Origin of the sequence: Mitsuaria sp. GD03876 (assembly GCF_029840635.1) — a bacterium.
Taxonomy (GTDB): Bacteria; Pseudomonadota; Gammaproteobacteria; order Burkholderiales; family Burkholderiaceae_C; genus Roseateles.
The window spans coordinates 165,955-277,738 of the sequence record NZ_JAOCCU010000002.1 but is presented as its reverse complement, the minus strand read 5'-3'; the positions used below and the strand labels follow the sequence as shown (position 1 = coordinate 277,738).

General features: G+C 70.9%; 100 protein-coding genes, 1 tRNA gene and 1 pseudogene (1 of these 102 cut by a window edge). 52 read left to right on the top strand and 50 right to left on the bottom strand.

Going from position 1 to position 111,784, the window contains the following annotated elements; translation table 11 throughout:
* The 5 genes from N5D62_RS02725 to N5D62_RS02705 all read left to right on the top strand — a co-directional run.
* A partial coding sequence (locus tag N5D62_RS02725) for a response regulator (RefSeq protein ID WP_279755922.1) occupies window positions 1-1,704 on the top strand: 1,704 nt, incomplete at its 5' end.
* Complete coding sequence (cheB, locus tag N5D62_RS02720) at window positions 1,701-2,858, top strand: chemotaxis-specific protein-glutamate methyltransferase CheB (protein WP_279755921.1); 1,158 nt, start codon at window positions 1,701-1,703, stop codon at window positions 2,856-2,858. The genes N5D62_RS02725 and cheB, both read left to right, overlap by 4 nt.
* Complete coding sequence (locus tag N5D62_RS02715; protein WP_279755920.1) at window positions 2,855-5,824, top strand: response regulator; 2,970 nt, start codon at window positions 2,855-2,857, stop codon at window positions 5,822-5,824. Before cheB ends, N5D62_RS02715 begins: the two co-directional genes overlap by 4 nt.
* 133 nt (window positions 5,825-5,957) lie before the next feature.
* The gene (locus N5D62_RS02710) at window positions 5,958-6,686 is read left to right on the top strand and encodes a response regulator transcription factor (RefSeq protein ID WP_279755919.1); all 729 of its coding nucleotides are present in this window, start codon (window positions 5,958-5,960) and stop codon (window positions 6,684-6,686) included.
* A 213-nt stretch (window positions 6,687-6,899) separates the two neighbouring features.
* Window positions 6,900-7,457, top strand: coding sequence for an HNH endonuclease (locus tag N5D62_RS02705; protein ID WP_279755918.1), 558 nt, complete (start codon window positions 6,900-6,902; stop codon window positions 7,455-7,457).
* A gap of 6 nt (window positions 7,458-7,463) precedes the next feature.
* Here the strand turns inward: N5D62_RS02705 and N5D62_RS02700 are convergent, their stop codons facing one another.
* From N5D62_RS02700 to N5D62_RS02690, 3 genes are read right to left on the bottom strand one after another with little or no spacing between them, the layout of a single operon-like run.
* A complete protein-coding gene (locus N5D62_RS02700) occupies window positions 7,464-7,784 on the bottom strand; it encodes an RHS repeat protein (RefSeq protein ID WP_279755917.1) in 321 nt (106 codons plus the stop codon).
* Window positions 7,785-7,804: 20 nt separating this feature from the next.
* Window positions 7,805-8,395 (bottom strand): hypothetical protein, encoded by a 591-nt coding sequence (locus N5D62_RS02695; RefSeq protein ID WP_279755916.1) that lies wholly within the window; start codon window positions 8,393-8,395, stop codon window positions 7,805-7,807.
* Between the two features lie 34 nt (window positions 8,396-8,429).
* Window positions 8,430-12,689 (bottom strand): RHS repeat-associated core domain-containing protein, encoded by a 4,260-nt coding sequence (locus N5D62_RS02690; RefSeq protein WP_279755915.1) that lies wholly within the window; start codon window positions 12,687-12,689, stop codon window positions 8,430-8,432.
* A 315-nt stretch (window positions 12,690-13,004) separates the two neighbouring features.
* On the opposite strand from N5D62_RS02690, the gene N5D62_RS02685 reads away from it, so the two are divergent.
* Window positions 13,005-13,472, top strand: coding sequence for a hypothetical protein (locus tag N5D62_RS02685; RefSeq protein WP_279755914.1), 468 nt, complete (start codon window positions 13,005-13,007; stop codon window positions 13,470-13,472).
* Between the two features lie 79 nt (window positions 13,473-13,551).
* On the opposite strand, the gene N5D62_RS02680 is transcribed toward N5D62_RS02685, so the two are convergent.
* From N5D62_RS02680 to cyoA, 7 genes are all read right to left on the bottom strand, one after another.
* A complete protein-coding gene (locus N5D62_RS02680; protein ID WP_279755913.1) occupies window positions 13,552-14,121 on the bottom strand; it encodes a response regulator transcription factor in 570 nt (189 codons plus the stop codon).
* Complete coding sequence (locus N5D62_RS02675) at window positions 14,114-15,520, bottom strand: ATP-binding protein (protein WP_347881796.1); 1,407 nt, start codon at window positions 15,518-15,520, stop codon at window positions 14,114-14,116. Before N5D62_RS02675 ends, N5D62_RS02680 begins: the two co-directional genes overlap by 8 nt.
* Before the next feature lie 10 nt (window positions 15,521-15,530).
* Window positions 15,531-16,307, bottom strand: a complete 777-nt coding sequence (locus N5D62_RS02670) for an SURF1 family protein (protein ID WP_279755912.1) — start codon at window positions 16,305-16,307, stop codon at window positions 15,531-15,533.
* Window positions 16,307-16,702 (bottom strand): cytochrome o ubiquinol oxidase subunit IV, encoded by a 396-nt coding sequence (gene cyoD / locus N5D62_RS02665; protein ID WP_279755911.1) that lies wholly within the window; start codon window positions 16,700-16,702, stop codon window positions 16,307-16,309. The genes N5D62_RS02670 and cyoD overlap by 1 nt, the downstream gene beginning before the upstream one ends.
* Window positions 16,699-17,307: a cytochrome o ubiquinol oxidase subunit III gene (cyoC, locus tag N5D62_RS02660; RefSeq protein ID WP_279755936.1), complete on the bottom strand. Its 609-nt coding sequence runs from the start codon at window positions 17,305-17,307 to the stop codon at window positions 16,699-16,701. Before cyoC ends, cyoD begins: the two co-directional genes overlap by 4 nt.
* A 38-nt stretch (window positions 17,308-17,345) precedes the next feature.
* On the bottom strand, window positions 17,346-19,340 hold the full coding sequence (gene cyoB, locus N5D62_RS02655) for a cytochrome o ubiquinol oxidase subunit I (protein ID WP_279755910.1): 1,995 nt from the start codon (window positions 19,338-19,340) through the stop codon (window positions 17,346-17,348).
* A 67-nt stretch (window positions 19,341-19,407) separates the two neighbouring features.
* Window positions 19,408-20,481, bottom strand: coding sequence for a ubiquinol oxidase subunit II (gene cyoA, locus N5D62_RS02650; RefSeq protein WP_279755909.1), 1,074 nt, complete (start codon window positions 20,479-20,481; stop codon window positions 19,408-19,410).
* Between the two features lie 203 nt (window positions 20,482-20,684).
* On the opposite strand from cyoA, the gene N5D62_RS02645 reads away from it, so the two are divergent.
* From N5D62_RS02645 to N5D62_RS02620, 6 genes are all read left to right on the top strand, one after another.
* A complete protein-coding gene (locus N5D62_RS02645) occupies window positions 20,685-22,043 on the top strand; it encodes an MFS transporter (RefSeq protein WP_279755908.1) in 1,359 nt (452 codons plus the stop codon).
* 160 nt (window positions 22,044-22,203) lie between these two features.
* Window positions 22,204-22,710 carry a MarR family winged helix-turn-helix transcriptional regulator gene (locus N5D62_RS02640; RefSeq protein ID WP_279755906.1) on the top strand — a complete coding sequence of 169 codons (507 nt, stop codon included), beginning with the start codon at window positions 22,204-22,206 and terminating at the stop codon, window positions 22,708-22,710.
* Window positions 22,711-22,735: 25 nt separating this feature from the next.
* Window positions 22,736-24,997, top strand: a complete 2,262-nt coding sequence (locus N5D62_RS02635) for an FUSC family protein (RefSeq protein WP_279755905.1) — start codon at window positions 22,736-22,738, stop codon at window positions 24,995-24,997.
* Complete coding sequence (locus N5D62_RS02630; RefSeq protein ID WP_279755904.1) at window positions 24,994-25,212, top strand: DUF1656 domain-containing protein; 219 nt, start codon at window positions 24,994-24,996, stop codon at window positions 25,210-25,212. Before N5D62_RS02635 ends, N5D62_RS02630 begins: the two co-directional genes overlap by 4 nt.
* A gap of 126 nt (window positions 25,213-25,338) precedes the next feature.
* Window positions 25,339-26,367 carry an HlyD family secretion protein gene (locus N5D62_RS02625; RefSeq protein WP_279755903.1) on the top strand — a complete coding sequence of 343 codons (1,029 nt, stop codon included), beginning with the start codon at window positions 25,339-25,341 and terminating at the stop codon, window positions 26,365-26,367.
* Window positions 26,364-28,076 (top strand): TolC family protein, encoded by a 1,713-nt coding sequence (locus N5D62_RS02620; protein ID WP_279755902.1) that lies wholly within the window; start codon window positions 26,364-26,366, stop codon window positions 28,074-28,076. Before N5D62_RS02625 ends, N5D62_RS02620 begins: the two co-directional genes overlap by 4 nt.
* Before the next feature lie 56 nt (window positions 28,077-28,132).
* Here N5D62_RS02620 and N5D62_RS02615 read toward each other — a convergent pair whose 3' ends face one another.
* Complete coding sequence (locus N5D62_RS02615; protein ID WP_279755901.1) at window positions 28,133-28,951, bottom strand: hypothetical protein; 819 nt, start codon at window positions 28,949-28,951, stop codon at window positions 28,133-28,135.
* Window positions 28,952-29,033: 82 nt separating this feature from the next.
* Here N5D62_RS02615 and N5D62_RS02610 point away from each other — a divergent pair, with 82 nt between their 5' ends.
* Window positions 29,034-30,644: a PLP-dependent aminotransferase family protein gene (locus N5D62_RS02610; RefSeq protein WP_279755900.1), complete on the top strand. Its 1,611-nt coding sequence runs from the start codon at window positions 29,034-29,036 to the stop codon at window positions 30,642-30,644.
* A 92-nt stretch (window positions 30,645-30,736) separates the two neighbouring features.
* On the opposite strand, the gene N5D62_RS02605 is transcribed toward N5D62_RS02610, so the two are convergent.
* From N5D62_RS02605 to N5D62_RS02590, 4 genes are all read right to left on the bottom strand, one after another.
* Window positions 30,737-33,211 (bottom strand): CehA/McbA family metallohydrolase, encoded by a 2,475-nt coding sequence (locus N5D62_RS02605; protein WP_279755899.1) that lies wholly within the window; start codon window positions 33,209-33,211, stop codon window positions 30,737-30,739.
* A gap of 18 nt (window positions 33,212-33,229) precedes the next feature.
* Window positions 33,230-33,955: a PEP-CTERM sorting domain-containing protein gene (locus N5D62_RS02600; RefSeq protein WP_279755898.1), complete on the bottom strand. Its 726-nt coding sequence runs from the start codon at window positions 33,953-33,955 to the stop codon at window positions 33,230-33,232.
* Between the two features lie 290 nt (window positions 33,956-34,245).
* Window positions 34,246-35,577, bottom strand: a complete 1,332-nt coding sequence (locus N5D62_RS02595; protein WP_279755897.1) for a type II toxin-antitoxin system HipA family toxin — start codon at window positions 35,575-35,577, stop codon at window positions 34,246-34,248.
* Between the two features lie 21 nt (window positions 35,578-35,598).
* Complete coding sequence (locus N5D62_RS02590; protein ID WP_279755896.1) at window positions 35,599-35,988, bottom strand: helix-turn-helix domain-containing protein; 390 nt, start codon at window positions 35,986-35,988, stop codon at window positions 35,599-35,601.
* 147 nt (window positions 35,989-36,135) lie between these two features.
* Here N5D62_RS02590 and N5D62_RS02585 point away from each other — a divergent pair, with 147 nt between their 5' ends.
* Window positions 36,136-37,200, top strand: a complete 1,065-nt coding sequence (locus N5D62_RS02585; protein ID WP_279755895.1) for an NAD(P)H-dependent oxidoreductase — start codon at window positions 36,136-36,138, stop codon at window positions 37,198-37,200.
* Between the two features lie 59 nt (window positions 37,201-37,259).
* On the top strand, window positions 37,260-37,514 hold the full coding sequence (locus tag N5D62_RS02580; protein WP_279755894.1) for a hypothetical protein: 255 nt from the start codon (window positions 37,260-37,262) through the stop codon (window positions 37,512-37,514).
* A gap of 185 nt (window positions 37,515-37,699) precedes the next feature.
* Here the strand turns inward: N5D62_RS02580 and ubiE are convergent, their stop codons facing one another.
* The 3 genes from ubiE to N5D62_RS02565 all read right to left on the bottom strand — a co-directional run bounded on the left by ubiE (window position 37,700) and on the right by N5D62_RS02565 (window position 40,882).
* Window positions 37,700-38,431, bottom strand: a complete 732-nt coding sequence (gene ubiE / locus N5D62_RS02575; protein WP_279755893.1) for a bifunctional demethylmenaquinone methyltransferase/2-methoxy-6-polyprenyl-1,4-benzoquinol methylase UbiE — start codon at window positions 38,429-38,431, stop codon at window positions 37,700-37,702.
* A 46-nt stretch (window positions 38,432-38,477) separates the two neighbouring features.
* Window positions 38,478-38,912, bottom strand: coding sequence for a DUF971 domain-containing protein (locus N5D62_RS02570; RefSeq protein ID WP_279755892.1), 435 nt, complete (start codon window positions 38,910-38,912; stop codon window positions 38,478-38,480).
* Between the two features lie 161 nt (window positions 38,913-39,073).
* Window positions 39,074-40,882: a S8 family peptidase gene (locus N5D62_RS02565; protein ID WP_279755891.1), complete on the bottom strand. Its 1,809-nt coding sequence runs from the start codon at window positions 40,880-40,882 to the stop codon at window positions 39,074-39,076.
* Window positions 40,883-41,299: 417 nt separating this feature from the next.
* Between N5D62_RS02565 and N5D62_RS02560 the strand changes: the two genes are divergently transcribed.
* From N5D62_RS02560 to N5D62_RS02545, 4 genes are all read left to right on the top strand, one after another.
* A complete protein-coding gene (locus N5D62_RS02560; protein ID WP_279755890.1) occupies window positions 41,300-43,345 on the top strand; it encodes a M13 family metallopeptidase in 2,046 nt (681 codons plus the stop codon).
* Window positions 43,346-43,736: 391 nt separating this feature from the next.
* Complete coding sequence (locus tag N5D62_RS02555) at window positions 43,737-44,252, top strand: hypothetical protein (protein WP_279755889.1); 516 nt, start codon at window positions 43,737-43,739, stop codon at window positions 44,250-44,252.
* Window positions 44,253-44,324: 72 nt separating this feature from the next.
* Entirely contained in the window at window positions 44,325-45,326 is a 1,002-nt protein-coding gene (locus tag N5D62_RS02550) for a tripartite tricarboxylate transporter substrate binding protein (RefSeq protein WP_279755888.1), read from the top strand.
* Between the two features lie 298 nt (window positions 45,327-45,624).
* Window positions 45,625-47,559 carry a Cache 3/Cache 2 fusion domain-containing protein gene (locus tag N5D62_RS02545; RefSeq protein WP_279755887.1) on the top strand — a complete coding sequence of 645 codons (1,935 nt, stop codon included), beginning with the start codon at window positions 45,625-45,627 and terminating at the stop codon, window positions 47,557-47,559.
* 52 nt (window positions 47,560-47,611) lie between these two features.
* Here N5D62_RS02545 and N5D62_RS02540 read toward each other — a convergent pair whose 3' ends face one another.
* Window positions 47,612-48,187: a hypothetical protein gene (locus tag N5D62_RS02540; RefSeq protein WP_279755885.1), complete on the bottom strand. Its 576-nt coding sequence runs from the start codon at window positions 48,185-48,187 to the stop codon at window positions 47,612-47,614.
* A gap of 211 nt (window positions 48,188-48,398) precedes the next feature.
* Window positions 48,399-52,301 (bottom strand): FAD/FMN-binding oxidoreductase, encoded by a 3,903-nt coding sequence (locus tag N5D62_RS02535; protein WP_279755935.1) that lies wholly within the window; start codon window positions 52,299-52,301, stop codon window positions 48,399-48,401.
* A gap of 379 nt (window positions 52,302-52,680) precedes the next feature.
* Here N5D62_RS02535 and ugpB point away from each other — a divergent pair, with 379 nt between their 5' ends.
* The 5 genes from ugpB (at window position 52,681) to ugpQ (ending at window position 57,741) form a co-directional block, all read left to right on the top strand.
* Window positions 52,681-54,003 (top strand): sn-glycerol-3-phosphate ABC transporter substrate-binding protein UgpB, encoded by a 1,323-nt coding sequence (gene ugpB, locus N5D62_RS02530; protein WP_279755883.1) that lies wholly within the window; start codon window positions 52,681-52,683, stop codon window positions 54,001-54,003.
* 84 nt (window positions 54,004-54,087) lie between these two features.
* On the top strand, window positions 54,088-54,975 hold the full coding sequence (ugpA, locus tag N5D62_RS02525) for a sn-glycerol-3-phosphate ABC transporter permease UgpA (RefSeq protein WP_279755881.1): 888 nt from the start codon (window positions 54,088-54,090) through the stop codon (window positions 54,973-54,975).
* Complete coding sequence (ugpE, locus tag N5D62_RS02520; protein ID WP_279755879.1) at window positions 54,975-55,823, top strand: sn-glycerol-3-phosphate ABC transporter permease UgpE; 849 nt, start codon at window positions 54,975-54,977, stop codon at window positions 55,821-55,823. Before ugpA ends, ugpE begins: the two co-directional genes overlap by 1 nt.
* A gap of 18 nt (window positions 55,824-55,841) precedes the next feature.
* Complete coding sequence (locus tag N5D62_RS02515) at window positions 55,842-56,927, top strand: sn-glycerol-3-phosphate import ATP-binding protein UgpC (RefSeq protein WP_279755878.1); 1,086 nt, start codon at window positions 55,842-55,844, stop codon at window positions 56,925-56,927.
* Window positions 56,928-56,964: 37 nt separating this feature from the next.
* Window positions 56,965-57,741, top strand: coding sequence for a glycerophosphodiester phosphodiesterase (gene ugpQ, locus N5D62_RS02510; RefSeq protein WP_279755877.1), 777 nt, complete (start codon window positions 56,965-56,967; stop codon window positions 57,739-57,741).
* Between the two features lie 40 nt (window positions 57,742-57,781).
* Here ugpQ and N5D62_RS02505 read toward each other — a convergent pair whose 3' ends face one another.
* The 3 genes from N5D62_RS02505 to N5D62_RS02495 all read right to left on the bottom strand — a co-directional run bounded on the left by N5D62_RS02505 (window position 57,782) and on the right by N5D62_RS02495 (window position 61,813).
* Window positions 57,782-58,396 (bottom strand): GNAT family protein, encoded by a 615-nt coding sequence (locus N5D62_RS02505; RefSeq protein ID WP_279755876.1) that lies wholly within the window; start codon window positions 58,394-58,396, stop codon window positions 57,782-57,784.
* Window positions 58,397-58,411: 15 nt separating this feature from the next.
* Window positions 58,412-59,779, bottom strand: a complete 1,368-nt coding sequence (locus N5D62_RS02500; protein ID WP_279755875.1) for an MFS transporter — start codon at window positions 59,777-59,779, stop codon at window positions 58,412-58,414.
* Window positions 59,780-60,181: 402 nt separating this feature from the next.
* Window positions 60,182-61,813 carry a gamma-glutamyltransferase family protein gene (locus N5D62_RS02495; RefSeq protein ID WP_279755873.1) on the bottom strand — a complete coding sequence of 544 codons (1,632 nt, stop codon included), beginning with the start codon at window positions 61,811-61,813 and terminating at the stop codon, window positions 60,182-60,184.
* 204 nt (window positions 61,814-62,017) lie between these two features.
* Between N5D62_RS02495 and N5D62_RS02490 the strand changes: the two genes are divergently transcribed.
* The gene (locus N5D62_RS02490; protein ID WP_279755871.1) at window positions 62,018-62,275 is read left to right on the top strand and encodes a hypothetical protein; all 258 of its coding nucleotides are present in this window, start codon (window positions 62,018-62,020) and stop codon (window positions 62,273-62,275) included.
* Window positions 62,276-62,444: 169 nt separating this feature from the next.
* Here N5D62_RS02490 and N5D62_RS02485 read toward each other — a convergent pair whose 3' ends face one another.
* Window positions 62,445-62,678 carry a (2Fe-2S)-binding protein gene (locus N5D62_RS02485; RefSeq protein ID WP_279755870.1) on the bottom strand — a complete coding sequence of 78 codons (234 nt, stop codon included), beginning with the start codon at window positions 62,676-62,678 and terminating at the stop codon, window positions 62,445-62,447.
* Between the two features lie 255 nt (window positions 62,679-62,933).
* Window positions 62,934-63,410, bottom strand: a complete 477-nt coding sequence (gene bfr, locus N5D62_RS02480; protein WP_067068504.1) for a bacterioferritin — start codon at window positions 63,408-63,410, stop codon at window positions 62,934-62,936.
* A 205-nt stretch (window positions 63,411-63,615) separates the two neighbouring features.
* Between bfr and N5D62_RS02475 the strand changes: the two genes are divergently transcribed.
* The 8 genes from N5D62_RS02475 to N5D62_RS02440 all read left to right on the top strand — a co-directional run bounded on the left by N5D62_RS02475 (window position 63,616) and on the right by N5D62_RS02440 (window position 72,294).
* Window positions 63,616-63,840, top strand: a complete 225-nt coding sequence (locus N5D62_RS02475; RefSeq protein WP_279755866.1) for a hemin uptake protein HemP — start codon at window positions 63,616-63,618, stop codon at window positions 63,838-63,840.
* Window positions 63,841-63,994: 154 nt separating this feature from the next.
* Window positions 63,995-66,208, top strand: a complete 2,214-nt coding sequence (locus N5D62_RS02470; protein WP_279755864.1) for a TonB-dependent hemoglobin/transferrin/lactoferrin family receptor — start codon at window positions 63,995-63,997, stop codon at window positions 66,206-66,208.
* A gap of 16 nt (window positions 66,209-66,224) precedes the next feature.
* Entirely contained in the window at window positions 66,225-67,319 is a 1,095-nt protein-coding gene (locus N5D62_RS02465; protein WP_279755863.1) for a ChuX/HutX family heme-like substrate-binding protein, read from the top strand.
* Entirely contained in the window at window positions 67,313-68,188 is an 876-nt protein-coding gene (locus N5D62_RS02460; protein WP_279755862.1) for an ABC transporter substrate-binding protein, read from the top strand. Before N5D62_RS02465 ends, N5D62_RS02460 begins: the two co-directional genes overlap by 7 nt.
* Before the next feature lie 22 nt (window positions 68,189-68,210).
* The gene (locus N5D62_RS02455; RefSeq protein ID WP_279755861.1) at window positions 68,211-69,284 is read left to right on the top strand and encodes an iron ABC transporter permease; all 1,074 of its coding nucleotides are present in this window, start codon (window positions 68,211-68,213) and stop codon (window positions 69,282-69,284) included.
* Window positions 69,284-70,072: an ATP-binding cassette domain-containing protein gene (locus N5D62_RS02450; protein WP_279755860.1), complete on the top strand. Its 789-nt coding sequence runs from the start codon at window positions 69,284-69,286 to the stop codon at window positions 70,070-70,072. The genes N5D62_RS02455 and N5D62_RS02450 overlap by 1 nt, the downstream gene beginning before the upstream one ends.
* Window positions 70,069-70,824, top strand: a complete 756-nt coding sequence (locus tag N5D62_RS02445; protein WP_279755859.1) for an energy transducer TonB — start codon at window positions 70,069-70,071, stop codon at window positions 70,822-70,824. Before N5D62_RS02450 ends, N5D62_RS02445 begins: the two co-directional genes overlap by 4 nt.
* Before the next feature lie 12 nt (window positions 70,825-70,836).
* Window positions 70,837-72,294 carry a DUF2325 domain-containing protein gene (locus N5D62_RS02440; protein WP_279755858.1) on the top strand — a complete coding sequence of 486 codons (1,458 nt, stop codon included), beginning with the start codon at window positions 70,837-70,839 and terminating at the stop codon, window positions 72,292-72,294.
* Window positions 72,295-72,313: 19 nt separating this feature from the next.
* On the opposite strand, the pseudogene N5D62_RS02435 reads toward N5D62_RS02440, so the two are convergent.
* A pseudogene (locus N5D62_RS02435) lies at window positions 72,314-72,421 on the bottom strand (agmatine deiminase family protein); the annotation flags it as partial.
* A 19-nt stretch (window positions 72,422-72,440) separates the two neighbouring features.
* On the opposite strand from N5D62_RS02435, the gene N5D62_RS02430 reads away from it, so the two are divergent.
* Together N5D62_RS02430 and N5D62_RS02425 are read left to right on the top strand one after the other, a co-directional pair.
* Window positions 72,441-72,698, top strand: a complete 258-nt coding sequence (locus N5D62_RS02430; RefSeq protein ID WP_279755857.1) for a hypothetical protein — start codon at window positions 72,441-72,443, stop codon at window positions 72,696-72,698.
* Window positions 72,699-73,207: 509 nt separating this feature from the next.
* Window positions 73,208-73,624, top strand: coding sequence for a tetratricopeptide repeat protein (locus N5D62_RS02425; protein ID WP_279755856.1), 417 nt, complete (start codon window positions 73,208-73,210; stop codon window positions 73,622-73,624).
* 76 nt (window positions 73,625-73,700) lie between these two features.
* Here N5D62_RS02425 and N5D62_RS02420 read toward each other — a convergent pair whose 3' ends face one another.
* Genes N5D62_RS02420 through N5D62_RS02405 form a run of 4 tightly spaced genes read right to left on the bottom strand, consistent with a single transcriptional unit; the run spans window position 73,701 to window position 75,743 of the window.
* A complete protein-coding gene (locus N5D62_RS02420; protein WP_279755855.1) occupies window positions 73,701-74,006 on the bottom strand; it encodes a hypothetical protein in 306 nt (101 codons plus the stop codon).
* A gap of 3 nt (window positions 74,007-74,009) precedes the next feature.
* Window positions 74,010-74,336 (bottom strand): hypothetical protein, encoded by a 327-nt coding sequence (locus N5D62_RS02415; protein WP_279755854.1) that lies wholly within the window; start codon window positions 74,334-74,336, stop codon window positions 74,010-74,012.
* Between the two features lie 50 nt (window positions 74,337-74,386).
* Window positions 74,387-74,755 (bottom strand): glyoxalase superfamily protein, encoded by a 369-nt coding sequence (locus N5D62_RS02410; protein WP_279755853.1) that lies wholly within the window; start codon window positions 74,753-74,755, stop codon window positions 74,387-74,389.
* Between the two features lie 16 nt (window positions 74,756-74,771).
* Window positions 74,772-75,743 (bottom strand): zinc-dependent alcohol dehydrogenase family protein, encoded by a 972-nt coding sequence (locus tag N5D62_RS02405; RefSeq protein WP_279755852.1) that lies wholly within the window; start codon window positions 75,741-75,743, stop codon window positions 74,772-74,774.
* Window positions 75,744-75,918: 175 nt separating this feature from the next.
* Between N5D62_RS02405 and N5D62_RS02400 the strand changes: the two genes are divergently transcribed.
* From N5D62_RS02400 to N5D62_RS02375, 6 genes are all read left to right on the top strand, one after another.
* Window positions 75,919-76,218, top strand: a complete 300-nt coding sequence (locus N5D62_RS02400) for a helix-turn-helix transcriptional regulator (protein WP_279755934.1) — start codon at window positions 75,919-75,921, stop codon at window positions 76,216-76,218.
* A 151-nt stretch (window positions 76,219-76,369) separates the two neighbouring features.
* Window positions 76,370-77,887 (top strand): MFS transporter, encoded by a 1,518-nt coding sequence (locus tag N5D62_RS02395; RefSeq protein WP_279755851.1) that lies wholly within the window; start codon window positions 76,370-76,372, stop codon window positions 77,885-77,887.
* Window positions 77,888-77,982: 95 nt separating this feature from the next.
* A complete protein-coding gene (locus tag N5D62_RS02390; RefSeq protein ID WP_279755850.1) occupies window positions 77,983-78,636 on the top strand; it encodes an AraC family transcriptional regulator in 654 nt (217 codons plus the stop codon).
* A gap of 44 nt (window positions 78,637-78,680) precedes the next feature.
* Window positions 78,681-79,850: a hypothetical protein gene (locus tag N5D62_RS02385; RefSeq protein ID WP_279755847.1), complete on the top strand. Its 1,170-nt coding sequence runs from the start codon at window positions 78,681-78,683 to the stop codon at window positions 79,848-79,850.
* A 116-nt stretch (window positions 79,851-79,966) separates the two neighbouring features.
* Complete coding sequence (locus tag N5D62_RS02380; RefSeq protein WP_279755845.1) at window positions 79,967-80,731, top strand: hypothetical protein; 765 nt, start codon at window positions 79,967-79,969, stop codon at window positions 80,729-80,731.
* Between the two features lie 128 nt (window positions 80,732-80,859).
* Window positions 80,860-81,783, top strand: coding sequence for a hypothetical protein (locus N5D62_RS02375; RefSeq protein ID WP_279755843.1), 924 nt, complete (start codon window positions 80,860-80,862; stop codon window positions 81,781-81,783).
* Window positions 81,784-81,877: 94 nt separating this feature from the next.
* On the opposite strand, the gene N5D62_RS02370 is transcribed toward N5D62_RS02375, so the two are convergent.
* Together N5D62_RS02370 and N5D62_RS02365 are read right to left on the bottom strand one after the other, a co-directional pair.
* The gene (locus tag N5D62_RS02370; protein ID WP_279755841.1) at window positions 81,878-83,122 is read right to left on the bottom strand and encodes a serine hydrolase; all 1,245 of its coding nucleotides are present in this window, start codon (window positions 83,120-83,122) and stop codon (window positions 81,878-81,880) included.
* 47 nt (window positions 83,123-83,169) lie between these two features.
* Window positions 83,170-84,099, bottom strand: coding sequence for a LysR family transcriptional regulator (locus N5D62_RS02365; RefSeq protein WP_279755839.1), 930 nt, complete (start codon window positions 84,097-84,099; stop codon window positions 83,170-83,172).
* A gap of 118 nt (window positions 84,100-84,217) precedes the next feature.
* On the opposite strand from N5D62_RS02365, the gene N5D62_RS02360 reads away from it, so the two are divergent.
* From N5D62_RS02360 to N5D62_RS02345, 4 genes are all read left to right on the top strand, one after another.
* Window positions 84,218-84,964, top strand: coding sequence for an SDR family oxidoreductase (locus tag N5D62_RS02360; RefSeq protein ID WP_279755837.1), 747 nt, complete (start codon window positions 84,218-84,220; stop codon window positions 84,962-84,964).
* Between the two features lie 213 nt (window positions 84,965-85,177).
* Entirely contained in the window at window positions 85,178-87,142 is a 1,965-nt protein-coding gene (locus N5D62_RS02355; protein WP_279755836.1) for a TonB-dependent receptor, read from the top strand.
* Window positions 87,143-87,153: 11 nt separating this feature from the next.
* Window positions 87,154-87,762 (top strand): YfiR family protein, encoded by a 609-nt coding sequence (locus N5D62_RS02350; protein WP_279755835.1) that lies wholly within the window; start codon window positions 87,154-87,156, stop codon window positions 87,760-87,762.
* The gene (locus N5D62_RS02345) at window positions 87,759-89,630 is read left to right on the top strand and encodes a bifunctional diguanylate cyclase/phosphodiesterase (protein WP_279755834.1); all 1,872 of its coding nucleotides are present in this window, start codon (window positions 87,759-87,761) and stop codon (window positions 89,628-89,630) included. Before N5D62_RS02350 ends, N5D62_RS02345 begins: the two co-directional genes overlap by 4 nt.
* A gap of 151 nt (window positions 89,631-89,781) precedes the next feature.
* Here the strand turns inward: N5D62_RS02345 and N5D62_RS02340 are convergent, their stop codons facing one another.
* Together N5D62_RS02340 and N5D62_RS02335 are read right to left on the bottom strand one after the other, a co-directional pair.
* On the bottom strand, window positions 89,782-90,375 hold the full coding sequence (locus N5D62_RS02340; protein ID WP_279755833.1) for a PEP-CTERM sorting domain-containing protein: 594 nt from the start codon (window positions 90,373-90,375) through the stop codon (window positions 89,782-89,784).
* A 206-nt stretch (window positions 90,376-90,581) separates the two neighbouring features.
* Complete coding sequence (locus N5D62_RS02335; protein ID WP_279755832.1) at window positions 90,582-90,887, bottom strand: YMGG-like glycine zipper-containing protein; 306 nt, start codon at window positions 90,885-90,887, stop codon at window positions 90,582-90,584.
* A gap of 228 nt (window positions 90,888-91,115) precedes the next feature.
* On the opposite strand from N5D62_RS02335, the gene N5D62_RS02330 reads away from it, so the two are divergent.
* From N5D62_RS02330 to N5D62_RS02320, 3 genes are all read left to right on the top strand, one after another.
* Complete coding sequence (locus tag N5D62_RS02330; RefSeq protein ID WP_279755831.1) at window positions 91,116-92,267, top strand: saccharopine dehydrogenase NADP-binding domain-containing protein; 1,152 nt, start codon at window positions 91,116-91,118, stop codon at window positions 92,265-92,267.
* A 162-nt stretch (window positions 92,268-92,429) separates the two neighbouring features.
* Window positions 92,430-92,502, top strand: a tRNA-Cys gene (locus N5D62_RS02325).
* Between the two features lie 19 nt (window positions 92,503-92,521).
* A complete protein-coding gene (locus N5D62_RS02320) occupies window positions 92,522-94,993 on the top strand; it encodes a hypothetical protein (RefSeq protein WP_279755830.1) in 2,472 nt (823 codons plus the stop codon).
* Here the strand turns inward: N5D62_RS02320 and N5D62_RS02315 are convergent, their stop codons facing one another.
* From N5D62_RS02315 to N5D62_RS02305, 3 genes are read right to left on the bottom strand one after another with little or no spacing between them, the layout of a single operon-like run.
* Window positions 94,994-96,022, bottom strand: a complete 1,029-nt coding sequence (locus tag N5D62_RS02315) for an alpha/beta hydrolase (protein WP_279755828.1) — start codon at window positions 96,020-96,022, stop codon at window positions 94,994-94,996.
* Window positions 96,023-96,060: 38 nt separating this feature from the next.
* Window positions 96,061-96,930, bottom strand: coding sequence for a sigma-70 family RNA polymerase sigma factor (locus N5D62_RS02310; RefSeq protein ID WP_279755826.1), 870 nt, complete (start codon window positions 96,928-96,930; stop codon window positions 96,061-96,063).
* Window positions 96,930-97,400: a carboxymuconolactone decarboxylase family protein gene (locus tag N5D62_RS02305; RefSeq protein ID WP_279755824.1), complete on the bottom strand. Its 471-nt coding sequence runs from the start codon at window positions 97,398-97,400 to the stop codon at window positions 96,930-96,932. The genes N5D62_RS02310 and N5D62_RS02305 overlap by 1 nt, the downstream gene beginning before the upstream one ends.
* Before the next feature lie 108 nt (window positions 97,401-97,508).
* Here N5D62_RS02305 and N5D62_RS02300 point away from each other — a divergent pair, with 108 nt between their 5' ends.
* Window positions 97,509-98,252 (top strand): hypothetical protein, encoded by a 744-nt coding sequence (locus N5D62_RS02300; protein ID WP_279755822.1) that lies wholly within the window; start codon window positions 97,509-97,511, stop codon window positions 98,250-98,252.
* 57 nt (window positions 98,253-98,309) lie between these two features.
* Here the strand turns inward: N5D62_RS02300 and N5D62_RS02295 are convergent, their stop codons facing one another.
* The 7 genes from N5D62_RS02295 to N5D62_RS02265 form a co-directional block, all read right to left on the bottom strand.
* Window positions 98,310-98,990, bottom strand: coding sequence for a hemolysin III family protein (locus N5D62_RS02295; RefSeq protein ID WP_279755819.1), 681 nt, complete (start codon window positions 98,988-98,990; stop codon window positions 98,310-98,312).
* A 32-nt stretch (window positions 98,991-99,022) separates the two neighbouring features.
* Window positions 99,023-99,505 carry a GNAT family N-acetyltransferase gene (locus tag N5D62_RS02290; protein WP_279755817.1) on the bottom strand — a complete coding sequence of 161 codons (483 nt, stop codon included), beginning with the start codon at window positions 99,503-99,505 and terminating at the stop codon, window positions 99,023-99,025.
* Window positions 99,506-99,537: 32 nt separating this feature from the next.
* Complete coding sequence (locus N5D62_RS02285) at window positions 99,538-99,882, bottom strand: hypothetical protein (protein WP_279755815.1); 345 nt, start codon at window positions 99,880-99,882, stop codon at window positions 99,538-99,540.
* A gap of 25 nt (window positions 99,883-99,907) precedes the next feature.
* The gene (locus N5D62_RS02280; RefSeq protein WP_279755813.1) at window positions 99,908-100,294 is read right to left on the bottom strand and encodes a VOC family protein; all 387 of its coding nucleotides are present in this window, start codon (window positions 100,292-100,294) and stop codon (window positions 99,908-99,910) included.
* A gap of 168 nt (window positions 100,295-100,462) precedes the next feature.
* A complete protein-coding gene (locus tag N5D62_RS02275) occupies window positions 100,463-101,053 on the bottom strand; it encodes a hypothetical protein (RefSeq protein ID WP_279755812.1) in 591 nt (196 codons plus the stop codon).
* 71 nt (window positions 101,054-101,124) lie between these two features.
* Entirely contained in the window at window positions 101,125-101,886 is a 762-nt protein-coding gene (locus N5D62_RS02270) for a sulfite exporter TauE/SafE family protein (protein WP_279755810.1), read from the bottom strand.
* 43 nt (window positions 101,887-101,929) lie between these two features.
* The gene (locus N5D62_RS02265) at window positions 101,930-102,400 is read right to left on the bottom strand and encodes a hypothetical protein (protein WP_279755808.1); all 471 of its coding nucleotides are present in this window, start codon (window positions 102,398-102,400) and stop codon (window positions 101,930-101,932) included.
* 203 nt (window positions 102,401-102,603) lie between these two features.
* Between N5D62_RS02265 and N5D62_RS02260 the strand changes: the two genes are divergently transcribed.
* Window positions 102,604-103,338, top strand: a complete 735-nt coding sequence (locus N5D62_RS02260) for a winged helix-turn-helix domain-containing protein (RefSeq protein WP_279755806.1) — start codon at window positions 102,604-102,606, stop codon at window positions 103,336-103,338.
* A 53-nt stretch (window positions 103,339-103,391) separates the two neighbouring features.
* On the opposite strand, the gene N5D62_RS02255 is transcribed toward N5D62_RS02260, so the two are convergent.
* Together N5D62_RS02255 and N5D62_RS02250 are read right to left on the bottom strand one after the other, a co-directional pair.
* A complete protein-coding gene (locus tag N5D62_RS02255; protein ID WP_279755805.1) occupies window positions 103,392-104,744 on the bottom strand; it encodes an epoxide hydrolase in 1,353 nt (450 codons plus the stop codon).
* A gap of 109 nt (window positions 104,745-104,853) precedes the next feature.
* Entirely contained in the window at window positions 104,854-105,747 is an 894-nt protein-coding gene (locus tag N5D62_RS02250) for a LysR substrate-binding domain-containing protein (protein WP_279755804.1), read from the bottom strand.
* 158 nt (window positions 105,748-105,905) lie between these two features.
* On the opposite strand from N5D62_RS02250, the gene N5D62_RS02245 reads away from it, so the two are divergent.
* Window positions 105,906-106,553 (top strand): response regulator transcription factor, encoded by a 648-nt coding sequence (locus N5D62_RS02245; RefSeq protein WP_279755803.1) that lies wholly within the window; start codon window positions 105,906-105,908, stop codon window positions 106,551-106,553.
* Window positions 106,554-106,732: 179 nt separating this feature from the next.
* On the top strand, window positions 106,733-107,230 hold the full coding sequence (locus N5D62_RS02240) for a DUF4148 domain-containing protein (RefSeq protein ID WP_279755802.1): 498 nt from the start codon (window positions 106,733-106,735) through the stop codon (window positions 107,228-107,230).
* An 11-nt stretch (window positions 107,231-107,241) separates the two neighbouring features.
* On the opposite strand, the gene N5D62_RS02235 is transcribed toward N5D62_RS02240, so the two are convergent.
* The 4 genes from N5D62_RS02235 to N5D62_RS02220 all read right to left on the bottom strand — a co-directional run.
* On the bottom strand, window positions 107,242-108,120 hold the full coding sequence (locus N5D62_RS02235; RefSeq protein WP_279755801.1) for an NAD(P)H-binding protein: 879 nt from the start codon (window positions 108,118-108,120) through the stop codon (window positions 107,242-107,244).
* A 62-nt stretch (window positions 108,121-108,182) separates the two neighbouring features.
* Entirely contained in the window at window positions 108,183-109,079 is an 897-nt protein-coding gene (locus N5D62_RS02230; RefSeq protein WP_279755800.1) for an AraC family transcriptional regulator, read from the bottom strand.
* Entirely contained in the window at window positions 109,076-109,894 is an 819-nt protein-coding gene (locus N5D62_RS02225) for a platelet-activating factor acetylhydrolase IB subunit (protein ID WP_279755799.1), read from the bottom strand. Before N5D62_RS02225 ends, N5D62_RS02230 begins: the two co-directional genes overlap by 4 nt.
* Before the next feature lie 109 nt (window positions 109,895-110,003).
* Window positions 110,004-111,784, bottom strand: partial view of a CHAP domain-containing protein gene (locus tag N5D62_RS02220; RefSeq protein ID WP_279755798.1) — the 3' portion only. The gene runs 1,003 nt beyond the window's last position; 1,781 of the gene's 2,784 nt are visible here — the last part of the coding sequence; its start codon lies off the right edge, out of view; it ends in the stop codon at window positions 110,004-110,006.

Below are 111,784 nucleotides of genomic sequence, written 5' to 3'. Positions count from 1 at the left end.
GCCTCCGCCACCGACGCCGAGGCGGCCGAGGCGGCGCAAGCCGCCGACGACGCCATCAGCGCGCTGCCCGCCATTCCGCAGCTGCTGCCGGAGGAGCTGGACGACCTGCTCGGCGACATCGCGCGCACGCAGGGCCACCTCGCGCCGATCGAGCGCGCGGCGGCGCTGCTGCGCGAGCTGCGCGCCTCGCTCGACGACACGCAGGCGCCGCTGGCCGGACCCTTGGCGCGCATCGAGGACCAGATCGAGCGTGGCGCCCGGCAGCTCGCCCGCGAGCTGGTGGCGCTGCGCGACGGCGCCGAGCAGCTGCGGCTGCTGCCGGCGTCCCAGCTGTTCGCGCCGCTGCAGCGCACCGCGCGCGACGCCGCGCGCTCGCAGGACAAGCAGGCGCGGCTGCACGGCGCCGGCGGCGACGTGAAGCTCGAGGCCGAGCTGCTCAACGCCGTGGCCGGCGCGCTGGTGCAGATGGTGCGCAACGCCGTGGCCCATGGCATCGAGCCGCCGGCCGAGCGCCTGGCCGCCGGCAAGCCAGCCTCGGGCTCCATCGAATTGCGCGTGGAGCGGCGCGGCCGCGAGGTGCTGTTCTGCTGCGCCGACGACGGCGCCGGCCTGGACCTGGACGCCGTGCGCCGCACCGCCGTGGACAAGGGCGTGCCCGGCGCCGCGCGGCTGGACGACGACGCGCTGATCGAGCGCCTGCTGCGCGGCGGCCTGAGCACCGCGCGGCGCGTGGACGCGCTGGCCGGTCGCGGCGTCGGCATGGACCTGGTGCGCGACACGGCGGACCGCCTCGGCGGCCGGCTGACGCTGCGCAGCCGGCGCGGCGAAGGCACCACCGTCGAGCTCTGCGTGCCGTTGCAGCTGGCGGCGCTGCGCGCGATCCGCGTCTGCGCCGGCGCGGTGTCGGCCTGGGTGCCGCTGGAGGCCGTCGAGCGCGTGCTGCAGCGCCCCGAGCTGAACGGCAACCACGTGGCCGTCGACGACGAACTGCTGCCGCACCTGTCGCTGGCCGACGCGCTGCGCCCCGGCGACGCGCCGGTGCCGCCGCGCTCGGCGCTGGTGCTGCGCGCCGGCGGCCAGCGCGCGGTGCTCGGCGTGAACACGCTGGACGGCGTGACCAGCGTGGTGCTGCGGCCGCCGCCGGCCCTGCTGCCGCCCTCGCCGCTGATCGCGGGCCTGGCGCTGGACGCGGCCCAGCAGCCGGTGCCGGTGCTGGCGCCCGAGGGGCTGATCGCCGCCGCCCGGCACGCGCGGCCGCGCGCCGCCGCGCCGGTGGCGCGCACCGGCACGATCCTGGTCATCGACGACTCGCTGACCACCCGCATGCTGGAGCAAAGCATCCTGGAGGCCGCCGGTTATCGCGTGCACATGGCCGCGTCGGCCGAGGACGGCCTCGAGGCGGCGCAACGAGAGCGCTACGCGCTGATCCTGGTCGACGTGGAGATGCCCGGCATGGACGGTTTCGAGTTCGTCGCCCGCATCCGCGGCGACGCGGCGCTGCGCGACATCCCCGCCGTGCTGGTGACCTCGCGCAACGCGCCCGAGGACCTGGCCCGCGGCAAGGCGGTCGGCGCCGACGGCTACATCGTCAAGGGCGAGTTCGCGCAGAACGAGTTCCTGGCGCAGGTCGCGCGGCTGGTCGCGCGCTCGGCCCAGGCCACCGCCGACGCCGCCGGCGCGCCGGCCGAAGGAGCCCCGGCATGAGCGCGGGAACCGGGAGCGGCGGCGCGGGCTTCGGCGGCTCGGGCATCGGCGGCCTGGGCGGCGCGGCGGACGGCGCCGGGCCCCGGCCCGCCGCCAAGGCGCTGCGGGTGCTGGTGGTCGAGGACTCGATCACGGTGCTGGCGCACATCCGCGAGGTGCTGGCCGCGCATGCCGACATCGAGGTCGTCGGCGAGGCCCACGACGGCGCGCAGGCGGTCGCGCTGTGCCAGCAGCTGCGGCCCGACGTCGTGTCGATGGACATGATGCTGCCGGGCATGGACGGCCAGGCGGCGACCGAGGCCATCATGGCCCACTGCCCGACGCCGATCCTGATCGTGTCGTCGTCGACCAACCGCGGCGAGCTGCTGCGCACCTACGAGGCGCTGGCCGCCGGCGCGGTCGAGGTGCTGGAGAAACCCAGCGCCGGCATGCCCGAGGGCGAATGGGAGCGCCGCTACGTGACGCTGCTGCGGCTGGTCGCGCGCATCCGCGTGATCACCCACGTGCGGGCGCGCATCGCCGGCCGGCCCGCGCCCAAGGCGGCGACGCCGCCGCCGCTGCCGCGCCGCGCGCTGCTGGCGCTGGGCGCCTCCACCGGCGGTCCCGGCGCGCTGATGAAGGTGCTGCAGGCGCTGCCCGCGCCGGCGCCGCTGCCGGTGCTGATCGTGATGCACATCAACGCCGTCTTCAGCCGCGGCTTCGCCGAGTGGCTGGACGCGCAGACGCCGCACCGCGTGCGCTACGCCCTCGGCGGCGAGCGGCTGCGCGACCTGGCCGGCCACGTCGTGCTCGCGCCGCCGGACAGCCACCTGGTGGTGCGCGCGGGACAGCTCGAGCTGAGCCACGCGCCGCCGCGGCATTCCTGCCGCCCGTCGGTGGACGAGCTGTTCGAGTCGCTGGCCACCGAGGTCGGCGGCGGCGTCGCCGCGGCGCTGCTGACCGGCATGGGCCGCGACGGGGCGCAGGGCCTGCTGGCGATCCGCCGCGCCGGCGGCGCGACGCTGGCGCAGGACGAAGCCAGTTCGATGGTCTACGGCATGCCGCGGGAGGCCGCCCAGCTGGGCGCGGCCGAACGCATCCTGCCGCTGGCCGACATCGGCCCCGCCTTGATGGGCTTGAGCGGCATGGCCTGGGGAGGAGGAGCCCACACATGAACAAGAGAACCTTCATCGTCGAGGACAGCCTGACGGTCCGCATGGACCTGCGCGAGGCGCTCGAGGAAGCCGGCTTCGACTGCGTCGAATGCGCGACGCTGGCGCAGGCGCGAGCCGCGCTGGCCGAGGGCATGCCGGCGCTGGTGCTGCTGGACAACCAGCTGCCCGACGGCGACGGCGCGGCCTGGCTGGCCGAGCTGCGCGCCGCGCCGCAAGGCCACGACTGCGCGGTGCTGATCCTGTCCAACGCGTCGCAGGCCGGCGACCGGCTGCGCGGCATCGCCCACGGCGCCGACGAGTACGTCGGCAAGCCCTACGACCGCGTCTACGTCGTGGACCGCGCCCGCGAGATGGTGCGCCAGCGCCAGTCGCGGCTGCAGACGCCGGAGCCGCATGTCGCCACGGTGCTGCTGATCGACGACAGCGAGACCTTCCGCGAGGCGCTGTGCGAGGCGCTGGAGCCGCACGGCTACGACATCCACATGGCGGCGCACGGCGAGGAAGGCCTGCGCCAGGCCGCCGCGCTGCGGCCCAACGCGGTGATCGTGGACCAGCACATGCCGGGCATCGACGGCGCGGCGGTGATCCGCCGGCTGCGGCTCGACCCGGCGCTGCGCCACACGCCCTGCCTGCTGCTGACCGCCGACGAGGGCCCCGAGGCCGAACTGCGCGCGCTGGAGGCCGGCGCCGACGCGTTCGCGCGCAAGCAGGACGACGTCGACCTGATCCTGGCGCGCATGGCCGCGATGCTGCGCAGCGCCAAGGCCAGCCTGCCCGAGCAGGGCGCGAGCCTGCTCGGCCCCAAGCGGCTGCTGCTGGTGGACGACAGCGCCAACGTGCTGGCCGAGCTCGGCGCGCTGCTGCGCGACGACGGCTACGACGTGATCGCCGCGGGCAGCGGCGAACAGGCGCTGGAGCTGCTGGCGGTGCAGATCGTCGACGCGGTGCTGCTGGACGTGCAGATGCCGGGCATCGGCGGGCTGGAGACCTGCCGCCGCATCAAGTCCGCGCCGGCGCTGCGCGACATCCCGGTGCTGCTGCTGACCGCCTTCGAGGGCCGCGCGTCGATGCTGGCGGGGCTGGAGGCCGGCGCCGACGACTACGTCGTCAAGGCCAACGGCGAGGTCGAGCTGCTCAAGGCGCGGCTGCGCGCGCAGCTGCGGCGCAAGCAGTTCGAGGACGAGGCCCGGCGCGTGCACGCCGAGCTGCACAACAGCGCGATGGAGGCCGCCGAGGCGCGCGCCGCCCGCAACCTGGCCGACAGCCGCGCCGAGCTGCTGGCCGCGCTGCAGCAGCGCAACGACGCGCTGGAGCAGCTCAACGCCGAGCTCAGCCGCGCCAGCAGCGCCAAGACCGCCTTCCTGTCGACGATGTCGCACGAGCTGCGCACGCCGCTGAACGCGGTGATCGGCTTCGCGCAGCTGATGCGCGACGGCGCCGCCGGCCCGGTCAGCGAGCGCCAGTCCGAGTTCTGCAACCACATCCACAACGCGGGCCAGCACCTGCTCTCGCTGGTCAACGACCTGCTGGACATGGCCAAGATCGAGGCCGGCCGCGTCGACCTGGACATCGAGCCGGTCGACCTCGACGAGCTGCTGCGCGACGCGCTGGCCATCGTGCAGGAGCGCGCGCGGCTGAACCGCATCGAGATGGCCTTCTACGGCGTGGGCGGCGGGCAGCGGCTGTGCGTGGACCGCCGCCGGCTGCGGCAGATCATCTACAACCTGCTGTCCAACGCCGCGAAGTTCACGCCCAAGGGCGGCCACATCCGGCTCGAGGCGCGGCGCGTGACGCGGGCCCGCGCGCGCGAATCGCTGCCGGGCTTCCCGGTCGGGCGGCGCTCCGAGCTGCCCGAGAACGAGCACGAGGAATTCGTCCAGATCAGCATCACCGACGACGGCGTCGGCATCCCGCCCGAGGGGCTGGAGAAGCTGTTCCAGCCCTTCAACCAGGTGCGCAACGCGATGACGCACAAGGTCGAGGGCACGGGCCTGGGCCTGGCGACGGTGGCGCGGCTGGTGCAGCTGCACGGCGGCGCGGTGGCGGTCAGCAGCGAGCCCGACAAGGGCAGCTGCTTCACCTGCTGGCTGCCGTGGCGCGAGCCGGTGATGCCCGACGTCATCCTGCCTGACGAGGCCGCCGAACGGCCGCTGGCGCTGGTGATCGAGCACAACGAGCAGGCCGCGGCGCTGATGGAGACGCAGCTGAACGCGGCCGGCTTCCGGGTGCGGCATGTCGCCTCGGCCGAGGCGGCGCTGGAACTGGCGCACCGGCTGCGCCCGGACCTGATCACGCTGGAGGTCAACCTGCCGGGGCTGGACGGCTGGGAGCTGCTGTCGCGGCTGAAGAACCTGCCGGGCTGGGCGCACATCCCGGTGGTGGTGGTGTCGGTGGACGCGGGGCAGGAGGTGGCGCTGTCGCTGGGCGCCTCGGCGGTGCTGCACAAGCCGGTGTCGCGCAAGGCGCTCAGCAAGGAGCTGGAGATGCTCGGCTTCAAGCCGACCGCGACGCGCAAGTTCCTGGTGCTCGCGATCAGCGACGCGCCCGGCGACCTGCAGTCGCTGAGCGCGCACCTGTCGCAGCCCGGCTTCTCGGTGCTGCGCGCGACCGGCGGCAAGGCCGGCATCGAGCTGGCGCGGCGCCACGTGCCCGACCTGATCGTGCTGGACCTGCTGATGGCGGAGGTCGACGGCATCGGCGTGGTCGAGGCGCTGCAGCGCGATCCGTTGACGGCGGCGATCCCGGTGATCGTCGTCGCCGCGTCGCAGCTGACGCCGCGCGACCGGGAGCTGCTCAACCGCCACGTGCAGCGCGCCACCGCGACGCGCGACCCGGCGGTCGAGGGCCCCGCGCCGACGCCCGCGCCCGGCGTGCGGACCACCAGCCCGCAGGGCCACTTCATGGACGAGGTCAAGCGCGCGATCAGCCGCACGAGCTGGGGCGACCTCGACCCGCTGGACGACTGAGCGCCGCCGCGACCGGCACGACCCGACCCGACCCGATGAACGACCCGCGCGCCGCGCAGGACACGACCAAACGATGCCATCGACCTCCCCGACCCCTTCGACCTCGCCCCTCCCTTCGCCTCCCGAGTTGACCGTGGTCCTCGTCGAGGACTCCCTGACCATCCGCCGCCAGCTGCTGCACCGGCTCGACGCGGTGCCCGGCCTGCGGGTCGTCGGCGAGGCCGCCGACGAGGCCACGGCGCTGGCGCTGATCGGCCACCTGCGGCCGTCGGCGGTGCTGCTGGACCTGTCGCTGGCGCAGGGCGGCTCCGGCATCGCGGTGCTCAAGGCGCTGCGCCGCCAGGGTTACGCGGGGCAGGTGCACGTGCTGTCGCACCAGACCGAGGCCTACCGCGCGGCGGTGCTGGCGGCGGGCGCGAACGGCTTCTTCGACAAGGCCGAGGAGCTCGACGCGATGCTGGTCCAGCTGACGGGCCAGCCGGAAGTGCCGGCGCCGCGGCCGCTGGACGCGGCGGCGCTGCGCGAGCGGCTCGACCAGACGGTCAAGCTGGCGATGCGCGACGGCGCCGAGGTAGTCGTCCACGTGGTCGCCGGCCGGGCCGAGTCCTTGCCGCCGCTGGCGGCGCAATTGATCGTCGGCCTGGACGGCGGCGACCTGGTCGGCTGGAGCGACGCGACGCCGGGCGACCGCCTGTGCGTGGTGCAGGTCGACAGCGACGACGCCCCGTCGCTGCGGGAGCGGCTGGACGTGCTGGCGCCCGACGTGCGCCTGGGCCGCGCGCGGCTGCCGGACGACGCGCTGTCCGCGGGCGGGCTGATCGCGCTGGCGGAACTGCGGGCGCTGGGACTGCTGCCGGGCTGAGCCGTTCCCTTGGAAACGTGACGGGGCCGGGACGGCCCGGGCTGGCTCGAAGGAGCCAGTGTTTCTGGGGGAGGCGGCGACTTGAACCTCGGCGAATCGGCGCCTATCGTCGGCGAACAGCTGAATTTCGTCTCGGCGGCGCCACCGTGCCCGCCTGGCACTTGAGTTGCCCCCTGCGACTGGATTACCCTTTGTCGCTGGAGGTCATCGACCGTGGACGTTCTGCAGCTGGACATCTCGGGCCGACCGCAGGCCTGGATCTCGACGAAGGAAGCAGCGGTGCTGTACGCCAGCGACGCGATCGCGTGGACGCTTGGCGAGCCTTTCCACGTCCTGCGCGGCGGTTACCAGCGCACGGGGCTGCAATCGCGCATCGAGCTGCACCCGATCGTCGCGGTGCGCGGCGCGATCCCGAGCCGCGCGTGGCGCCAGGCGCCGGCGCTGTCCAACTTCAAGCTGTTCGCGCGCGACCGGCATGTCTGCGCCTACTGCGGCCACCGCCACCATCCGGACCTGCTGACGCGGGAGCACATCCAGCCGGTGTCGCGCCGCGGGCAGGACACGTGGATGAACTGCATCACCGCCTGCCGCGCCTGCAACGGCCGCAAGGGCAACCGCACGCCGGAGGAGGCGCGCATGACGCTGCTGTACCTGCCCTACGTGCCCAGCCTGCACGAGGACATGATCCTGCGCGGCCGGCGCATCCTGGCCGACCAGATGGAGTTCCTGCTGGCGAGCGTGCCGAAGTCGTCGCGGTTGTATCTGGCCTGACGCCGCTCAATTCGACGAGGCCGGCGCCGTGCGCGCCACCGCCTTGCGGTTGCCGGCGGCGTCATAGGTGTAAGTCACCGTCGCGCCGTTGGAGTAGGTCACCTGCTCGATCCGGCCCAGCGCGTCGTAGCGATAACTCTCCGACACGGGCGGCTGCACCTGGTTCTTCTTGATCGCCGCCAGCACGATCGGCATCACCAGGTCCAGCAGGTCGTCGTCCTCGACCGGGGCCTGCTGGGCCGACGCGGGCAACACGATCGCGGCCGACAGGCCGATCGCGACGAGGCGCCGCGTGAGGCGGCGCGGTGACTGGAACACGTGGGGCATCTTTCGACTCCTTCCCTCTTTCATTTCATGAACCTGATCCGGGAGAACAGGGCTTCCTTGCCCGGCTCGATCGCACAGGTCAGCGCGCCCACCGGTCTCGGCGCCTCCCGGTCGCGATTGGCCAGCGCGCTCAAGGCGTCGAAGCGGACCTCGACCACGCCGCGCCGGTCCTCCACGCGCAAGGCATAGGGTCCGCTGAGCTCCCGCGCCGGTGTCACGTCGATCCAGGCCGACAGCCGGCCCGACGGCGAGCGGCTGAACGCCCCCACCCGGAACGAGAACTCCCCGGCGCGATAGGTCGCGCCGGCCCGCAGTTGCCGAGGCACGGCGAAGACATGGGCCTGCTCGGCGCCGCGCAGCGGATCGAAGCCCTCCCGGACGCAGAACTTCAGTTCGTCGTCGCAGGGAATGGGAATGGTGAACACCGACTCGCGCCCGTCACCGTCGGCGATCGACTTGGCGATGCGTCCGGTCTTGAGGTTGAACATCAACAGCGACGCATGGCCGTCGCAGGGGTACGCATACACGCCGTCGGCGGGCGCGGCCACGCAGGCGGCCGCCGGCAACGCCAGCAGTGCCGCGCGCGCGATCTTCCAAGGGCGGGTGGTCATGTCGGTCCCCTTTGCAACGCCGGTCCCCGGCGCCTCACTTGAACATCTGCCGGATCGCTTGATCGAACTGGCTGTTGTGACGCTCGGGAACGATCTGCGGATTGTTCCGCCCCACGCCGAAGACGCGGTTCCATTCCTTGGCCTTGTCGGTGAGGTGGATCATTTCATGCAGGTAGACGCTGGCACGCCCCGACTCGCCGGCGTTCCTCAGGCCCGGTTGGTACAGGGCGATCTCGTCGCCCAGGGCCTTGCCCGCCGCGCCATCCGGGCTGGCGGACGTGTTCAGCGTGATCTGCGTGTCGATGAACAGCTGCGTCAACTCGCCGACCTTGAACGTGATGTCCACCGCCGTGCCCGAGTCCGTGGACAGCGAGGCGGTCACGCTGCGGGACTGCTTGGCGCCCAGCAGCTTCTTGAAGTCGCGCGTCATCTCGGCCTCGCGCTCGGCGATGAACTTCTGCAGCGCCTTCGACAGCTTGTTCCGCACCTCGTCGGTGAGTTCCTTGCCGTCGAGCTTGTCGATGCGGCAGACCCCGTCCCGCTGGCCCTCCTGCTGCTGCTGGATGCGGCAGGTCTCCCCACTGGGGTCCGCTCGGTTGATCGGGTCGTTGCCGACATAGGCGTAGAGGTTGAGGTCGCCGCTGCCGTAGCCCACGGGATCGGTCTGCAGGAAGCGTCCGAGGCCCGGGTGATACATCCGCGCCTTGTAGGAATGCAGGCCCACCTCCGGCAGCCAGAGCTGTCCGGTGTACTGGTGGCGCCCGACGTTGCCCGCGGCGGGTTGGCCGTATTCGTCGTACCGGTTGATCGCCAGCAGGCGCCCCTCCGACTCGGTGACCGCGATGACCGATCCCTGCTGGTCGACATGCATCCAGCGCGGCCGCGAGGTGCCCGCGCCTTCGTACCAGAGCTGCGGATCGTCCGCGGTGCGCCCCGGCACGAACCGGCGCAGCAACGTGCCGTCCTGGTCGCGCTCGGCGATCAACGATTCGCCGATGTACTCGAAGCGGGTGGTCGCTGCGCCCTTGCGGATGCCGGACAGGCGGCCCATCGCGTCATAGGTCAGCGTGGCGCCATCCGCGCCCGCGAGCCGGTTCAGCACGGTGTAGGCCCAGGTGTGCCCCTGCGCCTGCGTGAGGTTGCCGCGCGCATCGTGGACCGTGGGCGCGCCGTCGACGGTGGTCAGTTGGTTCAGTCCGTTCACGCCGTAGGCGGACGTCTGGGCCACCACCGTGGGACGGCCGTAGGCGCCGTTGTCGCGCGCGATGCCGGTCACCTGCCCCGCCGGGCTGTAGCTCAGACCGATGTTCACGGCCGCGCCGGGAACGGCATGGCCGAAGGCCGTGACGCCGATCGCACCGGCGCCGAAATCCACCGTCGACACGACGCCGTTGCCACGCGTCACGCGCCGCTGCCGTCCCGCCGCGTCGTAGCCATAGGCCATCAACTCGGCGCCGTTCACCTCGCCGATGCTCAGGAACTGGTCGTCCAGCCGGTGGGCATACCGCAGCTGCAACCCGTCGGCATACGTGAGCCGGACCGGACGGCCGGCCGCGTCGCAGTCGATGCGCTTGGTGCCGAAGGCATCCTGCTCCGAGGTCTTGCATCCGAGCGCGTCGTACGCCCGGATGACCGCGGAGCCGTTGCTGTCGCTGGCGCTGCGCAGATGTCCCGCGGCGTCGTGGACGTAGGTGGTGCGCGCCGCCTCGCCGGACGCCAGCGGCGTCACCTCGGTCGAGGTCACCCGGCCCAGCGCGTCATAGCCGAAGCGCACCAGGTTGCCGTCGCGCAAGCGCCGCACCAGCGGACGGGAGCCGCCGTCATAGGCTTGGATCTCCTCGTAGTCGTTCTCGTTGGCGGCACCCGGCAGCGACGGATTCGGGAACTTGGTCCGCGCGGCGCGGTCGAAGCCGTCATACACCGTGGCCGTGAGGTTGCCGTTGGCATCGGCGATGGTCGCCAGCTTGCCGTTGGCGGTGAAGGTCTGGGTGCGCTCGACCCGCTCCAGCGCGGTGCCCACGGCCTGCTTCACGGACTGCAGCTGGCCTGCGGCGTCATGCGCGTGGCGCGTGATCCGGTCCGGGCCCGCGGGACCGGCGGGACCCGCTTCGCAGGCATCCGCGGGCGCCGCCACCGCGAGGTTCATCCGCACCGTCGTGCACAGCGGCCGGTTGAGCGCGTCGTAGCTCAGGCTCGTGCGCGAGGCCAGCACGCCTTCGACGAAGACCTCCTCCGACACCTTGCGCTTGGCGCCGTCATAGGCGGTGCGCGTCTCCTGCATCGGTACGAAACCGTCCAGCTCGCCGGACATGCTGTAGCCGGCGCGCACCGACACCGGCAGCCCATCCTTGTCGTAGGTGGTCCAGGTGACCGGCGCGCCCGACGGGCCGTCGCCATCGGGGTCCGCGCCGATCGTCGCGTACCGCTGGCGTGCCGCGTCATAGAAATGCCGCGTGATCTGGCCGGCCAGGGGGCCCGTCTGTTTCACGAGGTCGCCCAGCGTGTCGTACTCGAAGCTGACGGTCGCGGACCGGGCCCCATCGCCCGAGGCGGTCGTGGTCCAGGCCAGTTGGAGGTTGTCGTTGTAGCCGTAGGTGGTGACGACTTCGTCCACGGTCCCCGCACAGGTCGCCAGCGTCATCGTCAGGCAACTCGCCTTGCGCGTCAGCCGGTAGATCGGCGCGGGCGCCCGGGCGGGCGCGGCGCCCGCCGCCTGGCGATAGACCGCGTACAGCGCCGAGTACTCGTGGCGGGTCTGCGGCTGCACGGTCCCGGCTGGCGACGTCACCTCCGGCAGCGTCACCGTGGCCACCTTGCCCGAGGCCGGGTCGTAGGTGTAGGTCGTGACCTTGCCGTCGGCGTCGGTGGTGGTCTGCGGCTGATTGCAGACCTTGAAGTCGGCGACGTTGGTGCAGGCGCGATAGCTGGCGCTGGTGACGATCGTCGTCGTCTGGCCCGAGCCGGGCTTGGGCTTGAGCTCGGTCTTGATGAGGTTCCAGCGGCCGTCGTACGTGTATTCGACCCGGTCGCCCTCGGGCCGGGTCATCGTCGACGGCTTGTAGAGGCTGCCGTAGGCATCGTTCAGGCTGCCGCCGCTGCCGCCGGACGGGGGAATGACGCTGACCGGCGCGGAGCCGCCGGTGACCTGGTCCCGGGTGCTGCCCAGCAGGCTCCAGCCGTAGTAGCTGACCCGGCCGAGCGGATCGGCGTAGGTCGTCCCGTTGCCCTTCACCGACGTCGTGCCGCCGAGCGCGTCCGTCGCCACGAAGTCGGGCGCCACGCCGGTGTTGCAGTAGTTCGTCGCGAAGGTGTACGCGTAGTTCCAGGTACCGGCCGACGTGGCCGCCTGCGTCGTCACCGAACTGCCCGCCAGACAGGTCGGCATGACGCCGAGCAGGCGCTCGGTCCAGGACAGGGAGCGTCCTTCCGGCGTGGAAACGGTCATCGTGCGGGGATCCGCGCCGGTGGCGACCAGCCGGGCGATGCGGCCCGCGGGATCCGTGACGGTGGTCGCGCCATCCGCCGTCTGCGCCGTCACCACCAGCGACTTCGGCGCACCGGGCGTGCAGGTCGGCGCGTTCGGGTCGCAGTAGTCGTCGCGCAGGTTGATCATCACCGCGCGGCTCCACCCGTTCACGGTGCCCGGCGTGAGGTGCAGCATGTAGCCGCGGGAGCTGACGACGGCGCGGATCGCCGTGCCATTGGCGTAGGTGAAGGTCAATTGCTCGCCGTCGGGGTAGCGGACGGACTGCAGCGTGGCAGCCATCCGGGCCTGCGTGTTGGTGCCCAGGTAAGGCGGCGAGGCGGACGAGTACGGCGCGAAGGTCCATTGCGTGCCGTCCGGCTCGGTGACGACGTTGCCCGAGACATCGCCGCCGTACTTCTTCAGCGCGACGTCGAGCACCACGCGGTCGCCGAGCTTGTAATGCATCGCGCCGATGCCCGCGCATCCGAATTGCCCCGGCCGGATGCAGACGTACTCGCTGTAGCCGGCGCCGCCGAGCGGCGTCGCGCCGGTGACGCCGATGTTGTAGCTGAACCAGTTGGTCGACAGCGCCGGCTTGCCCGCGTCGCCGATCGACAGCACGCCGCCGACATAGCGGATGCGACCGCTGGTCATGTCGACGCCCATGGGATCGATCAGTTGCACGCTCGGCGCCGGATTCGGATTGACTTCCTGGGCTTGCGCCGCCTGGCAGGTCGCCGCGAGCGCCATCACCGCGCCCATGACGGGCAGCAGGCCTTGTCCCGGACGCGCGACGGCGGCGCCCCGGTCATGCCGGTTCGTGTTCATTTGTTTTCCTCCCTGACGGGGCCGGAGTCTAGAAGCCTTCCTTCCCCGGCCGCGTCCGAGGATTCCCCCGACCGCCCCGCTGGCGCGCCGGACATCGCCCGGCCTCGGAGGCGCCATCGCCAGCGTGGGCATGCCGATCGCCACGGTGGAGCGGAACGCGACTCCTGTAGAGTGAGTCCCTTGGGCCGCCGCCCGCCCGCCTGCCCGCCTGGGCGTTGGCCGGTGACGCGACGGTCGCGATGGGTAAAGACTTGTGTACGGTCAACGGAAGGTCGCGGGACCACGTTGGCCCGTTCACCGACTTGGAGAGATGTGATGAAAAAGCTGCTGATTGCCACGATGGTGGCCGCCCTGGCCGCCTGCTCGACGACGAGCCCCGATGTGATCCAGCGCGGTGACGCGCAGCGGATGTCCCAGGTGCAGGACGCTACCGTCCTGTCGGTCCGGCCCGTGACCGTGGACGGCTCCCAAAGCGGCGCCGGCGCGCTGACCGGCGCGGTCGTCGGCGGCGTGGCCGGCGGCAGCGTCGGTGGCCACCGCGAGGGCATCGTGGTCGGCGTGCTGGGCGCCGTGGCCGGCGCGGCGCTGGGCAACGCCGTCGAGCGCGGCGTGACCAAGGAGCAAGCCGTCGAGATCCTGCTGCAGCTGCGCAACGGCGAGCGCCGCGCGGTCGTCCAGGCGCAGGGCAACGAGAACTGGATCGCCGGCGAGCCCGTGATCATCGTCACCACCGGCGGCAAGTCCCGCGTGGTGCGCGCGCCGGCGACGACCCGCACGAACTGAGTCCACCGGACTCGCCAACGACAAGGGGCCCTTCACGGGCCCCTTCGTCCTTCCTGGGCCGCCCCGACGGGCGCCCCGCTCACTTCACCCGCTGCTTCTCCAGCTTGCGCGCCAGCGTGCGCCGGTGCATGCCCAGCCGCCGCGCGGTCTCCGAGATGTTGAAGTCGGTCGCCGCCAGCGTCTCGTGGATGTGCTCCCACTCGAGCGTCTTGATCGAGGTCGTCGCGCGCTCGGTCACCTCGACCTCCGCGTCGCCCAGCGCGCGCGAGAACGCGGCCTCGATGTCATCGGTGTTGGCCGGCTTGGCCAGGTAATGCCGCGCGCCGAGCTTGATCGCCTCCACCGCCGTGGCGATGCTCGCGTAGCCGGTCAGCACGACGATCACCATCTCCGCGTCGTGCTCGTGCAGCGTCTGCACGCAGGCCAGGCCCGAGCCGCCACCCGCCAGCTTCAGGTCGACGACCGCGTACTCCGGCGCCTCCTCGCGCCCGCGCTCGGCCAGCAGCTTCTGCACCTGCTCCACGCTGGTCGCGCGCAGCACCTGGTAGCCGCGGCGCTCGAACGAACGCGACAGCGTGCGCGCGAACGCGTCGTCGTCCTCGACGATCAACAGCAGGCGGTCGGTATCCGAGGCGGTCAGCTCATCCATGGGCGACATTGTCCGGCAGGTCCAGCGGCGCCAGCGCCGACAGGGGCATGCGGATTTCCACCTCCGCGCCGCCGCCCTCCTCCGCCAGCCGGTTGCGCGCCCGCAGCCGCCCGCCCAGCGAGCGCACCACGTTCAGCGCCAGGAAGAGCCCCAGCCCGCCGCCGGCGCGGCCCTTGCTCGATTGATAGGGCTTGCCGAAGCGTTCCAGCATCTCCGGCAGGAACCCCGGCCCGCGGTCCACGACGCGCAGCACCAGCTGGCCATCCTCGGCATCCGCGCGCAGCGTCACCGGCTGCCCGGGCGCGGCCTCGAGCGCGTTGTCCAGCACGTTGTCGATCATCTGCTTGAGCCCGACGTCCGAGACGATGCGCACCTTGGGCAGGCGCGGATCGGGCCGGTACTCCAGCCCGTGGTGCGTCCGCGTCGTCAGCCAGTGCTGGACCAGGTCGTCGAGGAAGGCCTGCAGCGTCGTCACCACCGGCGCCTCGCCGCGCAGCTCGCCCGCCGACATCAGGATCCCGCTGACGATCGCCTTGCAGCGCCGCAGCTGGACCTGCATCTCCTCGATCTCCTCGCGCAGCTCCGGGTCGCCGGCGAAGGGCGCCATCCGCGACCAGTCGCCCAGGATCACCGACAGCGTCGCCAGCGGCGTGCCCAGCTCGTGCGCCGCGCCCGAGGCGAGCAGGCCCATGCGCACGATGTGTTCCTCCTCGGCGGCGCGCTGGCGCAGGTCGGCCAGGCGCGCGTCGCGCTGGCGCAGGTTGCGCCCGATGCGCTGGATGAAGATCACCAGCAGCGCGGCGTTGATCGCGAAGCAGATCAGCAGGCCGCCGATGTAGTGCGGCGGCAGCGACAGGCCTTCCATGTCGGGCACCAGCAGCGGCTGGTGCCACTGCGTCAGCGCGACGAAGCAGCCGCCGGTCACCGCCACCGTGAACCAGATGTAGCGCGAGGGCAGCAGCACCGCGCCCACCGCGATCTGCAGCAGGAACAGGAAGATGAAGGGATTGGTGACGCCGCCGCTGTAGTACAGCTGGCCGCTGAGCACCGCGATGTCGACCAGCAGTCCGGCGAAGAGCTCGGCGTTGCGCACGCTGGGCACCCAGCGCGTGCGCAGCCAGCAGGCGACGTTGAACAGCACCAGCACCGCCAGCAGCGTCAGCATCTCCGGCATCGGCAGCCGGATGTGCAGCGCGAAGTGCACCGACAGCACCGTCCCGAACTGCCCCGCCGCCGCCAGCCAGCGCAGCTGCACCAGCTGCTGCAGGTTGTTGCGGCCGGCCTGCAGCGCGCGGCCCTCGGCGGAGCCCCCGTCCATCGCCAGCGCGCCGGGCGCGCCGTCGAGCATGCGGCTGTCGTCGGGGTGGTCGTCGTCCGGATCCGGACGGCTCATCGGCATGGTCGCGGCCTCAGTCCCGCGCCGCGGTCGGGTCCGTCGCGCGGCGGCGCTCGACGCGCCACAGCCACACGCCGACGCCGGCCGTCATCGCCGCCATCGCGAACCAGGTCAGCGCGTACTGCAGGTGGTTGTCGGCGAAGCGCACCACCGTCAGGCCGCCGCGCGGCCAGCGGGTGTGGTCGTCCGCCACGGCCGCGTCGACGAAGTACGGCGCCACCGGGCCCTCGACCACGCGCCGCGCCTTGGCGATCGCCTCGACGTCGCGCGAGTACCAGCGGTCCTGCTCCGGCACGTTGCGGCGCAGCAGGCTGCCGCCGGGCTCGGTCAGGCGCAGCAGGCCGACGACGCGGTCCTCGCCCTGCGTCTCCGACGCGGTGCGCGAGGCCCGCGCCTTGAAGGCCGGCGGCACGAAGCCGCGGTTCACCAGCACCCAGTCGCCGCGCACGGTGCGCAGCGGCGTCAGCACCCAGTAGCCGGTGCCCAGCTCGGTGCTGGCGCCCACCAGCGTCTCGCGCGAATGGTCGAAGGTGCCGGTCAGCACGACGCGGCGGTACTCGTCGTCCGCCTTCGTGATCGCGTCCCAGCGGTCCGCGCCGGGCGCGCGCGCCGGCTCGGCGGCCAGCCGCGCGTCCACGCGCGCGATCAGGTCCCGCTTCCACGCCATGCGCTGCACCTGCCACGCGCCCAGCGCGAGGAAGGCCGCAAACAAAAGGGCCGCGCCCAGCAGCAGCGCCCAGAAGGCGGTGCTGCGGCGCGGCCGCGGCGTGTCCGGATGAACGTCGGTCATCAAGGCATGTTGCGCATGTCGTGGATCGGCATCATGTTGCTGTTCAGGTGGAACATCACCCAGATCGAGCCGGCCAGCATGATCACCACGACGGCGATCGTGAAGATCAGCGACAGCATCGACCAGCCGCCCTCGACCTTCGAGTTCATGTGCAGGAAATAGATCATGTGGACCACGATCTGCACCGCCGCGAAGGCCAGCAGCACGATGCCGGTGGTCGCCGGCGAGGCGATGACCTTGCCCATCACCAGCCAGAACGGGATCGCCGTCAGGATCACCGACAGGATGAAACCGATCACGTAGCCCTTGACGGTGGCGTGGTAGCCGACGTCGTCGTGATCGTCGTGACCATGGCCGTGGCCGTGGTCGTCGTGCTTGTGGTCATGGTCGCTCACTGCAGCGCTCCCATCAGATAAACGAAGGTGAAGACACCGATCCAGATTACGTCCAGGAAGTGCCAGAACATCGACAGGCAGATCAGGCGGCGCTTGTTCTCCTTGGTCAGGCCCAGCTTGGTCACCTGGACCATCAGCGTCACCAGCCAGATCGTGCCGAAGGTGACGTGCAGGCCGTGCGTGCCCACCAGCGTGAAGAAGGACGACAGGAACGCGCTGCGCTGCGGGCCCGCGCCTTCATGGATCAGGTGCGCGAACTCGTAGAGCTCCACGGCCAGGAAGCACAGGCCCAGGATGCCGGTGACCGCCAGCCAGGCCAGCGTGCCCTGCTTCTTGTTGGCCAGCATCTTGATCATCGCGAAGCCGTACGTGATCGACGACAGCAGCAGGAAGCCCGTGTTGAGCGCCACCAGCGGCAGGTCGAAGAGGTCGGCGCCCGACGGGCCGGCCGCGTAGCTGCGGCCCAGGACCGCGTACGTCGCGAACAGCACCGCGAAGATCAGGCAGTCGCTCATCAGGTAGATCCAGAACCCGAGGAGCGTGCCGTGCTGCGGATGGTGGTCGCCGTTGTCGTAGAACACCGGCGCGCCGGTGTTGTTCGTCATGGTCGTTGCTTGCATGTTGGATATCGCTCGCTGCGCGTTCAGGCCTGGGCGGCCAGCACCTTCGTGCGGGCGTCCTCCGTGCGGGCCACTTCATCGGCGGGGATGTAGTAGTCGCGCTTGTAGTTGAAGGTGTGGACGATCGCGGCGATCACCGTCACCGCGAAGGCGACGCCGGCCACCAGCCACATGTGCCAGATCAGGGCGAAGCCGAACAGCGTCGACAGGCCGGCCAGGATCACGCCCGCGCCGGTGTTCTTGGGCATGTGGATCTCCTTGAAGCCGCCGACCGGGCGCTGGTGGCCGCGGGTCTTCATGTCGTGCCACGCGTCGTGGTCGTGCACCACCGGCGTGAACGCGAAGTTGTACTGCGGCGGGGGCGACGAGGTCGACCACTCCAGCGTGCGGCCGTTCCACGGATCGCCGTCGACGTCGCGCAGCTGGTCGCGCTTGAGGAAGGACACCACCAGCTGGATCAGGAACGAGCCGATGCCCGCGGCGATCAGCAGCGCGCCGAACGCGGCGACCTGGAACCAGATCTGCAGCGACGGGTCGTCGAAGTGGCTCATGCGGCGGGTCACGCCCATCAGGCCCAGCACGTACAGCGGCATGAAGGCGACGAAGAAGCCGATCTGCCAGAACCAGAACGAGCACTTGCCCCAGAACGGATCGAGCTTGTAGCCGAAGGCCTTCGGGAACCAGTACGAGATGCCGGCCAGCAGGCCGAACAGCACGCCGCCGATGATCACGTTGTGGAAGTGCGCGATCAGGAACAGCGAGTTGTGCAGCACGAAGTCCGCCGGCGGCACCGCCAGCAGCACGCCCGTCATGCCGCCGATCACGAAGGTGACCATGAAGCCGATGGTCCAGTACATCGGGACCTCGAACTTGATGCGGCCGCGGTACATCGTGAACAGCCAGTTGAAGATCTTCGCGCCCGTGGGGATCGAGATGATCATCGTCGTGATGCCGAAGAACGAGTTGACGCTGGCGCCCGAGCCCATCGTGAAGAAGTGGTGCAGCCACACCAGGTACGACAGGATCGTGATCACGACGGTCGCGTAGACCATCGACGCGTAGCCGAACAGCTTCTTCTGGCTGAAGGTCGAGACCACTTCCGAGAAGATGCCGAAGGCCGGCAGGACCAGGATGTAGACCTCGGGGTGGCCCCAGATCCAGATCAGGTTGACGTACATCATGGCGTTGCCGCCGAGGTCCGTCGTGAAGAAGTTGGTGCCGGCGTAACGGTCCAGCGACAGCAGCGCCAGGGCCGCGGTCAGGATCGGGAACGAGGCCACGATCAGGATGTTCGAGCACAGCGAGGTCCAGGTGAAGACCGGCATCTTCATCATGGTCATGCCCGGCGCCCGCATCTTGATGATGGTGGCGATCAGGTTGATGCCCGAGAGCGTGGTGCCGACCCCCGCGACCTGCAGCGACCAGATGTAGTAGTCCACCCCGACGCCGGGGCTGGCCAGCAGGCCCGACAGCGGCGGATAGGCCAGCCAGCCGGTGCGCGCGAACTCGCCCACGAACAGCGACATCATGCACAGCACGGCGCCGCCGGTGGTCATCCAGAAGCTGAAGTTGTTCAGGAACGGGAAGGCCACGTCGCGCGCGCCGATCTGCAGCGGCACGACGTAGTTCATGAAGCCCGTGATCAGCGGCATCGCCACGAAGAAGATCATGATCACGCCGTGGGCGGTGAAGACCTGGTCGTAGTGGTGCGGGGGCAGGAAGCCGAGCTGGTCGCCGAAGGCCAGGGCCTGCTGGGCGCGCATCATGAGCGCGTCGGCGAAGCCGCGCAGCAGCATCACCAGGCCCAGCACGATGTACATGATGCCGATCTTCTTGTGGTCGATGCTGGTCACCCAGTCACGCCAGAAGGGGCCCCACAGCCGGAACTTCGTCATCAGCGCGAGGACGAACAGGCCGCCCAGGGCGACCATGGCGAAGGTGCCGACCAGGATCGGCTCGTGCAGCGGGAGCGCCTCCAGGCTGAGGCGCCCGAAGATGAGCTTTTGAGCGTCAATCATCTTGGATCTCGAGAGTGCTTGCGGGCCCGGCGCGTCTGGGGGTCAGCGCGACGCCGGGTCCTGCGGGTCAGTTACGGGTGGCCGAGGCCTGCCACTGGGAGGCGTACTGGCCCGCGTTGTCGGGCGTGCACAGCGAGGCGACGAAGATGCGCCGCTGTTCGTTGCTCCAGGCCTTGCTGGCCAGGCCGTCGATGGACCCCTTGCCGCCGCCGCCGGCGGCGTCGATCGCCATCATCTGGCCCATGCACATCTTGGAGCCGTCGACGCAGCGGTTCACGACCGCGTCGAACAGTCCGGGGGCGACGCTGGCGAAGCGGCGCACCGGCTGGCGCTCCGAGGGCTTCTCCAGGTCGAGGTACAGGTCCTTGGTCAGCGCGACGCCGTCGGCCTTGTTGCGCTCGACCCAGGCGGCGAACTCGTCGTTGGACAGGCCGTGGAACTTGAAGCGCATGTGCGAGAAGCCGTCGCCGCTGAAGTTGGCGGAGAAGCCGTCATACACGCCGGGCTTGTTGATGACCGCGTGCAGCTGGCTCTGCATGCCGGGCATCGCGTAGATCATGCCGGCCATGGCGGGCACGTAGAACGCGTTCATCACGGTGGACGAGCTGATCTTGAAGTGGATCGGGCGATCCACCGGCGCGGCCAGCTCGTTGACGGTGGCGATGCCCTGCTCGGGGTAGATGAACAGCCACTTCCAGTCCAGCGCCACGACCTCGACGGTCAGCGGCTCCACGCCGGCGGGGATCGCGCGCTGGGCGTCCAGGCGCTCCAGCGGGCGGAACGGGTCGAGCTTGTGGGTCGAGATCCAGGTCATCGCGCCCAGCGCGATGATGATCAGCAGGGGCGCGCCCCAGATGATCAGTTCCAGGCGGGTCGAGTGGTCCCACTCCGGCGAATAGGTCGCCTGGGTGTTGGACGCGCGGTAGCGGAACGCGAAGACCAGCGTCAGGATGATCACCGGGACGATGATCAGCAACATCAGCAGCGTCGAGGCGACGATCAGTTGCGCCTGCTGGTTGGCGATGTCGCCCGAGGGCTTCATCACGACCATGTTGCAGGCGGACAGGGGCAGCGCCAATGCCAGCAACCCGAGACGGGAGAGGCGGGCGAGACTTGTTTTCAGAGATGCTTTGAGGTACATGGGACTTCAGCAGACCAGCAGGCGTAGTTCACGCGGAGCCCCCTTCACGCATCGGGATCCCGTCGTCCGAAACCTGGGGGTTTCCTCCGGAGGGAAAGCGATAAAGGGGAAAACGACACTTGTCGACCGTTGCACGCCGGGCGCAGATTTTGCCCGATTGACTCAAACCAACTATTGGACATTTTGTCCCAGGTAGGAGACGTATGAACAGCAGCACCCTTTCGACAGCCGGGCAACACCTCAGCACCGTGGGCCAGCCGCTGCCGCGAGGCAGCGGGGTGGCGACGCAGGAGGAACAGGACGCGATCGCCCCGGGCGACATCGCCGTCGGCGTGGTGATCGGGCGGGCCTCGGAGTACTTCGACTTCTTCGTCTACGGCATCGCCTCGGTGCTGGTGTTCCCGTCGATCTTCTTCCCCCACCTGGACCGGCTGGAGGGCACGCTGTACGCCTTCGCGCTGCTGGCGCTGGCCTTCGTGGTGCGGCCGATCGGGACGCTGGTCGGCATGGAGATCCAGCGCCGTTTCGGGCGCAGCGTGAAGCTGACGGTGGCGTTGTTCCTGCTGGGGATCTCGACCTGCACGATCGCGGTGTTGCCTGGATTCAACACCTGGGGCGGTGCGGCCATCGCCCTGCTGGCCGCCTGCCGCATCGGGCAAGGCCTGGCGCTGGGCGGGTCGTGGGACGGGCTGCCGTCGCTGCTGGCGCTGAACGCGCCGGAAGGCCGGCGCGGCTGGTACGCGATGCTGGGGCAGCTCGGGGCGCCGATCGGCTTCCTGATCGCCGCGGCGGTGTACGCCTACCTGTGGAGCAGCCTGGCCACGATCGACTTCCTGAGCTGGGGCTGGCGTTATCCGTTCTTCGCCGCGTTCGCGATCAACGTCGTGGCGCTGTTCGCGCGGCTGCGCCTGGTGGTGACGCACGAGTACGAGAAGAACCTCGAGGCGCATGAGCTCGATCCGTGCGACACCTCGGAGCTGTTCTCGCAGCAGGGTTCCAACGTCTTCATCGGCGCGTTCGCGGCGCTGGCGAGTTATGCCCTCTTCCACATCGTCACGGTGTTCCCTCTGTCGTGGGTGATGCTGTACGGGGACCAGAACGTCACGCAGTTCCTGACGGTGCAGGTCATCGGGGCGCTGCTGGCGGCGGCGGCGATGCCGCTGTCGGGCATGGTGGCCGACCGCATCGGGCGGCGCAGCACGCTGGGCACGCTGGCCACGACGATCGGCATCTTCAGCCTGTTCACGCCGATCCTGCTGGACAGCGGGTCCATGGGGCAGAACATCTTCATCCTGGTCGGTTTCGTGCTGCTGGGGCTGTCCTACGGCCAGTCCTCGGGCGCGGTGACCTCCAACTTCCTGCCCCACTTCCGCTACACCGGCGCGGCGCTGACCTCGGACCTGGCCTGGATCATCGGCGCGGCCTTCGCCCCGCTGGTGGCGCTGGGGCTGTCGGCGCACTACGGGCTGTGGGCGGTCACCGCCTACCTGATCTCGGGCTCGGTCTGCACGCTGGTGGCCTTGCGGACGAATCGCATGCTCCAGATGAAAGACAAGGACTGATCCGCTGACGCGGGAACCCGCGACAGGGCTTGACAGCCCGCGACGCGAAAACACAACGGCCGGTCGACAGACCGGCCGTTTTCCTTTGTGGACCCCCGATGCATCGCGCCGAATAACCCTACCGAATTAGATAGCAAGCTACCTATTTAGAATGGCCGGCATGAACTCCTCGACGGCCAAGCCCCTCCGCACGCTGACGCGCACCGCGCGCGAGACCGCCCTGATGACGCTGGGCGTGACGCTGCCGGTGCTGGAACGGGCGTACCGCGCCCGCGCCAACCTGGCGATCGCACACGTGGGCCTGTCGCAGGCGCTGGCCTGGCCGCTGGTGATGATCGGCCGCCAGGGCGACGGCCTGCGCCAGGGCGAGCTGGCGACGCTGCTGGGCATCGAGGGGCCGTCGCTGACGCGGTCGCTGGACCAGCTGATCTCGGGCGGCTTCATCGAGCGCCTGGAGGACCCCGACGACCGCCGCGCCAAGACGCTGCACCTGACGGCGCTGGGCGCGCAGGCCAGCGAGCAGCTCGAGGTCACGTTGCGTGACCTGCGCAACGAGCTCTACCAGGACATCCCGGACGCGGACATCGAGGCCGCGCTGCGCGTCTTCGCCACGCTGGCCGAGCGCGTCGGCGCGCCCCAGCCGATCGTGCCGCCGCGGCGCAAGTGAAGCGGCCGCCCGTCGTCCCCCGGCCATGAAGTTCCCCGCCCTCCCCTTCGCCTCGTCGCGCCGGAGCGCCGGACCGGTCCGGCCCCTGCGGCTCGCCCTGCCCGCGCTTCCCGCCCTGTCCTCCTGGGTCCGGGTGCCGGCCCTCCTGCGGCCCGGCTTCACCCGCGCGGAATGGATCTTCTCGTTCAAGGCCTTCGCCGCCGCGATGCTGGCGGTGTTCCTGGCGAGCTGGGCCGGCCAGCCGCGGCCGTTCTGGGCGCTGATGACGGCCTACATCGTCGCGCACCCGATGGCGGGCGCGGTGCGCTCCAAGGGCCTGTTCCGCTTCATCGGCACCTTGGTCGGCGGCACGGCGGCGGTGCTGATGGTCCCGCGCTTCGCCAACGCGCCGGAGCTGCTGAGCTTGGCGCTGGCGCTGTGGGTGGCGGGCTGCCTGACGCTGTCGCTGCGCGACCGCACGCCGCGCGCCTATGCCTTCATGCTGGCCGGCTACACGGCGGCGCTGATCGGTTTCCCGGCGGTGGACACGCCGCTGACGATCTTCGACACGGCGGTCGCCCGTCTCGAGGAAATCGGCCTGGGCGTGCTGTCGGCCACGCTGGTGCACAGCCTGGTGTTGCCCAACAGCCTGGCGGGCTCGGTGCTGGGGCTGCTCGACCGCACGCTGGGCGACACCCGCGCCTGGCTGAGCGACATCGCCGCGCGGCGCGACGGCGGCGCGGACCGCCGCCGTGTCGCGGGCGACATCACGCAGCTGCGATTGCTGTCGACCCACATCCCGTTCGACACCAGCCACCTGCGCTGGACCGCCGACGCCGTCCATGCGATGCAGGACCGCGTCGCGGCGCTGACGCCGCTGCTGGCGAGCGTCGAGGACCGGCTGCGGGCGTTGGAGGCCCACGGCGGGCTGCCCGCCGACGTGCGGGCGCTGCTGGACCGGCTCGGGCCGTGGCTGGCGCTGCCGCCGGCGCAGGCCGAGGCGCAGTTGCCCGAGTTGCGCGCGGCACTCGCGGCGCTGACCGGCGAAGCGTCCCGCGAGCAACTGGCCGGCGATCCCTGGGCGCGGCTGCTGCGCGTGGCGCTGGCGGAGCGGCTGGGCGAGCTGCTCGACGGCTGGCTGCACGGCGTGCAACTGCGCGCGGACATCGACCGCGGCCTGTCGGGCGCGCCGATGCAGATGCGCCCGGCCCCGGCGACCGGCGGGCCGAAGCTGCACCTGGACCTGGGGATGGCGCTGTGGTCCGGCGCGGCGGCGCTGATTGCCATCCTCGTCTGCTGCGCGTTCTGGATCCTCACCGGCTGGCCGGTCGGATCGGCGGCCGCGATGATGGCGGCGATCTTCTGCTGCTTCTTCGCGGCGATGGACGACCCGGTGCCGGCCATCAACGGCTTCCTCACCTGGACGATCTGGTCCATGCCCTTCGGCGCGCTGTACGTGCTGGTGCTGCTGCCGCTGGTGCAGGACATGTGGACGCTGATGGCGATCTGCGCGCCCTTGTTCCTCGTCGTCGGCGCCTTCGTCGGCCGGCCGTCGACGGTGGGGGCGGCGCTGCCCTTCCTGTTCGGCGTCATGGGCACGCTGGTCATGCACGACACCGCGCAGGCGGACCTGACGAGCTTCCTGAACTCGATGTCGGGCCAGTTGGTGGGGATCTTCGTCGCGGCGCGCGTGACGCGGCTGATGCGCTCGGTCGGCGCGGATTGGAGCGCCCGCCGCATCCAGCGCGCGACCTGGCGCGAGCTCGACGACCTGGCCCGGCTGCCGCGCTCGGCCGGGCGCGGGCAGGCCTACCTGCTGCGCATGCTGGACCGCATCTCGCTGCTGGCGCCGCGTGTCGCGCAGTCCGGCGGCTCGGTGCCGGGCGTGCCCACCGACGACGCGCTGCGCGACCTGCGCCTGGGCGCCGATCTGGTCGCGCTGCAGGGCGTGCGCGGGCGACTCCACGCCGAGGCGGAAAGACCGTTGCCGTCGCTGCTGGCGGCGCTGGGCGATTGGCTGCGGGCGCGGGTCGCCGGCCAGGCCGAGGCGCTGGCGGCACCGCCGGCCGCGCTGCTGACGCGCGTGGATGCGGCGCTGGCGGGCCTCGTCGAGGCCTACCCGGCCTCGCGCCCGCTGCCCGCCGAAGCCCGTCCGGCCGCCGGCGCGCTGATGGGCCTGCGGCGCAACCTGTTCCCCGACGCGCCGGTGGCGACGCTGCCCGTGCCCGTCGTCGCCGAGGCCGAAGCGCCGCTCGCGGCCGATGAGATCAACGCTACCCACCAGACTGACCAGGAGACCCGGACATGACCGGCGCAGTGGATTTCTTCGGGCTCTACCTGCCCTGGCTGATGCCGCTGGCGCTGCTGGCGTTGCTGGCCCTGTCCGTCGTGCGGCGGCTGCTGGCCTGGGTCGGCGCCTACCGCTGGATCTGGCATCCGGCGCTGTTCGACGTCGCGACCTACCTGCTGCTGCTGTGGGTTCTGAGCGGCGTATCGCTGCGCGTGCTGCACGGCCCCGGGTGACGGCGCTCGCGCGCCACCGCCACCTTCCGATCCAACGCGCCTCCGACGCATCGATCCACCGATCCACCGATCCATCGAGCGACCGATCCACCGATTGAACGACTCCGGACTTCCGGACCCGACGACATGAAGCTTTCCTCCTTCCCCCTTCGCCGCGCCGTCTCGATGCTGGTCACGCTGGCCGCGGTCGGCGGCGCGCTGTGGGCGGCCCGCCAGCTGTGGGACCGCTACGAGCTGCAGCCCTGGACCCGCGACGGCCGCGTGCGCGCCAACGTCGTGCAGATCGCACCGGACGTCTCCGGCCTGGTCACCGCGGTGCCGGTGCAGGACAACCAGCGCGTGGCCGCCGGCGCGCTGCTGTTCGAGGTCGACCGCGCGCGTTTCGAGCTCGCGCTGCGCCAGGCGCAGGCGCAGCTCGCCGCGCAGAAGGTCGCGTTGGCGCAGTCGCTGCGCGAGGCCGAGCGCAACAGCGGCCTGGGCACGCTGGTCTCGCAGGAGTCGCGCGAGCAGACCCGCAGCCGCGCCGACCAGGCGCGCGCCGCGGTCGCGCAGGCCGAGGTCGCCGTCGATGCCGCCCGGCTCAACCTGGCGCGCGCCGAGATCCGCGCGCCCTCCTCCGGCACGATCACCAACTTCGACCTGCGCCAGGGCGCCTACGCGAGCGCCGGCCATCCGGTGCTGGCGCTGGTCGACGCGGAGTCGCTCTACGTCGAGGGCTACTTCGAGGAGACCAAGCTGCCGCGCATCCACGTCGGCGACGCCGTCGAGGTGCGGCCGATGGGCGCGAGCCGCGCCCTGACCGGACGCGTCGAGAGTCTGTCCGCCGGCATCGCCGACCGCGACCGCAGCACCAGCGCCAACCTGCTGCCCAGCGTCAACCCGACCTTCAACTGGGTGCGGCTGCCCCAGCGCGTGCCGGTGCGGGTCAAGCTCGATCCGCTGCCCGCCGGCGAGCGGCTCGTCGCCGGACAGACGGTCACCGTCCAGGTGCTGTCCGCTTCGAGCTCCGGAACGAAGGACGGAACGAAGGACGGATCTAAGGACGGGTCGAAGACGGCGTCGCAAGGCGGATCCCCGGCCGGGTCGACCGCCGGATCCGCGCCCGCCTCGAAGACCGCGACGACGGCGGCCCGCCTGCCGGGAGCGACGTCATGAGCACCGCCATCAAGCACGCACTGGCATTGATCGCCGCGGCGGCGCTCGCGGCCTGCTCGACGGCGCCCAAGGGGCCGGACTACCAGGTGCCGGCGGACGCCGTCGTGATGAAGCCGCGCGCGGCCGAGCCCTTCCTTGAACAGCAACGCGCCGCGGCGGCGGTCGGAGGCGGCGCGGCGGGGGCCGGAGCAGGACCTGCGGCGGATACAGCAAACGGGTCGTCGACCACCGCGTCCGCGCCGGCGCCCGCGCCGTTCGACAGCGCGCCCTTGCCGCCGCACTGGTGGCGGCTGTTCCAGGACCCGGCCCTCGACGAGCTGATCGAACGCGCGCTCGCGCGCAACACCGACCTGCGCCAGGCGGCCGCGAATCTCGAGCGCGTCCAGGCCCTGGAGTCCGAAGTGCGAGGCGGCGAGAAGCCGACGGTCAGCGTCAACGGCGGCCCGAGCTTCGGCCATCCGTCCGGCCTGTCGATGCTGAAGAAGGACTACGTCCCGCCCGACACCTACCGCTACAGCGCGGGCGTCGGCCTGTCGTACCAGCTGGACCTGTTCGGCCAGATCCGGCGCGCGGTCGAGTCCTCGCAGGCCAGCACCGAGGCCGCCGCGGCCGCGCTGGACCTGGTCAAGGTGAATGTCGCGGCCGGCACCGCGCGCGCCTACGCGGAAGCCTGCGCGACGGGGCAGCGGCTCGCGTCGGCGACGCACTCGGTCGAGCTGCAGCGCGAGGCGCTGGAGGTCACCGAGCAGCTGCAGCGCGCCGGCCGCGTCGGCGAGATCGACGCCGCGCGCGGGCGCAGCCAACTCCAGCAACTGAAGGCGGCGCTGCCGCCGCTGCTGGCGCAACGCCAGTCGGCGCTGTACCGGCTGGCGACGCTGACCGGCGAGTTGCCGGAGGACTTCCCGCGCGCGCTGGCCGACTGCCACGTCGCGCCACGCGTCGCGGGCACGATCCCGGTCGGCGACGGCGCCGCGCTGCTGCGCCGCCGGCCCGACATCCGCCAGGCCGAACGCGAGCTGCACGCGGCGACGGCGCGGATCGGCGTCGCCATCGCGGACCGGTACCCGAAGATCACGCTGGGGCTGTCGGCCGGTTCGGCGGGCACCCTGGCCGGCTTCGGCAAGAGCGACACGCTGAGCTGGAGCCTGGGGCCGCTGATCTCGTGGACCTTGCCCAACAACGGCGTCGCCGATGCGCGCATCGCGCAGGCCGAGGCCGGCACGCGGCAGGCGGCGGCGCGCTTCGACGGCGTGGTGCTGAACGCGCTGCGCGAGACCGAGACCGCGCTCAACCAGTACGCCCGCGAGCTGGACCGGCGCGCGGCGCTGGCGGCCTCGCGCGACGAGGCGGCGGTCGTGGCCGGCCAGGCGCGGCGGCTCTACCAGGGCGGCAAGGTCGGTTACCTGGACGCGCTCGATGCCGAGCGCGCGCTGGCCACCAGCGACGCGGCGCTCGCCGCGTCCGATGCCGCCTTGATCGACGAGCAGGTGCAGCTCTTCCTGGCGCTGGGCGGCGGATGGGAATCCGCGACGACGACCGCGCAGGACGAGGCGCCCGCGCCGACCGAGGTCAGCAGGCAGACGCCCGCCAGCGTGGCCGCGATGAGCAGCGAGGGCGCCCATCCCGGCACGCGGAGCGCCGGCACGGGGAGCTCCGGCACGCGGAACCTGCGCGCGGAGCGTTCCGGCACGGCGAGTTCACGGCTGTAGAGCGCGCTCATGGGACGTTCCGGCATGGCGGGACCCGGCATCGGGGATAGACGCGATCAGGCGGCGCGCCGTCCCTCGATCGCGCGGAAGTAGCGGTCGAAGGACTCGTCGACGGCCGAGCGGCCGTTGCCGACGATGTTCAGGCCCCAGGTGTAGCCGTAGACGTCCTCGAAGGGCAGCCCGTCCAGGCGCGCCTGGATGCGGCGCACGTCGGCCGGGTCGGCGGGGATGTAGTTGGGCACCGAGTACATGAAGGTGACGTGGCGGCGGTCCTGCACGACGTGCAGGGCGTCGCCGGCGAGCAGCACCGGCTTGCCGCCGGGTCCGTCGCGCCAGTGCAGGACGGTGCTGCCGGGGAAGTGGCCGGGGCAGCGATGCAGGGTCACGTCGTCGGAGAGTCGCAGTTCGTCGCCGCTCCACAGGCGCAGCTGGGGGACGGGTCGCGAGATCCATTCGCGGTCGGCCTCGTGCAGGTAGATGGGGATGCCGCCGAAGGCGTCGCTCCACTCGACCATCGAGGCGTAGAAGTGGGGATGGGAGATGGCGATCAGGTCGACGCCGCCGCGTGCCTTGAGGGCTTCGACGGCATCGGGCGTGACGAGGCTGACGCATTCCCAGAGGATGTTGCCGGCGCCGGTCTGGAGGTGCAGCGCCCGCTGCGGGATGCCGAAGCCCGGCGTGATCCCGATGCCCAGGAGGTCGCCGTCCAGGTCGAGGCGCAGCCGATGTGAGGCGGCGAGCGCCTCGTGGGTCGTCCACTTCTGTCCGCCCCACCCGACGTACTGGCGTTCATCCGAGCAGATCCGGCAGGACGACGGCGGCTCTGCGGCTTCCGCATGCTGCGTTCCACACGTCTGGCAAATGAATCTCGGCATGAGGCTCTCCCAAGGTTCTCGGTGGCAAGACCGTTGAAGGCCGCAGAATCGCTCATTCTTTGGACCGCCAGAAGCGCCATAAATGAGCAAATCCATGGAACCAGAATCGACGGTGGTCGGCGTCCTCGCCGAGGCCGCGAGGGCGGAGGGTGGGCAGTTGCTTAAGGCCCTGCACCGCGCGTTACGGGCGGCGATCGTGGGTGGCCGGTTGGTGCCGGGGTTGAAGCTGCCGCCGACGCGGGCGTTGGCGCAGGCGCTGGGGATCTCGCGCAACACGGCGGTGGCGCTGTACGACCTGCTGGCGAGCGAAGGCTATGTCGTCGCGCATGGCAAGGGTGGGACGACGGTCGCGCATGCCTTGCCTGCCGCGCGCAAGGCGGCGGCGAGGACCGGGGCCTCGAACGCGCTCTCCAACGCGCCCTCGATCGCGGACGTGACCGCGGTGGACGACTCGGTGGCGCCGAAGGGCCCGTGGACGAAGACCGTGTGGTTCTCCGCGCCGGCGCAGGCGGCAGCGTCCAGCCGATCGCCGACGCCAACGCCGGGGCCCACGCCGCCGCCGTGGCGACATGACTTCACCGTCGGCGTCCCCGCCATCGCTCCCCTGCCCTTCGCGGTGATGCGGCGCCTGGCCGCGCGCTCGCTGCGGGCGGCCGAACGCGCGCCCGCGACCTACGAGTCGTCGCAGGGCCTGGCGCGCATGCGCGCCGCCATCGCCTCGCATGTCTCGGCCACGCGGGCGGTCGCGTGCGTGCCGGAGGATGTCGTCGTCACGCAAGGCGCGCAGCAGGCCTTCGACCTGCTGGCCCGCGTGCTGGTGGCGCCCGGCCAGACCACCGTGGCCATCGAGGATCCCGGCTATCCGCCGATGCGTGCCGCCTTCAGCGCCGCGGGCGCGCGGCTGGCGCCGGTGCGGGTCGACGACCACGGCCTGGACGTCGAACGCATTCCCGCCGGATGCCAGATCGTCTGCGTCACGCCATCGCATCAGTTCCCGCGCGGGGTGACGCTCTCCGCGGAACGCCGCCGCCGGCTGATGGCCTTCGCCCAGGACACGCCGGCCGTCGTCATCGAGGACGACTACGACAGCGAGTTCCGTTTCGGCCGCCGGCCCCTGGACGCGCTGAAGACGCTGGACCGCAGCGGCCGCGTCTTCTATGTCGGGACCTTCTCGAAGAGCCTGTATCCGTCGCTGCGCCTGGGCTACATCGTGGCGCCGCGCTGGGCGCTGCCGGCGCTGGTGGCGGCCAAGCATGTCGCGGACTGGAACTCCTGCACGCTGACGCAGGAGATGGTCGCGGCCTTCATCGAGGAGGGTCACCTGCTGCGCCACGCGCGCCGGATGCAGGCGATCTACCGCGCAAGGCGGGAGGCGCTGGTCGCGGCGGTCGAGCGCCACCTGGGCGCGCGGGCGGAGGTGCTGCCGTCCGAAGCGGGGCTGCACATGGCGGTGCGATTGAACGCCTCGCACGATCCGCTCGAGACGATCGCCGCGCGGGCCGCGGCGGACCGGGTGCGCGTCGAGACGCTCGCTCGCTACGCCGCCGATCGCGGAGTCGGCGGCAGCGGCCATGGCGATGCAGCCTTTCCTCGCAGCGGCACCGACGACGACGCCCTGCTCTTCGGCTACGGCCGCATCGACGCCGCCCAGATGGACGACGCGCTCGCGCGCCTGGCCCGCGCCCTGGCCTGAGCGAGGCCAAAAGCAAAGGCGGCCCCGTCGCCGGGGCCGCCCTTCATCCTCCTCCTCGACCGCCGGCCTTCACCGGCGGCCTGGTTCCTTCATCAGGGATAGCTGATCGTCAGCTTGTACGGGGACGTCGTGCTCGATCCCGTGTACGACATCACCTTGATGTAGACCGTCTGCGCCGTCGCGCCATTCTGGTAGGTCAGCGACTCCGTGCTCCCGACCGCTTCCGAGCGCGCCAGGCCGGTGCCGGTGGAGCGGACCACGTACAGGTCGTAGTCGATGCTCGACGAGGTCGGGCCGGTCATGTCCACGCGCAGGCGCTGGTTGGCGGCCAGGGTGACCTTGAAGAAGTCGACGTCGGTCTCGCTGCCGATGAAGCCGGTCAGCTGGTTGCGGCTGCCCAGCGCGTTGGCCGAGGAGACCGAGTTGTTGGGCTCAACCTCGTCCGCCGCGTCGACCACGTTGGTGACGGTGAAGCTCACCGGCGCCGAGGTCGTCGTGTTGCCCGCGGCGTCATAGGCCTTGGCCACCAGGCTGTGCGTGCCGTTGGTCAGCTGCGTCGAGTTGACGCTGATCGCGTACGGCGCGGTCGTGTCGATCTCGCGCAGCGCGCCGTCCAGCCAGAACTCGACTTGCGTCACGCCGACGTTGTCGCTGGCGGTGGCCGAGAAGGTGATGGTGCCGGTCGTGCCGCTGACCGAGGCGGTCACCGACGGCGGCGTGGTGTCGCCGCCGCTGATGCCCTGGTTGACCCAGATCGGCGCGGACCACAGCACCTTGCCGTCATCCTGCGTGACCTTGGCGTAGTAGAAGTGCTTGCCGTTGGCCGGGGTGACGGTGGCCGTCGGGCTGCTGCTCAGCAGCGTCACCGTGCCGTTGCGTCCGGGCACGCCTTCCCAGATCTCGGTCGACACGACGGTGCGGCCGCTCGGGTTGTAGAAGCCGACGTTCATGGCCAGCGCGCCCGAGTTGTCGAAGCGCTCGCCCATGATCTTGCCGTTGGCGCTGAAGATCAGTTGCGAGTTCTTGTCCATCGTCGCGAAGACGCGGCGCGCCTTCAGCGCGTCGACCAGCGCGGCCTTGCTCAGCGGCGTGCCGGTGGGGATCAGCACCGCGGTGCGGTTCGTGTAGGACTTGCCCCAGTTGGCGCAGTGGTTGTCCTGGTTGGTCGCCGGCGCGACGTGGAAGCCGCGTTCCAGCAGCTTCTTCCACGAGCCTTCATACGAGCTGCGCGAGGTCTCGCTCTCGGTCGTGTTGGACGAGAACGCGGAGGTGTTCATCACCTCGGACATCACCATCACCTCGTCGCCATCGGCGCTGTAGGCCATGTCGGTGCCGTTGATGATGAACTGGCCGCTCGAGTCGGGGTGGTTGAACTGGCCGATCAGGCCCTGCGCGCGCATCACCGAGTAGAGCGACGCGTAGTCGCTCTTGGCGATGTAGCGATCGCCGAACAGCTCGTTCTGGGCGTTGTATTCCCACGAGAACAGCTCGTTGCTGTTGAAGATGTTCAGGTGGCCGCCGTTGCTGATGACGCCCCATTCCATGCCGTACACGGCCAGGAAGCCGGGGTTGGCGGCGCTGTAGTCCGACGCGATCTGCAGGCCGCGCTGGTAGCGGGCCTTGGCCGCGGTGGCGCTGCCGCTGGCGTTGGTGCTGGAGGAGCCGTCGAAGTAGTGGTTGTGGTCGGTGTTGGCGAAGATGTCCAGGCCGGCGTTCTTCGCGTACGGGAAGGCCGCGTCCGGGCCGAAGGCGCCGGTCTGCGCGGGCTGCGACGAGCTGCAGCTGCCGATGGCGCCGCCGCCGTCGGAGTCGTTGGTCTGGCCGTGGAAGCTGCCGTAGTAGATGGTGTAGGGCCAGGAGCCCGCGCCCACCGCCGCCGACTGCGCGCGCACGCGCTGGTCGGCCTCGCCCGAGGCGCCCATCGCCAGCGGACGCAGCGTGCCCATGGCGATCTTGGCCGGCTTGCCGAGGGCGAAGTTCCAGCTCTGCTCGACCTCGTGGCCCTGCAGTTCGCCGGCCTGCTGCGCGGCGAGGATCTCGGCGAACTGCGCGTCGGCGCCGTTGCCCTTGAGCGCGGTGCCGGCCTTGGCGCTCAGCGCGGTCAGCGTGGCGGTGTAGACGCCGTCGGCCAGGCTCGCGTCGCCGCGGCCGGACCAGCTCAGCGGCACGGTCTTGACCGCGCCGGCGTACGGCTCGACGCCGGTCCAGCGCTTGACCAGCGCGCCGCTGGGCGAGCGCAGTTCGACGCGCCAGGCCAGCAGCGTGCCGGCGGGCGCGCCCACGTAGTCGAGGTGGACGGCGAAGTCGCGGGCGCCGGTGGACTCGGCGCCGGTGAACGGCACGTCGAGCGCGGCCTCGAACTCATGGTGGTCGGGGTACTTCGCGGACGGGTCGGCGCCTTGCGCGGTGGCGCGGTCGTCAGGCGCGGCGGCCTGCTGCTGCGACTGCTGCGACTTGTCGCCGCTCAAGCCGCCGCCGCAGGCGCTCAGCACGACGGCCATGGCGCTCAGCGTGGTGACGCGCAGCACGGCGCGTCCGGACAGGGGGAACAGGGTGCGGAAGTTCATGGTGGGGGTCTCCTCTTCTCAGGCTTGCTTGCGGCGGCGGACCACGGCGCCCATGACGCCCAGGGCGGCCAGGGTCAGCGCGATCGACGCGGGCTCGGGGACTTCGGGCACTTCGACCTCAGGGATCAGCGTGCCGGCGAACTGGACCATGTCGTAGCGGATGGTCCCGCCGGTGGCGTAGTTGTTGCCGGTGCCGGCGTAGGCGGTCGTGTTCGGGGCGAACATGCTGACCAGCTGGATCGCGAAGTTGGCGTTGTTGTCGACGCCGGCGATGTCGCTGAAGTCGAAGCCCAGGCCCTTCACGAAGACGCTGTCGCGCAGCATGCGGAAGGTGGTGGCCTCGATCCAGTTCTCGCCGTCCAGCGTGTAGAGCAGCGCGGTCCAGGCCGAGGCGGTGCCGCTGTTGCGCTGGTCGAAGGTCAGGACGATGTCCTGGAAGCCGGTGGTGTCCACCATGAACTGGATGCCGGTGGTGCGGTCGCCGGTGCCCTGGGCGGCGTAGCCGGTGGTGTTCAGCGCCGACGAGCCGGCGGTGGTGTCCGACGAGCCGGTCTGGCTGACGAAGGCGGTGGACACGTTGCCCAGCGTGCGGGAATCGCTGCCGCCGTGGTCGGAGTACGTCGGCTTGGTGGGGGAGATCACGCCGCCGCGGTCGGGGGTGTAGGACCACAGCGCGACGGTGTCGGCGTGGGCGAGGCCGCTGAGCAGCAGGCCCGCGGCGAGCAGGATGGATTTGAATTTCATGGCGACCCTCGGACAGTCAATAGTTAAAACAAATGTTTGCGCAAACGTTTACGGCAAAACTTTGTCAGCAAATGTGTGAAGAACTGCGCTTGACTTGGCGCGGAAAGGAACGGCCGGAGCGTAGGGTCGCTTCGTGACAAGCCGGTTGCGGGGAAGCCCGGGTGCGGGAAGGCCTGCCCCCGCGTTCGAGGGGGATAGAAGGGGGCGGATCGGGGCGATCCGGCCGTGGGGGCGCGGCCGAGGCCGCGGGGTGAGGCCGCGGGGTGAGACCGCGGGATCAGGCTGCGGGATCAGGCCGCGGTGGAGGCGCGGCGGAGGCCCGGCGCGTCGTCGAGGAACTGTCGCGCGTGGCGGCGGGTGCCGCTGGCGATGGGCTGCCAGGTGCTCTCAGGGAATCCGGCGGGGAGCCGGCGTTCCACGGCGTCGAGCGCCTCGGGCACGCGATGGGCCAGGTCGAGCATGCGCGGCCAGGCGTCGCCGCCGGCCTGCGCGGCCAGGGCATGCCAATGCCGCGGCTGGAGTTCGCTCAGCCGGTAATGCATGTTCTTGGACTTCAGGCCCATGGCGAGCTTGGCGCGGTGGTACTCGATCTGGTTGGCACCCCGGCCGATGACGGGCCAGACCGACAGCACGTCGTAGAGCGGCGTCATCGCGAACTTGCCTGCCCGCAGATGCTGGATCGAGAAGTTCTTTGCATGGCCGTCCGTGGCAGCGAGGAGCCAGAACGCGAATTGCGCGATGGCGAAGGTCGCGGCGTCGTCCAGGCGCTCGCTGATGCGCAACTGCTGAAGGCAACCCAGCATGGTGGGGCCGCCGTCGGACTGGTACTTCAGGTCCGGCGGCAATCCCATGGCCTGGCAGAAGTCCTCCTGGGGCAATCGCAAGATCCAAGGCTGGGCCGCCTGTTGCCAGAGGCGATCGAAGCGCTCGACGACCAGGGCCTTGGCGCCTCCGAAGACGCCCATTTCCGTGGTGGCCACGGGAAGGCCGAACGCTCGCAGGATCTGCGCGCAGAGCCACTCGTTCTCCACCGACTCCGTCATGTCGGCGCGCACATTCCCCACCAGTCCAAGCGGCAGCTTGAGGATGTGGGTCGTGGGCGTCGCCCCGCGCGGTCGATGCCATTGCCCATCGATCCGGAGCAAAGCGGTCTTTTCCTGCGCGCCGGCAATCGAGACGCGGAAGTCGTTCTCGTCGCCATGACCGAGCGCGATCGGGGAGGTCACCCCGGCCAGGATGCGGCCGACCTCCGACTCCGTCAGCGGATCGCCGCTGATGCGGTTCCAACCCTCCGGCGATTCGTCTGGCGGAAGGATCTGCAGGGCACCGACGCAATCCCGGCCAATGGCCTTCAGAAGATCGAAGGCCTCGTCGGACCCCGTATGGAACCGCTCCCGAATCCGCCGGCGGATATGTCGACTGTCAGGAAGCAGGTTCTCGAAGTAGTTCGTGACGATCTCCGAGCCGAGATCCGCATCGAACGGCAATGACAGGGAAAGCGCCCGTCCCTGTGGCGAGTCCTGCCACGACCGTTCATAGCGCAGCGAAGCGATGCCCGTGCGCGACTGGACTTCCCAGGTGCCCACCGGCTGTCCGTTCATCCACAAATGAAGTGCGGCCATGCATGTCTCTCCGAGGTCGAATCACCAGGGTTCATCCAAGGCCGACGGCGTCTCGGGCGATCCCTGCGGGCCGCCATCGGCGCCCAGCTTTCGATCATCGGTTTCCAGCACCAGTTGGGTGCCGAGGGCGTGGAGGAGATCCAACAACTGGTCAAAACTGACGCTCGAGGGGTCGCCTTCGATCCGGGCCAGGCGGCTCTGGCTGACCCCGATCCGCTCGCCAAGTTGCGCCTGGCTCATGCCTTGGCGTCTGCGAAGCGCTCTCAGATGCGGCCCCAGCTGCCTGGGCGTTTGAAGACGGAAGATCACGGGTGACCTCCATGTGCTGAGTTGCTCGAAGGGAAATACATGCTCAATCAAGCATAAACGGCATTCATGCCGAATAAAGCATATTCTGCAAATATGCCTCATCCGGCATAAATGACAAACATGCTGGATACGGCATACGCCGGTCACGGCGAACGTAGGACATGACCAACGCGAGAACCCTCCGCCGTCCGACGGCGTCGCCGGGAGGCGGCCCGAATACTGTGCCCATCGCCACCCGAGGGGCCGCCGATGACCGAGATCCGCAAGGGCCAGCAGCCCGCGGAGTTGACCCGCGAGCAGTTCCACGAGCGCTTCATGCGCCGCTTCCACGACCCGGCGTTCCGGGTCGAGGCCGAGGCCATCGCCCGGCTCGAGACCATCGCCTTCCAGGCCATGAAGGAAGGCCGCAAGGCGCCCGTCACCCGGCCCGCCGGCAACGGCTTCAAGGACCCGACCTACGAGGTCTCCGTCGAATGGCTCGACGCCCACCAGCGCCTGAAGCTCGCCCAGCAGCGCTGGCGCGACCCGGCCACGCGCTCGCGGATCCTGCTGGTCTGCGGCAGCGACCGCAACGACGGCACCTGCCCCGGGGAGATGTCCAAGACCTGGCGCCTCACCCAGATCGCCAAGGAGCAACTGGCCTCGCACGACGTCATCGTCGACGTGCTCGACCTGAGCCTGATGGTCTCGGAGTACGGCCGCGAGATCCACCCCTGCAAGGGTTGCGTCTCCACCGCGATGCCGCTCTGCCACTGGCCCTGCAGCTGCTATCCGAATCACGCGCTCGGCCAGTCCAGCGACTGGATGAACGAGATCTACGAGCGCTGGGTCTCCGCCCACGGCGTCATCCTGTTCACCCCCACCTATTGGTACCAGTCGCCCAGCGCGCTCAAGCTGATGATCGACCGCCTGGTCTGCGCCGACGGCGGCAACGCCGATCCGACGTCCACCCACGGCAAGACGGTCGCCGAGGCCAAGGCGATCGAGGAAAAGGGTTGGGACTATCCGAAGCACCTCGAGGGCCGCGTCTATGGGCTGGTGGTGCATGGCGACGTCGCCGGCGTCGAGTCCCAGCGCCGCAACCTGAGCGACTGGCTGGACTGGATGGGGTTGATCGACGCGGGCAGCCAGGCGCGTCTGGACCGCTACCTCGGCTACTACGAGCCCTACTTCGACAGCCACGAGGCGCTCGACCGCGACGAGGCGCTGCAGGACGAGGTGCGGCTGGTGGCCGACCTCGTCGGCGACGCGGTCAAGCAGTTGCGGGAGGGCCGCCTGCCCCGTTCCAATCGCCGGGCCGTTCGTCCGAAGTGACGGGGGCCTCGCCAGTTCGCATGACCTCCCTCGACCTCATCGATTCAAGGAGTACTCCGATGGCCGCTTCCAACTCCTCTTCCCGCTCGACGCCGCAACTCCGGCCGGAACTGCCGCCGGACGTGCCGCCGTTCCCCTCTTCCGATGCCGACGTCGATGCCGATGATCTCGACAGCGTCTACGGCCAGCTGGTGAAGGGCGTGGGCCACGAGTTCGTCACCGACAGGAATGTCGACGCGCTCGCCCGCCGGGCGGAGGAGGAGGGTCACCCGATCCTCGCGACCGAGCTCCGGGAGTGGAAAGCCCCCTGCTGAAATGACGGGGCCCCGCCAGGCGGGGCCCGAATCGTGAGCCGCCGGCCAGTCCCGGCACGCCCCAACGGATCAAGAGAAGCCGGATTGCCGGTGCCCCTCGAAGCGACTGCCGAGCGTGCGGAGGCGTGGAGCGCAGAGGGGCACCGGCAATCCGGCTTCTCCGCGCTTGGTCCCCGCAGGAGGCCTCAGCACTTGATCCCTGCGTGCAACGCCACGACTCCGCCGCTGAGGTTGTGCACGTCGACGTGCCCGAACCCGGCGGTTTTCATCATGGCCTTGAGTTCGGCCTGAGGCGGGTGCATGCGGATGGATTCGGCGAGGTAGCGGTAGCTGTCGGCGTCCCCGGCGATGAGCGAGCCGATGCGCGGCAGGACCTTGAACGAGTACCAGTCGTACGGTTTGCGCAGCGGCTCCGCGACCTGCGAGAACTCCAGCACCAGCAACCGCCCGCCGGGGCGCAGCACGCGGTTCATCTCCGCGAGCGCCTTGTCCTTGTGCGTCATGTTGCGCAGGCCGAAGGCCACGCAGACGAGGTCGAAGGAGCCGTCCTTGTAGGGCAGCGCCTCGGCGTCGCACAGGTTGGTGGGCAGCACGAGGCCTTCGTCGATCAGGCGTTCGCGGCCGGTGCGCAGCATGGCCTCGTTGATGTCGGTGTGCACGACCATGCCGCGCTCGCCGACCTTGCGCGCGAACAGCCGGGCCATGTCGCCGGTGCCGCCGGCGATGTCCAGCACGCGGTCGCCGGCCTTCAGGTTGGCCACCGCCAGCGTGTAGCGTTTCCACGCGCGGTGCAGGCCCATCGACATCAGGTCGTTCATGACGTCGTAGCGCGCCGCGACCGAGTCGAACACGCCGCGCACGCGCCGGGCCTTGGCGGTCTCGTCGACGGTCTCGTAGCCGAAATGGGTGGAGCTCATGGGGAATCCTGCTGAATGGGGGAGCGTCCGAAGGGGACGGGCTCGGTCAATGGCTGCCGCAGCTGCCGCCGCCGTGCGCATGACCGCCGCCGGCCTTGGCCGGCATCGGCGCGTCGCGGTCCAGGCCCGCGGCGGCCAGCTGGGCTTCGTATTCGCGCATCAGGCGGTCCTGGTCGCGGCCCAGCTCGTAGAGGTAGGCCCAGGTGAACAGGCCGCTCTCGTGGCCGTCGGAGAACAGCGGCTGCAGCGCGTAATGCCCGACCTGCTGCACCGCGACGATGGTCACGTCGCGCTTGCCGGTCTGCAGCGTCTCCTGGCCGGGTCCGTGGCCCTGCACCTCCGCCGACGGGCTGCGCACGCGCATCAGCTCGAACGGGATGCGGAAGCGCGCGCCGTCGTTGAACGCGAGTTCCAGCACCTTGGACTGCTGGTGCACCACGATGTCGGTGGGAAGCGGCGAATTGCTGTCGAGGCCGGCCATGGGATGCGCGCGGGACGCTGGAAAAACAAGGGTGGCAGTGTACCGGCCCGGTCAAAAAAAAATCCCGCCAGCTTTCACCGGCGGGATTCAACGGGAGCCCCGTTCGGGCCCAGGGCACCCGGCTTACCAAACGAGGAGAGTGGTAATCGGTGGGCGGCTCCTTACCAGTTCAGGCCGAGCGTGTACGTGCCGCTCGTGCCCGAGTAGTACAGGACCCGCACGTACACGGTGACCGAAGCCGAACCGGTGTTCGCGTAGGAGAAGCTGTCGACCGAACCGGCGCCGTTCGTGCTGGCGCGCAGTTGCGTGCCGGTGCTGCTTTGCAGGTACAGGTCGAAGTCCTTGCCGGCGGCCGGGGTCAGCGTCGCGCTCAGCGTCTTGCCGGCCGGCAGCACGACCTTGAAGTAGTCGTTGGTGTTGCTGCTGGAGCTGCTGCCGTTGACGGTGACCGGCGCGTTGATCGCCTGCGCGGCCGCGCGGCTGTCGTTGGGCTCGACCTCGGCGACCGTGCCGCCACCGCCGCCGCCGCCCAGGATCGCGTCGATCGCCGCGTTCGCGTCCAGCATGCCGGCGCCGCACTGGCTGCAGGTGCCGGTGAACGGACGGGCGCTGCTCGTCAGCGCGGTCTTGATCTGGTCCGGCGTGGCTGTCGGCTTGGCGGCGTACAGCAGGGCCGCGACGCCGGCGACGTGCGGGGTCGCCATCGACGTGCCCTGGTAGTACGCGTAGCTGTCCGCGCCCGGGGTGGTCTTGCCGGCGTTCAGCGTCGACAGGATGCCGTTGCTGGCGCTGGCGCGCACGTCGCCGCCGGGACCGGCCAGCGTCACGATCGAGCCGTAGTTCGAGTAGTACGCCCGCGCGCCGTAGCGGTCGGTCGCCGCGACGGTCACCACGCCCGAGCAGTTCGCCGGGCTGGAGTTCGACGCGTTCTGGTTCTCGTTGCCCGCGGCCACGATCACGCTGGCGCCGCGCGAGCGGGCGCCGTTGATCGCCGTCTGCGTCGTGGTGTCGCAGGTGCCGCCGCCGCCCAGCGACAGGTTCAGCACCTTGGCCGGCGTGGCGTTGGCCGGCACGCCCGAGACGCTGCCGCCCGAGGCCCAGGTGATGCCGTCGGCGATGTCGGAGGTGTAGCCGCCGCACTTGCCCAGCACGCGCACCGGCTGGACCTTGGCGTTGAAGGCGATGCCCGCCACGCCGACGCCGTTGTTGGTCTTGGCCGCGATCGTGCCGGCCACGTGCGTGCCGTGCCAGCTCGAGTCGGAGGCCGGGTCGTTGGGCTGGCACTCGTTGGCCGAGTACCAGTCGCCGGGGTCGCTCGGGTCGTTGTCGCGGCCGTTGCCGTCCACCGAGACCGCGGTGTCCGCGATCATGTCGTAGCCGGCGACGATCTGGCCCGACAGGTCCGCGTGCGGCCGGTAGCCGGTGTCGATCACCGCGACCACCACGCCGGTGCCGGTCGACTTCTCCCAGGCGGCCTGCGCCCGGATGCCGGAGTTCACGTCGCCCAGGTCCCACTGGGACGAGAACGACGGATCGTTCGGCGTGAACATCGGGTACATCTTGCGATCGGGCTCGACGTACTCGACGTTGGCGTCGGACGCCTTGATCTGCTCGCCCAGCTGGCGCAGCTGCTGCAGCGACACGCGGCGGTCCAGCTTGAACACGTGGGCGCCGGTGCCCATCTGGCGCAGCAGCGTCATCTTCGCGCCCAGCGGCGCGGCCAGCTGCTGCAGCCGCTCGGCGCGGGCGCCGATGGCCTCGCTGGCCACCGACTGGGCCTGCACCGCGGCGCCCAGGCGCCCTTGCACGACGGTGCTGCCGTCCTTGTACTTCACGATCAGACGGTCCGTCTGTTCGCTCATTTGACGCGGGGCCTTGTCGACATCCACCGACGACACGCCCGCCTGGGCCGAACCCATCGTGACGAGACCCACAGCCAGCGCGAGGCTGAGCTTGTTCAATCGCAACATGCTTGTCATCTCCAGAGTTTTTCAATCGACGCCGGTGGTGACCGACGCCCGCAAGCCCCGAACGCCCTGGCGCGTTGGCACCTCTGGTGGGGCACGCCGACCGGTCTTTGCCAGGCAGCGTGCGGCGCAGTGTAGGAAGCTCTCCGGGCGGCAACCGCCCCCCCCTGCAACAGTTAACAGGAAGGAATACCCCTATAACTTTTTTGTGTCAGAACGCAGACTTTGGTCCGTCAATCGCCCACTTCCTTACAGCTAAGGGCCTGATTCGTAAGGTTTGCGCGCGATTTGCGAGGGGTGCGCGAACGGCGTGCCCGGGTGCCGGAAGGCATGCGCGGGACGGCGCCGATGGCGGGTCGGAGGGGGCTCGTTTAGCCTGTGCGGCTTGTCGTTTTCGCCACACATTGGTGACAAATAACCATGTTTCCTCTACGCCTGATCGCCGCCGCGGCCGCCTCGACCCTCGCGCTGGCCGCCGCGCCGGCGCGCGCGCTGGACGTCGCGAGCTTCTCGCCCGACGTCCCGCCCTGCGCGGACTTCTATGACTACGTGAACGGCCCCTGGGTCGCCAGCGCCGAGATCCCGGCCGACCGCACCCGCATCGGCAGCTTCGACGCGCTGCGGGTCAACAACGACCGCACGCTGGCCGCCGCGCTGGCGGAGCTGGTCGCCAGGCCCGCGCTGCAGAAGACGCCCGGCTTGAAGCAGGCCGCCGCCTTCTACGCCAGCGGCATGGACCAGGCCGCGATCGAGGCCCAGGGCCTCAAGCCGGTCAAGCCGCTGCTGGACCGGATCGCGTCGATGAAGTCCGCCCAGGACCTGCCCTTCGTGCTGGCCCAACTGGGCCGCGTCGGCATCGCCGCGCCGCTGGGCGCCGGCGTGCGCGCCGACGTGAAGAACACCCGCGTCAACGTGCTGACGCTGGGCCAGGCCGGCCTGGGGCTGCCCGACCGCGACGACTACTTCAAGGACACCGACATCGCCAAGAAGCTGCGCGCCGCCTACCGGCTGTATGCGCAGCGGCTGCTGGCGTCGGCCGGGTTCGAGGCGACGCCGGCGGTGCTGGACGCGTTGGTCGGCTTCGAGGCGCAACTGGCCGAGGCCACCACGCCGCGCGCGGAGCTGCGCGATCCGCTCAAGGTCTACAACCCGATGACGACGCCAGAGCTGGCCGGCAAGGCGCCCGGGCTGGCCTGGGACGCCTACCTGAAGGCGCTGACCCGCAGCGAGACCCGTCCCGGCGGCGTCGAGCGCCTGATCGTCGCGCAACCCGCGTTCATGACCCGCGTCGCGCTGATGGCCGAGCACATCCCGCTGGCCACCTGGCAGGCCTACCTGCGGATGCGGGTGCTGGAGAACAGCGCGGCGCGCCTGCCCAAGGCCTTCGCCGACGCCGATTTCGACTACCGCGGCGTCGCGATCGCCGGCCAGGAGCAGCGCGCGCCACGCGACGAGGAGGTGATCCAGCTCATCGGCGGCCGCACCGGCGGCAATCCGCTGGGGCTGGCGCTGGGCGAGGTGTTCGTGTCCAAGGCGTTCTCGCCCGAGGCGCAGCGCCGCGCCACGCTGCTGATCGGCGACGTCAAGGCGGCGATGAAGACGCGCATCCAGCGCCTGTCCTGGATGAGCCCCGAGACCAAGGTCAAGGCGCTGGAGAAGCTCGAGGCGATGCAGCCCAAGATCGGCGCGCCGGCGACCTGGCCGACCTACGACGGCATGGCGCTGGATCCGAAGGACTTCGCCGGCAACCAGCTGCGCGCCGCCGCCTGGTACCACGGCGAGCAGGTCAAGGACCTGGACCGCCCCAGCGACCGCACGCGCTGGACGATGTCGCCCTACATCGTGAACGCGCAGGCCGGCGGCCTCAACGAGATCACCTTCCCCGCGGGCATCCTGCAGCCGCCGTTCTTCGACGCCAACGCCGACGACGCGCTCAACTACGGCGGCATCGGCATGGTGATCGGGCATGAGATCGTCCACCACTTCGACGACCGCGGCCGCCAGTTCGACAGCATCGGCAGCCTCAACGACTGGTGGACCGCCGCCGACGCCGAGCACTACAAGGCGCGCGCGGACCGCGTCGTCGCGCTGTACGAGCGCTACGAGCCGGTCAAGGGCACGCCGATCAACGGACGGCTGACGCTGGGCGAGAACATCTCCGACATGGCCGGCATGCCGATCGCGTTCGACGCGCTGCAGAACGCGCTGCGCCGCGCCGGCCCGGACAAGGCGTCGCAGAAGATCGACGGCTTCACGCCGGAGCAGCGCTTCTTCCTGTCCAACGCGCTGGTGTGGCGCGGCAAGTCGCGCGAGGCCGCGCTGCTGAACCAACTGCGCACCGACCCGCATTCGCCGGGCAAGTACCGCGTGCTGGCGCCGATGTCCAACATGCCGGCGTTCGCCAAGGCCTTCGACTGCAAGGCCGGCGACGCGATGGTCGCGAGCGATCCGATCCAGGTCTGGTAACGCGCCGGACCCGACGCGGGGCCCGCGCGCCGTGAGGCGCGACGGGCCCCGTGCCATTGCGGACCCGTGTCTTCCGGCATGGCCGCGCGGAAGTCATGGGCCGGGCGCCTCACGCCGCGGTGCCAGGTCTTGTCACGGTGCCGTCACGCGCGCCGACGGCAAAGGTCATGCATGACTTTCGACCCGATGGATACTGGGGAAAGTCGATTTCCGGCCTGTCGTTCCCGCGCGCATTTCGTCGCGCTTTTCGCGCGCTCCGGGCCTCGCCTTCTGCGCTTGGTCGCCGGGCGCTTGGTCGCCGCCGCCGCGCTGCCTACGCTGAAAAAAGACCGATCGCACGCACCGCCAAGCACGCGGACCGCGACGGCTTCCCAGCCCTCAGGAGCACGACATGCAAGCGACCACCCGCCCCTTCCACACGACCCTCGTCCGCGCCACGTTCGGCGCGCTCCTCGCCGTGATGGCCGCCGGCGCCGCCCGCGCCGCGCCCGACGACCTGGAGCGCGTCGAGATCTCCGGCCGGCGCCCCGGCGAGATCGCCCGCACCGACGTGCGCGCCACCTGCCCCGACATCGAGCGCACGCTCGGCGCGCGGCTGGGCAAGGCGCAGTTCATCGAAGGCATCGAGGGCGTCTCCACCGTCAGCTTCCGCCTCAACGGCAGCACCATCACCGAGGCCCGCCAGAACCGCGGCCCGCGCGTCTACGACACCGAGGTGCGCCGCGCGGTGCGCAGCCTGCAGTGCCAGGGCCCGGCGCGCGACACGCTCTACGTGATGCAGATCTCGTTCCGCAACCAGCCCTCGGGCGACGACGTCGGCAGCCGCGTCGCGCTGATCGACCTGGCGCCGACCTCGGCGGGCTCGTCCGCCGTCGCGGCCAGCGCGCCGATGGCCGACGGGCGCTGATCGGGTTGTTCCGGACGGGGCTCGCGCGGGGCGCTGGCTAGGATGGGCCAGCATCCCAAGGAGACCTGTTCCATGCCCGTCCGCCCCACCGACCTCGCGCGCCGTTCCCTGCTGCTCTCGAGCGCGACCGGCGCCGCCGCCGCCGCGCTCGGCTGGCCCGCCGTGGCGCGCGCGGACACCTGGCCGGCCAAGCCGATCCGCTGGGTCGTCGCCTATCCGGCCGGCGGCGGGTCTGACTTCCTCGCGCGGCAGCTGGCGCCGGTGCTGGGCAAGGCGCTCGGCCAGACGCTGGTCATCGACAACAAGCCCGGCGCCGCCGGCATCATCGGCACCGACAACGCCGCCAAGTCGCCGCCCGACGGCTACACGATCCTGACCGGCGACAACGGCGCGATGGTCTTCAACAGCGCGCTGTACAAGAAGCTGCCCTACGCGCCGGCGGACTTCGCGCCGGTGGGCCTGATGGCCCGCTTCCCGCTGCTGCTGGTCGTCAATCCGGCCGCCGGCTTCACCTCCGCCAAGCAGTGGCTGGAGGCCGTCAAGGCCAGGCCCGGCAAGTACAGCTACGCGTCGCCCGGCATCGGCAGCCCGCACCACCTCGCGATGGAGCTGCTCAAGGACCGCACCCACAGCTACATCGTCCACGTGCCCTATCGGGGCACCGCGTTCTCGACGCAGGACCTGATCGCCGGCGTCGTGCCGATGGGCATCCTGGACACCGCCGCCGCGCTGCCGCACCTGCGCGCGGGCAAGCTCAAGGCGCTGGCGGTGCTCGCGCCCCGGCGCATCGCGGCGCTGCCCGACGTGCCCAGCTTCGAGGAGCTCGGCATCGCCGGCGTCGACGTCAGCGCCTGGCAGGGCCTGTTCGTCCCCAAGGGCACGCCCGAGGCGATCGTGGCGCGCCTGGGCGCCGAGCTGACGAAGGCGCTCGGCCAACCCGAGCTCAAGGCGCGGCTGGAGGACTTCGGCCTGGAGGTCGCCCCGGGCGACGCCGCGGCGCTGGGGCGCTTCGTCCAGGCGGAGACGCAGAAGTGGCATGCGCTGATCCGCAGCCGCGGCATCACGGCCGATTGACCGCGGCGGCGCCGGCGGCAGTGCGTGGCCCGGGTGGGGCCCGGGTGATGCCCGGCTGATGCCCGGCTGATGCCCGGGTGACGTGCGCGTGAACCGACCGCCCGGCGGGTGTCGCGGCCGCGCATTAGTTCACGGGGGTACGCGATACCTGCGGGTTAACCCTTGAAAAGGGTAACAAGACGGTGCGACTGGCGACCCGGAGCGCATAAAGTTTTGATCCGGCGCAAGGACAGGTCGATCGCGACGCGCTGGAGAACTCCCACCACTCCTGCTCCGCGCCGCCGTGGAGCCGCCAGTCATGAGCAACAACAACGCCGTGCGCGCGACGGTCGCCCGTCGCGTCTCCCTCTGGTCGAGCGCCGCGATCGCGGCCCTGCTGATCGTCATCTGCGGCGCCCTGTCCTGGGTGCTGACCAACCAGGCGCAGCAGCGCACGCTGGACTACATGTCGGCCGAGGCCGCCTCGGTCGCGCGCGTCGCCGACGCGCTGGACCGCACGGCGCGGGATTCGGCCAACCGGCTCTATGACGTGCTCGCCGGCGACTTCGCCGGCGGCGCGTTCACGCTGGAGGGCGACGGCGAGCTGGCCTTCAACGGCCAGAAGCTCAACGGCAACTTCGACGCGGTGGACCGCTTCACCCGGCTGACCGGCGGCAACGCGACGATCTTCGCGCGCAAGGGCGCCGACGACTTCATCCGCGTCACGACCTCGGTGAAGAAGGAAGACGGCTCGCGCGCCGTCGGCACGACGCTGGACCGCGCGGGCGCGGCCTACGCCAAGCTGTCCACCGGCGAGACCTACATCGGCCCGGCCACGCTGTTCAAGGTGCCGTACATGACGCGCTACTCGCCGATCAAGGACGCCGGCGGCAAGGTCGTGGGCATCCTGTACATCGGCTTCGACATGCGCGGCCTGCAGCAGGAACTGGTGCGCATGGCCGACGCGGTCAAGCTCTACGAGACCGGCGGCCTGTACCTGCTCGATCCGGGCAAGACGCCGGCCGACGCGCTGCTGCGGGCGCATCCGCGCGCGCAGGGCAAGAAGCTGTCGGAGCTGCTGCCGGCCGACCAGGCCGAGCAGTTGGTCAAGACGCTGACCGGGGACCAGGACGGCGTGCTCGAGCGGGTGCAGGCGGTCTACGGCGACAAGTACCAGGACGCGTTCGCGGTCGGCCGCAAGTCCGAGGCGACCGGCTGGTGGGTGGTCGCGGAAGCCTCGCGCGCGCAGGCGCTCGCCGCGCACAACACGACGCTGTGGGTGCTCTGGGGCCTGATGCTGGCGACGGTCGTGCTGCTGGGCCTGGGCGTGACCTGGATGCTGGGCCGCTGGGTCGGCCAGCCGCTGGCGGAACTCAACGAAGCGGTCGGCGCGGTCGCCGCCGGCGACCTGACGCGTCCGGTGATCGTGCACCAGCGCGACGACCTCGGCGCGCTGGCCGACGGCGTCGAGCGCATGCGCCAGCAGCTCGCGCGCACCATCAACGAGGTGCGCCAGGCCTCCGACAGCATCGGCACCGCCTCGGCCGAGGTCGCCGCGGGCAGCCGCGACCTGTCGGCCCGCACCGAGCAATCGGCCAGCCACCTGCAGGAAACCGCCTCGGCACTGGAGGAGCTGGCCAGCTCGATGAGCCAGACCGCGGCCTCGGCGGCGCAGGCGCATCAGCTGGTCGGTGAATCGGATCGCGCGGCGCAGCGCGGCGGCGACGTCGTCGCGCAGGTCGTCACCACGATGGACGACATCAGCGCCGCCAGCCGCCAGATCGGCGACATCATCGGCACGATCGACTCGATCGCGTTCCAGACCAACATCCTGGCGCTGAACGCCGCGGTGGAGGCGGCGCGCGCCGGCGAACAGGGCCGCGGCTTCGCGGTGGTCGCCGCCGAGGTCCGCCAGCTCGCCCAGCGCAGCGCGGAAGCGGCCAAGCAGATCAAGGGCCTGATCACCGCCAGCGGCGAGCGGGTCGAGTCCGGCGCCAAGCTCGTCGGCGACACCGGCGACGCGATGCGCGACATCGTCGCCAGCGTGCGGCGCGTGACCGACATCATCGGAGAGATCTCGACCGCCTCCCGGGAGCAGTCCCAGGGCGTGACGCGCATCAACGGCGCGGTCGCCCAGCTGGACCAGGGCACGCAGCAGAACGCCGCGCTCGTCGAGGAAAGCACCGCCGCCGCGGAAAGCCTGCGGGAGCAGGCGCATCGGCTGGTGGAACAGGTGGGGCAGTTCCGGGTCTGACCCGGAACGCTCCCCGGCGATGCGCGAGGAATCGCGCATCGCCTCGCGGGCCTCAGCCCAGGGCCGGCCTCCCGGCCGACTGGATCAGGTGGCGCACCATCGGCCGCACCACCACCAGCGCCACGCCCAGGCCGACGGCCAGCGCGATCACGTACAGCGACAGGAAGGACTCGAGGGTCATCATCGGCGAGATGATGCGCGCGGTGCCGACGAAGGCGGCGTAGCCCCAGGACACCGAGCTCACCGCGCCCAGCACCGCGCAGATGGCGGCGGCGCGGCCGGGATGGCTCTGCGGGCGGGTCAGCATCGGGAAGGCGACCGTGTGCAGCAGCAGGCCGTTGATCGTCAGCAGCGCCACCACGCCGACCTTGGTCATCAGCTTCGGACGATTCAGGAAGGCCGACAGGTCGGTGCCCACGTCCAGCAGGATCAGCCCGCCGCCGGTCAGCCACAGCGCGGCCAGCAGCAGCACGACGATCCGGCCGGTGCGCTCCAGCTGCGCGACGTCGATGCGCCACGAGCGCATCAAGGCCAGGTCCTCCCGCAGGATGGTGGCGAAGGCCAGCGCGAACGCGACGAGGTGGGCGAAAAGCAGCAACTGGCGGCTGACCAGGATGACGGTGTCCATGGGGGCTCCGGAAAGGGGACAAGGCGGTGGCGCGCCTTTCCCGATGAGCCTGGGAAGCGACGCGCCGCGAGTTCGACAACAGACCGCGCCTAGTTCAAACCGATATCGAACCGGTTCTTCCGCGTCAGCCTTCGATTGACGAACCGCAACGCGTGGCGCGCGTCGCGTCCCGAGGGCCCCAAGCCCCTTCCCTGCCGGCCTTCCCCGCCGGCTACACCAACACCCGCTCGATGCCGCCGTTGTTGGCCTTGGCCACGTAGGCGGGCATCCAGTCCTCGCCGAGGATCTTGCGAGCCATCTCGACGACGATGTAGTCCGCCTCGAGCAGGCCGTTCTGCAGGTCGCCGCCGTAGCGGCTCAGGCCCTGCAGGCAGGACGGGCAGCTGGTCAGGATCTTGACGTTCTCCTGGGCGCCGACCTTGCCCGCGTCGCGCAGCTGCGTCTCGGCCTTGCGCAGCTCCTCTTCCTTGCGGAAGCGCACCTGCGTGGACACGTCCGGCCGCGTGACGCCCAGCGTGCCGCTCTCGCCGCAGCAGCGCTCGCTCTTCATGACCTCGGGGCCGACCAGCGCCTTGACCGTCTTCATCGGCTCCTGCAGCTTCATCGGCGAGTGGCAGGGGTCGTGATAGAGGTAGGCCTGCTTCGAGTCGAGCTGGATGCCCTTCTCCAGCAGGTACTCGTGGATGTCGACGATGCGGCAGCCGGGGAAGATCTCCTCGAACTTGTAGCCCTGCAGCTGGTCGTAGCAGGTGCCGCAGCTGACCACCACCGTCTTGATGTCGAGGTAGTTCAGCGTGTTGGCCACGCGATGGAACAGCACGCGGTTGTCCGTGATGATCTGCTCGGCCTTGTCGAACTGGCCCGAACCGCGCTGCGGATAGCCGCAGCACAGGTAGCCGGGCGGCAGCACCGTCTGCACGCCGGCGTGCCAGAGCATCGCCTGCGTGGCCAGCCCCACCTGGCTGAACAGCCGCTCCGAGCCGCAGCCCGGGAAGTAGAAGACCGCCTCCGCGTCCGCCGAGGTCTTGAGCGGGTTGCGGATGATGGGGACGTAGTTCTTGTCCTCGATGTCGAGCAGCGCGCGCGCCGTCTTCTTCGGCAGCCCGCCGGGCAGCTTCTTGTTGATGAAGTGGATCACCTGCTCCTTGACGGGAGCGGTGCCCACGGTCGCCGGCGGCGCGCCGGTCTGCTTGCGCGCCACGCGCTTGAGCAGGCTGTTGGCCAGGCGCTGCGCCTTGAAGCCGACGCCGACCATCGCCGCGCGCGCGACCTTGATCGTCTCCGGATTGGTCGCGTTGAGCATCAGCATCGCCGCGGCGTTGCCGGGACGGAAGCTCTTCTTGCCCATCTTGCGCAGCAGGTTGCGCATGTTCATCGTGACGTCGCCGAAGTCGATCTTCACCGGGCACGGGTTGACGCACTTGTGGCAGACCGTGCAGTGGTCGGCGACGTCCTCGAACTCCTCCCAGTGCTTGATCGACACGCCGCGCCGGGTCTGCTCCTCGTAGAGGAAGGCCTCGACCAGCAGCGAGGTCGCCAGGATCTTGTTGCGCGGGCTGTAGAGCAGGTTGGCGCGCGGCACGTGCGTGGCGCACACCGGCTTGCACTTGCCGCAGCGCAGGCAGTCCTTGATCGACTCGCTGATCGCGCCGATGTCGCTCTGCTGCATGATCAGCGACTCGTGTCCCATCAGCCCGAAGCTGGGCGTGTAGGCGTTGGTCAGGTCGGCGAAGGTGTTCTGCCCGCCCTGCCCGCCGGAACCGGGCCGCAGCAGCTTGCCCTTGTTGAAGCGCCCCTCGGGGTCGACCCGCGCCTTGTAGCCGGCGAAGCCCGCGAGCTCCTCGTCGTTGAGGAACTCCAGCTTGGTGATGCCGATGCCGTGCTCGCCCGAGATCACGCCGTCCAGCGAGCGCGCCAGCGTCATGATCCGCGCGACCGCCTCGTGCGCGGTCTGCAGCATCTCGTAGTTGTCCGAGTTCACCGGGATGTTGGTGTGCACGTTGCCGTCGCCGGCATGCATGTGCAGCGCCACCCAGACCCGGCCGCGCAGCACCTCCTTGTGGATGCGCTTGCACTCGGCCAGGATCGGCGCGAACGAGGCGCCGGCGAACACGTCCTGCAGCGGCTTGAGGATCTGCCGCTTCCAGCTCGCGCGCTGCGTGTAGTCCTGCAGCTGCTCGAAGTAGGTGCGGTCGCCGTCGCGCGGGAGGTCGAGTTCCTGCATCCAGGTGCGCCACTGCGCGCCGACCTCGTCCAGCAGCGCCAGCGCCTGCTGCACGCGGTCCTCGAGCAGCTCGGCGCTGGGGATCTCGCCGGCGTCGTCGCTCTTGCCCAGCGGCAGGTTGCCGGCGGCGAAGAACTCGCGCAGCGCGTCGACCAGCGCCAGCTTGTTGCGCAGCGACAGCTCGATGTTGATGCGCTCGATGCCCAGCGTGTACTCGCCCATGCGCGGCAGCGGGATCACCACGTCCTCGTTCACCTTGAACGCGTTCGTGTGCTTGGAGATCGCCGCGGTGCGCTTGCGGTCGAGCCAGAACTTCTTGCGCGCGTCGGCGCTGACCGCGACGAAGCCCTCGCCCGAGCGGCCGTTGGCCAGGCGCACGACCTCGCTGGTGGCGCGCGCGACCTCGTCCGCGTCGTCGCCGACGATGTCGCCGATCAGCACCATCTTCGGCAGCCCGCCGCGCTTGCTCTTGGTCGCGTAGCCGACCGCCTTCAGGTAGCGGTCGTCCAGGTGCTCCAGGCCCGCGAGGATCGCGCCATTCGGCTTCTTCATCTCGCCGAACATGAAGTCCTTGATGTCGACGATCGACGGCACGCAGTCCTTCGGGTTGCCGAAGAACTCCAGGCAGACGGTGCGCACGTGCGCCGGCATGCGGTGCACGATCCAGCGCGCGCTGGTGATCAGGCCGTCGCAGCCTTCCTTCTGGATGCCGGGCAGGCCGGCCAGGAACTTGTCGGTGACGTCCTTGCCCAGGCCTTCCTTGCGGAAGGTGCGGCCGGGGATGTCCAGGCGCTCGGTGCGCTCGAGCGTCCTGCCGGTGGCGTCGTAGTAGTGCAGGTCGAAGCTGGCGACCTCGACGTCGTGGATCTTGCCCAGGTTGTGGTTGACGCGCACCACCTCGAGCCACTTCGCGTCCGGCGTCACCATGCGCCACGAGGCCAGGTTGTCCAGCGCGGTGCCCCACAGCACGGCCTTCTTGCCGCCCGCGTTCATCGCGATGTTGCCGCCGACGCACGAGGCCTCGGCCGAGGTCGGATCGACCGCGAACACGAAGCCGTGCAGCTCCGCCAGGTCCGACACGCGCTGCGTGACGACGCCCGCCTCGGTCCAGATCGTCGCGACCTCGCGGTCCAGGCCCGGCAGCGCCTTCATCTCGACGCCGCGCATGGCCTCGAGCTTCTCGGTGTTGATGACCGCGCTGTTCCACACCAGCGGCACCGCGCCGCCGGTGTAGCCGGTGCCGCCGCCGCGCGGGATCACCGTCAGCCCGAGCTCGAAGCAGCCCGCCACCAGCGCGGCCATCTCGGCCTCGGTGTCGGGGGTGAGCACGACGAAGGGGTACTCGACGCGCCAGTCGGTCGCGTCGGTCACGTGCGCCACGCGCGACAGGCCGTCGAACTTGACGTTGTCCTTCGCGGTGGTCCGGGCGAAGACCTTGGCCGCGCGCTTGCGCAACTCGGCCACCTGGTCGAACTGGTGGGAGAACGCGGCCACCGCGGCCTCCGCCGCGGTCAGCAGCTCGCCGACCCAGGCGTCGCGCTGCGCGTCGTCCTCGGGATGGCGGCGGCGCTGCACCTCGGTGAGCCGGTGGCGCAGGGCGCCGATCAGCGCCTCGCGGCGCTTGGGGTTGTCCAGCAGGTCGTCCTGCAGGTACGGATTGCGCTGCACCACCCAGATGTCGCCGAGCACCTCGTACAGCATCCGCGCGGAGCGGCCGGTCTGCCGCTCGCCGCGCAAGCGGTCCAGCAGCTGCCAGGCACGGGCGCCGAGCAGACGAAGGACGATTTCGCGATCGGAGAAGGACGTGTAGTTGTACGGAATCTCGCGCAGCCGGGCGGCGCTGGCGTGCGGCTGGATCGGATCGCCGGCCATCGCGGGGTCGGCGGGCATCGGCAGATGCGGTGCGTTCATGGCGGCCAGGTGCTCGCGCACCGGGGTTGCGGCAGGCCGGCGTCCGAGGCGGAACGCCGATGCCAGGCTGGGGAAAAGCGTTGGGACCCGCGGCCGGACGGCACCCCGGACTTGTGGTCCCCGCCCCCGCTGGACACGGGATTGGAAGAGGCGTTCGCGATGGCCGCGGTCGGCGGCCGGCCCGGACTGGGCAATGGGCGGAATCCTAACCCAGCGCCAGAGGGCAATCCCGGGCGAGGGACTCTAAGTTCGCCAGTGTCACAATGCCCCGATAAGCTCGCCGGCCCGCCGCCGGACCGTCCCACCCGACGGACTCCGGAGCGGTCCGCAGAACCATCCCTTCGAGCATCGGAGACCCATGAAGCCCCTCAAGACTTCCCTGCTGGCCGCGTCCATCGCGCTGGCCGCGCTCACCGCCCCCGTCGCCGCCTCGGCCCAGACCGAGATCCAGTGGTGGCACTCGATGAGCGGCGCGCTGGGCGACTGGGTCAACGACCTGGCCAAGGACTTCAACGCCAGCCAGAAGGACTACAAGGTCGTCCCGACCTACAAGGGCAGCTACGACGAATCGATGGCCGGCGCGATCGCCGCGTTCCGCGCCGGCAACGCGCCGCACGTGCTGCAGGTCTTCGAGGTCGGCACCGCCACGATGATGGCCAGCAAGGGCGCGATCGTGCCGGTGGGCCAGGTGATGCAGCAGGCCGGCGTCAAGTTCGACAACGCCGCCTACGTCCCCGCCGTCGCCGGTTACTACACCGCGCCCAACGGCCAGATGCTGAGCTTCCCGTTCAACAGCTCGACGACGGTCTTCCACTACAACAAGGACGCGTTCAAGGCCGCCGGCCTGGACCCCAACAAGCCGCCGACGTCCTGGCCCGAAGTGGCCGCCGCCGCGGCCAAGCTCAAGGCCTCCGGCCACAAGTGCCCGTTCACCACCAGCTGGGTCAGCTGGACGCAGCTCGAGAGCTTCTCCGCCTGGCACAACGTCGAGTACGCGACGAAGAACAACGGCTTTGGCGGCCTGGACGCGCGCCTGGCGTTCAACTCGCCGCTGCACGTGCGCCACATCGAGAACCTGGCCAACATGGCCAAGCAGGGCCTGTTCGTCTACAAGGGCCGTGGCAACAGCGCCGACGCCAGCTACTTCTCCGGCGAGTGCGCCATGATGACCGGCTCCTCCGGCCTCTACGCCAACGTCAAGAAGAACGCCAAGTTCAACTTCGGCATCTCGACGCTGCCCTACTACCCCGACGTGCCGGGCGCGCCCCAGAACACCGTCATCGGCGGCGCCAGCCTGTGGGTGATGTCGGGCAAGAAGCCGGCCGAGTACAAGGGCGTGGCCGCGTTCTTCCAGTACCTGGCCAAGGCCGAGGTCGCCTCCGAGAGCCACAAGCGCACCGGCTACCTGCCGGTGACCAAGGCGGCCTACGAGCTGACCGAGCAGAGCGGCTTCTACAAGCAGAACCCCGGCACCGACGTCGCGGTGCAGCAGATGATCCGCAAGACCACCGACAAGTCGCGCGGCGTGCGCCTGGGCAACTTCGCGCAGATCCGCACGGTGATCGACGAGGAACTCGAACTGGTCTGGGCCGGCAAGAAGCAGCCCAAGGAAGGCCTGGACGCCGCGGTCAAGCGCGGCAACGAGCTGCTGGAACGCTTCCAGAAGGCCAACAAGTCCTGATCCCCGGCTGAAGCGCCGGCGCGGCCCCGTCCGCGCCGGCCCTTTTTCCTTTCGCTTTCCCCTCCCCTTCGACGCCCACTCCGGATGTCCCAACAGAAACGCGTGGTGTTCCGATCGCGCTGGCTGCCGTGGCTGCTGCTCGCGCCGCAGGCGCTGGTGATCGGCGTGTTCTTCTTCTGGCCGGCCGCGCAGGCGCTGCTGCAGAGCCTGCAGCAGCAGGACGCCTTCGGCCTGTCCACCGAGTGGGTCGGCCTGGACAACTTCCGCACGCTGCTGGCCGACGACAGCTACCTCGCCTCGTTCAAGACGACGGCGGTGTTCTCGGTGCTGGTGGCGGTGCTCGGGCTGGCGGTCTCGCTGCTGCTGGCGACGATGGCGCACCGCGTGGTGCGCGGCGCCTCGGTCTACAAGACGCTGCTGATCTGGCCCTACGCGGTCGCGCCGGCGATCGCGGGCGTGCTGTGGCTGTTCATGTTCGCGCCGTCCATCGGCGTCGTCGCCCACGGGCTGCAGTGGCTGGGCATCGACTGGAACCACGTGCTCGACCCCGAGCAGGCCATGGCGCTGGTGGTGATGGCCGCGGTCTGGAAGCAGGTGTCCTACAACTTCCTGTTCTTCCTGGCCGGGCTGCAGTCGATCCCCAAGTCGCTGATCGAGGCCGCCGCGATCGACGGCGCCAGCCCGTGGCGGCGCTTCTGGACCATCACCTTCCCGCTGCTGTCGCCGACCTCGTTCTTCCTGCTCGTGATCAACGTGGTCTACGCGTTCTTCGACACCTTCGGCATCATCGACGCGGCCACCCACGGCGGCCCCGGCAAGGAGACCGCGATCCTGGTCTACAAGGTCTACTACGACGGCTTCAAGGCGCTGGACCTGGGCGGCTCCGCCGCGCAGAGCGTGGTGCTGATGGCGATCGTGATCACGCTGACGGTGCTGCAGTTCCGCTTCGTCGAGAAGAAGGTGCAGTACTGATGATCGAACGCCGCCCCGTCCTGACGATGCTGTCGCACCTGGTGCTGGTGCTCGGCGTGGTGATCGTCGCCTTCCCGCTGTATGTCGCCTTCGTGGCCTCGACGCAGACCGCCGGCGAGATCCTGCAGTCGCCGATGTCGCTGGTGCCGGGCTCGCACCTGGTGGACAACTACTCGGCCGCGCTGTTCGGCAACACCGGCGCCGGGTCGAAGGCGCCGGTCGGGCCGATGATGTGGATCAGCTTCGTCTCCGCGATGGTGATCGCGGTGGGCAAGATCGCGATCTCGCTGCTGTCGGCCTTCGCGATCGTCTACTTCCGCTTCCCGGCGCGCAACTTCTTCTTCTGGGCCATCTTCGTCACGCTGATGCTGCCGGTGGAGGTGCGCATCGGGCCGACCTACCAGGTCGTCTCCGACCTGAAGATGCTCAACAGCTATGCCGGCCTGACGGTGCCGCTGATCGCGTCGGCGACGGCGACCTTCCTGTTCCGGCAGTTCTTCCTGACGGTGCCCGACGAGCTGGTCGAGGCCGCGCGCATCGACGGCGCCGGGCCGCTGCGCTTCTTCCGCGACGTGCTGCTGCCGCTGTCCAAGACCAGCATCGCCGCGCTGTTCGTCATCCAGTTCATCTACGGCTGGAATCAGTACCTGTGGCCGCTGCTGGTCACGACCGACGAGAGCATGTACCCCGTGGTCATCGGCATCAAGCGGATGATCGGCGGCGGCGACGCGGCCAACGACTGGAACGTCATCATGGCCACCGCGCTGCTGGCGATGGTGCCGCCGGCGCTGGTCGTCGTGCTGATGCAGCGATGGTTCGTCAAGGGCCTCGTGGACGCCGAGAAGTAAAAGCAAGAGAGAACACCGATGGCCAGCATTTCCCTGCGCAACGTCGTCAAGCGCTACGGCACCGGCGCCAAGGCGAATCCCGTGATCCACGGCGTGGACGCCGAGATCGCCGACGGCGAGTTCGTCGTCATCGTCGGCCCGTCGGGCTGCGGCAAGTCCACGCTGCTGCGCATGGTCGCGGGCCTGGAGGAGATCAGCGGCGGCGAGATCGCCATCGGCGGCCGCGTCGTCAACCAGGTCGAGCCCGCCGACCGCGACATCGCGATGGTGTTCCAGAACTACGCGCTCTACCCGCACATGAGCGTGTTCGAGAACATGGCCTACGGGCTGAAGATCCGCAAGCTGCCCGCCGAGCAGATCCGCGCCCGCGTGGACAAGGCCGCCGGCATCCTGGAGCTGTCGCACCTGCTGCAGCGCAAGCCGCGCGAGCTTTCCGGCGGCCAGCGCCAGCGCGTGGCGATGGGCCGCGCGATCGTGCGCGACCCGCAGGTGTTCCTGTTCGACGAGCCGCTGTCCAACCTCGACGCCAAGCTGCGCGTGCAGACGCGACTCGAGATCCAGAAGCTGCATCGCGAGCTGGGCGTGACCTCGCTGTTCGTCACCCACGACCAGGTCGAGGCGATGACGCTGGCGCAACGCATCGTCGTCATGAACGGCGGGCGCATGGAGCAGTTCGGCACGCCCGAGGAGGTCTACGGCCGCCCGGCGTCGACCTTCGTGGCGAGCTTCATCGGCTCGCCGGCGATGAACCTGATCAAGGGCCGCGTCGACGGCGCGCGCTTCGTCATCGGCGACCGCGCGCTGCCGCTGCCCAGGCAAGCGCCGCGCGAGGGCGAGCTGATCCTGGGCCTGCGGCCCGAGCACGCGCTGCCGCACGACGGCCAGGCCGCCGCCGCGGACGCGACCGCCTGGCCGCTGACGGTGGAGATGGTCGAGATGCTGGGCGCCGAGCGCCTGGTCTACGGCCGCCTGGGCGGCGCCGCCTTCACGCTGCGCATAGACGGCACCGACCTGCCCCCGAAACCTGGCGACCAGGTGCTGTTGCAGGCGCCCGGCGAGCGGCTACATTGGTTCGATCCGGCGACCGGGCAACGCGTCGACTGAGCGGGCCGCGCGCCAGCCGGCCTCCAGGGAGAACGACATGACGGTCCACACCCGAGCCCTCGACGACGCCACCTGGCCGTGGTCGCTGCCCTTCTGGGTCGCGCACCGCGGCGCCGGCAAGCTCGCGCCGGAGAACACGCTGGCCGCGTTCCGCGAGGGCGCGCGCCACGGCTACCGCGCCTTCGAATGCGACGTGAAGCTCAGCGCCGACGGCGTGCCCTTCCTGCTGCACGACGCGACGCTGGACCGCACGACCTCGACCCGCGGCGCGGCCTCCGCGCTGAGCTGGAGCGAGCTGTCGCGGCTGGACGCGGGGCGCTGGCACAGCCGCGCCTTCGCCGGCGAGCCGCCGCCGAGCCTGGACGCGGTCGCGGCCTTCGTGCGCCGCAACCAGCACGCGCTGAACATCGAGATCAAGCCCACGCCGGGCGACGAGTTCGTCACCGGCGAGGTCGTCGGCCGCGAGGTGCTGCGGCTGTGGGGCGAGACGGCGCCGGGGTCGGTGCTGTTCAGCAGCTTCCAGCCGGAGGCGCTGCGCGGCGCCCGCGAAAGCGCGCCGCAGGTGCCGCGCGGGCTGCTGCTGGACAAGCTCGACGGCGACGGCTGGCTGCAGCTGGCGCAATCGCTGGGCTGCCGCGCGGTGATCACGCATTACGCGCTGATGGACCAGGCGCTGGTCGCGCGGCTGCACGAGGCCGAGATGAAGGCGCTGGTCTACACCGTCAACGACGCGGCCGCGGCGCAATGGCTGATCGCCAACGGCGTGGACGGCATCATCACCGACGCGGTCGACCGCTTCAGCCCCACCGCCTGAGGTCCGCCGCCCGGGCCTGTCGCGTGATCGCGGCCGGCGCTCATCGCGCCGGGTCGCGCAGCGCGTCCAGCGCCGTCATGCCGTAGATGCAGGTGTCGCAGGATTCGCCGGCGACATCGAGCGCGTCCTGGCGCAGCAGCCCCTCGAGGACGAAGCCGCAGCGCTCGGCGACGGCGCGGCTGGCCGTGTTGCGGGCATCGGTGCGGATCTCCATGCGGCGCGCGCGCAGCCGCTCGAAGCCCAGCCGCACCAGCGCCCGCACCGCCTCGCTGGCCAGGCCGCGGCCGGTGTGGGACGGACCGAGCCAATAGCCGATCTCGTAGCGCCGCACCTTCCATTCGAGCGTATGCAGCCCGGCGCCGCCGATCAGCCGGCCGGCGTGGCCGTCGGCGTTGCGCTCGTGCACGTAGTACGCCAGGTGCTGGCGCTGCAAGAACTGCGCCTGCATGCGGCGCGCGACGGCCTCGGACTGCTCGACGCCGGGGACCTCGCTCGCCCACGGCATCCAAGGCAGCAGGTGGTCGCGGGCCTCGAGCACCGCGCGGTTCAGCGCCACGCCGTCGCCGGCCTGCGGGCTGAGCAGCACGAGACGCTCGGTCTCCAGGCGCTCGGGCACGTCGATGAGGATGGGGTCGTCGCTGGGCATGACTCGCATGGGGGATCGGGGCGATCAGTTGCCGTTGGCCGGTTGCAGGTTCGCGCCCGGGATCGCCTCGGCGCCCAGCGGCGTCTCCTCGTCCTCGACCTTGGGCAGCGTCTTCACCGCGCGGATCGCGGGGAACTGCCAGGCCAGCGCCGCCAGCAGCAGCGCGCCCACGCCGGCGAAGGCCAGCGCGGCGCGCAGGCTGACGTGCTCGCCCAGCCAGCCGCCGATCAGCGCGCCGGGGCCGGCGGGAATCAGGATCAGCCAGCGCATCGTGCTGGTCATGCGGCCCAGCAGCGGCCCCGGCGTCACCGCCTGCCGCAACGACAGGAAGTTGATGAAGATCAGCACCGCGCCGACGCCGAACATGAACAGCGTGAAGGCGAAGGCGGCCACGCCGACGGGGCCCACCGGCGCGACGCACAGCGCGGCCCAGCCGATGCCGCACATCGCGAAGCCGCCGATCAGGCTGGGGCCGGGCCCGAAGCGCGCGCTGATGCGGTGGCCCAGCGCGCTCGCCAGCACCGTGCCCGCGCCCAGCGCGATATAGGACAGGCCCACGCTCTGCGCCGACAGCCCCAGCACCCGCGTCGCGAAGAGGATCTGCACCACCTGCGCCGCCTGGTTGAACATCTGCCAGCCGCCGACCGCGCAGGCCAGCGCCACCAGCATGCGCTTGCCGCGCACGAACGCGATGCCGGCTTTCAGGTCGCGCCAGAAGTCGGCGCCGTCCAGGCGATGCAGCGTCTCGGTCACCTTCACGCCGCGCAGGATCGCCGCGGACACCACCAGCAGCAGCGCGTCGACGGCCAGCGCCAGCGGCGCGCCGACGAGCTTGATCAGCGCGCCCGCCACGCCGGGGCCGGCGACCTCCGCGCCGGAGGAGGCCAGCGCGTTCTTGGCGTGCGCCTCGACCAGCCGGTCGCGGCTCACCACCTGCGTCAGCACGATCTGCGAGGCGCTGCCGGCGATCGTGTAGACGGTGCCCAGCAGGAAGCCGACGAAGTACAGCCACGGCATGCCCAGCCAGCCCATCCAGTGCGCGACCGGCACGCTGGCGACGGCCACCGCCAGCGTCAGCTCGCCGACGATGTAGACCGGCAGCTTGCGCACGCGGTCCAGCCACACGCCAGCGGGCAGCGAGAACAGGACGAAGGGCACGAGCTCCATCGCGGTGAGCACGCCCATCTGTGTCGGCGACGCGTGCAGCAGCACCGCCGCGGTCAGCGGCAGCGCCAGCAGCGTGATCTGCCCGCCCAGCGAGCTGATCAGGATCGAGGTCCACAGGCGCCGGTAGACCAGGTTGCGCAGCAGGTCGCCGGCGGGCAGCCGCAGCAGATCGAGGAAACGGTCGAGCAGACGGTCGACCCACGTGGATGGCCTCTTGGGCAGCATGACGGAACTCCGGAAACGGACCGCGCGGGGCGTCGTGCGCCGGGTGCGGACCGGGCGAGAGCGGCGCATGACGCGCGGCGGTCGCGAAAAGCCAGGGACCTGGGGACCGGCCCGGGGTGGGCCGGCGGGGCGTCGCGGAGACGCCCTAAGGTCGTCGCGCCGAGCCGCCACGCAGGCCGGCCGGGCGCACCGACGCCAGGGCGTCGTGTTTGGTGCGGTCGAGCAGCTTGGTCATGGTCGGGCTCCGATCGGGGATCGTGGCGTGAGAGCTTCCGGGGAGGAAGAAGGGGCCGATGCTATCAACACCTTCATGTCATCGACAAGTGAGGAAAGGCAGGGGATGGCCGACGATTCCGCAGATTCGTGCGATTGCAATCGCAGCTGCAATGGCACTGCCGGCGTTCACCAGCCCGCGGCGATGCCGTCGCGACGTGGATCGCTCGCGGCGACGTAGCCCTCCACCGCCGGGTCGCCCAGGCGCCAGATGAACTGCCCCGCGCCGAAGTCCTGGTAGCTGTCGTTGATCTCGGCGATCTGGTGGCCGCGCTCGCGCAGTCCGGCGACGGCCTCGGGATTCATCGACGACTCGACGTTGATCGACAGCCCGGCGTTGTAGCGCCAGCGCGGCGCGTCGCAGGCGGCCTGCGGGTGCTGGCGGTGGTCGAGCATCCGCACCAGCGTCTGGAGGTGGCCCTGCGGCTGCATGTTGGCGCCCATCACGCCGTAGCTCATCCGCGGCTGGCCGTCCTTCATCAGGAAGGCCGGGATGATCGTGTGGAACGGCCGCTTGCCCGGCGCCACGACATTGGCGCTCTCGGGATCGCGGGTGAAACCGTGGCCGCGGTTCTGCAGCGACAGCCCATAGCCGGGCACCACGACGCCGGAGCCGAAGCCCAGGTAGTTGCTCTGGATGAAGCTGACCATCATGCCGCTCTCGTCGGCGGCGGTGAGGTAGATCGTCCCGCCCTTGACCGGATTGCCGGCCTGGAAGTCCTGCGCGCGCTTCGGGTCGATGAGCTTCGCGCGGTCGGCGAGGTAGGCGGGGTCCAGCAGCTCGTCGACCTGGACCCGCATCGTCCGCGGGTCGCTGACGTAGCGGTAGACATCGGCGAAGGCCAGTTTCATCGCCTCGATCTGCAGGTGCTTGGACGCCGCCGAGTCCACCGGCAGCGCGGCCACGTCGAACTGCTTCAGGATGCCCAGCGCGATCAGCGCCGCGATGCCCTGCCCGTTGGGCGGGATCTCGTGCAGCGTGTGGCCGGCGTAGTCCATCGAGATCGTGTCGACCCACTCCGGCGCGTAGTCGGCGAAGTCCGCCGCGGTGATCGCGCCGCCGGTCTCGCGCGCGAAGGCGGCGGTGGCCTCGGCGACCTCGCCGCGGTAGAAGGCCTCGCCCCGGGTCTCGGCGATCAGGCGCAGCGTGCGTGCGGCGGCGGCGAAGCGGAACTGCTCGCCGACCTCGGGCGCGCGGCCCTTGGGCAGGAAGGCCTCGGCGAAGCCGGGCTGCGACACCAGCTCCTTCACCTGCGCGGCCAGGCGCCACTTGCCCTGCACGACCACCGGCACGGCATAACCGCGCTCCGCGATCTCGATCGCCGGCGCCATCAGGTCGGCGAAGGGCAGCTTGCCGTAACGCTCGCTCAACGCGACCCAGCCGCCGACGGCGCCCGGCACGGTCACCGCGTCCCAGCCGCGCAGCGGCATGCCGGAGCCGGCGCCGTACTTGCGGTCGAAGAACTCGGGCGTCCAGGCGCGCGGCGCGATGCCGGAGGCATTCAGCCCTTGCAGCGACCGGCCGTCCCAGACGATCGCGAAGGCGTCCGAACCCAGGCCATTGCTGCAGGGCTCGACCAGCGTCATGCAGGCGGCGGCCGCGATGGCGGCGTCGACCGCGTTGCCACCCTGCGCCAGGATGCGCAGGCCCGCCTGCGCGGCGAGCGGGTGCGAGGTCGACACGACGTTGCGCGCGAAGACCGGGCTGCGCTGGCTGGCGTAGCCGCGGGTCCAGTCGAAGGCGTGGGGGATGGCGGACATGGGGTCTCCTGAGACGGGCCGGGGGGCCGATGCGATCCGGTCGATCTTGCCCGAGCCGCCTGGCCCGCGACAGCGCGCAAGACCTGACGCGTGAAGGACCCGTGCGGATCTCGTAACTCATTGCAAAGCAACGAACCAGTGTCAACACATCGCGACGCGATGCCGTTGTCCGCTCACCTTGTTCAACCCGCTGGAGTAACCCAGATGCAAGCCTTCAAGACCATCAAGACCCTGGCCCTGATCCCCGCCCTGCTGATTGCCGGCGCCGCGATGGCCCAAGGCACCGCCACCCCGGCCGCGCCCGCCACGCAAGCCGCGCCGGCGGCGACCGCCGCCCCGGCCTCCGACGCGAAGGCCGAGCACAAGGGAAAGCACCACAAGGCGGCCACTGGCGACAAGGCCGCGCACAAGAGTCACAAGAAGGCCGAAAAGCCGGCCGAGGGCGCTTCCGCCGCCAAGTGATCCTCCGGATCGGCTGACGCCCTCGGGAGCGCCCCGCGCGATCCCGAGGCGTCAAAAAAGAAACCGCAGCACCGGGTGACCGGTCTGCGGTTTTTTCCTTGCGGAGGCGGCGCCGGGAGCGCCGTCCGAGGTGGCCTGGAGGCCGTTGGGGGTCGCCTGGACCTGGCGATCAGGCCAGTTGCGCGATCGGGATGACGCGGGCGGGGGTCGAGCAGGTCACGCCGTGCGCCGCGGCGCAGGCGCGCCGCGCCTCGTCGAACACCTCGCGCGCGCAGTCGTGGCAGCTGCCGCAGGCGGACGCCACCTGCGTCTCGTCCTGGAGCACTTCGAAGTTGTGGACGCCGTCAGCCACGGTGCGGCGGATGTCGCGGTCGGAAACTCGGTGGCAGAGACAGACGATCATGGGTCGGCGAATCAGGATGAACCTGGGATGGCCGAGATACTAACGCAAACGCGAATTCCTCTCAATTAGATTGCAGAGCCCCTGCCCGGCGTCGGACAACTGCCGGTGAACAACGCCACGAAACGCCACGGAACGTCTCGACAACACCCGCCACGCCGACGCGGGGGAGGAAAGCCGGACGAAAAAAAGCCCCGCCGAGCGGGGCTTTCGGGGGCCTGGCGCCGGCTGGGTCCCCAGGGATGGACGTGGCTGGCGTCAGCTGGCGTCGCCCATCTGGCTTTGCAGCCAGTTCTGTTCGCCGACCTGGGCGATCAGCTCGATCTGCGTCTCCAGGTGGTCGATGTGCTCTTCGGTGTCGGAGAGGATCTCCTCGAGCACCTCGCGCGACACGTAGTCGCGCACGGACTCGCAGTAGGCGATGGCTTCCTTGAGCAGCGGGTGGCTGCCCATCTCGATCTTCAGGTCGCAGTGCTGGACCTCGACGGCGTTCTCGCCGATGTACAGCTTGCCCAGGTCCTGCAGGTTGGGCAGGCCTTCGAGCATCAGGATGCGGTCCATCAGCTTGTCGGCGTGCTTCATTTCCTCGATGGACTCGGCGTACTCGTGCTTGGCCAGCTTCTCGAAGCCCCAGCTCTTGAGCATCCGGTAATGCAGGAAGTACTGGTTGATCGCGGTGAGCTCGTTCTTCAGCTGCGCGTTCAAGTACTCGATGACCTTGGCGTCGCCCTTCATGTTCTTCTCCTGGAATTCCTACGGGATAGGCGCGCATTGTGCTCATCCCTACGGTGAATGGGGACAAGACCCGCCGTCGGCGCTCTGGTTGCGAAGCGTTCGCAGACGCTTTTGGTTCCCCGCGTGAACACCGATCGATCAAGAAAACGTCAATCGCGACGATTCTCGGTTGCTATTGCGAATCGTTCTCATTAAGATGCGATGCATGAACGCCCACCACCACCCCCCCATCGAGGCCCTGCAAGCCGTCGCGCTGGAAGGCGCGCGGGTCGCCGCAGGATCGCCGCGCGAAGCGGTTCCGCTGATCCAGCGTCGTCGCATCAGCAGCCAGGCCCTGATGGGCAACGACCGCGAGGTCGAGATCGAGCACGCCGGCCAGCTCTACCGGTTGCGCGTGACCTCGCTGGGCAAGCTCATCCTGACCAAGTGATGCGCCGGGCGGCGGCCGGCCGAGGACCGGTCCGCCGTTCGCGCCATCGCGGTTTCCCTTTTCTCCGAACCCCGGCCGTCCGAGAGGACCGCCCGCACCAGCCCGCGTCGAGCCAGCCCGTGCGAGATCCAAGAACTACAAGGATTTCGACACCATGCAACTGCGCCCGACGCCCGTCGCGCTCGCCCTGTCGTTGGCATTCCCGCTGGCTTTCGCCCAGACGACCCCGGCTTCCACGAACCCCGCCACCGCCGACAAGCCCCAGCAGCTCGGCGAACTGACCGTCTCCGCGACCCGGACCGAACGTTCCGTCGACGCGGTGCCCAACACGGTCACCGTCAAGAACCGCAAGCAGCTCGAGCGCCGCGACGCGCGCGACCTGAAGGACCTGCTGGCCGACGAGGTCGACCTCAGCGTCAGCGCGCCGACGCCGCGCTTCACCGCCGCGGGCGGCTCGATCGGCCGCGCCGGCAACGAGGGCATCAACATCCGCGGGCTCGAGGGCAACCGCGTGCTGATGATGGTGGACGGCATCCGGCTGCCGCAGGCCTACGCCTTCGGCGCGTTCTCCAGCGGCCGGGCCGATTTCGTCGACCTGGACAGCCTGGCGGGCCTGGAAGTCCTGCGCGGCCCGACCTCGACCTCCTACGGCAGCGACGGCCTGGCCGGCGCGCTGAGCCTGCGCACCCTGTCGCCCGAGGACCTGCTGGTCAACGGCAAGACCTTCGCCGGCAGCGCCAAGCTCGGCCTGGCGACGATGGACCATTCGAAGACCGCCAGCGGCACGGTCGCGTTCGGCTCCGGCGACTGGAGCGCGCTGGTGCAGGCCAGCGTGCGCCGCGGCCACGAGACCCGCACGCAAGGCGACAACGGCTCGCCCAACGCCAACCGCACCAAGGCCAATCCGACCGACATCGACACCAACAGCGTGATGGCCAAGCTGGGGTACCGCGTCAACGCGAACCACCGGCTGATGGGCACGCTGGAGTACCGCCAGCGCAAGACCGACACCGACGTGCTGTCGGCGGTGACCGCGCCGCCGCTGAGCGCCACGGCGCCGACGACGGCCGCGCTGACCGCCCGCGACAAGCTCGACCGCACGCGCTTCTCGCTGGAGCACCGCTACGAGGACCTGAACGCGGTCTGGCTGCAGCAGGCCACGACCCACCTCTACGTGCAGGACAGCGAGACCCGCCAGGCCTCGGAAGAGGATCGCAACAACGCGGTCGACCGCACGCGGCTGGGCACCTACAAGGAACGCGTGATCGGCCTGAGCTCGCAGGCGCAGACGCAGCTGGCCAACCAGCGCCTGAGCTACGGCATCGACCTGAGCCGCAACACCATCGAGGGCGTGCGCAACGGCACGGTGCCGCCGGTGGGCGAGACCTTCCCGAGCAAGCCCTTCCCCGACACCACCTACACGCTGGCCGGCGCCTTCGTGCAGGACGAGATCGAGGCGGGCGACTTCACCGTCATCCCCGCGCTGCGCTTCGAGAGCTACCGCCTCAAGCCCAAGGCGGGCGGCTACAGCGGCGCCGCGGTGCCGCTGAGCGACAACGCCGTGACGCCGCGCGTGGGCGTGATCTGGCGCGCGCTGCCGACGCTGCAGCCCTACGTGCAATGGGCGCAGGGCTTCCGCGCGCCGGCGCCGGACCAGGTCAACAACGGCTTCGAGAACCCGGCGCAGGGCTACAAGAGCATCGCCAATCCCGACCTGAAGCCGGAGCACTCCACCAGCTGGGAGCTGGGCCTGCGCGGCCGCTTCGACGAGGTGCTGCGCTGGCAGCTGAGCGCCTACGACAACCGCTACCGCGACTTCATCTCGCAGGAGCAGGTCGGCGGCACCTTCCGCCCGAACGTGGACCCGGCGATCTACCAGTTCGTCAACCTGGCGCAGGCCCGCATCAAGGGCGTCGAGGCGCGCGCGGTCTGGAACGTCACCTCCGGGCTGAGCGTCAACGCGTCGGTCGCCAAGTCGCGCGGCCACAGCTACTTCAACGGCGAGAAGCGTCCGCTGAACAGCGTGCAGCCGCTGCGCGGCCAGCTCGGCGTGCGCTACGAGTCGGGCCCGTGGACGGCCAACGCCAGCTGGGTGCACAGCTCGGGCAAGAAGTCGTCCGACATCTACGTCGCGCCGCGCACGACGCAGTACGCGCCGAGCAAGTACGACGTCGTCGACGCGGGCGGCAGCTACCGCCTGTCCCAGACCTGGACCGTCGCGGCCTACGTCACCAACGTCTTCGACAAGAAGTACTGGCGCTGGAGCGATGTCCAGGGCGCGGCGAGCACGCCGGCCGGCCTGGCCGTCGTCGACGCCTTCACCGCCCCCGGCCGCGCCCTGCAGGTGTCGGTGCGCGCCGATTTCTGACCAGGAGTTCCGACCCATGCATGCCAGCTTCACCGCCCTGCGACAGGCCTTCGCGACCGCGCGCCAGGAGCGCAAGGCCCGCCACCGCGACATCGCCAGCGCCCTGAGCATCTCCGAGGGCGAGTTGCTGGCCGCCCACGCCGGCCCCTTCGCCGACGCCGAGTCCCCGCTGCGCGCGCGCCGCCTGCGCGCCGACTGGCAGGACCTGGTCGCGTCGCTGGAGCCGCTGGGCCCGCTGATGGCGCTGACCCGCAACGAGTCCTGCGTGCACGAGAAGGTCGGCGTCTACCGCGACGTCAGCGCGCAGGGACCGCAGCGGCTGGTGGGGCTGGTGCTGGGCGGCGCGATCGACCTGCGCGTGTTCTACAGCCACTGGCGCCATGGCTTCGCCGTGGTGGAGCGGCTGTCCGACGGCGCCGAGCAGCGCAGCCTGCAGTTCTTCGACGCCGCGGGCCAGGCCATCCACAAGGTCTTCCTGCGGCCCGACAGCGACCTGCCGGCCTACGAGGCGCTGGTCGAGCGCTTCCTGGCCGAGGACCAGCAGCCCGGCTTCGAGCCCGGCGACGCGTGGCGGGAGCCGGCCGAGGCGCCGGACGCCGGCGTCGACGTCGCGGCCTTCCGCAACGAATGGGCGTCGCTGCGCGACACGCACGACTTCTTCGGCCTGCTCAAGCGCCACGGCCTGAGCCGCACGCAGGCGCTGCGCCTCGCCGACCCGCGCTTCGCGCAGCCGCTGCCGCTGTCCAGCGCGCAGGAGCTGCTGAGCCGGGCCGCGCAGGAAGGCGTGTCCATCATGGTCTTCGTCGGCAACCCCGGGATGATCCAGATCCACGGCGGCCCGGTGCACAAGGTCGCGATGATGGGCCCGTGGATCAACGTGCTGGACGCAGGCTTCAACCTGCACCTGCGCGAGGACCACATCGCCAGCGCCTGGCTGGTGCGCAAGCCAACGGTCGACGGGCTGGTCTGCTCGCTGGAGCTGTTCGACGCGCAGGGCCGCACGATCGCGATGCTGTTCGGCGAACGCAAGCCCGGCCAGGCCGAGCGCTGCGACTGGCGCAACCTGCTGGAAAGCCTGGTCGAGGGCTCGCCGGAGGCGGTGCCGTGCTGAGCCGGCGCCAGGTCCTGTCGATCGTGCCGGCCGCGGCGCTGATGGGCGTCGGCGGCCGCGCCTCGGCCGCGCCGCGCCGGATCATCAGCATCGGCGGCGCGCTGACCGAGCTGATCTACGAGCTCGGCGCGCAAGGCGAGCTGGTGGGCGTGGACAGCACCTCGCTGTACCCGGCCGCGGCGACGAAGCTGCCCAACGTCGGCTACGCGCGCACGCTGGCCGCCGAAGGCCTGCTGTCGCTGGCGCCGACGCTGGTCGTCGCCACCGAGGAGGCCGGCCCGCCGCCGGTGCTGCGCCAGCTGGAGGCGGCCAAGGTGCCGCTTCACGTGCTGCGCTCCGAGTTTCATTTCGAAGGCGTGCTCGAGCGCACCAGGCGCCTGGGCGAGCTGCTGGGCCGCGAGGCGCAGGCCGCGGCGCTCGCGCAGAAGCTGCAGGCCGAATGGGCCGCCAGCCGCGCGCGGGTGACGACGCTGGCCGCCGGCCACCGCGCGCCGCGCGTGCTGTTCGTGCTGTCCAACGCCGCGAACCAGGCGCGCATCGCGGGCTCGGCCACCGGCGCGGACGCGATGATCGTCTACGCCGGCGGGACCAATGCGCTGGCCGACGCGCAGGGCTACAAGATGCTGTCGCCCGAGGCGGCGATCGCCGCGGCGCCCGACGTGATCCTGGCGACGACGCAGGGTGTCGAGGCCAGCGGCGGCGTCGACGGCCTGCTCAAGCTGCCGGGCCTGGCGCAGACGCCGGCCGGCCAGCAGCGGCGCGTCCTCGTCATGGAGACGATGGAGCTGCTCGGTTTCGGGCCGCGCGCGCCGCGGGCGCTGGCCACGCTGGCGCAGGGTCTGCATGCGCCGGCGGGCAAGACGGCGTGAACGCCGCTCGACGGACACGGCGATGAGCACGCTCGGTTCCGCCCTGCCCCCGCCGGTCGCGCTCGCGACGGCGCGGCGGGCCTGGCCGCGGCCGCTGCTGCTGGCCGTCGCGCTGGCGCTGACGGTGATCGTGGCCGTGCAGTTCGGCGCGGTGCCGATCGCGGCGGCGGACTGGCTCAACGGGCCGTGGAGCGACGCGGCCAAGACCGGCGGCGCGCATGTGCTGTGGCAGCTGCGGCTGCCGCGCATCGGGCTGACGCTGGCGGTGGGCGCGGCGCTGGGCCTGGCCGGCGCGCTCAGCCAGGCGCTGTTCCGCAATCCGATGGCGGAGCCCAGCCTGCTGGGCGTCACCAGCGGCGCGGCCGCGGCGGTGGCGCTGACGCTGACCGTCTTCGCCGGCCTGCACGCGGCGCTGCCCGCCGAGGCGCGCCTGTGGCTGCTGCCGCTGGTCGGTTTCGGCGGCGCGCTGGCGGTGTGTTTCTCGCTGGACCGGTTGTCGCGCTGGCTGGCGCCGGGCTCGATCGCGGCGCTGCTGCTGTGCGGGCTGGCGCTGCAGGCCATGACCTTCGCGATCGTCGGCCTGTGCAGCTTCATCGCCAACGACGAGCAGCTGCGCGCGATCAACTTCTGGACGCTGGGCTCGCTGGCCGGCGCCAACTGGATCATGGCCGCGGCGATGGGCGGCGCGCTGCTGGTGCTGGGCGCCGTCGCGCTGCGCGTGGCGCCGCGCCTGAACGCGCTGGCGCTGGGCGAGGCGGCGGCGGCCCACGTCGGCATCGACGTCGAGCGGCTGCGCTGGCAGTGCATCACGATGGTCGCGCTGCTGTCGGCGCTGGCGGTCGCCTGGTGCGGGAACATCGCCTTCATCGGCCTGATGGCGCCGCACCTGGCGCGCCAGCTGGTCGACGCGGATCAGCGCCGCGTGCTGCCCAGCGCGATGCTCGCCGGCGCGCTGCTGCTGGTGATCGCGGACACCTTCGCGCGGACGCTGGCGGTGCCGGCGGAGATCCCGGTCGGCGTGTTCAGCGCGCTGATCGGCGCGCCGTGGTTCCTGTTCCTGCTGCGCGGCGCGGTGCGCCGCCTGGGGAGCGCGTGATGCCGGCGCTGCTGAGCCTGCAGGACCTGCGGGTCACGCTGGGCGGCGCCGCGATCGGCCCGGTGACGCTGCGCGTCGACGCGGGCGAGCGCATCGCGATCCTCGGCCCGAGCGGCGCGGGCAAGTCGACGCTGCTGCGGCTCGTCGCGCGCGAGCTGCGGCCGGCCGCCGGCACGATTCGATTCGACGGCCAGCCGCTGGAGACCTGGTCGCCGGCGGCATTGGCGCGCCGGCGCGCGGTTCTGCCGCAGCAACATGGCGTCGCCTTCGGGCTGCCGGTGGAGCTGGTGGTCGCGCTGGGCCGCGTCGCGCGCCAGGGCGACGGTCAGCAGGACACGATCGTGCGCGAGGCGCTGGCGCAAGCCCAGGCCGGGCATCTGCTCGGCCGGCGTTTCGACACCCTGTCGGGCGGCGAGCAGGCCCGCGTGCAGCTGGCGCGGGTGTTCGCGCAGGCCTGGGACGCGCGCGACGGCCTGCTGCTGGTCGACGAGCCGGTAGCGGCGCTCGATCCGGGACTGAGCGTCTCGCTGATGGCGGCGATGTCCGAGTTCGCTGCGGCGCGCGGGCATGCGCTGGTCGCGGTGCTGCACGACCTGAACCTGGCGATGAACCACTTCGAGCGCCTGTGGCTGATGAAGGCCGGCCGGATGCTGGCCGACTGCGACGCGGTGCCCGCGGCGCTGCCGCTGCTGGAACAGCTCTACGACACGCCGTTGCGGCTGCTCGAGGACGAACACGGCCTCGCGGTCCTGCCGCGGCTCACGACACGCGTGGGAGCGCGCGCATGAGCGCATTGACCCTGCGGCTGCATGACCGCCCGCGCTGGCGCGGCTGGGCGGTGACCGCCGCGGTCCACGCGGCGCTGCTGCTGGCGCTGGCCAGCGCCTTCGCGCCGCGGCCGAAGGCGGCGATCCCGCTGACGATCAGCGCGCGCCTGCTGCCGTCCTCGGCCGCGCCGGCGCCGACGACCACGCCGGTGCCGGTGGAACTGCCGCGCGCGATGCTGTCCGCGCCGCCGGTCCCCGACATCCCGCCGCCGACGGTGCAGATCGAGGCGACGCCGCCGGTGTCCGTCGCGACGACGCCCTTGCGATTCGACCCGCCAGGCGCGTCCGCGCCGGCGATCGCCGCCGAGCTCAGTTCGGCGACCGCGCCGCGTCCCGTGGCGGTGGCCGCGGTCACGGCCGTCGCGGCGACGACGATGCCGCCGCCGCCCGTGCCGGTCCCTTCGGAAACGCCGGCCGGCCTGCCGGCCGATCACCGCCTGTGCAGCGAGCGCCAGACCACGCACCACTACCCGGCGATGCTGCGCGAGCGCGGCATCCAGGGTCAGGTCTTGCTGCGGGTGAAGGTCGATGCCGAGGGCCGCGCGGCGGAAGTCGTGGTGGCCGGCGGCAGCGGCTGGCGGCTGCTGGACGAGGCCGCGCGGCGCGTGGCCGAGTCCTGTCCCTACATCCCGGCCCGGCGCGGCGACCAGCGCCTGGTCAGCTGGGTCGAGTACCCGGTGCGTTTCGCGCTCCAGCCGTCCACCCTGCAGTAAGGAGTCCACGCCATGTGCGACAAGCCCTCTTCCCTCTCGCTCCTGAACCTGCTGGCCCGGCCGGACGCCGGCCCCGCGGGCTCCAGCGGCGACTTCCCGCTGCTCGGGTCCGCCGCGGGCGCGGTGACCGGCGGCGGTGTCTTCCTGCAGGAAGGCGACGCGGTGCCGGCCGCGGTGGCGGGGCTGCCGCTGGCCCAGGCGCTGGCGCGCGGCGAGGCGCCGTCCTCGGCCTCGGACGAGACGCCGGTGCCGCGCGGCTCGCGGCGGCGCCGGCTGTGGGAACTGCCGTCGCAGGCGCTGTGCCCGGTGATCGGCGTGTGCCTGCCGATGCCGGTGCTGCGGCGCAAGCTGGGCAAGGTGCTCGGCGGTCAGACGCTGACCAACGACTACGAGATGCACTGCGGCGCGATCAACGAATGCGCGCGTCGCGGTGCGGTGTCGGAGATGCTGCAGAAGGAGCTGGACCAGCGCTATGCGATCGCGCTGCGGCAGTCGTCGCAGCACAAGACGGCCGAGGCGCTGACGCGCTGGTGGAACGCGGCGCAGCAGGGCAACGACGTCGGCGGCGCGCTGTGGGGCGCGCTGACGCACGCGCGCTGCGACGCGGCGCTGCAGGAGCAGGTGCTGCGCGACATCCACATGCTGCAGCACCAGGTGGGCTCGGCCAACCGGGCCGACCTGCAGCGGCTCGATGAACTGCACGACGAGAACGCGGTGCTGGCGCGCGAGCTGGCGCAGGCGCAATCGCGCAGCACGCGGCTGCTGGCGGAGCGGGCGCAGGCGCTGGAGGCGTCGCAGGCGGAGTGCCTGCGGCTGCGCGGCGAGCTGATGGCGCGCGACACGCTGACGGCCGGGTTGCGGGAGGAGATGCAGCAACTCGAGGAAAGCATTCCCGGCTTGCGGCATCGGCATGAGCAGGCGCGGCAGCTGCAGACGCAGCAGGAACGGCTGCATCAGCTGAAACGCGCGCTGCTGGCCGCTCGGCAGCAGGCGGAGCGGGAGCAGCGACGCGCGGATGAGCTGCAGCAGACGCTGTCGCAGATGGAGCGCCAGCTCGCGCAGTACGCGGAGAGCGCGCGCCAGGCGGAAGCGCCCCTGGCCATCGAGCCGGCGCTGCCGTCACTGGACGAGCGCTCGGTGCTGTGCGTCGGCGGACGGCCGGCGGTGGTGCCGATCTATCGCCAGTTGATCGAGCGCACGGGCGGACGGTTCCTGCATCACGACGGCGGGGAGGAGGACGCGGTGGCCAAGCTCGACGCGAGCCTGGCCGCGGCGGACCTGGTGATCTGCCAGACGGGATGCATCAGCCACGACGCGTACTGGCGGGTGAAGGACCACTGCAAGCGGCACAACAAGCAATGCGTGTTCGTCGACAAGCCGAGCGCGAGCAGCTTGCGGCGGGCGCTGGGGTCGCTGGAGGGGAACGAGGCCGGGGAAGCCGGGATCGTTCAAGCCGGTCAGCAGGGCTGAGCGATCGGACCGTTGCGCCTCACGCGGGCTGCTGCTGCGTCGTGCAGTGGATGCCGCCGCCGCCCGCGGCGATCGCGTCGATGTTCAGCTGCACGATCTCGCGCGTCGGAAACAGCTCGCGAAGCACCTCCCCTTACCATCGCTCGATGACTCGTGGCATCAAATGGTTCGCTTGGTTGGCACTTGCCGTTGGCATCGTCGTGATGGCTGACGCTGGTCGTCAGTTGTTGGTGGCGGATGGACGCCCGCCGTCAGGCCTTTCCTGCCGAGCCCTTTGCGGGCTCTCGCTCATCGCAGCCGAACTGCTGGGAGAAGAAGGCGGTCAACGGGTGCTTGCGGCGCTGTGGTTCGCGATTGGCCTGGGCAGCGCGGTGATCGGGGTCAAGCTCATCAAGACGGGCTGACCCGAGGCGCTTGCGCACGGTCGCGACGCGGAGATCGCCCTTCAGGTGGGCCACGATGCCGCGCGGTCGGAGGCGGTGGCGAACGATGGCTGGCTCGATGTCGTGGTCGACAGGGTGTTGACGGCGGCCCGCTAGCGCCGCGCTTCCCGTTGCCCCTACTGGAAGGCCGGCCCTGTTCCCCTGAGCTCGGCGGGCCGGCTCGCCGCGGCGTCGGACGCGGTGTCGCGCAGGTACTCGCGCAGCAGCATGGCCGCCACGGCCCTGTGGGCCACCAGTTGTGCCAACGTCTCCCGGCTGGCGCCGCCTGCTCCGGCGAGCGCCTCCTGAAGGCGGTGAGCCTGGAACTCAGCCTCCCGCCATCGCCTGAAGGACATTTCGCTGCGGCGCATCATGCGGTCCCGAAGTCTGGACCCTCGTTCTACGTTCGCCGGGCCGATGCGGATGACTGGAAACGCGAGATTCAAGCAGGGGCGCCGGTGAGGTGAATCAATCAGAGGTGAAATCTCCCCATGACGACCCATCAAGGCAATCCCACGATTCCCACCACCCAGAGCCTGCGAGCCAACCTGGAGCGCTTGCTGGCGAGCGGCCGCGACGGCGCCATGCTGCGCTACGGCCTGGGCCAGGCGCTCCTGCGCGAAGAGCAGTTCGCAGCGGCCGAAGGCCACTTGCGGGAGGCCACCCGGCAGGATCCGAGCTACTCCGCCGCCTGGAAGCTGCTCGGCAAGGCGCTGGAGCGGCTGGACCGCGGGGATGAGGCCGAGGTCGTCTGGCATCACGGCCTGGAAGCCGCCCGTGAACGAGGCGACCTGCAGTCGATCAAGGAGATCGAGGTCTTCCTCAAGCGACGGGCGCGGGCGCGTCAGGCGGCCGCTGAAGAGGCGGCCTCGGCGCAGGTGCCGCCCAGTCCATCCGTCAACGAATGACGTGTGACGCCGATCTGGTCCGGCCGAGGTGACTTCTCGAAGCTCGCACGGCAGCGTCGACGACCCGCCTCCGCCCTTACCGATGGCCCATCTGGAAAAGGATGTGGCGGAGGTCGAATTGATTGGCGCCGGGCTCGGCAATCGCGCCGTCGGCCGCCAACGTCGACACCTCGAAGCCTTCTTCCACGTCTTCGTAGTACAGCAGGCCGAGCGGCAGATGGGCGACGACATGGACCCGTTCCAAGGCATCGCCTCGACGAATGGGCACTTCGTAGAAGGGAACGCGGTAGCGCGAGAACGCGTCCCTCTGGTCCGGCGTACAGCGCTGAAGCGCCGCCTCAACCAAGGCTTCAAGTTCCCTGAGTTCAAGAGACTTCGGCATCCCTCATCCCTCCGCCGGACCGAGGCGTTCTTCGACCGCATCGCAGACTTCTGCCTGGAACCCAAACGACGCCAGTTCCGACGCCATCGCCTTGGCCGTTTCCAAGGACCGTGTCAGGACGACAGGCCGCTCGCCATCCAGGCAAGCCTCGACCAATTGCTTTGCTGATGACAGGCCAAGAGACGAATGCCGGCGAACCGCCTGGATCGCAGACACGGTCAACGCGCCCTTGTTCCACCCGGTGAGCCGAACGACGGGAGTCTCGATGGCTGCGGTGTTCTCGCAGGCCCGATCGATCGCCGGCGATTCCTCTTGAGGATTGATGGTCATTGGCGTTGCGCGAAGGGACCTCGACGTCGCGCGTCGAGGTCCCTTCGGGTTCAGGTGCTGATCGCATTCGTGAACGTCAACCGATTCCCGAACGGGTCGGTCACGCAGACATCCTTGGAGCCCCACGGCGTGTCTTCCAGCCCCGGTCGCGCGTAGCCGTACTGCTTGGCGCTCAGCTCCGCGTGGAAGCCCTCGATGTCATCCGTCTCGATCCGCATCGCCGCGCCCGGGCAGCCGTCGCCGTGGTGTTCCGAGAGATGCAGCACGCAGCCGTCCCGGGAGATCTGCAGATACAGCGGCAGCCCCGGTTCGAACCGATGCTCCCAATCGACCTTGAAGCCGAGGAACCGCACGTAGAACTCCAGGGCCTTGGCCTCGTCGAACATGCGCAGGATGGGCGTGGTGCGAGCGAATTTCATCGCGCGATCTTAAGCATCACCCCAGCTCGATGACCACCTTGCCCCGGATCGACCGCCCCTGGTGCGTCCCCTGTTCCAGCGCGGTGTGCGCCGCGCCGATCTCCGCCAGCGGGAAGGTCGCGCCGATGACCGGCCGGATGCGCCCGCGTTCCAGCAGCGCCTTCAGCGCGAGCAGCTTGCCGCGGTTCTGCCGCGTGAAGACGAAGTGGTACTCCGCGTTCACGCCCCAGGCGGCCATCAGGTTCTGCGGCGTGGCGATGTCCACGATCGACACCACCCGCCCCGCGTCCGCCAGCACCTGCGGCGAACGCTCCAGCGTCTGCCCGCCGATGGTGTCCAGCACGATGTTCACGCCGCCCGCGCCCGTCAGCTCGGCCACCTGCTCGACATAGTCCCCGGCCTCGTAGTCGATGGCCTCGTCCGCGCCCAGCGACCGGACGAAGTCGGCCTGCGCTGACCGGCAGGTGGTCAGCACCCGCGCGCCCATCGACTTCGCCAGCTGGATGGCCATCGAGCCGACACCGCCCGCCCCGCCGTGGATCAGCACCGTTTCCGCCGGCTGCAGCCGCGCCCGGGACACCAGCGCCTCCCAGGCCGTGCCGCCGACCAGCGTCGTGGACGCGGCCTCCGCATGCGTGAGGTTGCGCGGCTTGTGCGTCACCAGCTCCTGCGGCACGACGTTGAACTCCGCGTAGCTGCCGCCCTTCGGCCCGAAGATCTTCGGCGTGTAGAAGACCTCGTCGCCGGGCCTGAAGTCGTGCACGCCAGCGCCCACGCGCTCCACCACGCCGGACACGTCGTGTCCGATGACCGCAGGCAGCGGCACGTAGGCCGGGTAGTCGCCACGACGGATCTGGTAGTCCAGCGGATTGATGGACGTGGCGTGGACGCGCACCAGCAGTTCGCCGGGCGCGACGTCCGGCACCGGGATGTCTTGCAGTTGCAGGTTGTCGACGCCGCCGAAGGCGGTCAGGACGATGGCTTTCATGGGAACTCGCGAAGTTGAGGTGTGGGTCGCTCCGTCGACATCAACGGAGCGGCGCCATTGTCATTTCGACAATTGCCGATACGTCGAGTCGACGGAATTCGTCCCTGCCGGCGTCCGGGACAATGGCGACCTACACTGCCCGACCTCTCGATCGATGCCGCCCATGTCCGAAGAAATGCCGTTGGTTCGCGTGCTCGTGGTGCTGTCCAACGCCCAGCGCCTGGACATCCTGCGCAAGCTCAAGACGCCCGGCAGCTTCCCGCCCCAGGACGAGGGCGATCCCGAGGTCGACGGCGTGTGCGTGTCGTCGATCCAGGCGGGCCAGGGCCTGGCGTTCTCGACCACCTCGAAGTACCTCGCGGACCTCGCCGCCATCGGCGTGGTGACCGTCAAGCGCGCGGGCAAGTGGTCCTACTACAAGCGCGACGAACGCGCGATCGCCGCCATCGCCAAGCGGCTGGCGCGCGAGCTCTAGGCGTCCGCTTCCGTCTCGGCGCCCGCCGCCCTCCTCCCTCCTCCAACACCGATTCCCACGAGTCCGCCGCTGCGGACGTTTCTCACGCGTCGAGCACGCCGCGACCCGTGATCGCTTGACGCTCGACTTTTTATGCAACATCATGAGTTGCATGACAAACGACAATCAGATTTCGGACGCCCTCGCCCGGCAGCGTCGGCGCATCCTGACGAGCGTGTGCCTCGCGCTCATGGCGGTGATCGCCTCCGTCTCCGGCTTGAACGTCGCGCAGCCGCAGATGGCCCTCGCGCTGGACGCCTCGCAGAGCGACGTGCTGTGGCTCATCAACAGCTACGCGGTGGTCCTGGCGGCCTTGCTGCTGCCGCTCGGCGCCCTGGGCGACCGGTGGGGGCGCAAGCCCGCGCTGCTGGGGGGACTGGTGCTGTTCGGACTCGCCAACCTCGGGGCCGCGCTGAGCACGAGCACCGAATTCATGCTGGCTTCGCGCGTCCTCAGCGGCGTGGGCGCGGCGCTGATCATGCCGATCACGCTCGCCGTCATCACCGCGGTCTTTCCGGCCGAGGAGCGCTCCAAGGCCATCGGCATCTGGACCGGCGTGGCCGGCGGCGGCGGGGTGATCGGGATGTTCCTGTCCGCCGCGCTCGTGGACTTCGTGACCTGGCGCTGGCTCTTCGCGTTGCCGGTCGCGCTGGTGCTGGTCTCGCTGGTCATGACCTGGCGCGATGTGCCCAACTCGACCGGTCCGGGCGCGCAGCGCTACGACCTGATCGGCGCCCTGCTCTCCGCCGTGAGCATCGTGGGGCTGTGCTTCGCCCTCGACGAGGGACCCAAGCAGGGCTGGGGGACGCCGTGGGCCCTGTCGGGACTGGCGGTGTTCCTCGCGGGCGCGGTGGCGTTCGTGCTCTGGGAGCGGCGACATCCGGCGCCGCTGCTGGACCTGGCGGTGCTGCGCGACCGCGGCCTGTCCGCGGGATCGGCGACGCTGACCGTGCTCTTCGGCGTCCAGGCCGGCGTGTTCATCGTGCTGTTCCCGTTCTTCCAAGGCGTGCTGGGATGGTCCGGACTGCGCGCGACCTCGGCGCTGATGCCGATGGCTTTCATGATGATGCTGTTCTCCGGGATCGCGCCGCGTGCCGCGCGGCGATTCGGCGCCTGGCCGACGATGTCGTGCGGCGTCGCGCTGGGAGGCGCGGGGCTGGCGGCCATGGCGCACTTCGTCACCATCGACGGCGGTTATGCCTCGATCCTGCCGGGCATGCTGCTGTGGGGACTGGGCACGGGCCTGGCGATGGCCCCCGCCACGGAAGCGATCACGTCGGCGCTGCCGATGGAGAAGCAGGGCGTGGCGTCGGCGCTCAACGACGTGACGCGGGAGCTGGGCACCGCGTTGGGCGTCGCGCTGCTGGGCGCGGTGTTCGCGGCGGGCTACGGCCGGGCCGTCGACGCGCGCTTGAGCGACGTACAGGGATCCGGATTGGCGCTGGCGCGCAAGGGGCTCTCGCACTTGGCCTCGGCCGGTCCGCAGACCGCCGATGCCAGGCTGCTCTCGGCCGCGCGCGGCGCGTTCGTCGAGGGCTGGCAGGTGTCCATGTGGGTGGGCGTGGCGGTGATGGCGCTGCTGGTGGGTTATCTCGGCCTGCGACGCAGGGGTGAACACCGGGGAGCCTGACCAACGGGATGTCCGTGAGGAGACGGCGATACTGCCCCGCTCCGTAGCCCGCCTCGCGCCGGCTCCGTGATTCCGATCTCGTGAGAGGCCTCCCCGTGACGTCCGCGATCTCCCTGCACCCCGCCTTCGAGCGCATGACCCGCCACCGCCATCGGCACGGCTATGTCGCGCTCGTGCTCGCGGGGGGCTACGTGGAGGCCGGCGATCGCGGCCGCCTGCGCGTCGAGGCCGGCCAGGCCGTCTTCCACGCCGAGCACGAGTCCCATCAGAACGAGTTCTTCCGCGTCGGCGCCCAGGTGCTGAACTTGCCGGTGCCGGCGGGCGACCTCGGCCAGTTGCTGGGCCACGTCGCCGACCCCGACGCGATCGCCCGGCTTGCCGAGCGCGATCCCCTGGAGGCCGCCGAGCTGCTGCGCCAGACCTTCCGTCCCTCCACCGCCCGCCTCGACGACTGGCCCGACCTGCTGGCCGCGGCGCTCGCGTCGGATCCGGCGCTCAACCTCACCGAGTGGGCCGACGCCATGGGCATCGCGCCACCCTCGATCAGCCGCGGCTTCCGCCGCGCCTACGGCACCAGCCCGAAGCGCTACCGCCTCGAGCTGCGCGCCATGCAGGCGCTGCGCCAGATGCGCGGCTGGCAGGGCTCGCTGGCGACGCTCGCGGCCGAAACCGGTTTCGCCGACCAGGCCCACCTCACCCGCGCCCTGGTCGCCCTCACCGGCCTGACGCCGAAGCGCCTGTTGGGTTAAGTCCGTTCAAGAACGGACGGCCCGCGCTGCCTAGCATCGGGGCCATGCAACGCCGAACCCTCCTCTCCGCGCCCCTGGCCGCCTGGGCCGCCACCCTCCTGCCCAGCGCGCCCGCGGCCGCCCAGCCCAAGCCCGAGGTCAACCGCACCCGGTGGAAGGTGCGCGCCTCCGAGGGCGCCGACGCGATCGCCTTCCTCGGGCCGCTGTCGGGCACGCAGCTCTACCTGGACTTCTACGCCGACGATGCCGCCGCCTTCGCGCCCCGGCTGCCCGAGGCGATCCGCGCGGACGTCGGCCGCTTGTGGAACGAGGCGACGAAGGACGGCTTCGGCCTGCTCGGTCCCAACCTGCAGGTGCTGTTCTCGGCCAACGGCAACGACGCGACGATCGACACGCTGCTGACCGCGCTGCAGTCGCGGCAGACGCTGATCCTCCCGGGCTACCAGGCCAGCAGCTACTGGAGCGAGTCCGACTGGGCCTGGTTCGATCGCGCGGCGCCCCGGCTCGACGCGATCCTCGGCGCGATGCGCGAGGCCGGCTTCGCCGCCTTCCGCCAGGAGCGCATCGGCACCGACCTGGACCGCCGCATCGCCGAGGTCAGCCGCGCGCTGGCCGGCTTCGACGTGATCACCTGGCAGGAGAAGCTCACCGGCCGGCGCTTCGATCCCGAGATCCAGATCGTGCTGCTGCAGTTCTCCAAGCCGCACGGCATCAAGGTGCAGGGCCAGACCTTCCTGCAGTCGGCCGACTACGACACAGCGACCACCGTGCGCATCGCCGCGCACGAGATGCTCCATCCGCCGGTGCCGATGGAGGGCCCGGCCGCGACCGCCGCCCTCGCCGCCTTCGAGCGCGACACGCTGATCACGACGATCGTGCGCGACCACGATCCGCGCTGGGGCTACACGACGCTCAAGGGCATGCTCAACGAGGACCTGGTCCAGGCCCTCGACCAGCTGATCAGCGAGGCGCTGGGCGTGGGACGCAATCCCGCCGATCGCTGGCGCAAGGCCGACGACGGCATGCACGTGATCGCCGCCGGCCTGTACGGGCTGCTGCGCCAGGATCGCTGGATCGAGACCGGCGGGTCGCTGGAGCAGTGGCTCGCCAAGGCCGTCGCCGACGGCCGGCTGGCGCCCGAGGTCTTCCATCCCGTCGCCTCGCGCGTGCTGGAGCGCCCGGTGAATGCCCTATGGCCCGTTCGAGCCCCTTGAGACCCGATGACGCGCAGGGACGTTCTCCCGCGGGGCCGACAGCCGGTTAGGCTGGCGGGGCCATGTCATCAAACCGCCATATTTCTTCGCTAGCGATCGTCGGCCCGGATGCCCGGGTGTTGTCCTGGTGGCGGGCCCTGCGCGGGTTGGCCGTGCTCAACATCGGGCTGTGGTTGGTGGTGCTCAACGTCGCGCCGGTCAGCGGCTTCCACGCGCACCTGCAGCTCGCGCTGTCCGGCGTCTACGTGCTGGTCTGCGCCTACCGCTCGCTGTTCCCCCGCGTGGACCTCGAGCGCCTGGTGGTCGTCGACCACCGGCTGTCCAGCATCTTCCTGGGCCGCGCCGCGGCCACCGTCGCCGAGATCTGCTTCGCGTTGCAGCTCGGGCTGCTGGTCCACCAACTGGGCGCGCACGTCGGCAATGCGTGGGTGCAGCGGGCCGCGTGGTCGGTGCCGATGTTCATGATCGTCGCGCAGGGCTTCTGCTGGCACAGCGTGCTGACGCTCAACCACATCACCCAGGCGGTCGAGTCCTCGCTGTGGGCCGCGGGCTTCTCGTGGATCGCGATCCTGCTGGGCGTGGTCGCGGTGGACAGCACGGGCTGGGTGCATGCGCTGGCGATGCTCGGCATCTTCGGCTCGCTGTCCTTCGTCGCGTACGTGCTGGGCGTGGACGTGCCGATGTACTGCCGGCGCTATCGCCACGGCCGCGCCAGCGGCCTGGTCTACATGCGCCTGGACGAAGGCGCGCGCGACGCCTGGCATCGCCGCGTGCCGGGCAGCAGCTGGGACGCGTGGAAGGCCGATGCGCTGTGGCTCACGCCGTACTTCAGCTTCGGCGTGTGGGCCAGCATCGCGATGGTGTGCGTGCCGGGGGTGTGAAGGCGGCGCTCATCGCAAGGCGCACGGCCTCTGGCGGGCCCATCGAATCGGCAAGTGACTTTGGATCTTGAATCCACCCGACACGCCGCCTACGTTCCTCCGATCCAGGACGGCGACGGAGCGAAGCCATGATGACCCCTGCGCAGCAGATCGCCGCGTTCATCGCGCACGTCACGGACAGCACCGACAAGTTCACCGAGAGCCGCAGCAGCCTGCGCAACCTCCTGGCCTGGCTGCGCACCCCCACCAACCAGGCCACCCGGCTGGCCGACGTCGCCGCCGCCAAGCGCCATTGCGCCGATCCCAACGATCGCCGCCTCGCCAAGTACGACCCCGCGCTGCGCTCGCTGGTCGTCGTCTGGGGCACCAGCAACGACTACGCCCGCACCCCGCCGGCCCCCGTCGCCACCGTCGCCGCGGCCCCGGTCGGCGGCAGCGTGATGGCGCTCATCAACGCCGCGCGCGTCACCCTCGAGCAATGCCGGAACTACGCCTGCAACGACGTCGGCACCTTCCCCCAGTGCGTCAACACCGCCCTGCCCAAGAGCCGCCAGGACGCCATCCGCGAACGCGGCGCCCTCAAGACCGGCATGCCGCTGCTGGTCGACCCCACCGCCGCCTGGAACGCGCCCGCGCTCGAGCAGGCCTTCATGAACGTCAACCGCAACCGCGCCGGCGAATGCACCGCCTATGCCTACTACGCCGGCCACGTCCTGGGCACCACGCCGATGCGCACCGCCCGGCCGCGCCTGGAGATCGTCTCCTGGGAAGGCAAGGGCATGGCCAAGCATTGCTTCGTCGTCGTCGGCCGCGCCGGACCGCGCGGCCGCAGCGGCCTGCTGCCCAATTCCGTCGAATGGAACACCGACGCGCGCATCGTCGACTGCTGGGCCCTCACCCTGGGCTTCGAATGCGTCTACTCGGTCTCGAACTACTGCTATCCCGGGATGATCAACCCCGCCCAGATCATCATGGACAGCACCGTCGCCCGCGTCGCGCGCCCGTTCAACTCCCAGGGCGGACTCGCCAAGACCGAGCACAAGCTCTGGTAGTCCAGACCCGCCCGTCGCCCGTCGCCACACCGCAGGCTCGGGCGTCAGGCGTCGGGTGCCAGGCGTCAGGCGTCGGGCGTCGGGCGTCGGGCGCTCAGCCGTAGACGGCGCGCCGCAACTCGCGATGCAGTGCCTCGTCGAACGGCACCTTCTGGGCGAAGAACACCACCGCCAGCCGGTTCGCCGGATCGACCCAGAACAGCGTCGAGGCCATGCCGCCCCACGAGAACTCGCCCACCGCGCCCGCCGGCTCGTCGGCCGCCGGCGGCGCGATGCGCACCGAGCCGCCCAGCCCGAAGCCCAGTCCCGGGCTCCTGTGGAAGTGGCGCTCGGTGAGGGCCGGATCGAGGTGATCCGCCATCATCAGCCGCACCGTCGCCGGCCGCAGCACGCGCGTGTCGCCCAGCGCGCCCTCGCCCAGCAGCATGCGCGCGAAGCGCAGGTAGTCGTCGATCGGGCCGATCAGCCCGGCCCCGCCGCTGGCGAAGGCGAAATCGATGTCCGCCTCGCGCTTCAGCGCCCCGCCCGCCTCGGCCCCGTAGGTCGCGGCCATGCGATCCCGGCGCGCGTCGGGCAGCGTCCAGTCCGTGTCCCGCATGCCCAGCGGCCGCAACAGGCGCTCGCGCACATGGACGTCGAAGGGCTCGTCGGCCAGCACCTCCACCAGCCGCGCCACGATGTCGGTGGACGTGCCGTAGTGCCAAGCCGTTCCGGGCTCGTGGCGCAGCGGCAGCGCCGCCACCGCGCGGCTGAACGCGGCCAGGTCGCGCGATGTCTCGAACGGCGCCGCGGCCCGGAACGCGCGATCGGCCGGGCCGTCCAGCATGCCGTAGGTCAGGCCCGAGGTGTGCCGCAGGATGTCGCGCACGAGGATCGGCCGCTCGGCCGGCCGCTCGCCGCGGCCATCGTCGGCCAACACGCGCATCGCCTTGAACTCCGGCAGGTACTGGCCCAGCGGGTCGTCCAGCCGGAAACGCCCGGCATCCCACTGCCGCATCAGCGCCACCGACGCCACCGGCTTGGTCATCGACCACAGGCGCACCATCGTGTCGCGCGCCATCGGCCGCCGCGCCTCGCGGTCGGCCTGGCCGAAGGCGCCGAACCAGCGCTCCGCGCCGTCCTGCCAGACCACCGCCGAGACACCGGCAGCGCGGCCCGACGTCACCATGCGCCGCAGCGCCTGCTCGAGGCGCCGTGGCGACAGCCGCAGCGGCGTCGCGCCCGCGGCGGCGCGCGTGGCGATCGGGGATGCTGCGCCGAAGGCCGCGGAGGAGATCGAGGCCGTGGCGGCCGCTGCGGCCAGCCCGAGGAGCTGACGACGGGAAGGAAGGTGGGTCATCGCCCGATGCTAGGGGCGTACCCACGCGTAATCGTTCGTCCGAGGGTTCACCCCTGCCCGAAGCGCCCCGCATGCCCGCGCGCGCGGAACTCCTCGACGACGAAGTCGACGAACACCCGCACCTTCGCCGGCACCAGCCGCCGGCTGGTGAAGTAGATCGACAGCGGCCGCGAATCGGCCGACCAGTCCGACAGCACCCGCACCAGCTCGCCGCGCTCCAGCAGCGGCAGCGCATGCGGCCGCGGCAGCAGCGCGATGCCCATGCCGCTGGCCGCCGCGCGGGCCATCGCCTCCGGGTCGTCCAGCACCATCACCGGCCGCACGCTGGCCACCACCTCCTCGCCGGCCTTGCTCTTGAGCGCCCACGGCACCAGCCGGCCCGAGCCCAGCGAGCGCCGCAGCAGCCCACGATGCCGCGCCAGGTCCGACGGATGCTTCGGCGCCGGATGCGCCTTCAGGTAGGCCGGCGACGCGACCAGCACGATGCGCAGCCGTGCGAGCTCGCGCGCGATCAGCGCGTCGGTCAGCTCGATGCCGCCGCCGATGGCGACATCGAAGCCCTGCGCGATCAGGTCCACCTGCCGGTTGTCGAAGTGCAGGTCCGGCACGACGTCCGGATAACGGCGCGTGAACTCGCCCATCATCGGGACGAAGTACTCCCGCCCCACCGTGTAGGCCAGCGCCACCTTCAGCGTGCCCGCCGGCTTGCCCGCGCCCTGGCGCAGGTCGGTCAGCGCGTCGCCGATCTCGCTCCAGGGCAGCCGCACCTGGGCGTACAGCCGCTCGCCGTCCGTGGTCAGCGCCAGCCGCCGCGTGCTGCGCTGGAACAGCCGCACGCCGAGCCGCGCCTCGAATTGCGCCACGCTCTTGCTGACGCCCGCGGGCGTGAGCCCGAGGCGCCGCGCCGCGGCGGAGAAGCTGCCCTCGTCCGCGGCGGCGATGAAGGCGTCGAGGTGGCTGCGCAGTTCGGTCGACATGGCGGCGCAGCTTATACCAATGGTTGAAGCTGAACGCGCCGCTTTGCGACTACCGGAATCAGGTCGTGACGCCCAAACTCTGCTCATCAACCACCCCCTCTCCGAAAGGAAACACGTCATGAGCAACACCACTTTCACCGGCAAGGTCGCCTTCATCCACGGCGGTTCGCGCGGCATCGGCGCCGCCACCGCCCGCCGCCTGGCCCGCGACGGCGCCACCGTCGCCATCGGCTACGCCGCCTCCGCGATCGCGGCCGAAGCGCTGGTCGAGGAGATCGCCGCCGCCGGCGGCAAGGCCATCGCCGTCAAGGCCGACGCCACCGACGCCGCCGCGCTGACCCGCGCCATCGACGGCGTGGCCGAACGCTTCGGCCGGCTGGACATCCTGGTCAACAGCGCCGGCGTGCTGCGCGTCGGCCCGACCGAGTCCTTCTCGCTGGAGGACCTCGACCAGACGCTCGCGGTCAACGTGCGCTCGGTGTTCGTCGCCTCGCAGGCGGCGGCCCGGCACATGGGCGACGGCGGCCGGATCATCAACATCGGCAGCACCAACGCGCAGCGCATCCCGTTCGCGGGCGGCGCGGTGTACGCGATGAGCAAGTCGGCGCTGATCGGCCTGGTCAAGGGCATGGCGCGCGACCTGGGCCCGCGCGGCATCACCGTCAACAACGTGGCCCCCGGCCCGGTCGACACCGACATGAACCCCGCCCACACCGACTTCGGCACCGGCCTGCACGACCTGATGGCGCTGCGCCGCCATGCCAAGGCCGACGAGATCGCGGGCATGGTCGCCTACCTGGCCAGCCCGGAAGCGGCCTTCGTCACCGGCGCGGACCTGCTGATCGACGGCGGCTTCGCGGCCTGAGCGAGCGACCCTCGCGCCGGCGCCCCCCGCGTCGGCGCGACCGGTTTATCGACAGGCGAACCAACGCGCGCCCGCAGGAGGCGCACGCCTTCACGCCTCGGGGCGCTGTTACGGTCGGCCCGCGCATTCCGTGAACTCTGACGACGCGGGCCGGGCACCGCGCCGATAAGCTGCGCCTCCTCCCGATTCCGCGCCCCGACGGGCGCTCCTCCCGTGAAGCACACGCTCGTCTGGTCCGCCTGGGGCCCGTTGCTCCTGGCCCTGGCCGCGCCGGCCGTCGCCGCGACGACGCCCGCCGAGGAGGAACAACTCGAGGCGCTGCTCAAGCGCGAGGTGCAGGGCCCGTCGCGATACGCGCAGAGCCTGATGGACGCGCCCGCCGCGGTCAGCGTCCTCGGCCGCCAGGAATCGGCGGCGCTGGGCCACCAGACGGTCGGCGACATGCTGTCCCGGCTGCCCGGCGTCTACCTGGGCAACACGCGCAGCTACAGCAACATGGGCCTGCGCGGCTTCAACCGCCCCGGCGACTACAACTCCCGGATCCTGATGGCCATCGACGGCCAGCGCGTCAACGACGCGATCTACGACCAGGGCCTGCCGCAACTGGAGTTCCCCGTCGTCGCGGAATGGGTCAAGCGGGTCGAACTGGTCCAGGGACCGGGCTCGTCGATCTACGGCAGCAATGCGCTGCTCGGCGTCGTCAACGTCGTCACGCTGGACGGCGCCGATGCGCCGGGCCTGTCGGTATTGGGCAGCGTCGGCGAGCGCGGCCAGCGCCGCGCGGAGATGCACTACGGCCTGGCCGACGCGGCCGGCGGCGACCTGTTCCTCGGCGTGAACCTGCAGCGCGGCGCCGGCGAGGACCTCTTCGTGCCCGAGCTCGGCACGCCCGACGGCTGGGTCCGCGGCCTCGACGGCGAGCGCCAGGCCTCGGTGCTGGCGAAGTACCGGCTGGGCCGCTGGAAGCTGTCGATGGCCGCCGTGCAGCGCGACAAGGAAGCTGCCACCGCGCCCTACGGCACGCTGCCCGGCGCGTCGGGCACCCGCTACACCGACCGTGAGTTGATGGTCGAGGCCGCCTACGACGAAGGCTGGCAGGACGAGCTGCGGCGCAGCGTCCGGCTCGCGCTGGCGCAGTACGACTTCCGCGGCCGCTACGTCTACGGCCAGTCCCCCGACCTCATCGACAAGGACGAGGCCTACACGCAGTGGCTGACGCTGGACGCGCGCGTCCTGTGGCGCGGCCTGCTCAACCATGAACTGATGGCCGGCGCCGAGGTCCGCACCTCGCCGTACGGCGTGCAGCGCAACTACCGCGTCGCGCCGTACGAGTCGCGGCTGGACGCCAACGTCACGCAGGACTCCGCCGCGTTGTCGGTGCAGGACCAGTGGCGCCTGTCGCAGGCGTGGCAGCTGACCACGGGGCTGCGGCTGGACCACGCGCGCGGCTTCGCGCCGGCGCTGTCGCCGCGCACGGTGCTGGTCTACCGGCCCGACGACCGCCAGACGCTCAAGCTGATGTGGGCGCGCTCCTTCCGCGCGCCCAACCTGTACGAGCGCTACTACAGCGACGGCGGCCAGACCCAGCTCGCCAATCCGTCGCTGGAACCCGAGCGCCTGAGTTCCGCCGAACTGGCCTGGGAAGTCCTGCTGCCCTCGGGCCAGGCGGTCAGCGCCAACGTCTACGACACGCGCCTGAACCGGCTGATCGAGCAGGTCCCGCTCGGCGACGATCCCGACGCGGTGCTGCAGTTCGTCAACCGCGGCCGCGTGCGGATGCGGGGGCTGGACCTGGGCATCGAGCAGCGCGTCGACGGCGGCTGGCTGTGGCGCGCCAGCGCGTCCTGGATGGACGCCCGCGACGACCAGGGCCGCCGCCTGAGCAACGCGCCGGGCTGGATGCTCAAGGGCCATGCGATCACGCCCGAGTGGGGCCCGTGGCAGCTCGGCGTCGAGGGCACCGCGCTGGGCGCGCGGCTCGGACGCGTCAGGGTGCCGCCGGAGGTGGTCGTCAACGCGCACCTGCGCTACCGCATCGACACCCGCCAGAGCGTCGCCCTGCATGTCGACAACCTGCTGGACCGGGCCAACCTGGACCCGTCCTCGCCCGATGCGGCCTTGAGCGCGATCCCGCAGCCCCGCCGCGCCTGGCGGCTGGACTGGCGGCTGTCGTTCTGAACGCCGCGACGATGCCGATGCCGATGCCGATGCCGATGCCGCCGATGTCGATGCACGCAAGCGCCCGGGGCCGTCCGGGCCGCGGGCGCGCCTGGCGGGCGTTCGCTGCGTTGTGGCTGCTGCTGGGCGGCCTCGTCGCCGCGCAGCCGGCGGCGGCGCAGGCGGCCGGGCCGGACGCGCTGAAGGCGGAGGTGGTCTACCGCGCGCTGATGTTCGTGACCTGGCCCGCCGAGCGCGAGGCCGGCCGCACGCTGCAGCTGTGCCTGGCCGGCGAGAGCCGGCTGGGGACCGCGATGCTGGCCCTGGCCGGACGCTCGATCCGGCAGCTCGCGATCGAGCCGCGCCGCGTCACGCGGCCGGAACAGCTCGCCGGCTGCCACCTGCTCTACCTGCCGGAGGAACAGCCCGCCTGGCACGCGGCGCTGGAGCAGCCGACGCTGCTCGTGCTGTCCGACGCGGCCGGCATGCTCGACCACGGCGCGATGCTGAACCTGGGCGTCGAGGACGGGCGTATCGTCTTCGACGTCGACCTCGACGCGGCGCGCCGCGCCGGCCTGGCGATCAGCGCGAAGCTGCTGCGCCTGGCCCGCTACGTCCGCCATCAATCCTCCTCCCCATGAACGCACGGATCCTCGATGCGCTGGAGCGCTGGCGCGAGCTGGCCGTCTCGCTGGCCGCGCTGCTGACCTTCGCCCTGCTGCTCAGCGTGCTGCAGTACTGGCGGCTGCAGGACCGCCAGCTCGAGGACCTGCGCACGCAGGCGGGCATCGTGGCGCAGACCGCCTCCGCCGCGCTGGTCTTCGACAGCCGCGAGGACGCCGGCGAGATCCTGCAGGCGCTGCGCCAGAACCCGGCCACGCTGCGGGCGCGGCTGCTCAAGCGCGACGGCAGCTCGATGGCGCTGTACGCGCGGCCGCCGGCGCAGCGCTCGCGCCTGGAGGACTGGGCCGGCGAGGTGACGCTGGAGGTGCCGGTCCTGGCCGACGGCCATCCGGTGGGCACGCTGTCGCTGGCGGCGAGCCGCTGGCCGATGTGGTCGGACCTGGCGCAGTTCATCGTGGCGACGCTGGGCACGCTGGCCGCGACCGCGGGCCTGGCCTGGCTGCTGTCCAAGCGGCTGCGCGCGCAGATGCAGGAGGCGGAGCGCCGCACGCGTTACCTGGCGCGCTTCGACGCCCTGACCGACCTGCCCAACCGCGAGCACCTGCGCCGCCTGCTGGACAAGGCGCTGCGCCAGGACGGCGGCGCGGCGCTGCTGCTGCTGGACCTGGACAACTTCACCCAGATCAACGACCAGTTCGGCCACGCGGCCGGCGACGCCGCGCTGCAGGCGACCGGCCAGCGCCTGCGCCAGCTCTGCCGACCGGGCGACACGGCGGCGCGGCTGTCGGCCGACGAGTTCGCCGTGCTGCTCACGCCGCGGCCCGACGCGTCGGCGCTCCAGGCCTATGCGAGCCGGCTGCAGACGGGGCTGGCACAGCCGCTGTTCTTCGACGGCCACTGGCTGCACCTGCGCGCCAGCACCGGCGCGGTGCTGCTGCCGGACCAGGCCGGCGACGCCAGCGACGCGATGCGCTGCGCGGACGCGGCGATGCGCCAGGCCAAGCACCTGGGCAAGGACACCTTCCAGCTGTTCACGCCGGCGCTGGGCGAGGCGCTGCAGTCGCGGCTGGCGCTGGAGAACGACCTGCGCGAGGGGCTGGTGCAGGGCGAGTTCCAGCTCGCCTACCAACCGCAGTACGACGCCGCGCGCCGCATCCGCGGCTTCGAGGCGCTGGCCCGCTGGCGCCATCCGGAGCGCGGCTGGGTGTCCCCGGCCGAGTTCATCCCGGTGGCGGAGTCCTCGGGGCTGATCGTCGAGCTCGGGCTGACGATGCTGGCGCAGCTGCGCCGCGACCTGGACGCGTGGAAGGCCAAGGGCCTGGGCTGTCCGCCGATCGCGATCAACCTGTCCTGGGAGCAGTGCCGCAAGCCGCAGCATCGCGAGCGCTTCCTGCAGCAGCTCAAGGCGCTGCCGCTGGGACCGGGCGAGGTGGAGTTCGAGCTGACCGAGAGCCTGAACTTCGAGGACATCGACCAGCCGGATTCGTTCGTCTTCACGCTGCAGGGGCTGGGCTACGGCCTGGCGATCGACGACTTCGGCACCGGCTACAGCTCGCTGGCCTACCTGCGGCGGCTGCGCTGCCGCAAGATCAAGATCGACCGGCTCTTCGTGCACGGGATCGCGGCCAACGACGACTCGCGCATGCTGGTGGAGTCGATGGTGCGCGTGGCCCATGCGATGCGCATGACGGTGGTGGCCGAGGGCGTCGAGCTCGACGCGGACGAGGCCGCGCTGGTGGCGATGGGCTGCGACCTGATGCAGGGCTTCGGGTTCTGCAAGCCGGTGGCACCGGCGCAGGTCGAGGCGTTGCTGGCGGGCGCGGCGGCATCGGCGGTGATGGCCGCGACGACCACGACGCCCGCGCGCGGAGAACGCGCCGATTGAGCGCCGCCCGCGAGCGCCGTCCGGACGCCCACGCTGCACCGGGTGGGCGATCGCGGCCACGTCCAAGCCCCAAAACGAAAGGGCGCCCTGTCGGGCGCCCTTCTCGTTTGGCGATCGGCGGCGGGTGTTCCGCGCGATCAGCAGTCGGCGATCAAGCCTGACGGCGACGCGCGAAGGCCAGGCCGACCAGCGCCAGGCCGGCCAGGGCCAGCGAGGCGGGTTCCGGCACGTCGTTCACGTCGGCGGACAGCGAGGCCAGGCCGAACCACCAGTTGCTGGCGCCGCCGGTGTTGTTGTTGAACTCGATGCTGTGCACGCCGTCGACGGTCAGCGCGAAGCTGACCACGTTGCTGGCGCTGGCGGCCAGCGAACCGGTCTGGAGCACGTTGCCGGCCAGGTCGTAGGCGGTGAAGAACGACGCGCCGCCGCCGCTGCCGGAGAAGCCGGCGTTGAAGAAGCTGAAGGTCAGGTCGTCCGCCGCGCCGTCGAAGGTCGCGCGCAGGATGTTGGCGGTCGGGTAGGAGCCGCCGGTCAGCGAGTTGGTCAGCAGGCGCTGGCCGTCGATGACGAAGGAGCTGACGGTCGGGGTGCCGTTGATCGGGCCGCCCAGCAGCTGGAACTGGACGTCTTGCGTGTTGGCAACGGGCGCGAAGTTGCTGTAGCCGTTGAAGTTGATGCTCACCGGCGTGGCGGCGGCGATCAGGGCGGACAGGGACAGGGCGGCTCCCAGCAGGATCTTCTTCATGGTTTTCTTTCGTGGCTTCTTGGAATGAGGATGGCCCCCCTCGTGAGGCCATCGCGGAAAAGCGGATCCCTAAGCAGGTCGCGTGCCAACTCGGTAACCCGTTGTCACACAACGGAAAGTCTGGATACGGTGAAGGGGATGGCTGACATCTGTAAAAAACCTCGACACCAAAATAGCCATCCCAAAGGTTAGGGAGGCGTGTCCCCTTAACGGACGGGGTGGTGGCGGCCGTCCTCGTCGCGCCAGTAGCGGCCGCCGCGGCCGTCGGAATAGACCTCGCGTTCGCGGCCGTCGACCATCAGGCGTCCGATCAGGGCGCCCGCCACGGCGCCGACGGCGGCGCCGGTCAGCGCGTTGCCGCCGGTGGCCGCGCCGATCACCGCGCCGCCGACGGCGCCGACCGCCGCGTTGCGGGCGTCGTCATGACGCTGTTGACGATCCGAGGCGCAACCGACCGACAAGGCGGCGCAGACGACGACGAGGCCGGCGGAGCGGATGAGGGAGGTGTTCATGAGGTGTCTCCTTGAAGCGGTGAGTCCACGTTGCACCTCGCCGGCCGACGAGGCGCTCACCTCATCGACACGCTGAGGGCAACACACGGGTGATGGTGTGCATCGCCTTCAGGACGGCAAGTGCCATGCCCGTGGGCGGTCCGCCTCGGACGCCGATGTCGACACGAACGCGCGCCACGAGGCGCGGCCCGGGCCCTCGTAGACTCCGGCCCCGACAGGGAGCAAGACTTGAAGACATTGGTGCTTGGGGGCTACGGGAACTTTGGCGCGCGCATCTGCCGCGCGCTGGCGGGGGATCCGGGGATTCAGCTGCTGGTCGGCGGACGCGACGCGTCGCGCGCGAGGCAGTTGGCGGCGACGCTCGGCGGCGGTGCCGAAGGCGTCGCCATCGACCTCGCGGCGCCCGGGTTCTCCGATCGGCTGCGGCAACTGGGCGTCGAACTGCTGATCCACACCGCGGGCCCGTTCCAGGGCCAGTCCTACGACGTGGCGCGGGCCGCGGCGCAGGCGGGCTGCCACTACATCGACCTGGCGGACGGACGCCGCTTCGTCTGCGACTTCCCCCCCTCGCTCGACGCGGCCTTCCGCGCGGCGGGCCGGGTCGGCATCGCCGGCGCGAGCACCGTGCCGGCCTTGTCGTCGGCGGTGGTGACGGCGCTCACGTCCGGCTGGCGGTCGCTGCGCAGCATCGACCTCTGCATCGCGCCCGCGCAGACGGCGCCGCGCGGCGAAGCGACGCTCGCGGCGGTGCTGAGCTATTGCGGCGAGCCGATCCAGGTCTGGGACGAAGGCCGCTGGCAGCCGCGCCGTGGCTGGGCGCAGTCCCGCCGGGTCCGCTTCGCCCGCATGCGGCCTCGCCTGGGCGCCCTGTGCGACATCCCCGACCTGGAGCTCTTCCCCGCGCGCTTCGGCGTGACGGAGCGCGTCCACTTCCGCGCGGCGCTCGAGGTCGGCTTCACGCAGCGCGCGATGGGACTGCTGGCGATGCTTCGACGCGTGGGCCTGCTGAAGCGGCCGTCGCGGCTGGCGGGGATCATCCAGGCGACCTCGCCGATGTTCGACCGCTTCGGCTCGGGGCTGGGCGGCATGGTGCTGCGGGTCGAAGGCCAGGACGCGTCGGGCCGGCCGGCCAGGCGCGAATGGCACATCGCCGCCGACGACGACCACGGGCCGGAGATTCCCTGCATGGCGGCGATCCTGCTGGCGCGGCGGCTGGCCCGCGGCGAGGCGCTGCCCATCGGCGCGCATGCCTGCATCGGCCTGCTGGCCCTGGCGGACTTCCAACCCGAGTTCGACCGCTGGGGCATGGTGACCGACCTGGTCACGGACGAAGGGCTGGATGGCACATCGGCGAAGAGGCCGAGCCATGGCCATCGATGACCAACGAAGGAGCGACCCGATGACGCCCCGGGTACGACGGACCTTCCGCTTCGACGGCGACGGCAGCGCGATCACGCGGCTGGAGACGTCGGCGGTCAGGCCTTAGGGTCCGACACCAGGCCTGGCGTCGCGGGCCACGCCACGGGTACGATGCGCGCCGATCTTGGAGTAGCTCAGTTGGAAGAGCCGTGGGCTGCACACCCGCGAGGCGCAGGTTCGATCCCTGCCTCCAAGCCCCCTTCCTCCCCACGTCGATGACCCAGCGCAGCAACGACCCGAAGGCCGGACCGCCGTCCGCCGTCCCGCCGGTGATCGGCGGCAGCTACCTCGCGGGCGAACTGGCCCGGACCCTGCGCGCGGCCGCCGCGCACACGGAACCGAGCCTGCGCGAGCGGGCCGAAGCGCGCGCTCGCCGCCTGTTGGCGGCGCTGGAACAGCTGGTGTCCGGCAAGGCCCGTGTCGGCGACCGGCAGCCCCTTGAAGGCAATCCGACCTGGATCACGCCCGAGGTGGTGCGCGGCGGATTCGCGAGCGGGGAGGATGCCTCGGGCGGGGAATGGCTCGCCCACGAGCGCGACCTCGCCGCCCGGCTCCACCTGCCGGCCGACGGCGCGCGCACCGCGCTCAACGGCCATCACCTCACCCGCGAGGGCTACCCGACGCTGGCGGACCAGCTCGCGTCGCGCCGCTATCGCGTGGATCTGCCGGAGGAATCGGCGCTGCTCGCGATCGGCTGGCTGCTCGCGCAGGGCGAGCACGCGGTGGCCGCGTCGCTGATCGAGCAGATCGAGCCCTTCTTCGATCGCCTGCGCTTCTACCCGCGCCCGGCCTCGACACCGATCCCTGATCCTGTCGTCGGCCTGGAGGCGCCGGTGCTCGCGCGCAGCGCCCACTCGCTCGCGGAAGGCTTCTCGCACAAGCGCCCGTCCAAGAGCGTCGAGACGATGCGCGAGCACCACGAGGTGTGGGCCCCGCTCACCGACGAACTGGTGACGCTGGTGCTCGACACGGTGGCCGGCGCCCCGCCCCGCTTCGAGGGCGACGGTGCCGGACGCGCCGTCACGGGCGGCGTGCCGTTCACGCGCCTGCCCGACGACTTCGAGTCCCGGCGCGGCGCGCTGCTGGCGAAGGTCGCGGCGGCGCGCGCGGGCCATGCCCGCTGCCAGCGCATCCATCGCGAGAACGAGGTGCTGGGATGCCTCGTGGCGGCGCTCGCCGCGTGGCCTGGCCTCGATGCCGAGCGCCGCGATCGTTCGGCCCAGCGCGTGCGCCATCGCCTCGCCGGTTTCGTGACCGCGCACGGCGTGCCGGGCTCGGAGGCCCACCGCGCGCTGCGCGCGTCGCAGGTGACGGGACCGAGTCACGCGCGGATCGCGCAGCTGCTCGCCGCGCGGTTGATTGGGCAGATCCCGCCGGGCGAAGGCCTGAGTCCCGAGGACATCGTCGCGGCCTCGCGGCCGATCACGCCCGAGGAGCAGGTGGCGGCGGTGCCGGCAGGCACGCCGGTCCCGCCGCGGTTCACCGCCCGGCTGTCGGCGGCCCAGGAGGCGCCCGTGTCGGCCCTGCTCGAACGCCGCCTCGTGAAGTCGGGCGAGGCGCTCGCCGCGTTGCTGCCGCAGCTGACGGGCCCCGCGCTGGCCACGCGCTTCACCGATCCCGCCGCCCGGGCGCTGCATGCCGCGAGCTATCGCGCCTTCCGGCGGCGCCGGTCCTTGCTGCTGCTGTGGCTGCAGCACCAGGTGCGCTTCACGGAACTGCCGTGGATCGCCGCCCTGGAGGCCTGCGCCGACGCCGATCCGCGGCCTGCCGCCGAGGACACGTTGCGCCAGTTCGCGGCCTGCGCCATCACGGCGTTCCCCGCGACGATCACGCCCAACAAGCTGGTGTCGGAGCTGGCGACCCTGGCCGGCATCGCGCAACCGCCGCAAGACCCCGCCGCGGACGGCAGCGGCCAGCCGAAGCGGCCCCGGTTGCCCTTGGTGGAGGAACTCGCCGCCGACATCTTCATGGGCACCTTCAGCGTGAAGTACCTGCGGGCGGCCCAGGTCGCGATGCGCTTCCTGCAGGACCTGCCCGGCGGCGGCGTGTACACGCGCTACTACGGCCTCGACGCCGGTCGCCTGGCCTCGATGCATCGGCTCCAGGACAAATGGGGCGTCACGACCTGTCCCGACTTCGATGCGTACTGCCTGGCGCTCGCGGCGCTGCCCGAGGGCGGCAACCCCCGCGCGCGCAACGGCGCGGTGATCGAGCAGGCCGCGATCCTGACCACGCACAACCTGGCCGTGCTCGTCGACGTCCTGAGGCTCCAGCCGATGCTCGAGGGCCACTGGGCGAGCCTGGCCGAACGCGCCTTCACCGCGACCCTCGACCGGCTCGAGCGGCGCGTGATCCCCGAATCGATCCCGGTCATCCAGCGCAAGCGCGCCAGCAAGACGCTCGCCTTCAGCTGGCGCCAGATGATCTTCTTCGTCGCGCGCATGGCGCCGGCGGCGCAGGGGTCCTTCGTGGGGACCTGCCACCGGCTGCTCGCGACGCGCTCGCCCGTCGCGCGCGAGCGCTTCGCGCCCGTCCTCGCGGGCCTGAAGCGCGTGGTGGCCGGAGGCACGCTGCCGCCGGAGGCCTCGCATCGCGAGGTCGACGGCTGCCGGCGGCTGCTCGGCTGGACCGTGGACACGCCGTTCCTGATGGGCGAGGCGCCCGCCGGCCCTGTCTCCTCGCGATGATCAGAAGGCCTCGCTGACGGCCCGCAGGACGCGCTCACGCGCCTCGCGGCCTTCGGGTGTCGGCAGGCCCGCGTAGTTGTGCGGCTGTCCGCGCCGCAGGTGCAGCTCGACCCGGCCGCCGGCGGCTCGCGCGAGCGAGGCCAGCGCCACGCTGTCCGGGTACAGCAGATCCGCCGTGCCGGCGAACACCAGCATCGGCGCCAAGCCGTGCAGCTCGCCCTTCAGCGGGCTGACATACGGATGCGACAGCGCCAGCTCGCCCGCGTACAGCCGCGCGCCCTCGCGGATCCCGGGGAGATCCTGCGTCGGGTCGTTCGCCGCGAGCGCCGCCTGATTCCGGTGACTGAGCGTCGCGTCCAGGCCCGGAGAGATCAGCACGAGCGCATCCGGCTGCCGATGGCCGTTGTCGCGCAGCCATTGCGCGACCGCCAAGGCCATGCCCCCGCCCGCCGAGTTGCCGATCACCGTGACCCGCGCGCCATCGGCTTCGTCGATCACCGCGGCCAGCAGGCGGCCCATCATCGGCACCACGTCCAGGGCCGTGCCCTCGGGCGCGAGCGGATAGATCGGCACGAAGCACGAGGCCCCGGTCTCTCGCGTCAGGAAACCGATGAAGCGCCAGTGCGCCTTGACGATCTCCTTGACGTAGCCGCCGCCATGCAGGAACACGACGAGGTTGGCCGTGGCCGGGCGCGCCGTCGGCGCGGTGCGGTACACCGGCCAGGTCGCGAAGCTCCTGAGGCCGACCGCCACTTTCGCCCCGAGCCCGATGGGCTTGTGGGACGCCGGCTGCGCGGCCTGTCGACGAACGAAGTCGCGCACCGCCTCCGCCGAGGCCGTCTTGCGCTTGATCGGCAGGCGCCTGAGCAGCGCCGTGATCAGGCGGCTTCGCCAACTCGGCGGCCTGTCGCCAAGGGCTTCATGGTCGTGGTCGTGGTCGTGGTCGTGGTCGTGGTCGTGGCCGTGGTCGTGGTCGATGGAAGGCGGCACGCCATGGCGTGCGCCGACCCCTGTGTTGTCCGTGCTCATGGAAAGTGTCCTGTGGCGCCCGGTTCGGGCGCATCGGGCTAGTGGAGATGGCGCAGCTTCTCCGGGTTGCGCACCACGTAGATCGCCGTGATCCGGCCGTCCTCGATGTCCAGCGCGGTGGTCTGGACCTCGCCGTCGGCCTCCATCGTGACGAAGCCGGGCAGCCCGTTGACGAAGGCCACGCGCAGCAGCGTCGACGGATGAAGCCGCCAGCGGGCCGCGAGCTGCTCCTGCACGTTCAGCACGGCCTCGGCGCCAAGCACCGGCACCGTGACCGTGGGCCGCTTGCCGCCGCCGTCCGCATGCAGGCTGACGTCCGCCGTCAGCATCGACGCGAGCGACGTCAGGTCGCCACCGCGCGACGCGGCGAAGAACGCCTGCGCGATCGCCAGCCCCTTGTCCCGCTCCAGCCGGTACCGCGGCTTGGACTGCTGGACATGCACCCGGGCGCGCACCGCCAGTTGCCGGCAGGCGGCGACATCGCGCTGCACTGTCTCGGCGATCTCGTCGAAGTCGACGTCGAACACGTCGTGCAACAGGAACACGGCCCGCTCCAGCGGGGACAGCCGCTCCAGCGCCAGCATCAGCGGCACGGTGATGTCCTGGTGCAACTCCTCCTCGACGACCGGATCGGGCAACCAGGGGCCGACGTAGGTCTCGCGCTGATGCCGGGCGGACTTCAGGCGATCCAGGCACAGCCGCGTCACCATGCGCCGCAGGAACGCCGCGGGCACGAGCACCTCGCCGCGGTCCGCCGCCATCCATCGGATGAAGGCGTCCTGCACGACGTCCTCGGCGTCCGCGACCGAGCCCAGCATGCGGTAGGCCACGCGGATCAGCAGCGGACGCAGCGGATCGAGCTCGGCCGCGTCGGGCGCATCGGGCGCATCGGCGGGATCGGGGCTCATCAGGAGGCCTCCGCGACCTTCGCCTTCAGCGCGGCCGGATCCACGAAGCCTCCGAATCCCACGGCGATGCGATTCCAGCCGTTGATCACGACGATCGCCAAGGTCAGTTGAACCTGTTCCTCTTGCGTGAAATGGGCCTTCAGGGCGTCGTAGGCGGCCTCGTGCGCGTGGCCTTCGCTCAGGCGCGTCATGGCTTCCGTCCAGCCCAGCGCGGCGCGCTCGCGGTCCGTGTAGCAAGGCGCCTCGCGCCAGGCCGGCAGCAGGTACAGGCGCTGTTCCGTCTCGCCCTTCTCGCGGGCGGCCGTCGTGTGCAGGTTGATGCAGTTGGCGCAGCCGTTGATCTGGGAGGCCCGCACCTCCACCAGTTCAACCAGTCGGGTGTCCACGCTCGACACGATGGCCAGCGAGGTGCCGAACCATTGCTTCATCAGGGCGGGCGCGGCCGCGGCGGGATTGAGTCTTGCATTCATGTCTGGGTCCGTTTGCCAGTGGTGACGATGCTTGACGAGCCAACTCCCGGGCCAGTGACATGCGACCCGAAATATTTTTCAGGGCGCCCGGCCGCCTAAGATTTCCGGATGTTCGCACCGTCCCCGATTGCCCGCACCTTTCGGGCGCTGCCCCTGGTGCTCGGCGCTTGCGCCGCCCACCTCGCCGTCGCCGGGTCAGGCGGCGAGCGCGCCCCGGAATCCGCCGCCGAGCCTGCCATCGACGCACGTGTCTTCGAGGGCTACGACGCGTTCTACGCCTCGCTGCCCGATCCGCTCTTCTCGCCGGAGGACGAGCTCAAGGTCATCGCATCGGGTGCGAGCGGACGTGCCGGCGATGTCTGGCGATGGAAGACCGCGCGGCGATCCCATGTGCTCGAGCTCCACGGGGCGGACATGGTCGTCGACGGGCGGCGCCTGCCGGCCGCGGCCGCCCGTCGTTTCGAGGACGAGGCGATCGCGCCCGCGCTGGGCCGCTCGGCCACCGTGTACGCGAACGAGACCGCCGTCTGCGTCGAAGGCGTGCCGGCCAGCGCCAGCGGCACGGCCGTGCGGCATGTGCGCGTCAGCCTGGTGATGCAGCCCTACACCGCGCAGGCGCGGCGCTTCGAGCTGCCCAGCCTCTTCGCGAGCTGCCGCGGCCTGTCCCTTGAGCCCGATGGCGCCATCGGCTTCTTCCGCAATCGCTATCGCTGGCCGGAGAACGCGCCGGCCCCGCTGGGCATCACCTTCGAGGGCCACGCCCTGCGGAACGGCCGCTTCGCGCCCAATGGCCAGGCGCTGCAGGCCACCTTCGTCGAAGCCGGCAATGTCTACCGCTTCACGTCGCCGTAGGCGCGGGCGTGGCCCGTGGTGGCGGGGTCCCGTGCGCGTCGCGCGCGACGGACGCGATCAGCCGTAGGCGTAGAACAGTGCCGCGAAGAAGTGGCAGACGCTGCCGCCCAGCACGAACAGGTGCCAGACGAAGTGGGCGTAGCGCAGCTTGTTGTCGAGCAGGAAGACCACCGCGCCGAGCGTGTAGCTCAGGCCGCCCGCCACCAGCAGCGCCAGGCCCGGACCGGGCGTGCGCTCGATCAGCGGGCCGATGGCGAAGACCACGACCCAGCCCATCGCCAGATACAGGCCGGTCGACACCAGCGGATGGCGCAACCGGTTGAGCAGCTTGATCGTCACGCCGAACGCGGCCGCGGCCCAGACCGCGATGAGCAGCGTGACGCCCGGGCCGGAGTCGGCATGCAGCACGCCCAGCGTGAATGGCGTGTAGCTGCCGGCGATGAAGACGTAGATCGCCGCGTGGTCCAGCCGCATCAGCCAGGCCTTGACGCGGCCGTTGGCCAGCGTCGCCGGGAGCGCGTGGTACAGCGCGGAGATCCCGTACAGCAGGATGCCGGTGGACGCGAAGATCGCCGCGGCCACCACGTCCGCGAGGCCGCCGTGTCCCATCGCGCGGATCACCAGGATCGGCAAGGCGGCGATGGCCAGCGCGGCGCCCAGCCCGTGGCTGATGGCGTTGGCGATCTCCTCGCCCAGCGTTTGCGGGCGGTCGGCGGTGATGGCGATGCGGTCGGACATGGCGCGGATCTCGTGGTCAGGCGCACAGGGTACTAGACGAGCAACAACCCCAGCACATGCTCGTCGACGTAGTGGGGTTGATCGGCGCGCTTGTAGAAGTCCTTCAGCGTTCCCTCGATCACGAAACCGAGCCGCTGGTAGAAGGCGAGCGCCTGCGCGTTGTCGCTCTCCGCGTAGAGCTCGACGCGCCGGATGCCGTCGGCGCGGAAGTGGCGCAGGGCGTCGTCGATCATGGCGCGCCCGACGCCCTGCCCATGCCGGGCGGGATCGACGGCCAGCGTGCCGAGCAGCAGCACGTGGTTCACGCGGCCGGGATACCGCGTCGCGCGGTAGAAGCCGGCGATCGCGCCGTCGACCTCCCAGATCCAGAAGCAGCCGCTGCGCACGAGCTCGTCGTAGATCGGGACGAAGGACGCGAGGTCCATCGGCTCGTAGGTCAGATAGGGATCGACCTTCGGATGGGAATAGATGGCGAAGACCGCTGCGCGGTCTTCGGGTCGGGCAGGACGTCGCATGGCGTTCATCATCTCGTGGGTTGTTGCGGCATTCACTTGGACGCGGCGCACAGGTGCCGTCGCTTGGGGCTCCAGCAGGTCACCGCCTCGGCGTTCACGACGACATACGCGCCGCACACGAACAGCGGGACGCAGATGAATGCTTTCGCCCATCCCTTGACTGCACCGACCCGCGCCGAACCGATCGACACCGGGATCTCGCGCACGAACGCGAAGCACACCGCGACGAGCATCATCAGCACGCCGAAGAACCGCGTGACGCCGAAATCGCCGTAGACGAACCCGACGGCGATGCAGGTCGCGACGAGGGTGAGGAAGAGGGTGTACCGGACCACGGGTCTACCAACGAAAGCCTGGATCTGCTCAACACGATTCATGACGTGGTTCCTTCGTTCCTCATCGTCAGGGCCGCTGCCGCAGCTGGAACACATTCCCTTCCGGGTCGACGCCATCGCACACCCGGCCGCTGGCCGATGCCCATTCGCGCTCGATCGGCTGGATCCGTCCGCCCAGCGAGGCCGCGATGGCGCGGGCCTCGTCGATCCGGGCCACCGGGAACAGCAGCTTGATCGGCGTCTCCTCGCGAACCTCCGGCGGATCGGCGATCTCGAACGTGTCCGCGATCTCCGAGGGGATCGCGTGGATCACGAACTCGAAGGCGTCCGACTCGAGGATCACGTGATCGGCTGCCGCATGCGCCACGGGCATGCCGAGGACCCGCTCATAAAAGCGGGCCACCGGATCGAGGCGTTTGGCGTAAAGGACCGCGCCGAGCTTGGGCGAGTGCATGGGGAGCTCCCTGGATCGGCGACAAAGGCCGACCGCGCCGGATGCTACCGTCCGCCCCGGTCATCCCGACCGAAGTCATGGAGCCAAGAGGGAAGTCGTGGACCACGAACCGCAGCGCTCATGGCGTGGCTGCGCCGGCCGGTTTGACGCCCTCGGCGTCGCGGCGCCTCAGTTGAGCCGCCGGACGCCGGACGGCGCGTCCTTGACGATCCCCTCGGCGGCGTTGCGCACGCTCGCCTCGTTCGCGCCCAGCTTGGCGAGATCGCGCGGCGCCTCGTTGGTCACCTGCAGGAAGGACGACGCGGGCTTGAGGCCCACCAGGTTCAGTCCCACCAGGTACTGGCCGAGGTAGACCACCTCGCCCGTCTTGACGGTGAAGGGGATCGCGAAGTTCTCCGGCGCGTTGAACCACACCGACGAAGTGCCGTAGTCCGCGCCGGACATGTAGCGGAAGATCTCGTACTCGCCCGGCGGCAGGCGCGTCTTCACAAGCACGGCCGCGCCCGCGGGGCTCGTGAAGTCCGTGGGCGTGCCGCCGAAGGCCGCCAGGGCCTTGGGACTGAACTGCAGCAGTCCCATGTCGGCGGAACCCTTTCGCCGGAACTCGACGATCGCGAAGTTCATCGTGTTCGCGGACGTCATGCCCACCGAGGCCACGACGGTCCCCGAATCGGCGCCCGCGTAGTTGCGCAGCTTGTCGTACGGCGTGGCGCAGGCGGCGAGCAGCGTGGTCAACAACAGAACGAGCAGGCGCTTCATGTCTTCGGATCTCCTGGGGATGAGGCGGGGTGGCGACGGCCGGTCCGGATGCTACCGCCCGCCCTCGCCCCTCAAGATCCGAGATAGCCCGATACCCCATCCCACAGCAGCTTGATCGCCGTGATCACCAGCAGCCCGTAGCAGGCCGTGTACAGCTGGCGCTGGTCCAGCCGCGCATGCAGCCGCCAACCCAGCCACACCCCCGACGGAATCGCGAGCAGGCAGATCGCCATCAGGCTCCAGACCGTGCCGGTGGGCTTGGCCAGCAGCAGCCATGGCGCCGCCTTGAGCAGGTTGCCCACCGTGAAGAACAGGCTGGTGGTGCCGGCGTAGACCTGCTTGCTCAGCCCCAGCGGCAGCAGGTACATCGCCAGCGGCGGCCCGCCCGAGTGCGCCACCATCGTGGTGATGCCCGAGGTCACGCCGGCCGCGATCGCCTTGGGCGACGAGCGCGGCCTGACCACCACCTCGCCGCCCCGCGCGAACCACAGGCCGACGAAGACCAGCGTGATCGCCGCCATCAGGATCGCGATCGCGCGGTGGTCCAGCACCCGGAACAGCAGGTAGCCCGCGCCGATGCCGACCACCAGCCCCGGCACCAGCAGGCGCAGGTCCGGCTTCGACCAGGTCGACGGCTTCCAGTAGCGCAGGCTGAACAGGTCCATCGCGACGAACAGCGGCGCCAGCAGCCCGCCCGCCGTCACCGGATCCATCACCGTCGACAGCAACGGAATGCCGACGATGGCGAACCCGCCGCCGAATGCCCCCTTCATGAAGCAGATCAGGAAGACGCCGGCGAAGGCGACCAGGACGGTGACGAGGTTCAGTTCCATGACGGCGATGCTAGACATTACGTTCAATACATTCAAAGAATTGTCATGGATACGGTGACGGCACGGTCACGCCCGTGAACGCGGCTTCCATGGCCTGCAGCGCATCGGCCAGCGCCCGCTCCAGCGTCCCGCGGCCGAGCGTGCCCAGCATCACCCCCAGCAGCCGGCCCTTGAGGTTCTTGCCCTCGCGGATGACGACGGCGGTCAGACGCGTCCGGCCGTCGGGCAGCGTCTCGAAGGTGTAGCGATGGCCCGATCGGCCGCCCCACACGTTCGAGTCGGTCGTCTTCAGCACGACCTCGGCGGGATCGGACCAGTCGTAGTGCAGGCGCTCCCAGATGCCGGGCGTGCCCTCGGTGACCACCGCCTGGCTGCGGCCGCGGCGGTGCACCTGCAGCATGTCGTCGCTGCTGTAGCGGAAGACCTTCGACCGGCCGGGACCGAAGTCGGTCAGGCCGGCGATGAACTGCGTCGGCGTCAGCGTGGTCGTGAACTGGAAAGTGAGGGTCGGCATGAACAGGGCTCCATCGGCGACGCAAGTGCGCGTCGAGTCCCTGAAGACTAGGCGGCGTCCCGTCGCCGGCCATCCGACCGGCTCGGCACGGTCCACTCGGTCGGAAGTCGGATGTCGGCCGCCGCCGCGTTGCCAAGAATGAGACGAGGACGTCAGGCCGGCGCGACGCCCGCGTCGACGCCGTGCCGTACTTCGGAATCACGATGACCACGACCGACCACCTCCTCCTGCTCAGCGGCGACCGCGCGTCGCGGGACTCGCTGACGAGCTACCTCACCCGGCAGGGGGCGCGCGTGACCGCCGTGCCGACCGGCCGGCACCTGCGCGCGGCGCTCGACGGTCCGACACCGGTCGACCTGGTCGTGCTGGACCTGGACGGGCCGGGCGAGGACGGACTGGCGCTGTGCCGCGAGCTGCGCGGCGGCAAGCACAAGGCGATGCCGCTGCTGATGCTGTCCGCGCGCGGCGACGACGTGGACCGCATCCTCGGCCTCGAGATGGGGGCCGACGACTACCTGGTCAAGCCCTTCTCGCCGCGCGAGCTCCTCGCCCGCGTCCGCGCGATCCTGCGGCGCGCGCGCATGCTGCCGCCGAACATGCGCGAGACCGATCCCGCCGCCCGCCTGGCCTTCGGCAACTGGCGCCTGGACACCGTCGAGCGCCACCTCGTCGACGCGCAGGACTCGACCACCGGCCTCAGCGGCGCCGAGTACCGGCTGCTGCGCGTGTTCCTCGACCATCCGCAGCGGGTGCTGAGCCGCGACCAGCTGCTGGGCATGACCCAGGGCCGCGAGACCGAGCCCTTCGAGCGCTCGATCGACCTGCTGGTGAGCCGCCTGCGCCAACGCCTGCGCGACGACGCGCGCGAGCCGCGCTACATCAAGACGGTCCGCAGCGCGGGCTACGTGCTGTCGATGGCGGTGGCGCCCTGCATGTGAACGCACGGGCGCCGCCCGAAGGCGGCGCCCGGGACACGGGAGGCGGCGCGGCCTCAGTCGCGCAGGCTGGCGAAGCCGGTGCGCAGCTCGCGGACGAAGGCGTCCGTCTGTTCCCAGGCCGCGAAGTGGCCGCCCTTGTCCAGGCGGTTGAAGTGGACCAGGCGCGGATAGGCGCGCTCGGTCCAGCTGCGCGGCGCGGCGTAGATCTCGTCGGGGAAGACGCTGACCGCCACCGGAATCCGGACCTGCTTCACCGCGAAGAACTCGAGCTTGTTCTCCCAGTACAGCCGCGCCGACGACACCGCCGTCTTCGTGAGCCAGTACAGCATCACGTTGTCGATCACGTCGTCGCGGGTGAGCCCCTCGGGCTGGCCGTCGAAGACGCGCGCGATCAGCGCCTGGCTGCGGGCGTCATGGTCGAGCATCCAGGCCGCCAGGCCGATCGGCGAGTCCTCCAGCGCGTAGAGCGTCTGCGGGCGGTTGGCCATCTCGAGCGCGTAGCCCAGCCCGTGCTTGAAGAAGTCGTCGAGTTGCGCGAAGGCCTGCGCCTCGTCGGGCGCGAGGCCGGCGGGCGCCGGTTCGCCGAACTTCAGCGCCCGCGCCACGTCCGCCGGCAGCGTCGCCGGCATGTTGACGTGGATGCCGAGCAGTTCCGGCGGCGCGATCAGCGCCATCTGCTCGGACACCGCGTCGCCCCAGTCGCCGCCTTGCGCGACGTAGCGCGTGTAGCCGAGCCGGCGCATCAGCTCGACCCAGGCCCGGGCGATGCGCACCGGATCCCAGCCGGCCTCGGCCGGCTTGCCCGAGAAGCCGTGCCCCGGCAGCGACGGGATCACGACGTCGAAGGCGTCCTCCGGACGGCCGCCGTGAGCCGTCGGATCGGTCAGCGGCTCGATGAGCTTGAGCTGCTCGACGACCGAGCCCGGCCAGCCATGCGTGACGATCACCGGCAAGGCGCCGGGGTGCCGGGACCGGACATGGATGAAGTGGATGTCCAAGCCGTCGATCGTGGTGATGAACTGCGGATGGCGGTTCAGGCGCTGCTCCAGGCGTCGCCAGTCGTAGCCCTGCGTCCAGTAGCGCGCGAGCTGCTGCACCGTCCTCAGGCGCACGCCCTGCGAGGCGTCGGTCACCGTCTCCGGGGTCGGCCAGCGGGTGGACTGGATGCGGCGGCGCAGGTCGTCGAGCTCGGCACGCAGGAAGCTGGCGCGGAACGGACGGATCGCAGCGTCGGCCGCGCCGCCGGGCGTGGCGCGCTGCGCCGCGTCGGCGCCCACCGGCAGCAGCGGCAGCGCCAGGCCGGACATGCCGGCCAGGGCCGACGCGGCCAGCAGGCTGCGCCGGCTCAAGCGGCCGGACATCAGGGCATCGGTGCGCGCGGAGGAGAGAGGGTCTTCGGTGTTCATGGTCGGCGGGTCCTTCGAGGATGGATCGCCTAGGCTCCCCGATCGCCGCCCGCGCGGCATCCGACCTGGCGCCGATCGCGCCTGCCACTGAAGTCGTAGGACCGCGTGCTCAGACGCGCCGCAGGTGCTCGTGCCGCTCGAAGACGGTGACGACCCAGTCGATGAAGACCCGCACCTTCGCGCTGAGGTAGCGGTTCGGCGCGTACAGCACATGCACCGGGATCTCGTTCGGATGCCACGCGTCGAGCAGTGACACCAGTCGCCCGTCCAGCACCGCCGTGTCCACCGTGTAGCACGGCGCCTGGATCAGCCCCAGGCCGGCGAGCCCGGCGGCGAGATAGGCATTGGTGTCGTCGACGACGAGCGCGTGATCGAGCGTGAAGCGGTGCTCCACCTCGCCGAGGCTGAACCGGAACGGCTGCACCCGGCCGCCCGGGCCGCCGGCCAAGCCGACGGTCGGGTAGACGGGAATCTGCTCGGGCGAGGTCGGCGTGCCGTGTTCATCGAGGAAACCGGGCGTCGCGCAGGTCGCGAAGCGGAAGCCGCCGATGCGTCGTGCGACCAGGAACTGCTCGCTGACCTCGCCCGCGCGGATCACGCAGTCGACGCCTTCGGCCACCAGGTCGGTGCGGCGGTTGCCCACGCCCAGGTCGACCTTCACGTCCGGATAGGCGCGGTGGAACTCGCGCAACGCCGGCACCAGCACCATCGACGCGATCGCCGGCGGCGCGTCGACCTGGACCCGGCCAGCCGGCTTGGCGCTCGAATGCCGCGTCGAGGTCTCGATGTCGGCCAGGTCCGCCAGCAGGCGCACCACGCGCTCGTAGTAGGACGCGCCCTCCGGCGTCACCGTCACGGCGCGCGTCGTGCGGTGCAGCAGCAATACCTTGAGGTCCTGTTCCAGCGACTGGATCAGGCGCGTCACGCTGGCGTTGGGCAGCGCCAGCGACTCGGCGGCCTTGGTGAAGTTGCCGGCCTCGACGACGCGGACGAAGGCATTCATTGCAGCGATCCGATCCATGGGGGCCTCCGGGAAACGTGCGCGCGGGGCCTCCATTAGATCTTTGTCAGGACGACAAAAGCGCATTCGTCCGCACCCTCTTGGTGGGTCACGCCCCCCCTCCTAGAGTCGGCGCCATCGCACCGATCCGGAGACCCCCGATGACCGCCCGCCACGCGCCGCCCACGACGACGACCAGGACCCGCGTCCTGGTGAAGCACCCGGATCCCCTGCTGCGCGTGGGCATCGCCGCGGCGCTGTCGGCGCACGGCGGCATCGAGGTCTTCCAGGACGACCTCGACGAGCGGCTGCAGAGTCCGCCGATCGATGTCGTGATCTCGGACTACGCCGACGCGCTGCGCCTGGCGGCGCCCGGACAGCGCGCGCTGCAGCGGCTGGACGGCGTGCGGATCGTCGCGCTGACCACGCAGGGGCGGGAGGCCGACATCCGGGGCGCCATCGAGGCCGGCGTGCACGGCTACCTGCTGCTGGGCGGGCCGCTCACCGAGCTGGTCGAGGCGGTGACGGCGGCGGCGCGCGGCCAGCGCTACCTGGGCCTCGCCGTCGCCCAGCGGATGGCCGACAGCCTGACGCGCACGGCGCTGACCTCGCGCGAGACCGAGGTGCTGGCGCTCGTGGTCGCGGGCGAATCCAACAAGACGATCGCGCGGCGGCTGGACATCGAGCTCGGCACGGTGAAGTCCCACATGGGGGCGATCATGGGCAAGCTCGGCGCGACCTCGCGCACGCACGCGGCCGCGATCGCGCTGGCGCGCGGCCTGGTGGGCGCGTCGGCCACGATCGCCTAGCCGCGCGCGCCGCGGGCATCGCGGGCATCGCGAGGCACCGGTTTGTATGCGCGTGTGTCACGGGCCGCGCGCCATACAGGGTCATGCCGAAGGACCGGGACGGTGACAAAGCCCAGATACCTGGGCCGGATGAAATTCAGTCCACACCAACCCCGCTTCACCTTCCTTAGGAGCCCACCATGACCAAGTCCTTCTCTTCCGCCCTGTTCACCGCCACGTTCGTAGCCGCCGCCCTCGCCGCCGTCGCGCAACCCGCCGCCGCGCAGACGGCCGAAGTCACCCGCGCCCAGGTCGTCGCCGAGCTGGTCCGTGCCCGCGATGCCGGCGAACTCGTCTACTGGAACGACGGCGTGCAGTTCTCGCTGGCCGCCAACACCGGCACGCCCCGGACCCGCGCCGAGGTGCTGGCCGAGCTGGCCGAGGCGCGCGCCAGCGGCGAGCTGCTGCGCTCGCAGCGCGACAACTACGAGCCGCCCGTGACCGCCGGCTCGCCCAAGACCCGCGCGCAGGTCAAGGCCGAGACCGCCGAGGCGGGCCGCCTGGGCCTGCTGGCCAACCGCGGCGACAAGGGTCCCGTCATCGCGACGCCGGAGCAGCTGGCGCGCATCGAAGCCGCGGGTCTGCGCGCCAACGGCGACGCGATGGCGGCGGCCGACGCGAAGCAGTCGACGCTCTGAAGCCGCGCCGCTCAGCGCGGCGTGACGACGGGCCGGAGCGCGTCGACCAGCGTGGTCGAGCCGCGCCGGACCTCGGCGGGACCCGGCTCGACGTCGATGAGCCCTCCCCGGCGGTGCGCGTCGTAGACGCCGACCAGCAGCCGGGCGGTGCTGGCGCTCATGACGCGGCCGAGGGCCGCCATCCGTTCGCCGCGCGGGATCTCCCGCGCGGCGACCGTGCGCCCGAGCAGTTGTCCCAGGGCCTCGGCCACGTCCGCCGCGCTGTGCCGCCTCGGCCCCTCCGCATGGACGACTCGCGCGCCGTCCCGATGCCGCGGTCGGAGCAGGAGTTCCGCGGCGATCGCGCCGACGTCCCCCGCCGACACGGTGGGGAACGCCCGCTCCACCGGCGCATGGAAACTCGGCAGCACGCCGGTGGCCACGGCCACGGGCAGCAGCCCCCGCCAGCCCTCCATGTGCTCCGCCGAACGCAGGAGCACCAGGTCCGTCGCCAGCCCGCGCAGGCGCTGCTCGAAGTGGCGGAACACGCTGGGCATGCCGATGTCCTCCTCGACGTGCGCGCCGTAGTCGGAGATCGCGAGCACGCGCTCGGGACGCGTCCGCTCGAGCGCGGCCACCAGGCTGTCGATGGAGCGGTGCATGTCGGCGACCGCGTCGTCGGCCAGGGGCCGCGGCGGCAGGATGACCTGCACGGTCCGCGCGCCCGCGAGCGCCCGGGCGAGCGCCTCCGCGTCCTGCAGGTCGGCCAGCGCGACTTCGCAGCCGACGGCCTTCAACGGGCCGGCCTTGGCGTCGTTCCGAAGGACGGCCCTCACCGGCGCGCCGGCCTCGATCAATGCCAGCGACGTGGCGTGACCCACCTTGCCGGCGGCTCCAACGATGGCGAACATGCTGCGTATCCCAAAGTGAAAACGCCGAGGATGCGAGGCCGGGCGCCCGCCGTCGCGCAGGATCAGTCCGGCGGTTGCAGCTTCGGACGGATGTGATCGGATCGCCGCCGCACCTCGCCCGGCGTGTGGCCCAGGAGGCGCCGCATCGTGTGGCTCATGTGGCTCTGATGCGAGAAGCCGGCAGCGAGCGCGACCTCGCTGGCCGCCATGCCGGTCGTGGCCAGCAACGCGCGGGCGTGCTCGACGCGGCGCCGGATCACGTACTGGTGCACCGGCAGCCCGGTGCTGTTGCGGAACAGGGTCTTCAGCCGCGTGCCGCTCACGCCGGCCTGCGCCGCGAGCTCGGCCAGGCGGAGTGGCCGGTCGAGGTGGTGGTCGATGAACTCGGTCAGGGCACGCAACTGGCGTTGCGTGAACCGAGGGCCGTCCGCCAGCGCGGCCGGCGGTGTCCCTTCCCGGCCGGCGTCGATCAGCCGGATGGCCAGGGCATGGGCGAGCAGGTCGACGTAGAGCGGGTCGGACGGCGTGTCGGCGTCCAGCTCCGCCTTGATCGCCCAGGCGATCGCTTCCACCCGGTCGTCGCGCCATTGGAGCCTGGGTCGCAAGGTCGCATCGCCCACGGGTCGCCCGAGTTCCTCCGCGACCTCCCCGAGCAGCGCGGGCGCCACGCTCAGTTGCAGGATCCGGCACTCGGCGTCGTCCTCCCAGGAGCCGGTCGTGCCGGCGGGAACGAGGTCGATGTCGCCATGCCGCTGCACGCGCCGCAGACGCACGCCGTCGCAGGCGCACACGGCATTGACCGGCGCGCCCAGGTGCAGGCCCAGCCGATGCCTGTCGCTGGCCGGCGCCTGGAAGCGCCCCGGCGACACCTGCAGCACGTGGGCCTGCAACGCACGCCAGTCCCTGCCCGCGCTGGTCGACAGGATGCGCGGCGCGGGCGACGACGAGGCCGAGGTCATGGCTTGGATGCGTCGAGCAGCTTCGCCAGCGTCGGCTGCATCGCCTGCGCCCACTGGCGGTAGCCGCGCTCGCTCAGGTGCAGCCCGTCGGGCATGACCTCGGGCGACAGCGTGCCGTCGGCGTTCATCAGCGACGCGCCGATGTCCAGGAAGTGGACGCGCTCGCCGTCGGCGTGCACGCGGATCTGCTGGTTGACCTCGGCGTTGACCGCGCGCATCGCGTCGTCCGCCTTGAAGCCGCGCGGGAAGATCGCCAGCAGCAGCACCTTGGCGCCGGGCAGGCGCTGGCGCAGGTCCTGCAACACGTTGAGCACGCCAGCCTCCGTCTTGCGCGGCTCGTCATGCCGGTCGCCGGTGTTGTTGGTGCCGATCATCAGCACCACGACCCGCGGCGCGATGCCGTCGATCTCGCCTTGCTTCAGGCGCCAGCGCACGTTCTCGGTCTTATCGCCGGCGAAGCCCAGGTTGAGCGCGTCGTAACCGGCGAAGGCCTCGTCCCAGACGGGCTTGCCGACGTTCTCCCATCCCTGCGTGATCGAGTCGCCGAGGAACACGACCTTCGGCGAACGGCCGGACTCGCGCATCGCGCGGACCTCGGCCAGCTTCGCCTCATGACGCGGCTGCCACCAGGGCGCCTTGGCCGGGTCCTGCGGCTCCGGCATCACCGAGGCCATCCGGCAGTCCTGGCAGGGAGTCGTGGCCACGGCGGGCGTGGCCGCCGTCAGGGCCGCGGCGGACAGCGCCAGCGTGAACGCCGGGACGCGCGACAGCATCGACGGCAGGCGCGAGGACTTCTTCTCGATCGTGGGCTTCATCGTGATTCCGGAGTCGCGGGCCTTCAGGCGAGTTCATCCGCCAAGCGCCTGGGGCGACCGCAGTGAAGGGGTCTTGGCGCGCGGAGCCTACCTCAGGCGCGATCCGGGTTCAGCACAGGCTGCTGATCCTCCACGTCGACAGGCATACGCGCGTGCCGCCGAACTGGTTGCCGCCCAGCATCCTGAAGGTTCCGCGCGCCGTGTCGACGTCGAACACGAAACCGACGTGATGGCTCTTGTCGTCGCCGTTCACGTCGACGACGACCACGTCGCCCTTCTGCAGGGTCCTGGTGGCGCCGTTCACGGTGACCTGCCAGGTGTCGGCGGCCGCGGCCGACGTGCCGGCGGGCCGCGTCCAGCCCAGCCAGTTGCGGGCGGTCTGCGGCGTGCCCGGCAGCAGGATGCCGTTGCTGAGCGTGGCCGGCACCGGCGGCGGCCCCGCCACCGCGGCGGTGGTGATCTTGACCTCCGACGCGCTCGGCGGCACCGTCGCATGGCGGTGCTTGAGCACCCAGCTGACGAAGGCGCCGCACCACGCGGTGTCGTCGCCGCTGTCGCCCAACCCCGCCTCCGCGGCATCCAGGTACTCGCAGATCCGCGGGTTGCTGGTGGCGCGGTTGGTGCCCTTGAGCTCGGTCTGGCCCAGCTCGCCCAGCGCCACGTCGATCCAGGTCGCGCCGGACTGGCGGGGCAGCGGCGCCATGCTGGTGTTGAGCATCTCGGCGCGCAAGGTGTCGTCGATGCTGTCGAGCTGCGCCGGGTTCGTGTCCGCGAGCTCCACGGGGCTTGGCTTCGCGCCGGACTTGACGCGGTAGAGCACCGTCAACGCGCGCAGCTCATCGGTGAAGCGTGTTTCGTTGGGGGGAATGCGGCCGGGGAAGTTCAGTTGATGGCACAGGTTGGCGCCGAGCGCCGGCGCCGCGTCGAAGAGCCGCAGCCGCTGGGCATTGCTGGCGGGCAAGGCGCCGTTGACCGGCCCGGCCTGCACCGGCGGACGGCCCATCAGCCGCGTGTAGCTGGCCAGGGTGAGGTGCTCGGCGCCGGTGGCCTTGAGGATCTCGGCCCGGGTCGCCGCGTCGAAGCCGCCGGTGGACGGCTCGATGCGCAGCTTCTGCTTGACCGACTGCAACTCGCGGGCGGTCAACTGTTCCTCGAAGTCGCCGACCGCGCCTTCGTTGTCGGCGAGTCCGCCTGGCCGGGCCGCCACGACGGCGACCGGCCCGCCCGAGGCCACGGCGGCGCTGCCCGCCGCGGCCAGCATCGGCAGCGTCATCGTGCCCGCGCCCTTGGCCGCGTCCTTGGCCGCGTCGCGCACCTCGCCCGCGTTGCGCATCCGGACCCAGCGGGCCAGCGTGTCGAACAGGACCGGCGCGCCCAGCGAGATGAACAGCGCGGAGATCAACAACCCGACCGGCCAGCTCAGGATCGACCACGGGTCGAAGACCAGGGTCATGCCGCCCACTCCCAATCGCGGCTGAGGCGGCAGGACCTCGCTGCCGCAGACCAGGTTCGACCATTGGCCCTTGCTGGCGGCTGCCTGATCGTCGCGCACCGTGCAGAACTGCTGGCGGCGGTTGGCTCCCGTATGCCCCACCGGCAGCCGGTTGAGCAGGTCCTGCTCGCGCAACACGCATTCCTGCATGTTCGCGCTGCTCGCGGTGACCCGGCCGGCGCAGCGCGCGAAGGCCTCCGGATCCAGCTTGAACAGCCGGCGCAGCCCGCCCTGCTGCTCGTTGGCGCGCAGCAGCGTCACCAGCGCCGACTTGCTTTCCTCCAGCGCCACGCCGGCCTCCAGCATCACGCGCCGGGTGTCGATGTTGTTGCTGGTCGTGCTGGCGGCACGGACCCAGGCCGACACGTGGGACAGGCAGGTGTAGGCCTTGCGCAGCT

What these genes read in the sequence shown, in the direction of transcription:
- N5D62_RS02360 (WP_279755837.1), top strand. Translation starts at nt 84,218, where the DNA reads ATGAGCAACACCACTTTCACCGGCAAGGTCGCCTTCATCCACGGCGGT.
- N5D62_RS02690 (WP_279755915.1), bottom strand. Translation starts at nt 12,689, where the DNA reads ATGAACACGAACCGGCATGACCGGGGCGCCGCCGTCGCGCGTCCGGGA.
- ugpE (WP_279755879.1), top strand. Translation starts at nt 54,975, where the DNA reads ATGATCGAACGCCGCCCCGTCCTGACGATGCTGTCGCACCTGGTGCTG.
- ugpQ (WP_279755877.1), top strand. Translation starts at nt 56,965, where the DNA reads ATGACGGTCCACACCCGAGCCCTCGACGACGCCACCTGGCCGTGGTCG.
- cyoB (WP_279755910.1), bottom strand. Translation starts at nt 19,340, where the DNA reads ATGATTGACGCTCAAAAGCTCATCTTCGGGCGCCTCAGCCTGGAGGCG.
- N5D62_RS02405 (WP_279755852.1), bottom strand. Translation starts at nt 75,743, where the DNA reads ATGAAAGCCATCGTCCTGACCGCCTTCGGCGGCGTCGACAACCTGCAA.
- N5D62_RS02675 (WP_347881796.1), bottom strand. Translation starts at nt 15,520, where the DNA reads ATGCCGATGAGCCGTCCGGATCCGGACGACGACCACCCCGACGACAGC.
- N5D62_RS02225 (WP_279755799.1), bottom strand. Translation starts at nt 109,894, where the DNA reads ATGAAGCCCACGATCGAGAAGAAGTCCTCGCGCCTGCCGTCGATGCTG.
- bfr (WP_067068504.1), bottom strand. Translation starts at nt 63,410, where the DNA reads ATGAAGGGCGACGCCAAGGTCATCGAGTACTTGAACGCGCAGCTGAAG.
- N5D62_RS02635 (WP_279755905.1), top strand. Translation starts at nt 22,736, where the DNA reads ATGAAGTTCCCCGCCCTCCCCTTCGCCTCGTCGCGCCGGAGCGCCGGA.
- N5D62_RS02440 (WP_279755858.1), top strand. Translation starts at nt 70,837, where the DNA reads ATGTGCGACAAGCCCTCTTCCCTCTCGCTCCTGAACCTGCTGGCCCGG.
- N5D62_RS02275 (WP_279755812.1), bottom strand. Translation starts at nt 101,053, where the DNA reads ATGAAGCGCCTGCTCGTTCTGTTGTTGACCACGCTGCTCGCCGCCTGC.
- N5D62_RS02600 (WP_279755898.1), bottom strand. Translation starts at nt 33,955, where the DNA reads ATGAAATTCAAATCCATCCTGCTCGCCGCGGGCCTGCTGCTCAGCGGC.
- N5D62_RS02625 (WP_279755903.1), top strand. Translation starts at nt 25,339, where the DNA reads ATGAAGCTTTCCTCCTTCCCCCTTCGCCGCGCCGTCTCGATGCTGGTC.
- N5D62_RS02445 (WP_279755859.1), top strand. Translation starts at nt 70,069, where the DNA reads ATGAGCGCATTGACCCTGCGGCTGCATGACCGCCCGCGCTGGCGCGGC.
- N5D62_RS02565 (WP_279755891.1), bottom strand. Translation starts at nt 40,882, where the DNA reads ATGTTGCGATTGAACAAGCTCAGCCTCGCGCTGGCTGTGGGTCTCGTC.
- N5D62_RS02375 (WP_279755843.1), top strand. Translation starts at nt 80,860, where the DNA reads ATGATGACCCCTGCGCAGCAGATCGCCGCGTTCATCGCGCACGTCACG.
- N5D62_RS02280 (WP_279755813.1), bottom strand. Translation starts at nt 100,294, where the DNA reads ATGCACTCGCCCAAGCTCGGCGCGGTCCTTTACGCCAAACGCCTCGAT.
- N5D62_RS02685 (WP_279755914.1), top strand. Translation starts at nt 13,005, where the DNA reads ATGAAAAAGCTGCTGATTGCCACGATGGTGGCCGCCCTGGCCGCCTGC.
- N5D62_RS02385 (WP_279755847.1), top strand. Translation starts at nt 78,681, where the DNA reads ATGCAACGCCGAACCCTCCTCTCCGCGCCCCTGGCCGCCTGGGCCGCC.
- N5D62_RS02290 (WP_279755817.1), bottom strand. Translation starts at nt 99,505, where the DNA reads ATGCGACGTCCTGCCCGACCCGAAGACCGCGCAGCGGTCTTCGCCATC.
- N5D62_RS02545 (WP_279755887.1), top strand. Translation starts at nt 45,625, where the DNA reads ATGAGCAACAACAACGCCGTGCGCGCGACGGTCGCCCGTCGCGTCTCC.
- N5D62_RS02395 (WP_279755851.1), top strand. Translation starts at nt 76,370, where the DNA reads ATGACAAACGACAATCAGATTTCGGACGCCCTCGCCCGGCAGCGTCGG.
- N5D62_RS02415 (WP_279755854.1), bottom strand. Translation starts at nt 74,336, where the DNA reads ATGACCATCAATCCTCAAGAGGAATCGCCGGCGATCGATCGGGCCTGC.
- N5D62_RS02505 (WP_279755876.1), bottom strand. Translation starts at nt 58,396, where the DNA reads ATGCGAGTCATGCCCAGCGACGACCCCATCCTCATCGACGTGCCCGAG.
- N5D62_RS02615 (WP_279755901.1), bottom strand. Translation starts at nt 28,951, where the DNA reads ATGCCGAGATTCATTTGCCAGACGTGTGGAACGCAGCATGCGGAAGCC.
- N5D62_RS02335 (WP_279755832.1), bottom strand. Translation starts at nt 90,887, where the DNA reads ATGAACACCTCCCTCATCCGCTCCGCCGGCCTCGTCGTCGTCTGCGCC.
- N5D62_RS02230 (WP_279755800.1), bottom strand. Translation starts at nt 109,079, where the DNA reads ATGACCTCGGCCTCGTCGTCGCCCGCGCCGCGCATCCTGTCGACCAGC.
- N5D62_RS02590 (WP_279755896.1), bottom strand. Translation starts at nt 35,988, where the DNA reads ATGAGGCATATTTGCAGAATATGCTTTATTCGGCATGAATGCCGTTTA.
- N5D62_RS02450 (WP_279755860.1), top strand. Translation starts at nt 69,284, where the DNA reads ATGCCGGCGCTGCTGAGCCTGCAGGACCTGCGGGTCACGCTGGGCGGC.
- N5D62_RS02305 (WP_279755824.1), bottom strand. Translation starts at nt 97,400, where the DNA reads ATGAATGCAAGACTCAATCCCGCCGCGGCCGCGCCCGCCCTGATGAAG.
- N5D62_RS02595 (WP_279755897.1), bottom strand. Translation starts at nt 35,577, where the DNA reads ATGGCCGCACTTCATTTGTGGATGAACGGACAGCCGGTGGGCACCTGG.
- N5D62_RS02535 (WP_279755935.1), bottom strand. Translation starts at nt 52,301, where the DNA reads ATGCCCGCCGACCCCGCGATGGCCGGCGATCCGATCCAGCCGCACGCC.
- N5D62_RS02285 (WP_279755815.1), bottom strand. Translation starts at nt 99,882, where the DNA reads ATGAATCGTGTTGAGCAGATCCAGGCTTTCGTTGGTAGACCCGTGGTC.
- N5D62_RS02700 (WP_279755917.1), bottom strand. Translation starts at nt 7,784, where the DNA reads ATGCCCCACGTGTTCCAGTCACCGCGCCGCCTCACGCGGCGCCTCGTC.
- N5D62_RS02640 (WP_279755906.1), top strand. Translation starts at nt 22,204, where the DNA reads ATGAACTCCTCGACGGCCAAGCCCCTCCGCACGCTGACGCGCACCGCG.
- N5D62_RS02455 (WP_279755861.1), top strand. Translation starts at nt 68,211, where the DNA reads ATGAGCACGCTCGGTTCCGCCCTGCCCCCGCCGGTCGCGCTCGCGACG.
- N5D62_RS02465 (WP_279755863.1), top strand. Translation starts at nt 66,225, where the DNA reads ATGCATGCCAGCTTCACCGCCCTGCGACAGGCCTTCGCGACCGCGCGC.
- ugpA (WP_279755881.1), top strand. Translation starts at nt 54,088, where the DNA reads ATGTCCCAACAGAAACGCGTGGTGTTCCGATCGCGCTGGCTGCCGTGG.
- ubiE (WP_279755893.1), bottom strand. Translation starts at nt 38,431, where the DNA reads ATGAGCTCCACCCATTTCGGCTACGAGACCGTCGACGAGACCGCCAAG.
- ugpB (WP_279755883.1), top strand. Translation starts at nt 52,681, where the DNA reads ATGAAGCCCCTCAAGACTTCCCTGCTGGCCGCGTCCATCGCGCTGGCC.
- N5D62_RS02715 (WP_279755920.1), top strand. Translation starts at nt 2,855, where the DNA reads ATGAACAAGAGAACCTTCATCGTCGAGGACAGCCTGACGGTCCGCATG.
- N5D62_RS02365 (WP_279755839.1), bottom strand. Translation starts at nt 84,099, where the DNA reads ATGTCGACCGAACTGCGCAGCCACCTCGACGCCTTCATCGCCGCCGCG.
- N5D62_RS02580 (WP_279755894.1), top strand. Translation starts at nt 37,260, where the DNA reads ATGGCCGCTTCCAACTCCTCTTCCCGCTCGACGCCGCAACTCCGGCCG.
- N5D62_RS02495 (WP_279755873.1), bottom strand. Translation starts at nt 61,813, where the DNA reads ATGTCCGCCATCCCCCACGCCTTCGACTGGACCCGCGGCTACGCCAGC.
- N5D62_RS02560 (WP_279755890.1), top strand. Translation starts at nt 41,300, where the DNA reads ATGTTTCCTCTACGCCTGATCGCCGCCGCGGCCGCCTCGACCCTCGCG.
- N5D62_RS02555 (WP_279755889.1), top strand. Translation starts at nt 43,737, where the DNA reads ATGCAAGCGACCACCCGCCCCTTCCACACGACCCTCGTCCGCGCCACG.
- cheB (WP_279755921.1), top strand. Translation starts at nt 1,701, where the DNA reads ATGAGCGCGGGAACCGGGAGCGGCGGCGCGGGCTTCGGCGGCTCGGGC.
- N5D62_RS02240 (WP_279755802.1), top strand. Translation starts at nt 106,733, where the DNA reads ATGACCAAGTCCTTCTCTTCCGCCCTGTTCACCGCCACGTTCGTAGCC.
- cyoC (WP_279755936.1), bottom strand. Translation starts at nt 17,307, where the DNA reads ATGACGAACAACACCGGCGCGCCGGTGTTCTACGACAACGGCGACCAC.
- N5D62_RS02585 (WP_279755895.1), top strand. Translation starts at nt 36,136, where the DNA reads ATGACCGAGATCCGCAAGGGCCAGCAGCCCGCGGAGTTGACCCGCGAG.
- N5D62_RS02540 (WP_279755885.1), bottom strand. Translation starts at nt 48,187, where the DNA reads ATGGACACCGTCATCCTGGTCAGCCGCCAGTTGCTGCTTTTCGCCCAC.
- N5D62_RS02400 (WP_279755934.1), top strand. Translation starts at nt 75,919, where the DNA reads ATGCCGTTGGTTCGCGTGCTCGTGGTGCTGTCCAACGCCCAGCGCCTG.
- N5D62_RS02345 (WP_279755834.1), top strand. Translation starts at nt 87,759, where the DNA reads ATGAACGCACGGATCCTCGATGCGCTGGAGCGCTGGCGCGAGCTGGCC.
- N5D62_RS02260 (WP_279755806.1), top strand. Translation starts at nt 102,604, where the DNA reads ATGACCACGACCGACCACCTCCTCCTGCTCAGCGGCGACCGCGCGTCG.
- N5D62_RS02500 (WP_279755875.1), bottom strand. Translation starts at nt 59,779, where the DNA reads ATGCTGCCCAAGAGGCCATCCACGTGGGTCGACCGTCTGCTCGACCGT.
- N5D62_RS02610 (WP_279755900.1), top strand. Translation starts at nt 29,034, where the DNA reads ATGAGCAAATCCATGGAACCAGAATCGACGGTGGTCGGCGTCCTCGCC.
- N5D62_RS02605 (WP_279755899.1), bottom strand. Translation starts at nt 33,211, where the DNA reads ATGAACTTCCGCACCCTGTTCCCCCTGTCCGGACGCGCCGTGCTGCGC.
- N5D62_RS02425 (WP_279755856.1), top strand. Translation starts at nt 73,208, where the DNA reads ATGACGACCCATCAAGGCAATCCCACGATTCCCACCACCCAGAGCCTG.
- N5D62_RS02295 (WP_279755819.1), bottom strand. Translation starts at nt 98,990, where the DNA reads ATGTCCGACCGCATCGCCATCACCGCCGACCGCCCGCAAACGCTGGGC.
- N5D62_RS02340 (WP_279755833.1), bottom strand. Translation starts at nt 90,375, where the DNA reads ATGAAGAAGATCCTGCTGGGAGCCGCCCTGTCCCTGTCCGCCCTGATC.
- N5D62_RS02235 (WP_279755801.1), bottom strand. Translation starts at nt 108,120, where the DNA reads ATGTTCGCCATCGTTGGAGCCGCCGGCAAGGTGGGTCACGCCACGTCG.
- N5D62_RS02250 (WP_279755804.1), bottom strand. Translation starts at nt 105,747, where the DNA reads ATGAATGCCTTCGTCCGCGTCGTCGAGGCCGGCAACTTCACCAAGGCC.
- N5D62_RS02570 (WP_279755892.1), bottom strand. Translation starts at nt 38,912, where the DNA reads ATGGCCGGCCTCGACAGCAATTCGCCGCTTCCCACCGACATCGTGGTG.
- N5D62_RS02300 (WP_279755822.1), top strand. Translation starts at nt 97,509, where the DNA reads ATGTTCGCACCGTCCCCGATTGCCCGCACCTTTCGGGCGCTGCCCCTG.
- N5D62_RS02630 (WP_279755904.1), top strand. Translation starts at nt 24,994, where the DNA reads ATGACCGGCGCAGTGGATTTCTTCGGGCTCTACCTGCCCTGGCTGATG.
- N5D62_RS02515 (WP_279755878.1), top strand. Translation starts at nt 55,842, where the DNA reads ATGGCCAGCATTTCCCTGCGCAACGTCGTCAAGCGCTACGGCACCGGC.
- N5D62_RS02680 (WP_279755913.1), bottom strand. Translation starts at nt 14,121, where the DNA reads ATGGATGAGCTGACCGCCTCGGATACCGACCGCCTGCTGTTGATCGTC.
- N5D62_RS02420 (WP_279755855.1), bottom strand. Translation starts at nt 74,006, where the DNA reads ATGCCGAAGTCTCTTGAACTCAGGGAACTTGAAGCCTTGGTTGAGGCG.
- N5D62_RS02310 (WP_279755826.1), bottom strand. Translation starts at nt 96,930, where the DNA reads ATGAGCCCCGATCCCGCCGATGCGCCCGATGCGCCCGACGCGGCCGAG.
- N5D62_RS02350 (WP_279755835.1), top strand. Translation starts at nt 87,154, where the DNA reads ATGCCGATGCCGATGCCGATGCCGATGCCGCCGATGTCGATGCACGCA.
- N5D62_RS02475 (WP_279755866.1), top strand. Translation starts at nt 63,616, where the DNA reads ATGAACGCCCACCACCACCCCCCCATCGAGGCCCTGCAAGCCGTCGCG.
- N5D62_RS02470 (WP_279755864.1), top strand. Translation starts at nt 63,995, where the DNA reads ATGCAACTGCGCCCGACGCCCGTCGCGCTCGCCCTGTCGTTGGCATTC.
- N5D62_RS02645 (WP_279755908.1), top strand. Translation starts at nt 20,685, where the DNA reads ATGAACAGCAGCACCCTTTCGACAGCCGGGCAACACCTCAGCACCGTG.
- N5D62_RS02315 (WP_279755828.1), bottom strand. Translation starts at nt 96,022, where the DNA reads ATGAGCACGGACAACACAGGGGTCGGCGCACGCCATGGCGTGCCGCCT.
- N5D62_RS02550 (WP_279755888.1), top strand. Translation starts at nt 44,325, where the DNA reads ATGCCCGTCCGCCCCACCGACCTCGCGCGCCGTTCCCTGCTGCTCTCG.
- N5D62_RS02410 (WP_279755853.1), bottom strand. Translation starts at nt 74,755, where the DNA reads ATGAAATTCGCTCGCACCACGCCCATCCTGCGCATGTTCGACGAGGCC.
- N5D62_RS02320 (WP_279755830.1), top strand. Translation starts at nt 92,522, where the DNA reads ATGACCCAGCGCAGCAACGACCCGAAGGCCGGACCGCCGTCCGCCGTC.
- N5D62_RS02265 (WP_279755808.1), bottom strand. Translation starts at nt 102,400, where the DNA reads ATGCCGACCCTCACTTTCCAGTTCACGACCACGCTGACGCCGACGCAG.
- N5D62_RS02490 (WP_279755871.1), top strand. Translation starts at nt 62,018, where the DNA reads ATGCAAGCCTTCAAGACCATCAAGACCCTGGCCCTGATCCCCGCCCTG.
- N5D62_RS02255 (WP_279755805.1), bottom strand. Translation starts at nt 104,744, where the DNA reads ATGAACACCGAAGACCCTCTCTCCTCCGCGCGCACCGATGCCCTGATG.
- N5D62_RS02485 (WP_279755870.1), bottom strand. Translation starts at nt 62,678, where the DNA reads ATGATCGTCTGTCTCTGCCACCGAGTTTCCGACCGCGACATCCGCCGC.
- N5D62_RS02430 (WP_279755857.1), top strand. Translation starts at nt 72,441, where the DNA reads ATGACTCGTGGCATCAAATGGTTCGCTTGGTTGGCACTTGCCGTTGGC.
- N5D62_RS02695 (WP_279755916.1), bottom strand. Translation starts at nt 8,395, where the DNA reads ATGACCACCCGCCCTTGGAAGATCGCGCGCGCGGCACTGCTGGCGTTG.
- cyoA (WP_279755909.1), bottom strand. Translation starts at nt 20,481, where the DNA reads ATGTACCTCAAAGCATCTCTGAAAACAAGTCTCGCCCGCCTCTCCCGT.
- N5D62_RS02670 (WP_279755912.1), bottom strand. Translation starts at nt 16,307, where the DNA reads ATGACCGACGTTCATCCGGACACGCCGCGGCCGCGCCGCAGCACCGCC.
- N5D62_RS02370 (WP_279755841.1), bottom strand. Translation starts at nt 83,122, where the DNA reads ATGACCCACCTTCCTTCCCGTCGTCAGCTCCTCGGGCTGGCCGCAGCG.
- N5D62_RS02270 (WP_279755810.1), bottom strand. Translation starts at nt 101,886, where the DNA reads ATGGAACTGAACCTCGTCACCGTCCTGGTCGCCTTCGCCGGCGTCTTC.
- N5D62_RS02245 (WP_279755803.1), top strand. Translation starts at nt 105,906, where the DNA reads ATGACCGCCCGCCACGCGCCGCCCACGACGACGACCAGGACCCGCGTC.
- N5D62_RS02620 (WP_279755902.1), top strand. Translation starts at nt 26,364, where the DNA reads ATGAGCACCGCCATCAAGCACGCACTGGCATTGATCGCCGCGGCGGCG.